We start from the raw sequence: 115,062 nt of genomic DNA on the forward strand, positions 1-115,062 counted from the left end.
AATTCGATGGCCTCTTCCAGACTTAAATCCTTAATGGGGGACAAACGCAGAGCGTCGTCGCTTCCAGATGCCCGCACATTGGTTTGCTTCTTCGTCTTGGTGACGCTCACCTCGAGATCCAGCCCCTTGGGAGAAGAACCGACGACCATGCCGCCGTAAACTTCTTCCCCCGGCTCGACAAAGAGTTCCCCCCGGTCTTGAGCATTGTGCAGGCCGTAAGCCGATGCGGTGCCCGTGTCGAAGGAAATGATCGATCCGGTTTTGCGGCGGGGAATGTCCCCTTTATAGGGCGCATAACCTTCAAATTCCGAGTTCATAATGCCGTTGCCCTTGGTGTCCGTAATAAATTCCTGACGGTAACCGATGAGGCCGCGGGCGGGAATGCGGAACACCAGGCGGGAATAGCCGCCGCTGGGTTCCTGCATAGTTAAGAGCTCGCCTTTTCGGCGGCCCAGTTTTTCGATAATGGCGCCGACGAACTCCTGATTGACATCGATGGTGACTTTTTCCATAGGCTCTTGGCGCTTGCCGTCCACTTCTCTAAAGAGAACTTCGGGCTTGGAAACCTGGAATTCGAAGCCTTCCCGGCGAAGATTTTCGATTAAAACGGAAAGGTGAAGTTCGCCCCGGCCGCTTACCTTAAAGGCATCGGTGGAATCCGTATCTTCCACCTTCAAGCTGACGTCCGTTTCCAGTTCACGGTACAGGCGATTGCGAATTTGGCGAGAAGTAACATACTCCCCTTCCCGCCCGGCGAAGGGCGAATTGTTGACGGCAAAGGTCATAGCGAGAGTAGGCTCTGAAATCTTTACAAACTCCAGGGCTTCGTCCAGTTCGGGATCGCAAATCGTATCCCCGATATTAATATCCTCGATGCCCGTCACGGCCACAATATTGCCGGCGGTGGAGCCGTCTTTTTCCACTCGGTCCAAGCCTTCAAACTCGTAAATCTTATTGATCTTCACCGTCTTTCGCTTCTCGGGATCGGCGGCGTTCAATAAAAGCATCTGATCGTTTTTGTGGATGCTTCCGCTTTCAATTTTACCGATGCCGATGCGCCCTACGTAATCGCTGTAATCGATGGTGGAGATTAAAAGCTGGGCAGGTCGATCTTCTTCTGCTGCCGGCGGATCGATGTTTTCCACGATGGCGTTAAAGAGAGGCTTCATGTTTTCGCCCCGTTCGTCGCTCGATTCGGAGGCCCAGCCCTCTTTCGCCGATGCGAAGATAAAGGGAGAATCTAAAATATCTTCATCGGCGCCCAGCTCGATAAATAGATCCAATACTTCGTTTACCACTTCTTCCGGTCTCGCACCCGGTCGGTCTACCTTGTTGATGCAGACGATGACCTTAAGACCGAGTTCGATGGCTTTTTTTAACACAAATTTCGTCTGAGGCATGGGCCCTTCAAAGGCGTCTACTAAAAGGACGACACCGGAAACCATTTTTAACACCCGCTCAACTTCTCCCCCGAAGTCGGCGTGGCCCGGCGTGTCGATGACATTAATCTTGACGCCGTCGTAAACGATGGACGTGTTCTTCGATAAGATCGTAATGCCCCGCTCTTTTTCGATATCCCCCGAGTCCATTACGCGGTCGGCGACCACCTGATTGTCGCGGAATACCCCCGACTGCTTTAATAATACATCGACCAAAGTCGTCTTACCGTGGTCGACGTGAGCGATAATGGCTATGTTTCGAATATCTTGTCGTTCCATAAACTTCCTTTCCGGCAAATGCCTCCATAAAAATAGGATCGGTATGCCCAATCCTTGAACCTATCTATTATATCATTACTTGAAATAGAATGAAGTATTTTAATTAATAAGGCAACTCCAAATAACACTCGATGGTATTGCCTTCATAAGCCACCGATCGACAGAGAGATTCCACTAAAAAGAGCCCGCGGCCGCTACAGCAATCCATAGTGCAGGGATCTCCCTCAGGAAAATATTGAATCCCCCTGCCCTCGTCCTGTACGACGATCCTTACGCCGTCGGAGATAAAATCCATGCGCAGGTAAACTTGTTTTTCTCTATCCCATTCGTTGCCGTGATCAGCCCCGTTTAATAAAAGCTCGTCGATAATAAGTCGTATATCAAATAAAAGATCGCGATCCGTAACATAAGATGCCACCTCTCCCATAGCATCGGCAATAAATTCTTTTAATAAAAACATATCGCTAGGTACGGAGCCCTCGATTAAGTTTCCGCGATTCATTACTCTCACCTCTCGTATCTTATGTACCCAATATTAAATAACTGTAATCTGAAGGTTAAAGATTCGGGAAAGAAGAATATTTTTTTGACTACTGTTAAAAAAAATCAATCCAGGGTATAATAAGATTACGCTGACAATTTAACTTTTGAAAGGAGTTCCTAACATGGACAAATACGAATGCACACTTTGCGGATATATTTATGACCCTGCTGAAGGCGACCCGGACAACGGCGTAGAAGCAGGTACTGCATTTGCAGATCTTCCCGCTGATTGGGAATGCCCCCTCTGCGGCGCAAGCAAAGACGACTTTGAAAAAGTTGCATAAATAAACAAAAAAGAGTGCGGATGACCGCACTTTTTTATTGCCTACCATTTTACGCAAATTTACGCAAAACGCAAAACTCCGCCGACGCGGAGTTTTTTTGTTTGCGATTTTAAATTTTTTAAGATGCCCGGTAGGCCTCCATCCGGATCACTTCGTCGGCAATTTGAAGAGACGATGCGCGGTGGCTGACCATTAATACCGTAACGTCTTTTTTCTTTTCCTGCAATGATTTTAAAATGATGGCTTCGTTTAAACTGTCTAAATTAGAAGTGGGCTCGTCGAGGAGAAGGAATGGCGCATCGTGTAAAAAGGCACGTGCCAATCCTAAGCGTTGACGTTCGCCGCTTGAAAGTTTCGATCCCATTTCCCCTACGGGCGTGTCGTAGCCTTGAGGCAGAGAAATAATAAAATCGTGAATCGACGCATCACGACAAGCCGCCTCCAATTCCCCGTCATCGGCATCTGCTTTTGCAATGCGCAAATTGTTGGCAATGGTGTCGTTAAAGAGCTGGCTTTCCTGGGTCATGAACGATTCCATATCTCTCAAGTTCGAGGTGTTAATGTTATGAATATTTTCTTTAGAAATAGAAACTTCTCCGCTGTCCACATCCCAAAAACGCATGAGCAAACGCAAGATCGTAGATTTGCCCGATCCCGATTTTCCCTGCAGGCCTAAAATTTTTCCCTTTTCCACGGCAAGGCTCATGTCCTTTAAAATCATCTCGTCGCCGTACGAGAAGGAAACGTCGTGTAAATCGGCACCGTCGAAGGACGTGTCGATGCCGTCTGTTTTTTCTTCCACCTGAGGCGTCTCTTCCAACAAATCCAGCACCCGATTGCCCGATGCAAAGGTGACTTGCAAAGTATTTCCCAGGGCGGAAAGGGCGAGTGTGGGACCGTAGGAGGACATGATAAAGACGATGGCCACGATGACATCGCTGCCTGTGGCAAGTCCTTTAGTATAGAGAAGACCGCCGAGGACGAAGAGACCTAAATGGAGGGCGGATAAGACGGCCGTAGTAAAGGCGCCGCCGAATCCCGTTTCCCTGCTTAATTTCCGACCGACGCGAATCGCATCGTCTGTCGCCCCATTTAATTGACGAAGATAGCGTTCCTCTCCCCGGTACTGTAGAATTTCTCGAAGTCCGCGAAGGCCGTCTAATACTTTTCCGCTCAATATGCCGTTTTTATTTCTTCCCTGTAAACCGAGGTCGCGGTTTCTGCCGGAAAGATAAACGGGCACGACAATCCCCATGATACTATAGGCCATAAGAGCGTAAAGTGCCATAAAAGGCGATAAGGTATAGAGGAAAACAACCGCCACAACCGAATAGACTGTGGCAATGGCCATGGGAGAAATGGTGTGAGCGTAAAATACTTCCAATAATTCGATATCCGATGTGATAAGCGCGATTAAATTGCCTTTATCTTTACCCTCGAGTTTGGCAGGAGCCAATGTTCTGAGCACGGTAAAGACGCGGCTGCGCATAATCGCCAATATTTTAAAGGCGATGTAGTGATTGCACATTTGCTCGCCGTAGCGGAGAGGACCTCTCACTAAACCTGCCACGATGAGTGCTGGGATTAAATAATTGCCCACGGCTTCCCCTTTGGCAAGGTTCACCAGCCCCAAAGCCGTAATGGTGGAAATGGCCGTCGCCGATAAAAAGCCCAGCACGCCGAGGAAAATGGCGAGCAACATGACGCCAATTAACGGCTTCACCATTCCGACGAGCTGAAGCATGGTTTGGGAATGTTTACGCATGATCTCCCTCCTCTCGATAGGCTTCCAAGGCGACTTGTTGCGCCCAAAGTGATTCGTAAATTCCATTCATCGCCACCAATTGATCGTGGGTTCCTTTTTCTTTCAGTTTGCCGCGATCCAATACATAAATAACATGGGCCTCTTTAATATTGGCCAGGCGATGGCTGATAAACAACACGAGTTTTTCGTCTGCCAATTTATAAAGTTCCGACACGATATGCTCTTCGCTTTCCACGTCAATATTCGATGTTACTTCGTCGAAAATGTATACGTCGCTGTCTTTTAAAAGAGCCATGGCGAGACTTAAACGTTGCCGTTGGCCGCCGCTTAAATTTGTGCCGCCGCTTTCGATAACTGTGTGAAGGCCGTCGGCGATTTCAAAGAAATCTTTTAAATTTACCTGCTCTAACACCGCCCACATACGCTCTTCCGTAGCCCCCGGCTTTGCAAAATCCAAAAGCTCTTTTACCGTGCCGCTCATTAAATAACTTCCCGCACCTAAATAGGTGACGCGATCCAATAAGCCGGCTTCTCGAATATCCGAAAGTTCCGTGTCGAAAAATTTCAAACTGCCTTCATAATGTTTTACCTGCTTCGATAAAATCGCCGCCAAGGTGGATTTCCCGGAGCCGGAAGGCCCGACGATGCCGATAAGGCCCTTGCCCTTGTGCTCAAAAGAAAGATCCTGTAGGGCATTTTTTTCGTCGTCGTAGGAAAAGCTTAAGCTCTTGGCAAAAATGCCTACTTCTTTTCCTTCCACATCCCGGGTGCCGTCTGCGTCATCGGGGAGATCCAGAAGATCAAACATCTTATCTGCCGCCGCCATGCCGTTCATGGCCACGTGGAAAAAGGATCCCAATTGGCGCATAGGCAAAAAATAATCGGCAGATAAAAACAGAATAAAGAGGGCGCCGTATAGACTCAGACTTCCTTCACGAACACCGCCGATACATGCGGCGAGGGCAATGGCCGCGCCGCCGTAAGCTACTAAATCCATTATAATAATGGAATTCAGCTGCATAGTTAACACGCGCATAGTGGCGATGCGGAAAGCTTCCGCCGAGCGATTCATAGCGTCGTGGCGATGGCCGTCGGCTTTATAAATTTTAAGAGTGGTTAAACCTTGGAGATTTTCTAAAAACTGATCCCCTACTTCCGTGTAGCTGCCCCAATACTTTGCGAAAATACGCTTTGCAAATTTTTGCACCATGGCGATGGCCAGGGGAATGAGGGGCACGCCGATCAAAAGAATAATCGCCACCTTCAAGGAGAAATAGGCGATCACCCCAAACAAAATCAAAGGCGCCATCATGCTGTAGAAAAATTGAGGAAGATAAGCAGAGAAATAAATCTCCAATTGATCGACCCCTTCCGTCATAATCTGCACAGCTTCCGCCGTCTTAATTTTTTCCCGATACGCCGTTCCAAAGCCCATAAGCTTTTTGAAAATTCGCTTCCGCAACAGACGTTTAACGTCTACGGATGCCTCGTAAGCGATGGCGTGGCGTTTTCTATAGAAGAAAAACCGGAGAATGAGGATCAAAAGAATACCTGCGCATAGAGGTAGTACATGTTCCCCATTAAAAGATAGAAACTGCCTGAGAAGGGCAATTAACAGTGCCGTCGAGCCGATGCTCATCAATAGATCCAACAGCTGAAGACCTACCGCCTTTTGAATGTAGATCGTCGACTGGGGAACCTCCCGTATTAATCGTTTATTAATCAAAGAGTACCTGCTTTCTTACGAAAGGAAAAGGCCGGCAAACCGGCCCATTCTTATTTATTTATAATCACTTGGCGATTGGCTCCGTCCCAATTAACTTTTGCGCCGGAAATTTCGCCGATGGCGCGAATGGGCACCATAGTGCGTTCGTTGCGAATCATGGCAGGCACGTCGATTGCCTTGGAAGAGCCGTCATGTTTAAGAATTACTTTTTTGCCGATGGGGAGCTTCATGACATTCTTTCCTTCGCCTACGATGGCCGTGCGAGTTTTGCCGTCCCAATCTACTTTAAGTCCTAAAGCTTCGGAAATAAAACGGAGAGGCACCATGGTGCGTCCCTGTTCGATAAAGACGGGACTGTCGGAGGGAACGACTTTCCCGTTGACCATAATCGTAACGTCTTTCTTCCCATTCACCTTGGGAGTGGCAGGCGCTTTCGGCATCTTCGGAGCTTTGGGCGCACTTACAAGTTTGGCGCTGCTCCAATCAAAAGCCAAACGGGCTTTTTGTTCGCCGGCACCGGGTGTGCCGCCTTGCATTTGATCCATGACATCCACCCATACGGCGACGTCGACGATATTTTCTTTTCCGCTTTGTACAAAGCTGAAGCTGTTTGCATATTCACCTTTGCCGGCGCCTTTTACGGCTTCTTTACGACCGCCGGAGGTGACAAAGAGATTCGTCAAATTTCCTTGTTGATTCATAAAGTTCAATGGCTTTATAAAGACTTTGTAGGTGAACTTGCCCCCTTGTTCCTTTACTTCCGCAACGGGGGAAAGTGCTTTGTTGGCCATGGATTCTTTTTCGCTTGTGGCGTGTTTCAACGCCACGGGAACTTCATAGGTTTTACTCGATTCGGCACGAGCTACATTGGGTGCCAGTAAACATACAAGGGCCAGTGCTAAAGATAAAAATTTTTTCATCGTCAATCTCCTTATTTCATATCTTTGGTATCTATGGTGTACAACACTTGAGCGGCTTGGGCGCGGCTGAAGTTTTCTTTTGGTGCAAAGTTTCCATTGCCCATGCCCGACAAAAGGCCTTGGCGGGTCATCTTGTCCACGGAATCCTTCGCCCAGCCGGCAATGGAACCTCCGTCGGAGAAATTCGTATAGCCCGTTGCGGCATAGGATTTATTTTGAGAAGCGAGGAATTTCATCAGCATGACCGCCATTTCCTCGCGCGTAATCGTGCGGTTCGGTTCAAAACGTCCTTGGCTGACACCCGCTACAATGCCTTTCGATTGCGCCCATGCCACATAGCCTGCGTAATACGCTCCGGAAGAAACGTCGCGGAAAGCCGTAGCCGTGTTCGATGTAGACGCTCCTGCCATTCTGCCGAGAATCGAAACAAATTCGCCGCGGGTAATGGCACGTTCGGGCGCAAAGCGACCTTCCCCTTCGCCTTTAAAATAACCGCGCGCATAGCTGTGGGCGATGGCATCCACTGCCCAGTAGCCTGCGGGTACATCGTGGAATGTTCGCAATACCACATCCCGTTCCCGCTCTTTTTGAGCTTTTAAGAAATCTTTTTTCTTTTGCTCTAAGGCTTTTTCGTCGGCCTTTTTCTTTTCATCCTTTTTCTTCTCATCTTCCTTCTTCTTTTCGGGCTCTTTTATTTCGCCGTCAAAGCGTTTGGTTTCCTGAGCGCGACGCCAATTGAATTGAATATAAGCTTCTTGTTCGCCTTTGCCGGCGCCCCCTGCCATTTCGTCCATAATATCGACCCAAACGGCAATTTTTTGATTGCTTACCTTTTCATCCAAGGTGAAAGACCATAAGTCATTGCCATGATAACGGGCTTGGTATTTTCTTCCGTTTTCAAAATAGAAAAGATTGGTTAAATGACCGTCCTTCTCCCCGAGTTTCATGGGCTTAAACTGAACATAGTAAGTGTAATGATCGCGATATGCATCCACCGTAGCCCAGCTGCTCAATGCAGAGGCTGCCATGGATTTGCTGCCGTCGGATTTAACAAGTTCTACCGGCACGTCGTAACGAATGGTTTGATCCTTTTTCTTTTCGTCTTTTTTGTCGTCCTTCTTGTCCTCTTTCGGCTTGTCCTTCTTATCCTCTTTCGGCTTTTCATTTTTTATAACACCGTGCCAACCGTTGATAGCCGCTTCCAGTTCTCGAACACGCCCCTTCGTCAGCTTTCCGACTTCAATTTCTTTCTCCGCCGTTGCCAACAGATCCTTTAATTCCTTTTGAGATTTTTCCGTATAAGGCGATGGATCTTCTTTTTTCTTCTTCTCGATCAGCGTCTTTAAATTGCCTAGATCCGTAGCGTCGGCAGGCTTGGAATTTCCCATAAAGAGGGCAAAGGCTTCGCCTGCTTTTTTCAGATCTTCATCTTTTTTATCCGTAGCTTTTAATAGAGCGGCATTTTTATCGAGATTCTTTTTCAGCGCTCCTTTATCGGCAAGTTTTGTATCGTTTAACTCCGATGCAACTGTTAAAAATCCTTCGTAAACTTTTTTAGCCGTATCATCCATTCCCTTGGTTTTTTCACCGAGGGCGAGGAGGAAATTCAATTCGCTTTCCTTTAAAGCCAGATCATCTTCTTTGGCCGATGCATCTTGTAAAAGACTTCCTGCCGATTTTGTAGAATCATTAAGGGCGCTTACAATTTTTACATCCCACTTGTCTTTATCCGCATCGTTTGCCTTTTGAACGGCTTCGTCTAATGCTTTTTTCGCCTTTTCAAGGGGCGTATCTTCCTTCGGTTTTTGTTCAGGCGTCGGTTCGCCTGGATTCGGTTTCGAAGGGCCGGGCGTGCTCGGGTCTTCAGGCGTGGTCCCCGGTGTATTTGGCTCGCTTGTGCCCGGTTCTTCGGGCGCGACAGGCACATCCACTGTTTTTGTCATCTTGTATTCTGAAATATTTAATATGGCATCATTGACAGAGCCTGCCATGATCGGCACTCCGTCAATGACAAAGGCAAGTGTCATGGTCATCGGCTTCTCATCCAAAGTAAAAGACCAGGCGTTGCCATTTTTTTCGGCCATAACTCGTTCTCCGTTTTTGTAGTAGAAAAGTTTGCCGATGGTAGCTGTTATGCTCATCATTTGCACCGGCTCCGTGGTTAAAGTAAAGGTACATTTTCCATTCTTTTCCACCGCTGTAACTTTCGTGATCGCCTTTGCTGCCATGGAATCCCGATCGGGGTTTGATTTTTTCTTCAATTCATATTTCAGTTCGTAATGTATCTCTTTTTCCGTCTTTTGTTCGCCTTCTGCAAAAGGCTGTGCATAAACACCTTGGGGCATGTCCGGCGCCTTGGCCAATACATTAATAGGTGCCGCTAAAAAGCCGGCACTCATCATGGCCGCCATGGCAATACTTGTGGAACGAATTTTCATCGAATACCTCCTTTTTCCAATTGATCTGCGAAATAAATCGCCGCTTCCTTCAGTTCATCCTCCGTCGCCTCTCTAGATTTTTCCGAGGCCTCTTTCATCTGCTCCCGTGCATCCTTCGGCACGAAGACGAGCAGATCGATGCGCGCCGCCAATTTTTCGTCTACTTTCCCGGGACACAAATAAGTGCCTAAGCTTTCTTTTTTGTAATCGGCGAGGCATTGCTTCAACCCTTCCATGGTTCGCTCCCCGTGTTCGGAATCGGGCATGGCGCCCATGGTTAAAAAGAGACCTGTCTTTTTCGGCGCGCGATCCAAGATTTTCATCACCGCCTTATCGGGCATGGCACGATCACACCAGCCGCCGAGTAAACCGTAATCGAAAGTCGATACATCGGGCTTCTCTTTCAGATCGAAAAGCGTTAAATCGAAAGCGTCTTTTAAAGCATCGTAAAGATACTCCGCCATACGCTTTGTATTGCCCGTCTTCGACGAGTACGCAATAAATCCTTTCATCTAATCCTCCTTCGGTTTCACAATGGACGCATCGCCTACGTGAAGCAGTTCCAGCTCCGTGCCGTATAATTTACTGATGACCCGGCTGTTAAGCACCTCCTTAGGATCCCCTTGGTACACGATTTTGCCACGGTACATGCCGATAACTTCATCAGAATAATTTATAGCCTGCATAATATCGTGCAATACCATGACGATGGTCGTGTTGCGTTCTTCATTGATTTTTTTTACGAGCCGCAAAATTTCCAACTGATACTTTATGTCCAAATAAGTCGTGGGCTCGTCCAGTAAGAGAATGTCGGAGCATTGTGCCACAGCCATGGCGATAAACACACGTTGTTTCTGCCCACCGGATAAGGTTCTGATTTCCCTTTGTGCCAATTCCGTAATGCCGGTCATTTCCATGGCACGATCGATTTCTTCCATATCCTCCGCCGAATATTTTTGCAGAGGTTTTACATAAGGGTTCCGCCCGTAAGATACGTAATCTTTTACCTTTAAATCGCCGATGATTCGATTTTGTTGATGGACGATGCCAAGTTCACGGGCGTAGTCTTTCGGCGGGTAGGAAAAAATATCCTTTCCATGAAGCAAACAGCGTCCACGACTCGGTTTCATTTGGCGACTTAATATTTTTAACAGAGTGGATTTCCCCGAGCCATTGGCGCCCATTAAAGTGGTAATTGCGCCGGGGGTTACTTTTAAATTCAATTTGTTTAAAATCAAGTGGCCCTTGGTATAGGCGTAGCTTAGATTTTTAATCTCCATAGTTTTCGCCTCCCAGTTTTAGCAATGCAATAAAAAAGGGCCCGCCGAAGACGGACATGATCACCGCCGCCGGTATTTCGTAAGGATAGGCCACGATGCGGCCCACCGTATCGGAAAATAGCAGGATTAAACTGCCGAGAAGCATATTAAAGGGCAAAAGATATTTATGATCGCCGCCGACGAGGACTCTGCCGATATGAGGCGCGATTAAACCTAAAAAGCCGATGACGCCCGCTACCGCCGTGGTGACGGAGGCTAAAATAATAGCAATAAGCGCCACGATAAAGCGATCGCGGTCGACGCGCACGCCCAGCGCGCGAGCGGTTTTATCTTCCAGACTCAATAGGTTTAACGAGCGAATGGTAAATAGCGCCGCGATTAAAAAGATAATCACGTAGAGGAAGAGAATGTGCACATCGCTCCAAGTTTTTTGCGCCACGTTTCCTTCGATAATCGCTTGGGTGGCGCTTAAATTTCGCCCCATAATGGATTTAATACCTTCGCCGATGCCGATAAAAGTCATGTTTAACGCCACGCCCACGAGAATTAATCGCGTCGGGCGCACGCCTCCGTCCCATGCCAAGGTGTAGATCAAAAAGTACGCCAACAATCCGCCGGCGATCGACAAAAGAGGCGACCAACCCATAAGCGCCGGCGATAGTGCGAGTACCATGGAGTTGACAAAGTTTGCCGCCGATGAAATGCCGATAATGCCGGGATCGGTCATGGGGTTTTTCATCACCGCCTGCAAAAGCGTGCCCGATGTGGCGAGGGATGCGCCGGCTAAGATGGCGATAAAGACGCGGGGAAAACGCAAATCGTAAATTCTCGCCACTTCCCCGTCATAGGAAAAGAACAGGCCGCGCAAAATTTGTCCCACGCCTAATTTTAAAGATCCTTCCGTTAGGGAGAAGAAAAAAACTACGACCAGGAGTACGGCGACGGCGGCGAAGGAAATCCATCGCCTCCGTTCTTTTTGTTTTAATTCGTCAATTCCCTTGTCCATAGAACACCTTTTCTAAATCACCCAGTGCCTCTTTGTAGGAAAAATTGGCACTCATACCAAATATCTTCGTATTAAGGTCATACACTTTGTCATCTTTTACAGCTCGGAAATGTTTCCAGACGTCGTTGTTTTTAAATTCATCCTGAAACATTTGATGCACCTTGTCGGGCATGGCGTGTGCCGTTCTCAGAATAATGTCCGGATCTTTTTCCAGCATATCTTCCGTGTTGACCGTTAAAAATTGCTGATCCTCGTCGGGATAGACATTCTCTCCCCCCGCCAGTTTGACGAGGCTGCCTACATAGGATTTGTCCGTGGCTACGACATAGGATCCGGGAAGGCCCATTAGAATAAGAACTTTCGGCGCGGGTCCTTTGTTTCTCGATTTAAAATCCTTCATGAACTCGTCGTAATCTTTAACGAGGGCTGCGGCTTCTTTTTCCCGGTTGAGAAGATGACCTAAATCTTCAATGGAACGGTACATTCCCGGCACATTGGATAGGTTTACGAAACCGAAATGGATGCCCGCCGCCCGATACTTGGGGAGTAAATCGGGCATAAGGCTCACCGGCGAAAATACGTAATCGGGATTGAGAGATGATATTTTTTCCATATCCGGATTCATGGCCATGCCGATGGTGGGCAAGTCGGCGTATCGCGCCGGCGGCGATTGCAATTGCGATTCCGCAATGGCGACGAGATCCACATCCAGCTTGTCCATAATGTCGGCACAAGCCGCCGATGTGGTGATGATCCGCGCGTGATCGCCGTCGATACTTTTCGCAGGTTTCGATTGTTGATCCACACATCCCGTGAGCAAAAGGAAGAGCAATGTCGCACTAAAAATCTTCAAAACTGAAGTCTTCATCCTCATCTTCCTCTCTCAATTCGTTGAGCATGCGCTTTTTCTTTGCTAAGAAATAGAATACCGCTCCCGCTGTTAAGGATGCGCAGGTCAAAAAGACGATGACCGCCATAAAGGACGCAAACATAATCCGCGTCGCCGGTCCCCAGGGTGCCTTTTTCTTGGGTGCTTCCTGTTGCTCGTCTTTTCCCTTTGCTCCTTTTTCCATCTCTTGAATTTCAGGAGAATCTTCCGTTAATAGCCCGTGCTCGTATCCAATGTCGCTTTCCGTATCACCCAGACCCGACGCGCCGCCGTGGGTAACGCCGTCTGTCGTGTGATCATCTGACGAGGTGTCGGAAGATGTATTGGTTGACGGTGATCCTGCAGATGACGTAGCTGTAGGCGCCGTCGACACTCCCTGTGCCGGCGCAGCGCTATCTACTTTCGGCTTCGGGCTCTGGGCACTTTTGGCAGGCTGTGCCCCTTTTGCTTGTGCAGGCGCCGATTTGGCGGATGCGACGAAATCCGTATTGCCCGCCGTCATCTTGCCCATGTCACCGTAAAAAACAACTTCTCGACCCATGGCGTCGATGAAAAGGCTTAGGCGAATAATGCAATCCTTCGCCGGCAATTGAACGCGAAAATCTTTCCACTCGCCGCCGCCTTGGGGGCTTTCGTAGCTTACGCCACTAAAACCGCTTCCCCCTTTTCCTTGTACGGCAATACTTACTTTTGAAATATTATCCATCATGTGAAGGCGCAGCGTTAAATAGCGCTTGCCTCCAATTTCTTCGTAAAGAGCCTGAGGATGAAGCACGCCCTCGGCCATACCTTGGCCAATGCCCTCGTTTTTACCGGAGTCTTCGATCACACCGGTAATCGGATGGCGGTACGATGCCCGCATATCCACAATATAGGGTCCATTGGCAAAACATAGGCCGGGCATCATCAGAAGGAAGAGCGCCATGAAAAGAGTGACTATTTTTTTCATCGTTTCTCCCTTTCTCTGTCCGCTTCATACATCAATTCCTCCATATACAAACGGTAATATTTTTGCGTGAGGTACACGCCCCCGCCGAGAGCGGCAAGGATTAAAATGAAAAATAAAATAATCAAACCCGGCCTCTCTTTCTCTTGTAATGGGTCTTTTTCCGCAGATGTGCCAACGGTGTCATTGCCGGCGTCCACGGGATCACTTTCCTGATTTTCTTCCGGCAAAGCATCTTCTCCATCCCATTCATCGTCCGGAGATGATTCCGCAGAATCTACACTTTCCGAAGAGGCGGTAGATTCCGACGCGCTCGCGGAAGCAGGCGATACACTTTGCGCAGGTTGTGCCGTGATTTTTTGCACCTGCTTCGGTGTCACTCTTTGTGTCGGTTTAACAGCTTGCGCCTTCGCCGGCTTGACGGCATTTGCCTTTGCAGGAGGCTTTACCGTAAAGCCCCCTTTCGCCTTGGGGATGGACCCTCCCGTCTTGATTAAAAAGGTACCTAATTGTTCCGTTTCTATAGAAAGCTTTCCATTTTTAATCGTCGATGGAATTTTTTGCCCCTTCTCGTTCAAAACCTCCGCCGAGGTTCCCTTAAAGGGAAAGGCTATTCGCACCATTTTTTGCGGTGTCAGTTGTTTTCCGAGAGACTGTACCTTTCCATTGAAATCTTTGGGAATGGTTTGGATGGGCGCTCGCGCTTCCAGACGATACCCTTTCGTTCCCGGGGGAAGCTTTAGATTTTTCAGTTTACTTTGCAATTCATTTCCCATAAGGGCATTGGCATAAAATTCAAAGTCTTCGTCAAAACCGTCGGCCGGTACGATCAGTTCCACGCCTTTATCGACATAGGAGTGAGCGTCTTTAAAGGAAGGTTTCTTACCGCCTCGTTCCCCTCGTTGAAGGAGTTGGGATTGATTCATCTCCATTTTCTGAAGCTTGGAAAAATCCATTTTCAAACGGGCATTTAAAGGCTCATCGCCCATAGGCGCCACTTTCGGATCGACTTTTACCTTCATCCAATCCGCTTTTCTCTCTAATGGTAAAGCGAAAATACTCGGGCGGGGCAAGGATTCGCCATCAACTTTTAAATCGTAAGCCAAAGGTTTTGCCGCCCGGAGCCCTTCATCCGTTTCGTAAAATACGCGACACAAAGACGCCTGAATATTGGAAACCTTTAGGGCTTTTGTTCCCAGATAAAGGGTAGCCCTTCCGTCTTTTACGAGAAGCTCCGCCTTTTGATCTAAGGCACCGTTGCCCATGGAAGGCTTATCTTCGCTTTCGTGCCATAGGGCTACGGGAAGGCTGTATAGGCCGTCCTCTAAATTCAGCGGCGAAGATGTATTTTGAGGAAGTGCTTTTTTCTCTGCACTTTCCTTCTCCTCCATCGTCCCCGTTCCATCGGGCCATTCAATCTTTAGTCTGGCCTCTTGCTCGCCAAAACCCATTTCCCCCATGACGGGCACGTAAAACGTTAAATTATAAGTGGATCGATTGGGATCGACGACAAACTCCACCGTCTTCGGATAAAGCTTGCCTCGTAATTTTTCGTCTTTCCCCGTTTTCGGGTGATTGTAACTGTCGTACTCTTTGTAAGAACTTAGAACCTTTCCCTTCTTTCCGTCCATGGAAACCTCGCCTAAATATCCGCGGGTTCCCATAAATTCAAGGGGCATAAATTCCAAAATAATGCGATGTTCATCGCCGTCGATGACCCAATTCGCTTCCGGCTTTAAGGCGCTTTTTGCCATGCTGGGTTCGTCGCTCGTTTTTTTCAGCAAACTGACCCTCGCCGTTCCCCGGCTCGCCATTGCCGCGCCGGGCATAAGTAATAAGGCGAGGACAATGAGCCCTATGAAATTAACATAACGTTTCATGTCCCCTCCTTTGGGTTTACCTTATTCCCCCGCCGATTCCCTCGTCTGAGTGGGAATCCGTTTAAGGAAAATATAGTAATGAAAAGCCAGTACGAAAGGGATGGCCATGCGAGCATGTTTTACGGGAATGAGGACGAAGCAAATAGTGAATAGAACCGTAATAACGGCCAACACTTTATACTTCTTTTCTTTCGTCATGCCCTTTCCGTTTAATACGGGCTCCACATTGTTCCTGTACATAGGCAGTTCCGTAAGCCATTGATGAAACTTTTCGGAACCCCGCGCGAAACACGCTGCCGCCAATATTAGAAAAGGCGTCGTCGGAAGCACCGGAAGGTATACGCCAATGAAGCCGATACCTGTAAAAATAAAGCCCAATATCATAAACACTATTTTCAAACATCTTCTCCTTTAACTAGCACTGCGCAAGATTTAACACGAGTAAATAATTTGCCTCGCCGCGATGACCTGAGAAATTAATGGCGGCAAGGGAGCGGAACCATGTGTAGGAAACTAAAATTCCGCCGCCTAAATAAGTCCAATCACCGAATACGCTTAAGGGAATTTCCGCCCGCCGATCTTTAAAAGCGATAGAATGACTTTCGCCTCCTCGCTGGTAAAGCAATTCCTTGAGCAAACCTTGCTTAATATAGCCCTTATGCTCTTTCCTTAAGGTCTGTGTTTTGAACACCACGTGAGGCGCATCGTCTATGACCAGTTCCGCCCGATGATCGAACACGCGATTGGCCATAGACTTTGCGATGACCGCATTTTTTTCCTTTACCCGCTGTTGGTAAACCGTCAAATATAAAGGATAGGATCCGCGATCCAATATGCGGAGAAGAAAATCTTCCGAAACGGTTTGGGAGGACTCGGGCAAAAATTGAAACAATTTCGTCTTCTTAGATAGAAAACGACCGATGCCGTTATCTTCATCTCCGATTAATTCCTCCGAAAACTTCATGGCCTGATCGCTTTCGATACCGAAGATTTCTTGAATCGTAAAGGAAATCAATTCTTTTTTATCTTCCAACCTACGCTTGATAACCTCGCCGATTTCCGTCACGAAGTAATCATTCTTCAGCTTGTACAAAATGCCCGCCTTAACCATGCGATCGAGCATTTTCTTTGCATTCGGTCGCGAGCAATTGAAAATTTGACTTAAATCGTTAATCGTTCGGCTCGGATGCTCTTCCGTAAAGCAAAGCAAGTAATTTTGCTGTTGTTCAGTTAATCGTAATTCCGTCATCACGTCATCCTTCCAATGAAGTATTTGATACTCTATATCATTTATAATCGCTTTTCATTGTAAGATTTTATTCCGTGTCATTCAACTGTTTTTTCATCATGGAAAGGAATGCAGCCTATGCCGCATTCCTCCATTTTTAATTAGCTGCTTTCTGAATCTCTTTGTATGCCCAGTGATTAACCGGAACATCTTTAAACTGTACCTTACCGGGTCTTTCCATTACTTTAAATGCACGGTTTACAATGACCACAAGTTCCGCACGGGTTACTGTTTTCTCGCCGCCGAAACTTCCGTCGGGGTAGCCCTGGACAATGCCTGCCGATTGAACGGCACCGACATAACCGTTGTACCATGCCCCGGGCGCCACATCATTAAATCGCGCATTGTCCGCTTTTAGATTTAAGATGCGGGCCATGATCGTCGCCAATTCGGCGCGCGTCAAGGTTTCTTGGGGACGAAGACTTCCGTCACCAAAGCCGTTTAAAATGGATAGGCCGTGTAAGCGCGCCATGCTCTTGCCGTACCATGCGTTGCCGTCCACATCGCCGGGTAAACTGTAAGCTTGGCTTCCTTGAATGAATTGATTCAAGATAGTGGATACTTCCGCCCGAGTTACCCCTTGGTTCGGTTTAAAGTTTCCGTCGGGGAAACCTTTCACGTAGGCCTTTTCAGGGGCTTTCACCGTAAAGTTGTTTGTCTTTTGTTCCGTACGCTTAGGTTCTTCTTTCTTCGGCTCTTCTTTCTTCACCTCAGGCTGTTTTACCTCAGGCGCCGGCGCTTGATACCTCGGACGGTAAGAAGGAGCGGGGGATTCATGTCTCGGCTCTTGGCGAGGCCATGGATCCGGTTTTGGAACAGGTTTCGGTTCCGGCCTCGGCGTCGGCACGTCGGGAACGGGATTCGGTCTCGGCGTTTCCTTTACCAATTGATCCATAGCATCGAAAACAGATGTTATTGCTCGATTGATGTCGGTAATACTGTCGCCTACCAACGCCGCTTTTGCCGAGGTAATGGCCGCCTCAAGCTTACCTTTCGACTCCGCCGTGTAGGAGGCGGCAGTAAGTTTCGCCTCCGCTTTTTCAATGGCCTCTTTTAATACCATTTTTGCTTTTTCGAGACTGTCGTCTACCTTCGGCGGTTTTTCTTCCGATTCTTCGACCTTCTTCATATTGGCGATATCGTAGCTTAATCGCATAATATCTTCGTTAAAGCCTGGTCCGTTACCGATTACGTATTTTACTTTTACGAAATGTTCCGGACGAAGGTCTTTGCCCATGTCGATAGTGACGGAAGTTAAATCTCCCATGGCATCGGTCACTTTGTCGATGACGGGCATGGCTTCCACTTTGCCTTCCTTATCGGTAGAAGCAAAGAGAATATCTTTTAAATGTCCTTGGAGTCCGGCTATTTCCAAAACCTTACAATTGACGACGACGCGGTAATGGATCCCCCCTTCTTTGTCCGTGGTCTTGATCACCTTCGCAGGAGACTCAAAGACACCGGCTGCCATAGAATCTTGGGGCTTACTTTCGTGAAGAGCCCTAAAGGGAAGCTCGTAGATTTCCGTTTTAATCGCCCCTTCTTGAGACGGTTTTTCCAAAAGATCGATGGCTTCTTGTAAGGTCTTGCGGCCGTGTTTCAAGCTGTCCAAACTGGAGCTATGATCGTCGACAATTCTCTGTACAAAGGCGATGCGCTCTTGTAATTGCAACCAGCTTGCCGGCGTATAATCACTTTCCTTCAACTCACGAGCCGCTAAGAGCTCTTGCTTTAACGCTTCCCGCTCAGCTTCACGCTCTTTCTTGCCCGTAATAGAGTGCAATTTTGCCATGGCTTCTGTTAATTCCCTAGCCGCTCCGTTAACTTCTTCTTGAGAGGGGAAGGGACGTTCCATAAGCTCTTCAGCCGCTTCTACTGCTAATTCCAAGCGATGGAAAGATTCCGGCGTATAATCGCCTGCGTTGTATTGGGCCTCTTTGTAAGTTTTCAACGCTTTTTCCAAAACCTTTTTATCGACCAAAGTGTCGCCGTCTTTACGCTTCAATCCGTCCAGGGCTATGTTTAGATCGTCGGTCGTATTATCGACCATATCTTGATTCTTTTCCCCGTCGGGTTTTTGAAGAATATCTTTCGCTTTCGCTAAAGCCTCTTGCACTGCTTGCCACGTTTCACCGGTGTAGTCTTCCCCTGTTAAACCTTCCGCGCGTTCAATGGCACTCTTTAATTTCGATTGATCGAAACGGGATTCGCCTTTTTTGCGGAGCTTATTGAGACCTTCTTTTAAGTTGTTGTAAACTTTGTCTACGTCGTCTTGACTTGCCTTGTCGTTGGCTATGGTTTGCTCCGCCATGGGCAGGTAAATGTCGATATATTGCCAGTAACGTAGATCGTCCTTCGTTTCTATGGCGTATTCCGACTTATGAGCCAGGGCTTCGCGTGCCTTGGCGACTAATGCGCGAAGTTTATTCTTGTCGACGTAATTGGGATCTTTTTCCTCAAGGGGCTTGAGGGTGACGCTCCAAGCACTGGCGCCGGGATTGGCAGTCCATGTTTTGGAGCGATCACTTAGTCCGTAATAGCCGTCTTCCATATCTTGGAGTTCTACATTGGAAGGGATGAAGTTAAGGCGTACTTTCTTTTCCTTTTGTCCCGGTGCAAATTCTATGTTTTGCTCCGTTCGGTACACATCTTGGCCCGTTAATTTTAAGCGAAGAGCCCCATCATAACCGTTGCGGTTTAAGCGAACATTTATTTCTTTGCTCTCAACTTTGTTAACTTTGACGGTCTTCGTCAACAGCTTTTGACTGTCGACGGTGAAATCTTCGCCGCCGTCGACCATGGCGTAATAGCCATTTTGAATACCGCTTACATCGATCGTGTAGTTACCTAAGGGCAGCTTAATGGTTTGTAGTCCCGGGTTTACTATGGTCGGCACATATTCCTGACCTTCCACATCTTTATTTTTCACCACGAGGGACACGTTAACCTTGTCCGGATTGTTTAAGCTAATGTGAACATCTGCCGTATCGACGGATTCAAAGCGCACTTCCAGCTCTTTCACGAGCTCGTCTTCTCCGATTTCAAATTCCCGTGTTTTTTCGCCGATTAATTTGTAGTTTCCGTCTTTCACGTTAACCACAAGTAAATGCTTACCGGGGGAAAGATTGTTGGGATCTTCGATTTTGCCGTCGGGGCTTTGTACCGTCCAGTTAAAGGCTTCTGCAGGCACGGGATCATTGCCGGCCAATGCTTTGATGCGCACGCCCCGTTCGTTGCCCGTGCGTTCGCCGCTAGCCAAAGGATAGCGCAAATCGTTGCGGGCTTGGTCGTTGATTTCCACTTCGTAATCAGCGAGATTTAAATCCTTCACGTCAAAGACGTATTTCCCGTTTTCCACCTTGGGCTCGATGGTATCTTTGTCTTTTTTCAAAACGACAGACAAAATGCCGGAGCCATTTTCCTCGATGGATTCGACGGTGTAGGTGCTCTTGTCATCGTTAAAGTACGCCTTCGTCACGCGAGGATATACTCTGTCCATGGTAATGGGGAATTCCAGCACTTGGCTGTCCGCACCGATGGATTTTCCTGCCGCGGCGACTTTTACCGTCATGTGGTATTTCCCGTCGGGAAGGGGTTTACCCGATAAATCGTTACCATTCCATTGCCAGTGAGGTTTGGTGGTCATCATATTATTGGCAAACATATTGCCCGTTCTCGGATCCACGAAGAAGTTTTTCACGCCGTGGTCTTCCGGATTTTTGCTGTAGTAAACTTGTTTGCCTTGATGATCGTTAATGGCGATTTCGACGCCGCCGAAATTTCTCAGGAAGGTCGCCATAAAAATGGCCTTATCCACTCTTCCGTCGCCGTTGGGCGAGAAGGCGATCTTTTCTTTATCGAAGATGGGATTGGCCTTCGTCGATTTTGCTTGCGCCCCCAATACGATAAGGTTTTTGTCGATTTCGCCTCCGATATTGGTGCCGTAATAATCGTCTTCTTTGCCCATGTCGTAATAATAGGAGCGCTTGCCTTCGGCTACTAAATCATAAAGGGGTTTTTCCGCTACTTCCAACTTGTCGAAGCTTCCGTGGAAGCCGACGAAAGGTGCCGATAAATTCACGCCGTTTTGCTCTTCACAGAAGACAAAGCCTTCCAGGAAGAAACCGTTGGGCATGGTTTGCCCTAGTTTGTCCAAGCCCGTTACGGTAAGTTCTACTGTTAATTCCAGCGATTGATGGGGTTCAACTGTGACGGTCTTCCTTTCACTTTCGGAAATTTTCTCGGGACGCAAGACGATCTTGCCGTCTTCGACCTTATCCGTATTTAAAACCCCGTAGTAGGTGTAGGTCTTCGCCTCATCTGACAGGTTGACGATTTTAAAGGGCACGGTCACCTTGTCGCCACTTAAATTTTTGCCTAGGTTTATGGAGGTTAAGCCGTGAGATCCTTCGATAAAAGCGGTGGTCGTAATGGCTTTATCCACTTGCATCAAGCCCGAGCCTTGTTGGCGGGGCGAGGCATAGGCGCCGGAATCCTTGTATTTGTAAGGTTGCGCCGTAGACATTAAGAGTTTTTTAATGAGATCGTACTTCTTATCCCCGTGAATATTCGGGAAATCTTTCTCTACCCGTTGCTTCACGAGGGCCACGCCGCCTGCCACGTGGGGCGCCGCCATGGACGTACCGTCCATGACGCCGTATTGATTGTCATTTAAAGAGGATAAAATGCCGCCGCCCGGCGCCGCAATATCCGGTTTTAAATTCCCATTGGGTGTCAAACCCCAAGAGGAAAATTCCGAAGGTTGTCCGCCATCTTCACTTGCGCTGTAAACATATTCGTCGTTAAATCGAATTTGCGCTTGGGGATTGCGTGCGATGGTGTCTTTTAAATAAAGGCCGTCTTTCCTGTTGACGAAAGCGGCGGGAATGGTCGTCCCCGGCGCTTCCACTTGAATCAGGGGCATATCCGGTTCGTTATCGTAAATGATGACGCCTGCATAACCCTTGTCCCTTGCATTGTTAATCTTGTCCGCAAAGGAAAGAGGATCACCGCTAACAGGTCCGGGCTCGCCCCGTTCGATTAAGGCGTAGGTATTTCCGTCTCCCTGTTCTTTAAAATCATTCGGTCGTCCGTAACCGCAATCTTTCAGGGAAACCCATTGATCCGTTACTTTGCCGTTGGTCGTCGGTTGGAAACTTAACACCCGATCGTCACCTTTGATTTGAATACCTTTTTTAGCCACCTGCATATTTTGGATGGAGGCTACGGAAAGGGAGTTGGGGCTGACGGAAGGATCGGCCAACATGCCGATGTCCGGATTTTCAGCTTTCGGCTTGGCATTTAAACCGGGAGAATAGCCGAAGAATCCATTGTTCCCCGCCGCAATGGCCACGAGAATCCCCGCTTGCTTTGCTTTTTCAAGAGCGAGTACCGTGTTGGGGAATACATAATCTTCCGTACCGGCAGGAGAGCCGATACTGATGTTCATGGAATCGACACCTAATTTAATGGCATCGTCAATTGCCTTGGTGTAAATTTCCGCCGAGGTGCCGTTGCCGAACATGCCGCCGCCGAAGACGCGCATGAACACGATTTGCGCTTCCGGCGCCACCCCTTGAATTTTTTTGCTGTTTCCTGCCACAATGCCCGAAACGTGCATGCCGTGGCTCATGGGGTCAAATTCTTTGATGGATGTGGATTTGTTGGCGTAGTTGTAGCCGAAGGGAATCTTCGAGCTGAAATACTCGCCCCGTGCAATATCCAAATCATCGATCATTTTCTTAACTTCTGCTTGATTTTTAATGCGTCCGCTGTTCGGGTCGCTTAGCTTCATAGCTTCGTGATAGGGGTCGACGCCGGAGTCGATGACGGCGATGACACTGCCTTTGCCCGCATAGCTTTTTTCCCAAGCCTTATCCGCTTCCACCATCCCGTTAGAGGAGGTGTCCATAGGGCGGTAAGCCGAGCGCGGCATCATCGGTCGTTTGGGAGCTTTGAACTGTTGGGAAATTTCTACCGATTCCACATCGTTCATTTTTTCAATGGTCGGAATATCTTTCCGTTGCACTTCCAAAGCGACGCCGGTATAGGCCACGTCGTAAGTTTCCACCACCCGGTAGTTAATCTTCGCCGCCTTTAAACTATCGTAAAAAGTTTCCCGTGCCGCACGAGAATAGGCGACTTGTGCGCGAATATTGGCTTCCTTATTTAAATCTTCGGCGTCCACCGATCGGATACCCGTTCTTCTCTCCCGCTTACGCTCTTTCAGCGCCACAAGCAAGGTGATTTTTTCGGATGGATCTTTATCGCCAAAGGAGGCAGCTTTGGCCGCCCCATTGGGGGCGGCTGCAAAGCCCGGACTCATCATCGCTGTAAAGAGCATTAAGAAACTTAATACGACAGGTATGACAAATCGTTTGAAACTAACTCCTTGTTTACTCATCAGGTGAGCATCCTCTCTTTCTTACTTTTCCGCATCTAGTTCGCGGCTTTTTGAATGTCTTCGTAAGCCCAGTGGTTTTCCGGCAAGTCGCTGAACGCTTTGCGAGATTCTTTCTTGGGAATCTTAAACGCGCGATTGATCATGGCGATAATTTCCGCGCGCGTTACCACGCGATCGCCGCCAAAGGATCCGTCGTTGTAACCGACGACGATGCCCGCTTCTCGAGCGGCGCCGGCATAACCTGCATACCATGCGTTTCCGGAAACATCTTTAAATCCGCCGGATTTCGGTTGAAGTCCTTTTAGTTTCACGATCATCGTAACTGCTTGCGCTCTGGTAACGCCATCGTGGGGACGGTAATTGTTATCGCCGTAGCCCGAAATAATGCCTGCATCCACTAAGGTTTTAAAACTGTCGAAATACCAATCGGTCGTGCGAATATCCTTCATTTGTTTTGCCACATCTTTGTTCACCGTAACGAAACGAGCGAGCATAGTGGCAATTTCAGAGCGCACCACCTGTTGATTCGGCTTAAAGGTTCCGTCGGGATAGCCTTTTACGAAAGCTTCTTTCGGTACATTCACTGTAAAGTTCGTTTTTGTTTCCGTAGTCTTCGGTTTTTCAGCCGGTTTACTTTCTTGGGGTTTCGCCGGGGTCGATTGCGTGTTGCTGCCCGGTCTATGACTCGTCCATCCGGAAGAAGAACCCCTCGGCGTTTCTTTTTTGTCGTCGGAAGGTTTCGGAGCCGGTTGGGGTTGTGGCGTCGGCTTCGGTTGCGGTTGAGGCTTCGGTTGCGGTTGAGGCACAGGTTTTTGTGTTTCTACCTTTAAGCTTGCCGCCGCTTTTTCTAAATCAGCTTTCGCTTTGTCCATGGCCGATTTATCTTTCCCCGCCAAAACCTTTTCGGCCTCAGCAATGGCTTTTTCTACAGCCCCTTTTGTTTCGGCCGTATACTTCTTGCCATCGTTTAATTTATTCTTTGCCTCACGAATCGCTGCCCTTAAAGCATCTTTCGCTCCTTTAAGCTTGGCATCTTCTTGGCTAACTGCCGGTTTTTCTTCCAGGGCTTTCACAGCCTTTTCCAAGGCAGCTTTCGCCGCGTTCATTGCTTCGGCATCGTTGCCATTTAAGGATTCCGTAGCAGCTGCCAGTTTTTCTTCTACCGCTTTCTTACTGTCAGCAGTATGTTCTTTGCCGTCTTTCAGCTTGGCTTCTGCCGACGCGATGGCTGCCCTTAAAGCGTCTTTCGCTTCTTTAATCTTCGTGTCTTCTTGACTTGGCGTATTTGCAGGGGTCTTGAAGTCTACCGAGTAGCTGAATTCCGTTTCAAAATTATTCTTCGACAACATCAGACGACGGGTCAATTTATAATTTACGCCGGAATCTAAGGCAGCTTCAATGGTCGGGTTTAAACTGTCTACCGGATCGATTTCCGATTCCACATCGTTGTGGCCCTTGTTCTTTACATAACCGTTATAGACGACGGTGGCCTTGTCGCCGTCGATCTTTTCGATGATATTTTGAATCTTCCAATCCCAGCCGTCTTTATCCAAGACTTGTGCAATGCCTAATTGATCATTAGCGGTGCGAATACCGTATTTCTTGTAAATGGTCTTTTTTACAAAGGCTTTGTATTCGTCGGGATTCTTAAAGAATTTCCAATCATTAATATCTCCAATATTCCAGTAGAACATTTGAAGGAGATCCAAATCTTGGCTTACCTTTACGTTGCCCTCTGCATAGTTCACTTGTGCGTTAATGGCGCTGCGTTGAGGTTGGTAATAGTTGTCGTGGGTGTCTTTAATGGTGACGCCCGCTTTTTTAATGGTGGCCAATTCGCTGTCCGTTAACGTAGGCTTCAAATAGTTGCAGGATACATCGAACTTGTTGAACCGTACCCGTTGACCGTTTGCTTTTTCTGCGATTTTATCAAAGGGAATGGCTTTTAAGAGATTGCCCTTTACGATGAAATTCGGATATTTCGTGGCGTATTGGTTGGCGTTGTCCGCCATGCGAAGCCACAAACTGTCCGGCAGGGATTCAATTCTGTTGTTTTCCAAATCGAGAATGACCAGTCGGCTTAATTGATCCATGGCCTTGGGAAGTGCCTTCAGCTTGTTGTTATTGGCTCGAACTTCTTCCAGAGATTTATAGTTCCCGAAGGCTTCCGGCAGGGAGATCAGTTGGTTGTTATTGATATTAATGACTTTCAGGCGTCGATACTTGTCTGCCAAAACGCCGTCCAGGCAGGTTAGCTTGTTGTCGGATGCATGGAATTTTTCCAAGCGACTTGCATCTTTCAAGAAGCCTGCCGGTAGTGTTTCAATACCGTTGTTGGACAAGTCGATCTCTTTGATCTTTTTATTTTTCGCCAGCAGATCTTTGTCTAAGTCTTTTAACTTGTTCCCTGACATCCATAAAGTGGAGAGGTTTTCGTTTTTGTCGAAAATGCCCTTAGGCAAAGTTTCAAGCTTGTTACCGTAAATATTAATATGGGTAATGCTCGTCATCTTGTCGAAAAGCCCGGCGGGAATTTCGGTAATGTCGTTGCTTGAAAGCTCGATACCCGTGACGCCGGGGCCCAGATCCTTCAGCATGGAAATGTCCGGTGTCTTGGCAATTTTTTCTCCGGAAAGATCCAAGTGGCCGGTGGCCTTATACAATTCGTCAGGGGAAAGCTTGCCGTCATTATCTAAGTCTCTCACGCCTGCATCTAAAAGTTTCAAGGTAAGATTCTCGGCGTTTCTCTTCTTCTCTGCTTCCGGATCCGTGGGATCGTCGTAGCCTGTAAAGCCTTTTTTAATGGGGGCTTTAAAGTGGAGATCGGCCTTCGTATATTTATCGAACTGACCGATTTTGTCGGCACTTCCTTCCATGGCTTTTACTAGAACAGCGAGCTTTTGAATTTGATTCAGATCCTTAACTTCGCAAGTATAGATGGCTTGATCTTGTTTTAAACCATCGGTCGTCTTGACGCCGGATTTAAAATGACCGTCGATCTTCATACCTAAGTCCAGTACTTGATCCGTCATTTTGCCTACTCGCAAGGACAACATCATTTTTCCGTTCTCTACGACAAGCTTGGCACGATTTCCGATAATGCCGCTTACCATGGGAAGGTCTGTGGTTTCGCCCTCTCTCGATGCAATAAATTGAATGGTGTATTCGCCATTGGGAAGTTTGTCCGTTAAATCGAAGTTGTCGGTCTTGGCAGGTGCTTCGCCGGCTTTTCTGTTTTCCCATTCACTTCCGTCGGAGAAGACCACTTTAATGTGGGGATTTTCGCCCGCTTTTTCCATGGCTTCTTTTAAATTATCGCTAATGACATCAAAGGCATTGGCGCTGCCGTAGGAGCAGAAGCCTTCCACATTCTTAACGGGCTCGCCACCGTTAACGATAAACGTGGCTTCCTTTATGGCCTTGGCTAAAGCCTTTTGTGCTTCTCCTTCACCTTGATTCGGATAGTTTTTAAAGTAAATCTTTAGCAACTTCGAGCCGTAGCTTGAGGTTTCGTATTTCACCGCTTCAATGGCGAAGCGTTCATTCAGTTTTCGCGTATCCTCCGGTTCTTCTTTTACGCCGGAAGTGACGAAGTAATAGCTGAATTTATCCGCTTCAAAGACGATCTTATCGCCTTGGATCTTCACGTCTTTTACAAGTTTGGGCGCCGCGGCACCCTCTTTGTCGTAATGGTAAACCTTTACGCTTTCTTTTTCGTGGTTTCCAAGGGGAAGGCTTACTGCCACCTTGCGATTCGGTTGTTGTTTCACATTGTTGAGCAGGAAGCTGATGTCAAAAGCCGTGACATTTTTTGCTTTTTCGGCAACAGACTTTACTGCCGCATTGTTTTTTACAAATTGATTCCCTGCCACATTGACGACTTTAAGTTCCGTTCCGTCATTGAAGGCGTCCTTGGGGTATTCAACCGATACCTTCGTAGCGTCGTCGGTTTTGGTGATCATCTTGTCGCTCGTTATGGCATAGGTGGTAAAGGTGTTGGTGGAGTAGGTAATAAAGTCGCCTTCCACTTTTGGTTCCACCTTGTAGGTTCCCGTTTGCATTTGATCGTCGTCGTCTTCATAAGCATAGGCTTGGTACAAAACGACGCTTGTTTTATTGTGGTCGCCCACGGGGAAGAAAAGCTTCACATTCTTAAACGTGCCTTGTTTTTCTCCGTTCTTTACGAAAGAAACGTTGTAAGCGGTGAAGTTCCCTGCTTTTTCAATTTCCTTGGCAGCATTTTGATAGCGTTCAAAGAATGTGGATTTTTCGACTTTTTCTACTTTAAGTTCCGTTCCCTCTTTAAAGACATCGGACATGTATTCCGCTTTAACACCTGTCGCAGCATCCACTTTGGTGACGAGCTTGGGCGTTTCCGGTTGCGGCTTCGGCGCATTGGGATCTTCCACCGGCGTAATGGTTACGGTTTTTGTCGCCGTGGTGTCGTCATTGTAGGTAATCTCCACTTTGATTTCACTCTTGCCGTAAAGGGTTTTGGCGATTTCTACGTCGTTGGAAATGTAGTGATCGGTGACCATACTAAAACCAAATGTCGATTTGTCGTATGCTTTTCCGTTGATTTTAATGGTCTTAATTTCTCCATCAACTTCTTTTGCCTTTTGAGCCGAACCAAAATCCAATTCTAATTGAGGCGAGGATCCCTTAATTTTAAAGATAATGTTTTGAATGGGGTACTCGTCTTTCTTTCCGGTTTCAGGGGCCGGGGGTTGGTGGCCGCTTGCATCGGGCTTGTTGTCCCAGATGGAGCCGTCGGAGAAGGTAACCACGATATGGGGATCTTCCCCTGCTTGTTTTAACGCCTCTCCTAAAGCCGGTCCGCCATATTCACTGGTAGAATAAGCTTCAAAACATGGCGTTAAGCCGCGTGTGATCCAACCTTGAACATTTGTAATTCTTTCGCCGCCATTGATTTGGAAGCTGGCTTCTTTCATGGCATTTTCCAATGCATTGCGTTCCGCCATATCTGTTTCAGGCGGAAGATTCTTGAAGAAAATTTTAGGCGCGCTGTAGTCGTATTCGCCTTTCCAGTTTTTAGTGAAGCCGATGCGTTCGATTTGGAAACGCTTAGCCAATGTGTTTTCATTGCCTGTTTCCGGTTCTTGTTTTTTATCTTGCTCGGCGATGTATTTCTTTACATCGAATTTAATGTCTTTCGGCGCTACATAGCCCGCTTGGGTGTAGGTAATGGTGTTGCCGTCTTTAAAACCGATTTCGATTTTGTGCGCCTTGTTGTCTAAAAGCTTTAAGCCCGTCATGGCAAATTCAAGCTTCCCGTTAAACAGCGTAAGATCTCTCGTGACTTTCTTTGCATCGATAAAGAAGTTGGTAAAGCCCGGTCTTAAATCATTGCCTTGGTTGTCGTCTACGAGAATGTAGCGAATATTTTGGAAATATTTGGCGTGCCACTTTTCTTGTGGTGTATCGCTGGAAAGTACCAAGGCATTGCCTAATTTTTCAGGTGTCCCCACACTGTCAATTTCCAAACCTTCTGCCATGCCCCCGGTGTTCACTTGGCTGAGTTTTTCATTGGGTGCAGGCTCATTGTTCTCGTCCACATAACCCTCTTCCGTCTTCACGACTTCCGAGCCGTCCTTCATGATGATTTTAAATTCGTGGGCGGTTTTATTGGCGAAGTTGTCTACAATAGCCTTCGCGTCTTTCATTTTGTCCCATGTGCGGAAAATGCCGTCTTGCCACAGGAGATTTGGATAAAGATCGCTTCCCATATGGTTTAAAGTCTTGCCGTCGATGACGACCCTTTCCACATTGTTTTTTAATAAGTAAGTTAATGCGCCGCCGTTGGCAGAATCATGAGCATATCTTAATCGAACACCGACATAGGTTCCTACGGGATCCGTGCTGGACTTGCCCGTTTCGATGGATGTGATCGTTAGCCCGTCTGCCATTTTCTTTATGTTTTCGTTTTTGATCGCGCCTTGATAAAGTTTATAACCTTGCGCCGCAATCTCGATGGTATTTTCCGGCAGGACGAGGACGTGATTGTCGATGGCGATCTTTCCTTCGTCTTCATAAAAATCGAATTTATAGTTCGCTTCGCCGGTCGGCGTGCCTTCTTTGTAGTAGGATTGCTTATTTATTTTTATGGATGTGACGCTATGTAACCAGGCGCTTTGCGCTTCGCTAAGCTTGCCATCGCTAAATCCAATTTTTAGATCCCCTTCGGAAGTGTTGAATACAACGCCTTGTGGCACTTCTTTTGCGCCGCCGGCCTCCACACTCCTTACAGGAAAACTTGTCAGCAACATACAAAAAGCTAACAAGAGCGCTAAATGTCGTTTCATTCATTATCCTCCTTGTATATGAAATTAAAGTTACCTAATTGATATCCTTTATCAGCATGCTATACCAAGAGATTGCACTTATCAATATTTTAAGACTTATATTTTTTGTTAACCCAGGTTAACAAATCGCCATTGATAAACCTTCTCATTACATACAATCCTTGAAATTACGTCATTCTTCTAAAAGTAAACAGAGGGTTATTTTTTTCAGTTTTTTTCTACGAAAATCTGAATACTAAAAAAGCACCTCGTCGTCATGAGATGCTTTCAGTTATGTTTTACATATGAAATGACGTTTGTCGGGGGCGCATTTTTATTTCGCTTTTTTATCAAATGTCGTCGACGTCAGCACCGACCAAATCCCTTCAATGGCTTTGGAGCGATCGCTCGGCGATTCCCCCGTCGCCCGCGTATCGGGTACGGCGACTCATGCCACTAAAAAGTTTATTTCATCCATGTCTAAAATGGTGTCGTCTTTTTGGGGAAAGTCCTCGGGATTTTTTATAATGCTCGCCAGGGTTTCGCCTGTAGGCGTAAAGATAAAATCGACGCGCCCGTCGGCTTTTTTAATTTCCACATTTTTTATGCCGTCTTCCGGCCAATTCCAGCGCAAGGGTACTTCTTCGATCCTCTCTTTTTTCGTAATATCGCTGTAGGCCAGGCCCGGATTGTCGAAGGTGGAAATGACGACGAAGTTGCGGTCTTTGTCCTCGTAATATGGAGCATCTGTGGCGATAGCAAGGTCGTCGGCTTTAAAAAACACGCGACCGTCTTTTCTTATATGGTTTCCCCTTTCGAGAGAAAATTGCAGAATGCGCTCGTCCGTGGTTTTAAAGGAAAGGCTGTCGCTTTTATCGTAGATGAGCCAACCGTGGGCGGAGGCGATGGCGCTATCGGCGATGAAAAGATCGTCGCCTTTTTGGATATAATCTTCTTTTGCCATGGCTTGCCCGGATAAAAAGACGTAATCTAAAGGAATGGTCTCTTTCGGGCTGCAGCCGACTAAACATACTAGACACAAAATTAAAAATAATCGCTTCATAGTTTCCCTCCTTTTCTGTATTTTATCACGAGAAAGGAGGAAAAATATATGGGTACATAAAAAAAACACCTCGCCGAAGCGAGATGCTTTTATATTCGAGTTAATCCATTAATTTAGAGCCATTGATGCGGATGCCGGGACCCATTGTGGATGCCACGGTAACCGAACGCAAGTAACGACCTTTCGCTGCGGCCGGCTTGGATTTAATAATGGCAGACATAAGTGCCTTTAAGTTTTCGGTAAGTTTTTCAGTACCGAAGGATTTTTTACCGACAGGTACGTTGATGATAGCCGCTTTGTCTACGCGGTATTCAACTTTACCTGCTTTGATTTCTTCGACAGCTTGCGCTACGTCGAAGGTAACCGTGCCGGCTTTCGGGTTCGGCATAAGGCCTTTAGGACCTAATACGCGACCGATACGGCCGACGACGCCCATCATATCCGGAGTTGCGACGACCACGTCAAAATCGAACCAGTTTTCTTGTTGGATCTTTTGAACGAGTTCTTCGCCACCGGCGTAATCTGCGCCCGCTTCTTGAGCTTCTTTAAGTTTGTCGCCCTTAGCGAAAACGAGGATACGTTCCGTACGACCGGTACCGTGAGGCAATACGACGGTGCCTCTGACTTGTTGGTCGGCGTGACGGGGGTCTACACCTAAACGAACGGCAAGCTCGATGGTTTCATCGAAGTTTGCGACGGCCGTTTTTTGAACGAGCTCAATAGCTTCGCCGAGATCGTATTGTTTCGTACGATCGACGAGCTTTAAACTTTCTTGATATTTTTTACCTCTCTTAGCCATGTTTAACCTCCTTGTGGTTCAAACGAAATGGAATTTCTCCCACTAACCTTCTACTTCGACTCCCATGCTGCGTGCCGTACCGGCTACCATGCGCATGGCTGCTTCTACATCGGCAGCGTTTAAGTCGGGCATTTTAACTTCGGCGATTTCGCGGCATTGAGCACTGGTGATCTTAGCCACTTTTTTCTTGTTGGGTTCGCCACTTGCCTTGTTGATTCCGGCTGCTTTTTTAATGAGAACAGCTGCCGGCGGCGTCTTGGTAATAAAGGTAAAGGAACGGTCTTGATAGACGGTCATGACAACCGGAATGATCATACCGGCTTGGTCTTGCGTCTTGGCATTAAATTGTTTGGTAAATTCCATAATGTTAACGCCGTGGGGTCCGAGTGCAGTACCTACCGGGGGTGCCGGTGTAGCTTTACCTGCAGGGATTTGTAATTTAACGATTGCTATGACTTTCTTGGCCATAGTACACCTCCTAATGTGGTTTAGCGGGGTTTCCCTCCCACTCTTAATGTGCTTACGTCTTAGGCCTCAACTAATTGGTTTTCGTCCAATTCGACCAATGTGTCTCTTCCGAACATGGAAATCGACACTTTTACTTTTTGTTTTTCCGTATCCAACGATTCGACCGTACCGATGAAATCTTCAAAAGGTCCGGTTAAGACTTTGACTCTATCGCCGATAGCGTAGGTGTCCATCGTCTGTTCAACGCGGCTTACGCCGAGGTTTTGAACTTCTTCGTCGGAAAGGGGAATAGGCTTCGATCCCGGGCCTACAAAGCCCGTTACACCTCTCGTGTTTCTCACGACGTACCAGGATTTATCGTTCATAATCATCTTCACGAGGACGTAGGAAGGGAACATTTTACGTTCCTTTAATTTCTTTACGCCTTCTTTTTCTTCGACGTAATCTTCCATCGGTACCTGAACATCAAAGATCATATCGCCGAGATCCTGGTTCTTCACCATGGATTCCATATTGTCTTTGACTTTATTTTCGTGGCCGGAATAGGTGTGGATCACATACCAGCGTGCTTCTTCCGAACCGAGGTCTACCTCATCACGGTTTAAATCATCTGTCAATTGAAATCCTCCAATACGCTTACAGTCCGAAAATTAAGCCCATGATTCGGCTAAAGACAAAGTCAACGGCGTATAAAAAGATGGCGGTGACGAGACTGACCAAAATAACAATTACACTGTATTGGAATAATTGTTTCTTTGTGGGCCAGACAACACGCTTAAATTCCCTTTTCACACCGCGGAAATAACGGCCTAAAGACTTTTGATCTTCTGCCGTTTTCGGCGTTGCTGCGGATTTTTGCGCCATTGTATCTCTCCTTACTTGGTTTCCTTGTGAACCGTATGGGTCTTACAGAACTTGCAGTATTTTTTAAGTTCCATACGTTCCGGCGTATTCTTCTTGTTTTTGTAGGTTACATAGTTGCGTTGTTTGCACTCTGTGCACTCTAACTGTACGCGATCTGCCATTAGGCACCTCCTTGACTTTCATTAATGGAAATAAACTCAATAAAAAAGGGCTTTTACAAGCCGCTTTTTCCGAAACCTCGGATTGGTTTATAGGGCAATTCTACCAAAGGACGAGGTTCTTGTCAATGATTTTTCCCATGTTTCAGCGTTTTTTCCAATCTCTCCAGTTCCCGTAAATAATATTCTCTCCGCTCCCTATGCTCTTCTTCGAAATCTTCGGTTTCTTTGTTTACCGCTTCTAAACGTTCCGCGGAAAGGTTTTTTTCTGCAAAGGGATAGACTACGGTATTTTCACGACTTGCGTGGGCTTCCAATAAAAAGGCGTAGTTGTAAAGCAGCCCTACCACGTCTACAAGTTTTGCCGTAGAGGGATCCTGTTCGTACGCTACGTAATTTTCTTCCAGCGAGGAAATAATATGGCGGGCCTGATCGTGTTCCACGAGCATCCCTTGGCGCACAACCTTTTCCGCCACGGGCCCCAGATCTTCCAACATATAGTTAAAGAGGATGAGTTCTTCTTTTCCGTGATGATGAGCATCCGCATAGTTCCGTACAAAATCGATCATGGCGGGAACTTCTTTTATTATGTCACGGTTCCCCTCCAAAACCTCGCCGATGGCGCCGTGAATAAACGTGGTAAACCGTAAAATATTGTCGTGTTCTTCTTCTAAAACTTTAATGCCGTACATGATCTTTCTCCTTTTCTATGATTTTCTCTGCAATGCGCATGCCGTCAATGGCCGAGGACACGATGCCGCCGGCGTATCCCGCTCCCTCTCCTGCGGGAAATATATTCCCGTATTGAAGAGATTCCAAACTTTCGCTATCTCGCGTCAGACGGACGGGGGACGATGAGCGTGTTTCAGGCGCCGTTAAAATCGCCCCTTCCATGAGGGCGGGAAAGTATTCGCCGATTTGACGTAGTCCTTCGGTGAGCGTGTCGTCCAATGCTTTCGGGTAGATTGTGTGGAGATCGGCAGCGTAAGTTCCCGGCAAATAAGTGGGCGCCACGGTCTCCTCTTCCTCTTCTCCCAAGTAGCTCGCCACCGATTGAGTGGGTGCTTTGTAGGATCCGCTCATGTCGTAGGCTTTCTTCTCGATCCTGCGCTGAAATTCCATACCCGCCATGACGCCCTCGCCGTAAATCGATTCGTCGATGGTGACGAGAATGGCGGCGTTGGCGTTTTTGCCATCGCGGGCTTTGTAGCTCATGCCGTTGGTGACGATGGTGTGCTCTTCCGATTGAGACGCCACCACTTTTCCCCCGGGGCACATACAAAAGCTATAGACGCCTCTTCCCTCTATTTGGGCGCTCACCTGGTAATCGGCGGCGGGCAAGTAGCCGCACATGTCGCCGTATTGGTTTACGTCGATTGTCTTCTGATCGCTTTCGATGCGAAAGCCTACGGCAAAGGGTTTCGATTCCATGGCCATGTTCGCTTTTTTCAAGTACTCGAAGGTATCTCTGGCCGAATGACCGAGAGCGAGGACGATGTAATCTCCCTCAAAATTTCCTTTCGATGTCTCGGCGATATATTTCTCCCCTTCTCTTGAAAAGCCGTCGAACCGCGTGCGGAAATGAAATTCCGCTCCCATTGCTTCCAGTTCTTTTCTGAGCATCACAAGGACTTTTCGCAAGGCGTCGGTGCCTACGTGGGGCTTTTTCTTGTAAAGAATGCTCTCATCCTTCGCCAAGCGGGAAAAAAGCTCCAGCACAAAGCGGCCCCTGGGATCTTTAGAGCGGCTGGTCAATTTGCCGTCGGAAAACGTGCCGGCGCCCCCTTCGCCGAATTGCACATTGCTTTCCGTATCCAGTTCCCCTCCGTTCCAGAAAGATTCCACGCACTTTATGCGCTCCTCCACCCGATCGCCTCGCTCTAAAATAAGGGGCTTGACGCCGCGGCTTGCGAGGACGTACGCGCAGAAAAGTCCGGCAGGCCCTGCGCCGACGATAATGGGCCGCCCTTCGCTTTCAATGGGGCTGAGATCGTAGGGCTTTTCGTGAATCGCCGCAATTTTTTTATTGGTTTTTAATTTTTTCTCCGTAACAATGTCGATTGTGGCCGTAAATTGCATGGTGCGCCCTTTGCGCGCATCGATGGATTCCCGATGACGTCGCCACCGATACTCCCCTTTCGAAAGACCGAGCATCTTTTCGATGGCTCGCTCGTAGTAAGAGGGATCGGAGTCGATGGGACGAGTTAGTTGATTTAATCGATAATTCATAGGCTTTATTATCGCTTCCTTCGTTCGAAAAATCAAGAGACGGAATAAAGCCCAGGGACTCGCCTTGGGCTTTATTTTAAATCTCGTCGTTTTTTAAGGCGTCGATGGCTTTTTCCACGTCTTCTTCCTCTTCTTTTGCAAAGCTCGGATAGTCTGGGTGGATCTCTTCCATGACTTTAATGAGAGCTTGACTTGCGATCTTTCGCGCAAGCCAGGGATTGTCCGCCGGCAATACGTACCAAGGGGCAATGTCGGTCGACGTATTGTCGAGCATCTCTTCAAAGACTTCTTGGTACTCATCCCAGTGGCCTCGATCGTCTAAGTCGGAGAAGGAAAACTCGTGATTTTTCTCAGGATCCGTTAATCGTTCCAATAAACGTTCCTTCTGGGTCTCTTTCGACATATTGAAGAAGAATTTAACGACGGGAAAGCCATTTTCCGTTAAATAGCGTTCGTAATCGTTGATCTGACGATAGCGCTTTTCCCATATATCGTCTTTAATGACGTCCTCCGGAATAGGTTCGTCATCTAAAATGTCGTTGATTTTTGGCGAGAGAATATCTTCATAATAGGAGCGATTCAATATGCCGATCTGTCCCCTCTCGGGCATCGCCTTTGCCATGCGCCAAAGATAATCGTGTTTCGTCTCTTCTTCGCTCGGTTTTCCAAAGGATGTATGCTTCAAGCCCTGTGGCAATAGATTGGAAAAGATATAGCGAATGATTTCGTCCTTACCTGCAGCATCTAAGGCTTGTAACACGACGACGATGCCGTGGGTTCCCTGTGCGTGAAGTTTTTCGTGCCATTTAACGAGCGTCGGAACTTCCTCTTTATAGAGACTTTCTTTTATGTCTTCATCCCGTTCCGATCCGACGAGGCGACGATCAAAATCCGCTAAGTGAACATCTTCGCCGCTTATCATAAAATCCTTTAGTTTCAAAAAAATCCCCTTTCATCAAAATTCATCCGTTTTTTATTGTTTACCCCTTTTATCTTTAATCATAACGAACGCAAAAAAGAACCTACTCTTTCGAGTAGGCTCTATTGTTTTATTAGGAACGTTTCTTTCCCTTAATATAATCGACGCCGGCTTGGATGACGGGCATGACGTGAACGTCGGGGATGTTCTTGTAAAGATCATCTTCCACCCGTTCAATGTGTCCCATTTTCCCTAAAATGTGGCCGTCGGCGCTGACGAGGCCTTCAATATTAAAGAAGCTGCCGTTGGGATTATCTACATAGGTAAAGGCAATTTGATTGTTCTTCACCAATTCTTCCGCTTGTTCTTTCGAGCAGACCAGGCGCCCTTCCCCGTGGCTTACAGGTACCATGTAGCGGTCGCCGGGATTCAAATACATGAGCCAGGGCGAATCGTTCGTAGCCACTTCCGTTTCCACGATGCGCGCCACGTGGCGGGAATTGTCGTTAAAGGTAAGGGTCGGTGAATCCTCTTCTTGGGCGCGGCCTTCGCCAAAGGGAAGATAGCCCGATTTAATCAGGGCTTGGAAGCCGTTACAGATGCCGAGGACGAGGCCTTTCTTTTCTTTCACGAGGACGTCCATGGCTTCTTTCATGGCGTCGGTGCGTAAAATCGTTGCGATGAACTTCGCCGATCCGTCGGGCTCGTCGCTAAAGCTGAAGCCGCCGGGAATGGCAAAGATATCCGCTTCTTTTACTTTCGCCGCCAAGGTTTCGATGGAGCGCACGGTTTCTTCCGCCGTTTGATTGCGGAAGACGAAGACTTCCGTATCGGCGCCGGCTTTTGTAAACACATCGGATGTGTCGTATTCGCTATTGGTGCCGGGGAAGCAAGCGATGAGTACGCGGCAATCGTCTTTCGCTTCTCTTTCTTCGATGCGGTCGCTTCCCTTTTGAATCTTGCGAATGTCTTCTCCCTTTTGTTCTTTTTCAGAGGGGAAGACCGATTCCAAGCCATGGCGATAAGCCTTAAAGATGGCCTTTTGATCTAAGGATTCACCGTTGACCGTATAGTCTTTTTCTTTCAGCTCGCCGATTTCGTCCACGCCGTCGAATGCTTCTTTGTATTCTACGATAATATCGCCGTAAAGAGCATTGTAAAAATCGTCTAATTGAACATCGAAGCCTAAATCATTTCCGAGGGCGGAGATAATCATGCCGGGGAGCGTGCCGTAACGGGTGACGGCGGCGGCGGAAAGGACATTGCCCTTTTCCATTTCCCCTCTCAGGGTGTCCGCCATGGCTTTAAATGCTTCGATATCGATCTTGCCGTTGTCTAAACGGGTCGCCTTTAAAATGCCCAGCTTGTTCCCCGCCTTTTGGAATACATTGCTTACAACATCCTTCGATTTCATGGGGGCAATGGCGAAGGAAACGAGGGTCGGCGGTACATCTTTATCTCTGAAGGTGCCGCTCATGGAGTCTTTACCGCCGATGGGAGGCACTTCAAAATCCATGGAGGCGTCGAATGCGCCGAGAAGGGCCTTTAAGGGTTTTTGCCAACGCTTGGGATCTTCGCCGAGTTTTTCAAAATACTCTTGGAAGGTGAAGTACATGTCCCGAATATCGGCGCCGGTGGCCACAAGTTTCGCTACCGATTCCACTACCGCATAGTATGCGCCCAGGTATTGGTTTTCCGAGAGGAACTCGGGGTTTGCTCCGAAACTCATGACGCTCGCCGTGTCGCTTCGCTTGTTTTCGACGGGAATCAACCCCGCCATGGCTTGGGTAGGCGTCAATTGATACTTACCGCCTAAGGGCATGAGTACCGTGCCCCGGCCGACACTGTTGTCGAATTTCTCGATAAGATTCTTTTGGCTCACCACATCGAGATCCGCCATGCGTTTTAAAATATCTTTCGTCGTGTAGTCATTGTATCTGTGGAGATAGTGAGACATGGCGTCCCCTTCCACTTCTACATTTTGACTGCGATCCACGCCCGCCGTTTCGATAAAGGCGCGATCTAAATCGACGATGAGTCGGTCGCCGTAATACATGCGCATAGCCGGCTCTTCTGTCACTTCCGCCACGACGGTCATTTCAAGATTTTCCTCGTCGCTCATGGCTCTGAAGAGATCCAGATCTTTTTTCTGAATCACGACGGCCATACGCTCTTGAGATTCGGAGATGGCGATTTCTTTCGGGGAAAGACCGTCGTATTTCAAAGGCACTTTATCCAAATGGATCTTCACGCCGTCTGCCAGCTCGCCGATGGCGACGGATACGCCGCCGGCGCCGAAATCGTTGCAGCGTTTGATCTTCGATGCGATGTCGGGTTTTCTGAAGAGGCGAAGGAGTTTACGCTCTTGAGGAGCGTTCCCCTTTTGAACCTCGGCCGATGCGGTGGTAAGGGAAGCCGCCGTATGTTCCTTACTGCTTCCCGTGGCGCCGCCGACGCCGTCACGGCCGGTTCTGCCGCCCATTAGGAGGATAATATCTCCCGGCTCCGGCGTGCCCCGCCATACATTTTCCGTAGCCACGGCCCCGACGACGGCGCCGATTTCCATGCGCTTCGCCATATAGCCCGGGTGGTAGAGTTCTTCTACGAGACCTGCAGGAATACCGATTTGATTACCGTAAGATGCGTAGCCGTCGGCCGCTTCGGTGGTAATTTTCTTTTGAGGTAATTTGCTTTCCCATGTGTCCTCCACGGGCATAGTGGGATCGCCGCTTCCCGTTAAGCGGAGAGCTTGGTAAACATAGGCTCTTCCGGAAAGGGGGTCGCGAATACAACCGCCCAGGCAGGTGGACGCGCCGCCGTAGGGTTCCACTTCCGTAGGGTGATTGTGGGTTTCGTTTTTAAACATTAAGAGATAGGGAATGGCTTCCTTTTCGCCGGTTTTTAAATCTTCAGCCTCCAACTCAATGTGAATGGAGCAGGCGTTGATCTCTTCCGATTCCTCGATATTAGTCTTAATGCCTTCTTTTTTAAGATACTTCGCGACGAGGGTCCCCATGTCCATTAAACTGACGGGCTTTTTGCGATTTAAATGCTCCCGCGTCTTCATATAGCGATCAAAAGCTTCTTTGATCACGGGAGACACTTTTTCGTCGAAGTCGATGTCGAGGGCCGTGTTAAAGGTGGTGTGGCGGCAGTGGTCCGACCAATAGGTATCCAAAATTGCCAGTTCCGTCTCGTTAATATCTCTTCCGATGGATTTAAAATGCTCTTGAATAAAAGCGAAGTCTTCAATGCTCATGGCGAGTCCCATGGCCTCGAAATGTTCTTTAAGTTCCTCTTCGCTCCAATCCTTAAAGCCTTCCACCACGGGATTCTCCAGATTTTGCGGGCTTTCTTCACGCAAGGTGGTAGGCACGCCGAAAAGGCTTCCGATTTTTTGGTCCACAGGATTCACCAGGTGACCTATGATGTCTTCGTAATCTTTTTCCTCGAGATCGCCTCTGAAATCGTAAACCGTCGCCGTCTTGCTCGTCAGGTGGGTGTGGCCGAACATGGCCGTAGCCGTATCCATAACGCCGGCGTTTCTTTGATCGTATTGGCCCGGCTGATATTCCACTACGAGTCCGCGGTCCATTTCGCCTTGAAGCTTAAAGGCGTCTTCATCTACATACACCATGTCGCTGGGCGCTTCGGCGAGCACTTCTTTTGCGAGGCGCTCTACTTCATCTTTCGTAAGGCCTTCCAGATCGTAGCGGGCGTAAATTTTTACATCGTCTAATGCGATCCCGAGCTCTTCTTTCAGACTGTCTTTTAAAGCCAGTTCGCCATTGTTGAAGCCTGCTTTTCGACCTACATAGACACGTGAAAGTTTCGGTCCGATATCTCTTCGAATTTGCTTGTTTTCAAATTCGATTTTATCGGCTGCATCGTATGCCTTTTCCATAGCCGTTTCGAAATCATCGGCAACGGCGGTAACGGTGAGCACTCTGCCCCCTGCCGTAACTAGTTGACCGTCTTTTTTCGCCGTGCCGGCGTGGAATACTTTCACGTCGCCTAAATCGTCGGGGATGGCAATGGGCACGCCCTTTTCAGAAGAAGCCGGGTAGCCGCCGCTTGCGAGGGTTAAGGATACTACTTTTTTGTCGTTTTCCTTAACTTCCACAGAGGAAAGTTCGCCTTTCGCCGTGGCCATCATAATATCTAAAAGATCGCCGTCCAAGCGTTCCAAAACCGATTGAGTTTCCGGATCGCCGAAGCGGCAATTATATTCTAAAATTTGCGGGCCGTCGTCGCCGATCATAATGCCCATAAAGATCAAACCGCGGTAATCTACGTCATCCTCTTGCAGACCTTTTAAGAAAGGTTTGACCAGGGCCTCGTCGATGGAATCCAGGAGAGGAAGTGCTTCCACATTGGGGGCATAAGTTCCCATGCCGCCGGTGTTGGGGCCCCGTCCCCCTTCGTAAATGGATTTGTGATCTTTCGCCGTAGAAAGAGGCTTGATAGTCTTGCCGTCGCAGAAAGCCAGAAGGCTCATTTCAAAGCCTTCTAAGAATTCTTCCACGACCACGCGATCTCCTTCAAACTTCTTGTCCACAAAGACATCGTTTAAGAAAGCGTCCACCGCCGATTCGTCGTAGACGATAGCGACGCCTTTGCCCGCCGCCAAACCGTCGGCCTTTAAAACGCAGACGCCCTTTTCTTCCAGCATATTTACCGCCACTTGGCGGATCGTATCCCGATCCTCCGATTCCGTATATTCCGCAGTGGGAATATTGTGGCGAGAGCAGAATGCTTTTGTAGCGGCCTTGGATCCTTCCAATTCCGCTGCCTTTTGATTGGGTCCGAAGATTAAAAGTCCTTCTTCTTCAAAGGCATCGACGATGCCGTCCACCAAGGGAGCCTCGGGGCCGACGACGGTAAAGTCTATTTCCATGTCTTTTGCAAATTTCAAAAGGCCGCGAATATCTTCGGCGGAGATGGCGATATTCTCGCCGATGGTGTCGGTGCCGCCGTTTCCGGGGGCGAAGTAAATTTTTTCTACTTTTTTATTTTGAGCGATGGATGCGCCGATAGCGTGTTCGCGCCCACCGCCGCCAACGATTAGTACCTTCACAATGCCTCCTTAATGTTTAAAGTGACGAACGCCGGTAAAGACCATAGACATATTGTTTTCGTCACAAGCTTTTACGGAATCTTCGTCGCGGATGGATCCGCCCGGTTGAATAATAGATGCCACACCCTGTTCGGCCGCAGCTTTTACACAGTCGTCGAAGGGGAAGAAGGCGTCGCTCGCCATAACACTTCCCGTAAAGTCCCGATCGGGATTGTGGTTGAAAATATTCTCGAGCGCCCAGATACGGCTGGTTTCGCCGCCGCCGATGCCCAAGGTTTTTCCGTCTTTTATGAGGACCACGGCATTGGAACGCACATATTTTACAACTTTCATGCCGAAGAGGAGATCCCGCTTTTGATCTTCCGTGGGTTCCGCTTGGGTAACCACTTTATAATCTTCTTCCGCACCGAGATCGGCATCTTGAATTAAAATCTTGCCGCTGGTCATGCGCATTTCCCGCTTAAGGGGCTCGGCGTCGAAATCCACTTGAATGACGCGGAGATTTTTCTTTTGCTTAAAGACCTCGAGAGCTTCGTCGGTAAAATCTTTTGCCGCTACCACTTCCAGGAAGATCTTCACCATTTCTTCGGCACACGCTTTATCCACTGTGGTGTTTAACGCTACGATACCGCCGAAAATAGAAAGACTGTCGGCTTCAAACATTTTTTTGTAGGCGTCGAGAGCCGTTTCCCCAAGGGCGACGCCGCAAGGGGTGGCGTGTTTTAAGCCTACGGAGATGATGCCGTCTTTTTCAGGATCGAATTCACCGGCCAGGGATACGGCGGTGTTAAAGTCGTTGTAGTTATTGTAAGAAAGTTCCTTCCCTTGGAACTGTTTCATATGGGTAAAGTAGCTTTCCACCATGGGATCGGAGTAAACTTCCGCCTTTTGATGAGGGTTTTCGCCGTAGCGAAGGTCGGAATCTTTCCGCATGCCGATCGTGGTGTATTCGCTCGTCTTTCCCGTAAGTTCGCGGAAATAGCGGGAAATCATGGAGTCGTAATAGGCCGTCAAGCTGAAGGCCTTCATGGCGAGCTCTCTGCGGAAAGCCACATCGTCTTCGGGAGATTTTAAGTGATCCAGCATGCGATCGTAATCTTTAGGATCGGTTACCACGTAAACGTCCTTGTGGTTTTTCGCTGCCGAACGAATCATGCTCGGACCGCCGATATCGATGTTTTCGATCAATTCCTCGTCGCTCTTCTTGGCGTGGTATGTGTCTTCAAAGGCATAGAGGTTAACGCAGACGAGATCGATACTTTCGATGCCGTGTTCTTTCACCGTATCCACGTGGGATTGCTCGCCCCGCTTATATAAAATACCGCCGTGCACCTTCGGGTGGAGCGTCTTTACTCTGCCGTCGAGCATTTCCGGAAACTTGGTGTAATCGTCAATGGCCACTACCTCTACCCCTGCCTCTTTAATGGTGCGAAGCGTGCCTCCGGTGGATAAAAGGGTGTAGCCCTCTTCTTTCAGGCCCTTGGCAAATGCACCGATCCCCGATTTGTCTGTTACCGATAATAATGCGTACTTCATAGAATGCCCTCCTCACAAAAACGAACCGCCGTTTTCAAAAGCTCGTGCTCCAACACGAGCACCGTTTCCTGAATTTCCTTAGGCGACTTAAGCCGGCTGATATCCACGGAAGATTGGAGCAGGATCTTGCCTCCGTCCACCTTCTCGTTTACATAATGGACCGTTGCGCCGCTTCGCACTTCGCCCGCTTCAAATACCGCTTCGTGCACCTTCATGCCGTACATTCCCTTGCCGCCGTAAGCCGGCAGAAGGGAGGGGTGAATGTTGATGATCCGCCCATCGTAACGACTTAAAAGATCGCCCTCCAGTATTTTTAAGTAACCGGCGAGGACTATAAAATCGATGCCCTCATCTTCAAGCACCGATACTAAATCGCCGTCACCCTCCACATATGTCTTTTTATTCATCGCCTCAGCGCGCTTTAAACCGTAGGCATCAGCCTTATTGGAAACCACCAGGGCGATTTCGGATTTGAAAAATCCCGCCGCCTCGGCGTCCAATAAAGACTGCAAATTTGTGCCCGATCCGCTGAGTAAAACCGCTATTTTCATCGCAATTGTACGACGCCTTCGCCGGGTTCGATAACGCCGATAGCCCATGCCTTATCGTCGGTTTCTTCATTAATAAAGCGGAGCACCTCGTCCTTTTCGCTTTCCGGCACGACGACCACCATGCCCACGCCCATATTGAAGGAGCGGTAGAGCTCTTCTTCCTTAATGTCGCCGGATGCTTCCATGTAGCGGAATACATCGGGCATATCCCAGCTGCCCTTTTCCACGAGGCAATCTAAAGTCTTCGGAAGGACGCGGGGCACATTTTCGATCAGGCCGCCGCCGGTAATATTGGAAATGGCCTTTACATTAAACTTTTCGGTTAAGGCCAAGATCGTCTTCACATAAAGCTTCGTCGGGCGTAGGAGCACTTCGCCGACCGTGCCGTCAAGGCCTTCTACTTCGCTATTAATATCGAAGCCCTTGTGCTCGAAGAAAAACTTACGAGCCAAGCTGTAGCCATTGGAGTGGAGACCGCTGGATGCGAGACCGATCACCACATCCCCTTCGGCCACGTCGCGACCGTCGATGATTTTATTCTTATCGCAAAGACCGACGGCAAAGCCCGCGAGATCGTATTCGTCTTCGCCGTAAAGGCCCGGCATTTCCGCAGTTTCCCCGCCGATTAAAGCGCATCCGCTTTCCCGGCAACCTTGGGCAACCCCTTCCACGATTTTTTGCATTTTTTCAGCGGACACGTGGCCCGTAGCTACGTAATCGAGGAAAAAGAGAGGCTTCGCCCCTTGGCAAATCAAATCGTTGACGCTCATGGCCACGAGGTCGATGCCCACCGTGTCGTGAACATCCATCATTTGAGCCACCAAAAGCTTGGTGCCTACCCCGTCGGTGGCGCCTAAAAGCACGGGAGATTCCATGTCTTTTGCGGCGGAAAGATCGTATCCGCCGGAGAATAAACCGATGTCTCCCAGCACATTCTTGTCGTAAGTGGAAGAAACGGCCTTCTTCATAAGTTCAACGGCGCGATTGCCTTCAGTAATGTCGACCCCTGCGTCTTTATACGATAATGTCATAACTTCCTCCTAAATCACTGTCGGATCGACGGGATAATCCCCGTCAAAGCATGCTGTACAATATTTGGAAATTTCTTTCTTACCGGCCCTTACGAGACCCTCCTCCGAAATAAAAGCGAGGGAATCGGCGCCGATGCTCTTTTCAATCTCTTCCACCGATTGGTTGGCGGCGATTAAATTCTTGCGATTGGGCGTGTCGATTCCGTAGTAGCAGGAATACTTTACCGGAGGCGAGGTAATGCGCATATGCACTTCCTTGGCTCCCGCCTCCCGCAAGCGATTGATTAAATTGCGGCTCGTCGTGCCTCGAACGATGGAATCGTCCAGCAAGACGATGGATTTCCCCTTCACTACATCCCCTAAAGGATTGAGCTTCAGCTTCACCGCCATATCCCTTTCCTTTTGGGTCGGCTTAATAAAGGTTCTGCCCATGTAACGGTTCTTCACAAGCCCTTCTCCGTAGGGAATCATCGACGCCTGAGCGTAGCCGATGGCGGAAGGAATGCCGCTGTCGGGAACGGGCACCACGAGATCCACATCGCAGGGTGCTTCGTCCCATAAAATCTCGCCGCAACGCCTTCTGAAAGTATAGGCGTTAATATCGTCAAGAGTGGCGTCGTTACGGGCGAAGTAGACGTATTCGAAAATACAATTCTTCGCCGTAGCAGAAGATTCGAAGCGATCGGAGCGAATACCGCTCTCGTCGATGACGATGATTTCGCCCGGCTCCACATTTCGAGTCATTTCGCCGCCGATAATTTCGATGGGCGCATTTTCACTGGCGACGATGACATCCTCGCCGTCTTTTCCCAAAACCAAGGGGCGGAAACCGTGGGGATCTCTAAAGGCCACGACCTTATCTTTAATAAGCGCCGTAACGGAATAAGCCCCCTTGATGACCTTCATGGTCTTTTTTATCGCTTCCACAATATCCCCGTCGTAGTAGCGGGTGATTAAGTAAAGAATAACCTCCGTGTCGTTGGTGGTTTGGAACATCATGCCTTCTTCTTCCAGGCGTTCCCGCAAAATTTGGTAATTCACCAAATTCCCGTCATTGGCGAGGGCGATCATTTCCCCGCCGATAAAACCCATAATGGGCTGAATATTGTAATCGTGGCTCCCTTCCGCCGTGGAATAGCGCACGTGGCCGATGCCGATAGTGCCGGGAAGATCTCGTAAATTATCTTCTGTAAAAGCATCGATCACAAGACCCATAGATCTTTTTCTTCGAATCTCTTCTCCGTCGTAAATGGCCATACCTGCTGCTTCCTGCCCTCTATGTTGCAGGGAGTTCATTCCGTAAAACAAACTCGTACTTACTGTCGATTGACTATAAATTCCTATAACGCCACACATTCGTCGTAATCGATCCTTTCCTAAGTATTCTGTTTTAACTTTCTTCGTCCTGCGAAACCCTTAAACTCCAGACTTTTTTACCTCCTAAAAACACAAAAAGAGATACGGGTGCCGTATCTCTTTCAAAAACCGATCCCGAGACCGGACATGGAATTGCAAAACAATTGGGAAAACGTAACCTTAGCCGACTTTTCAGCGTATGCGTCGCCCTTTGCTCTGCACAACAACTGAATAAGCCGATTAATCATTACATACCCCCTTAATTCAGCTACATTGTACCATAATTACAAAGACTGAACAATTAAGAAGCGAAATAAATCCTCTCATTTTCCCTCCCTTGCCTCGGAAAAAAGAGCGTGTCATAATGGACATAAGCAAATGGAATAAACATAAATTGGAAAGGATCCCATATGTTAGGAATTATCGACGTAGGCGGCGGCATGCGCGACGTATTCGGAGCGGGCGTCATGGACTATTGCTTGGATCGCGGCATCTCTTTCGATTACTGCCTCGGCGTTTCCGCCGGAGCCAGCAATTTAATCGGTTATCTGGCGGAGCAAAAAGGCCGCTCCAAAACCTTTTACACAAATTACGCCTTTCGCGACGATTACATGGGTGTGAAACATTATAAAGAGACGGGAGACTTCATCAATCTCCATTACATCTACGGCACCCTCTCAAACCACGACGGCGAATATCCTCTGGATTTCGAAAAGGTTCAAGATTCCCCCGCCGAGTTCGTCACCGTCGCCACCGACGCTTTGACGGGAAAAGCCACTTACTTTACGAAAAGTGACTTATCGCAGGATCACTACGGCCCCATCGCCGCCTCGGCCTGCGTACCCGTGGTCAATCACCCCATGGAGTTCAACGGATGCCATTACGTGGACGGGGGCATCGCCGATCCCATCCCCATCGATAAAGCGCGAAAAGACGGCGTAGACAAAGCGGTAGTCATCTTGACGCGCCCGAAAGATTACTTCCGGAGAGCCCGCCGCGATCTTTACTTCGTCCTGCGACTCAGAAGAGAATATCCGACCCTCGCCCGTGCCCTTTACAAGCGGGCCGAAACCTATAATCGTCAGCTGCGCCAAATATTAAAAGACGAGAAGACACTGATCATCGCGCCGGAATCCACGCTGAATATGAAGACCCTGAAATTAGATCTGGAGAAAATGAACATCCTCTACGACGAAGGCTATGAAAAAGGCGCCCTGATTGAAAAATGGCTTTCGAAATAAACCTTATAAAAATTTAAAACAAATAGAATATAGACCCTCGGGAGCCCCCGCAAACAGGCTCCCTTTTTATTTCTCAAAATCCTTGGGGAACAAAAAGCTTGTTTCCTGAGTATAAAAACGTCAGTAACTTAATGTCGACCCTTCGATTTAATTTTTAATCATGAAAAAACTTCGTATTCTTACAAAAATATATCCACCGGGGAAAAATCCTCGATGGATATTTTTTAATTATTCAATTCCGAAAATTTAGCGTGCCACCCGATTGTCGTCTTGAATAATGCGCAACCAGGTTTCATTTAATCTACCCTTTGCACGACGGTAATTGTGGGTGTTGGCCGCTTCCATCACCTCGTAATAAGCCCAGTGGCTTTCATTGATATCGGTGAAGCGAATAACGTCCTTCTTAACCCCTGCCATACCTTCAAGAGTGACGCCGCGATCGGCATATTGATTCAGCATTCTCGCCGCTTCCGCTCTTTGAATATAAGCATCGGGCTTGAAGCTTCCGTCGGGATAACCTGCAATACGGCCATTGCCGTAGGCTTGGTTAATAGCGGCTTCAAATTCGTGACCCTTTACATCTTCAAAAGGCGCCACTTTATCATTCTTCGTGTCGATATAATAGAGGGCTCTCGCAAATTCCCCGCGGGTAATGGGTTCGTTAGGGCGGAAATTGCCGTTCTTATCGCCGAACATCAGATCCTTCGCCACCATGACATTAATGGCGGAATTATACCATCTGGAGGGCGTGTCTTTGAAGTCGGGCTTTTCCTTATTGCTTAAATCCAACTCTGCCAAGCGGGCGATCAAGCCTGCCGCTTCGGCGCGGGTGATTTGCCCTTCGGGACGAACGGATCCGTCGGGATAGCCGTAGAGATACTTGTAATGGCGTCCCGTTTCCCATTGGCCGCTCGGATCCTTCGGCTCGACCTTTTCGAGAATCAGGTAATTGCCGCCATTATCCGAAGGAGCGTCGGGGGTGGGTTGATTCGGTTTGCTCGGGTCTGCTGGAGTTGTACCGCCTTCGCCCGGAGTCGATGCCTTATCTTTCCATACGGCTTTTACTTCTGTATCGCCGTTGACGGTGATTTTGTCTCCGGGTTTCTTATCTTCTTCGCCTACTTTCCAGCCGGCAAATTCTTTATTTTCCGGAGCGGTAAAGCCGTTTTCAGGTAATGTGTACTTTTCATTTGCTTTTTTCGTCACACTATCCATGGTACCCGAGCCACCATTTGGATCGAAAGTAACATCATAGGTCTTCGTAGCTGCGGCTGTAAAGACGTTGTTGCCAGCTGCTGCCACGAAATTGTTGGCATCATTAGCATCTTGACCCTTCCAAACAAGATCGGTGTATCCTTCATCAGCTTTCTCGTCAATTAGTTCGAATATGTTTTTTTGCAAGGTTGGATGTTTATAAGTTGATAAATCGGTGCCCGGTTTTACCTTATATTCTTTATAAAGCACCGGATTATCCTTATTACCTTTTGTTGTCTTTGTAACTTCTCCGGAATTTGGATCCTTATCCTCTACCTTGACGCCTTCACCGAGTTTAAATTGAACATTCAAAGCGTCATCCGGTAAGTTTTCCTTGTTTGCCGGTGTTACAAGATTGCTGACGTATAGCATTTGGTCTGCTACTTCTATAAAAGAACCATCATCAAAAGTAACTTTAATTTTACCTGTGAAGTCACCTTCTTTAGAAGTGCTTCTCTTTTCTTCAGTCACATCTTCAAATGTCGCACCGTTTAAAAGTTTATCAACATCTTCTTTTTTTGTATCGTCTTTAGCTTTTACGCCGTCTTTCCAGTTGAGTTCATCGCCGACCCACTTTTTCATAACTACCGGTTCGATACCGCCTAGGGCTTCGACAAGAATTGCTTTTGTTACTTTAAATTCAGCTGGGTCTGAGGTCAAGGCATCTTTGTCGTCATCTGCAATACCGCCCTTGTCGGTTACAGTAGCAGTTACATTCGTGGCGCCTTTTACCTTAGATATTTCAAGAGAAACTACACCATTTGCATCAACAGTGCCTTCGCCTTCAGTAATAGACCAATTTCCATCATCAGCCTTGGTAGCTTCAATAGTTTTACTTGTGTCATCTGAGTCTGTGTAGGAAATTGTAATTACATTGGCGTCTGTGTCTACTGCTTGTGCATTGATGGTGATCTTTGTCTTATCGGATTCATTTACTTTAATTTCAGGTGCATCCGGCGCAAGGTTTTTTACAAGGTCTTTTGCCGGGATTGTTGTTTTTGCTTCAGCTCCATCGTTTAACTTATATGAACCATCTGCATTTGTTTCCGGAACAAATTTATAATCATTGTCCGGGTCCCAAGTACCTGCTACATCATTACCACTAAATATCTTGGCATTGCCGCTGTCATCAATTTGTATAACTGCCGGCACTCCATCCCAGTCTCCAGTTCCGTTTGGTAATTTAGATACGCCATCCACTGTGTTTGCAATTCTAATAGCTTTGTCGATAGCTTCTTTATCTTCTTTTGTCGGGTTTCTGGGGTCTCTGACATCTGTTTTTTCAGGACTTGCCAATTTTACAGTTGTTGTTTTACAGGATTTAAACTTATGAGGTTCTTTTACAGCAACGCCAACCACTTGGTTCAGATCTAATCTTTCACTCTCCTGCAAAGTATAAATAAAACTTCCATCGTCATTTACTGTTAGACTGATGGGTTTTGAGGAGTTTTTTGTTGTCGTACATTTGCCCTCGCTGCAGAAATGTGTTCGATCCCCTTCACCAACTTTGAGAATCACTTCTAATTTTATATCTGTAAAGGGCCGTTCGCCATCCAACTTCCCTTTGATTTCTTTATCAGTTACAACAATATTATTAATATTGATGCTTCTGGATGTTTCTGTAACTTGTTTTACGTGTAATTGTTTGGCTTCAATTTTTTCAGTTTTTGAACCATCAGTATAGATTACTTCAAAGTAAGCATTACTGGTCCCATTAATCGAAAACTTAATTTCTTTAAAGTTTGTAGCTATACTAGGGTTTACATCTTTCAACATTTGAACGGCTTCCGCCTTTTCATCGTCATTCACAAGATTAGAGGAAGTATCTTCTATCCAAATGTCGCCTTGCGGCATTTTAAGTGTATCTTTATATTTGAAACTTAAAGAAGGTTTTGCATCTGCAGTTACCTCCGGTGATTTATCATCACCAAGTTGTTGGTAGACCGTAACTTTATCTCCCTCTGCAACTTTAACTCCTTCAGGTAAGCTTACAGTCCATCTCTTCCCGCGTGCAGGTGTAACGGATACATTGGCTTTTTCCGCACCATCTTTATCCGTTAATTTTACATAAACCGTCGCCCGTAGAGTCTTTTTATCAACTTTCTCTCGATGTAAGTTCCCCCCTGAAATGGTTGTGGTTCCATAAAATACATCATTGATTGTCGGTGTCGGTAACTCACCTGCCGCATTTACTTCCACCGCGCCCATCACATTGGTGAAGAGCATGACGAAAGCTAAAAAGGCAGCGCAGAATGATTTTAATATTCTCTTCCTCGCTTCTCTATCTTTCATTCTTCCTTTCCTCCTTTTTTATCACACGTATCAGTTTAAAAAACTGCACATTCATCCCTATAATTCCCATATTACTCAGTTTTTTCAATTCATTCAAGGGCTTGGGGCTTTATATTTTTCAGCCCCTCCCTTTGTTTTTGTTTTCGCCGACTTTTATTACTGCAATTTATTTCTTTTCGAAAAAGAACCTTTGGTTTCTCTTCTCTTTTGCGTGTTTAAAATCTATCGGTTACATCGAAAGGCAACGCCGTAAAAAGTTTAATTTTTGTCTAAAATGTTTTTTTACAGCAAAAAGCCCCGGCATTCGAATCTCTTGATTCGATTTTCGGGGCTTTCTTTTTATTCCGGTTCTATGGGCGTTTCCAGTTCTTCATCATCGAAAAAGTCCGTTCCTTCATTGGCGTTTCCCTGAAAGGTGCCGAAGGTGGAAATGTAATTTTCTCCATCGACGGTGTAGTGGACTTCCACTTGCAAATATTCCAGGAAATACTTCTCGTATTGGCGGCTGTAGCGCTTGGTGGTATAGCTGTACCCTAAATCTCCCTCGTCTTTTAATTCGCCCGTAATGATTCTCGTTTTTTGAGGATCGTCGTGATGGGAGGCGTGGGCGATGATTTTAATCGTCGCCTTCTCCGGCTTTACGGGCTTTTTATTTTTCTCGAATTGAACGAAGATCCGCGCCTTTTTATTTAGGTCGATGCAGGGAATGTCCCCTTCGATCTTGCCATCGATTGTATCCCGCACTTTCGAGAGTTTGTCGTCCGTCAGGGCGATATAATCTTTCTCTTTAAAGGTTCTGATAATGGGGTTCCGCTCATCCCATGCAATGGTCGCATCCATTCGAATACCGTCTACGGTTTCGTTGCGCACAATGTTCGGCGTTGGCGAGAAGACATAGGACACAAAGACCGCAAGGGTCGCCCCCGCCGCTAAGATCATCCAGAGGACGATCAAAATTTTCTTTTTCATGCTACCCCTCCTTTCGGTTTATTTTATCAATCCCCTTTTTTCGCCGCAATAAAAAACCGGCGCAAGGGCCGGTTCTTTACAGATTTAATAAATGGCTCGCCACTTCGAAATAAACGAGAAGGGCGAAGGTGTCTACTAATGTGGTAATAATGGGTCCCGCCATTACCGTGGGGTCCACATTGATTTTATCCGCAATCAAGGGGAGCATGCCCCCTATAACTTTAGAAAGGGTCACCGTAATTAAGAGAGTAAGGGATACGGTGAGCTTAATGGCCAATGTTTCCGGCCCCAAAATGGTCATGCGTATAAAATTGACGACGACGAGGACAAAGCCCGTCATAAGCCCGACTCGCGCCTCTTTCCATATGACATTCAGCGTATCGGCGAAGGTAATATCGCCTGTATATAGGAAGCGAATGGCGGTGGTAGACGCTTGGCTCCCTGCGTTTCCGCCGGAGTCCATGAGCATGGGAATGTAGGCGGTAAGGGCGACGCTCGCCGCCAAAAGGGATTCGTAGCGCTGAATAATGAAGCCCGTCATGGTGGCGGTAATCAAACAGATGATGAGCCAGGTGGTGCGGTCTTTTGCAATGGCGAAGATGGAGCGGTCCAAATAAGAATCGTCCGACGATTCCTGAATACCGTGGATATTGGAAAGGTCTTCTTCGTATTCTTCCCGCATAACGTCGATGGCGTCTTCCACCGGTACGATACCGATCAGGCGGCCTTCGGAGTCCGTAACGGGAATTTCCGAAAGATCGTATCGGTAGGCGATTTTCGCGACGATCTCCTGGTCGTCCGTCGCCTCGATGGAGCCGGGCAGGGGCTCGAGTAAATCTTCCAATACACTGTCCGGCGATCTTAAAATATCTGCCAGGTAAACATAGCCCAGGAGAACCAGTGATTTATCCGTTACCCAGATTTGCTCCAGTTTGTCGGCATCGAGATCCGAGGAGATGACCCGCTTCAATACATCTTCGCAAGTGCTCGTGGCTTTTGCCGATAAAAATTCCACGGTCATAATGGAGCCGACGGAATCTTTCGGATAGCCTAAGAGGCGGTTGATGACTCTTCTGCGATCGCCGACGACGAATTCGTCCATAACGCGGCGCACCATATTGGCGGGGAGTTCCTGAAGCGTGTCCACCAGCTCGTCCTCGTCGAGTTCGGTGATGAGCTCCTCGACATCTTCATCGGAGAAACGCTCGATGATTTCACGCTTTTTATCCCGATCCATTTCGGCGAAAGTATCCGCCGCCAAATCTTTATCTAACAATTTAAAGCGCAGCATGATTTCCTTAACGCTCATCTCGTCGAATGATTCCGCAAGGTCCACCGGGTCCATGTGGTTGATCTCCGATTGGAGAGAGTTAATTTCGTCAATGTCGTAATTACGTTTCATGTCATCCCCCCTTTTTTTATCAAGAAAAAAGGATCGAGGGCTCCCAATCCTTTTTCATTCGTTCTGTATGAATAGCCAAATTATACCATAGGCGACGAAAAGAAGATAGTTTTCCCCAATTTATCCCGATCCGCACAAAAAAACAGACCGACCGGAGTCGATCTGTTTTTGTTTTACCTTTTTAGTTGTCGCCTAATTGGTAAATGATTTGTGCCAGTTGAGCACGTGTAAATTGTCCTTTCGGCATAAAGGTGTTGTCTCCGTTTCCGTGTAGGATTTCGTAGCGGCTCATGTGCATGACCGCTTCTTGTGCCCACTTGGGAATGGTGTTGAAGTCGGTGTATTGGGGTGTCTTTTCGCTTTCTTTCAATTGAATGTTTAAAGCTTTGGTGTATCTGTAGAGGATAGTAGCCATTTCCGCGCGATCTAATGTTTTATCCGGCGCGAAGTTTTGCTCGCCCACTCCGTAGACGATTTTGTTTTCTGCCGCCCACGCAATATAGGGGTTGGCATAGTCTCCTGCTTTAAGATCTTTGTAAGAAGCTGTTTGATATTTGCTCACATCCACTTGGGCGTAGCGTCCCAGTACGGTGACATATTGTGCCCGGGTAATGGGGAGATCGGGCATGAAGACTAAATCGCCCGCAATGTCGTTGAAGTAGCCTTTGTTCAATGCGTTTCGAATAGCGGTTTCGCCCCAGTGTCCGGCAAAATCGCTTTTTGCTTGGGGAGCTTTTTGAGGCTTCGCCGGGCTTTCGGCAGGTGAACTTCCTTTCGGTGTAAGATTGAGCCAGTTCTCTTTCGAGGTGCCGCTGTCGGGTTTTGTTTCGGGCGTCGGTTGTGACGGATGGTTCGGCTTTACTTCCGCCTTATTTTTCCATTTCGCCGTAATGGTCATGCTTTCTTTCACTGTTATTTCTGTGCCGGGTTGCATGGTGTGTCCCGCTACGATCCAGCCTTCAAATTCTTTTCCTGCCGGGGGTTCCAATCCGTTTTGCGGCAAGGTGATCTTGTCGCCTCTTTTTACTTCGAGGGCTTGTAACATGCCTTTTCCGCCTGCTTTTTCGAAGTCGATCGTCACTTTTTCCACAGTTTTCGCATTTTTAAAGATGGAGGTGAGGATCAGATCGGTTTTGACATCGATCACTTCGCCCGGTTGGCGTAAATCTTTCAGTTCTTTATCTTCTTCCAGGCGTGCGCTGCGATACTTCCTATCGCCGCGAGTGTTAAAGGCGTTGGCTTCTTCTACGCGCCAGCCTGCAAATATTTTTCCCGCCGGCGCTTTAATGGCGCACTCAGGCAGTGCCATATCTTCGCCTTTGGCGACCTTTATGGGCGCCATGGTACCCGTGCCTTCGCCGGAGTTGATTTTGATCGTTACCACGGCGTTCGGCATTTCCTTAAGGTTCTTGTCTTTAGGATCGAAGGAGACGATCTTTACCGTTGTGTTCCGCGCGTAGTCTTTTGCGACCACTTTGATTTCGTAGGGTGCGACGCCGTAGGTTTCCAGCTTCGTATCGGCAGAATAAGGCTTGCCGTTAATAAAGATTTCTTTTTCCTGGATTTGGCCTTTTTTTCCTCCTGTGCGCTTATCCGTAACGTTCACGTAAAGCTTTTTATCGTTACCATAGGGGATGGCCTGTGCATTGTCTTCGGCATTTTTCGTAATGGTAACCGTCGGCTTCACATTGTCCAGATAGAGATGGTATTGACTGGCGAGGGCTCTTTGGATGATCTTGCCTTCGCTGTCTTTTATGTCGCCGGGCATGCCGTTGCCGGAGTAATCTTTCGCCGCCCAATCCAAACGGTCGCCGTCTTCAAAGGGAATTTTTACTTCGAAGGGTCGGCTGTTGTCGCTCTTCAGATCGCCGTAGATCAGGTACTCATCGACGATACTTTCGTTGATGCGCAGGTGCCAGTTAAAGCCGCCTTTGTCGCCGACCACGCCTTTCATTACCATGGGGCTGGTGCGAAGGAAGAGGTTGTTGTCGGGGGTGGGATTAAAGTAGTTTTTATCCATGTCTAATTGCACGGCATCTTTATCGAAGTAGACACATTTTCCTTTTTCCGAAATCAGATTGTCTTCTTTCAGCACGACTTTTCCGTCGACTTTTACGGCATTGCCTTTTGAATCTAAGTCGATTTTGTAGATCTTGTAGTTCAGATGGTTGAAACCCTGCAATATATTGACGTGGAGATTTTCCTGTTTGCTGAACTCTTGTCCCGGAGCGCATTTGCTTGCGTCGCTGTAATAGATTTCAGATCCCAGGGGCTTTAGTCCGTTTTTGCCCGGGTTGATGGAGGTGATTTGAACGGCGTAACCTTTATAGATTTTAAGGTCTTCCCGCATTCTGAAGATGGGGTTTCCGTTCACATCCTTATCGGCGACGACTTTGCCTTTTAAGTCGCCGTTGTCCAATTCTTCCACGTCGCCGATTTTGGATTCGACGGGATGAAGGATTTTTTTATCTTCTTCTTTTTTCTTTTCTTCGGGCATTCTGAAGAAGATCTCCTTGCTCTTTCCCTGTTTATCTTCGACATATAATTTAATATCCCGCTCGAAATTGGTTCCCTTGTCGTTATTGACATCATCTTTGTTTCCGTAGAAGTCGAAGGAAAGGGTGTCGGTTTTGTCGTTGTAATCGAAGGTCATGACTTCGGCGCGCTTATTGGTCTTCATCATGGTCGCCGATTGGTAATACATCTTAGCGCTTTTCGATACATTTTTCAGCGTACCGGAGATGCGGAAACCACCGTCCTGATCGGGGGTGATTTTTCCCACATAGCCTTTTTTCTCCAAACCCGCCATGGTTTCCTTGGCGTATTCCATATTCGTTCCATCTTCATAGAACAGAGGATTGCCATCGGCATCGAGTTTGCCGTTAAAATCGCCGTAATCGGTGTAGGGTTTTTCTTCGCCTGTAATAAAGTCGTATTTATTATATGTTTTCGGCTTCGGTATGCTCCGTAAATCGGAATCTTCTAATTTTCCTGTAGTGGAATGTGTTTTGTCCAAGACGATTTCAGGTGCGCCTTCGACCTTTTTGTCGTTTTCTTCTTTTTCTTCCGCCGGTTTATTCTCGAGGGGTGCATTTGTCTTCAGCTTGTTGCTCTCGATGGCATATTTATCATTTGCCTTGTATGCCTCTTCATCCTTATTTGCCTTTTCGTTAATTTGATAGTTCAGCTTACCGTCTGTAAGATTTTTATCGAATTTTACGCGGAAAGTGTCGGAGAAGTTGGCGGCGCCGTCAAGTGCGGCAAGTTCCAAGGTCTTGCCCTGAAGATTGCTGTTGGCGCCTCGAATAACGTAGCGTGTTTCGCCTTTTATAGGATCGTAGCCTTTGTTGATCACCTTCAAATCGGGCTCTTTGATCAGGTTCCCTTCTTCGTCGACAAAGGAGGCTCCTAAGAACCAAAGTTTGTTGGCTACTTCTTTAAAGGCCGCCGGATTTTTGATCTGATCGTAATTAAACCAGGTCTTAGATTTGTCCGGGTGTTGGTGATAGCTGTCTTTCGCCACAACCTTAATTTCATCGGGATCGGAACAATCGACGGAGAGGATTTTCGGCGCCGTATTGTCGACCTTTACGGGAATATAGGATACTTGATAGGGGTAATCCGGCGTGAGGCGGTATTGGAATTTGTAGAAGTATTGACCTTCTGCAAGGGGGGTTAGACCGGGTTCAATATATTCTCCATTTAACTGCATCGTTTTCGGCGAATATACTTTGCCGTCCCATTGCATTTCGGGGAATACTTTCATTTTAGACTTTTTCATACCTTTAGCCGTATTGCTCTTACTGTTCAGTATCCCTTTTATAAATTGTTGTACGGAAAGCACTTTTAAGTCCCGTTGACCTGCTTCTTCCCGTTGATTGACGATGGCTACTTTTGCATCGTAGGCTGAGCGTAAAATAAGGGGGGGTGGGGGTCACCATTTTGTCGGTGGTGTAGTTTTCGAGTATTTTACTGTCGCCTGTGGTTTGTTGTGAAAAGTCCATGCTGTTGTTCAGGGAGAAGAAGTCGGGATCTTGTTCAAAGTTCGGGTTTCCGTCTTCCGTGTTTTGGATCACGCCCGCCGGGTTAAAGAGGTCGATCCCGTGTTCGCCGCCTCGCCCTCTGTTCATGGTACCGGGGCGTTTCAGATTGCCTTCGTCGTCGTATCCGACGATGCCTTTCGATTTGGAGCCGTCTTCCCATGCCCATTTATCGATAATGGTTTCTTTGTTCCAATCGCCTGCAAAGCCCATAACCGGCATGGATAGGGAGGGCTGTGCGTTTTCACCTTTACCTTCAACTGCCTCTTTCGATTCAAAGCTTATAAAGCTTTCCACGAATTGATCCTTTGCCTTGCCCGTGTCCATTTTCGCCGCAAGATTGTAGCTGCTGTGGGCGGGAACGGTAATGGTTTCGGCTGCAAGGTTCAGGCGGGCGCCTTCTACTTTTTTCGGGTGGATTTCCGCTACGATTTTTTGTCCGTCTTGGCTCTTTTCGTCTTTGTATTCTTCGTCCAGTTTCTTCACCGGTGTTTCGCCGTCGGTGGTCACCGGGCTTGCGGACACGTTAAATGTCAGATCGCGGTCGGAAATGTTGCGAAGGGTGATGGTGAAGTTTTTCGATCCGCCTTTAATTTCTCTAAGTGATGCGGAACCGTAATCGTTTTCTACGCCGTCGCCACCTTTAGCTTTTACGGACACGATGACATTGTTTTTCAATGCTTTTTCTACGTCGATAATGCCCGCCCCTTGTTGACGAGGAGATGCAAATAATGTTTGGTTCTTTTCATCTTTTGTCGTCGGGTCTTTCATGGGGCGCGCCGTATTTTGGAGCATGATCTTCGTCAAGGATACGAGGTCGATACCCGATCCCTTGATGAGAGGATCTTTTTCGATTTGTTTCAAGCGCGGACGAATCAATACGGTAGAGGCCGACACCACAGGGGTCGCCATGGAGGTACCGCTCATGTATTGATAGGTGCTCTTACCGTTGATTACATTCAAGGTGGAGTAAATGTTTTTACCGGGAGCGGAAACGTCCGGTTTTAGGAGAAGATCGGTGCGAGGTCCCCATGATGTGGAGCCTGCAGGCACTTCGTCATCGCCCCATTTGATTTTGTCCTTTAAAAACTCGACCGACAGGCGCTTTTCTTGACCGACGGCAGGTTTATGAGCATCAAATGCTTTCATGTCCATGCGGTAATCGCCTTTGGCACTTTGTTTTTCATCGCCGCTACCTTGTTTTCCGGTGATCATATCCCAAAGATCGCGACCGTCGTAACCGGAAACGGAGAATACTTGCACTTGTGTACGTTCATCTTGCTCATAACCCATAGCGGGTACATTTTCCCAGTCGTCGCGGTTGTAATAGGATACGGTGTTGACGACGATGACGCCGATAGCGCCTTTATTCTTCACTTTTTGGAAGGCGTATTTCATATCGGTGGAGAAAATACGGTCCATGACGACGATTTTACCTTTAAGGTCTTTTCCGGCAATGTCCTCGTCTTGGCATTTGCCTAAGTAAATAAAATCGTAATCTTTTTGGGTGAAGTGGTCTTTATCGAAGAAAGCGCCGATTTGAGCGTAGCGCATATCTTTTCCGCCGATTTTTACGCCGTTAAATTCTACGACGGTGTTTCTCGACGAGGCGACGGCAATGGCGTCTTCGTGTGCTGCCGTACGGGTAACATTACCCGTGTCGGTCATTTTAAGAGCATTGTTGCTATAGCGATCCCAAGAAGAATCGGACGCGGATGTGGCGTAGTTGCCCGTGGCGACGCAAACGGGTATGCCCGCTTTTCGAAGGCCGCGAATGGCTTCCCAGTATTTTTCGCCTACGAGTCCCGTTCCCGTAAAGCCTGATGAGATAGAAATAACATCGGCACCGTGGGTAATGCAGTCTTCAAAGGCGTGGAACATGGTTTCATCCCCCGCAAAACCGTCGCTGGCGTCAGAATACATTTTGTACGCCATTAACTGCGCATTGGGCGCAATGCCGCGAATCCCGTTTTTCTCCTGTAGATCTTTGTCCGTGGCGTTGGCCGCTAAAATACCGGAGATGTGCATGCCGTGAGGATCGTAATAATCGCTTCCGTCGTCGTACATTTCCTTGGTAATAGTGCCGCCGCTTAAGTAATTGAAGCTGCGAGGCACTTTCGGCGATAAGTAATAGGCTTTATCTTCAGACTTTAAATTATTTCCCTGAATTTTCGCAGCTGCTAATGCGTCGTCATCTAAACGCATATCTTTATGTTTATAATCCATTCCCGTGTCGATATTGGCGATGAGCATCCCCCGTCCGTCGTAATGTTTTCCGATTTCGGGGTTTTTAGCATTGATAGCTTTTAAGTAATCAGTAGCTTCGTTTGCTTTTACAACTTTCCTCGCATTTTCCATTAAAGGCTCGAGGGTTCCGCAACGTTCCACGCTTTTCACGCCGGCCATATTCCGAATGATTTCCGCCTGTTCGGGATAGATCTCCACGGAAACCGCCTTAAAAAGAATGTGATAGTCGTAGAGGATTTTTAAATCCTTCATCTTCTTTAAATTTTCTTTCACCGATCCGCGAGCGGATTCATTAGAAAATTCAACTATGTAGGAATATTTTTCTTTTCGCATCTCTACATTTTTCTGCGACGCTTCAAATTCCTTGACAATGGCACTCTCCCGCGGGGCTTTATTATGTATTTCCCCCGCTTTTTCGCCGCCGGCCGCCGCTGCAATGGCACCTTCCGCTGAGGAAAAAACCATGGTTGCCGCTAAGAGTAAGCTGAGTATCTTTCTCTGCATCCAAAACCTCCTTATTAATTGATTCATCATGAATACAAATGATAATCATTATCGTACGATCAACATTATAATTTCTTCTTTTATCACCGTCAAGGTCTTTTTCATTTTATTGAAATTCATACCTCATTTTTCATCGCCGATACCGAACAAGGATCTTTGTTTAGAATGTCTTTACAAAAAAGAAAAAGCAGCCTTTACAAAAAGACTGCTTTCAAAATGCATAAAAAAACGACCGGTTCTCACCGGCCGCTTTTAAAAGTGGTCGAGATGACAGGATTTGAACCTAACACACAATCTCGAAACAACGCCTAAAACAAGCCATTTATTCCAATTATCATTTAAAAATCGGGGAGTTTAGTCGGGGACTGTGATATAAAACAAAAAAGCGGGGATCCACCCCGCCTTTTTTATGCTTAAATCTGTCCGTTTTCTTCCGCTTCTTTTACCGCTCTATTTACGTTTTCTTCTTCGTCAAAATAATCTTCATCTGTTGCGGCTTCCGGGTAGTTGTCGGCGTTAACTCTGATATATGCCATCTCGCCGTCTACATTAAATTCAAGGGTGTATTCGTTCATGGCTTCGTCGTAGGTTACGGTGTTGAGGTTTTCGATGTTTAAGTTTTTCATAATTTACCCCCTTATTTATTGTATTTCGAGGAGTGCTTCCTCAATTTTTGCTTCTAAGTCGTCTTTGTCGTTATTTGGTAGGACAATCTCGCCGGTCTTTAGGTCGATAAACGCTTTGTCTAGGTTGCTCAAGATACGCCCACACGCTGAGTTTGAGATATACTCTCCGTTGATTTCCGCTTCGCTTATGTTGCCTGTACCATATCTTTTATATCTTAAGCCGATCAATTCAGGGGCGGCTTTTTTAATATATAGACGATCTCTCCCTGCCTTCGTCCATCTCTTTGCACCTAGTTCGGTTAAGCTGTTGATCATTTTTTCGGTAATTTCAATCTTCGTCATGTTGGATCTCCTTTTTGTTTAGTTGGTGATTTCTTCAATTAATCCTAGTGTTATATCCTCTCGCCGTCAACCAGTTTAGCGAATTCAATCTTAAACTTTGTGGAAGATCTAATCGATGGAAAATTGTCTTATGCATCACAATTTCTAAAATTTCATCCTCGACCTCGGGTTCTTCACCGCTAATCAGAACAAAGAATTTTTTTAATTCTTCTATATCCTGCGTTACAAGTGCTTTACCTAGTTCGTCAAAAAAGTAATTGTTTCTTTTCGTTCTCATTCTAATTCTCCTTTGATCTCGGGGTGTTTCCCTTTCCTTATTTCTTAATTATATTATAATATTGAGTTTGTACAAATTCAAGTATTATTTCACAAAAACTTGTAAATAATCTTCCAACGCTTCGATCACGATTCCTGATTTGCTCATGCCGGTTTTTGATCTTTCCGCTTCAAGGCGATCATTTAACGATGCGGGGATCTGCACGTGGATCGACGTCATTTCCTCGTCCTCTTCCACGATCCCAAATTCCACTTCGTATTCTTCGGCATCGAGGTTTGCCTCAGCCCACATTTTCGCCTCGTCATAGGATATGGGCTTTATAGCTTCGCCTCCGCTGTAATTGCCACTCCCTAAATCGACGCTATATTTACTCATGGGGCCGCCCTCACCATAAATAAAATACTCGCCTGTTCGCTTGCGGTAAAGTTTTTCCATGCACCAACCAAGATTATTGGTTATGTCATACTCGTAACTGCCTACATAATTTGCCGTGTCGGTATCGTAAACCTTGTTGTTTAAAATCTTTCTCATGATAACCCCCTTATAGTAGGATAGGGGCTTTCGCCCCTCCCCATTATTTAAAGTAGTATTCGCCGTTGCTTTCGTCGTATTCGATCGTGCCGTTTTCCGTGAGGTAGTCGATCGCTTCGTTTACGATAAATTTTTCGTACGTTTCGTCTGCTCCAAATCCCATGAAAGTGTCATTTAAGATCTCTACATATTGGATATCGCTGTAATTGCGATAATCGGCTTGTCCAAATAGAGGGATAAATTCTAAATTTCCGTATGCTCCTTCGATGAGGTAAACTCTACCCTTTTCGCCTTGTTCGGCTTTTTCTCTGATGTCGATGGTTACGATTTTGTTAGTCATGTTGTTTCTCCTTTTTTATATCTTAGGGGTGATCCCCTTTCCTTTAGCTTAATTATATTATAGCCTTGAGTTTGTACAAAGTCAAGTACTATTTTTAAATTTATTTTGACTTTTTTTAAACTGCGGTATATACTCAAATCATAATCAGGACAAAGCCCTGCGGATTGAAATATATTTGTTTAGAGCAATGCTCATACTCGGGGAGATGCCTCCCCGTGGATTGAAATATGTTTGCTTAGAAAAACAAACATACAGAAAAAGGGGTCGAATTCGACCCCTTTTCTGTTGCCCGTTTTTAAATCCTACATTATAATAAAGGCAAGTGATCGCATTTTATAGTCATGTTGGATGAAACACAAGGCGATCACGATCTCGGCGTCGGGCTTCCTTTCCCGGCGCCTTTCCTTTGCACAAAAAAAGCCTTGCTAAGGACACTTATGTCTCTAGCAAGGCTAATTTTTTACTTATTCCTATTGCGCAAATACGCTTCTTTTTCCTGCGGACTAATAAGATCCTTATCTCCCACTCTCGAGCCGCTCTCGTATAGCCCTACCGCCGACAAGCCGATGACTACACCTGTGATGATATTTGCTGGGGAGATGCCCGCCATGGCTACATAAATCACCGCTCCGACTAAAATCGCCACGATAGGGCTATACTTCGCCGGTAAACCTGCAATTTTAAAGGCCTGTACGATACCTAAGACCGCTGTTGTCATTACAATTGCATTTTCCATTTTTTGCCTCCTTAGCCTTGATAGCTCTTACTAACATCGCCGCTACTTCCGCACGTGTCGCTATTGCGCCCGGTCGTGTGCCGTCGGTAATGCCTAATTCTTTCGCTTCTTCCCATTCCTTTTCCGCCCACTCGGGGAGGTGATCCGGATCCATTTTTTGTGTCATAAGATACTCCTTCCGCGCCTTATCCTGCGCCGCTAAATCTTCCACATCGGTTACTTTTGCCTCGGGTGCCTTCGAGGGCTTGACCGCCTCGCCAAATGTAGAGGACTTGGAGAGGTCGATCGGCCACTCGATCGGCGCTTTAATCTGCTCTTTAAACTCCCACCATTGCGCCCAGTTGTTGGCGCGGAAGTTGTGGGGACAATCTTTACGGCTCACATCATAATGCCGGCACACATTGGATGCCGGCACGTTAAATTTACGCATTAAATTTTTTGTTAACTCCAGGACGTTTTTATAGGTCTTTTTGAGGTCGGCATCGGCGTTAACGCACATCTCGATGTTGAGTGAGTTGTTATTGGTGCAACCATTGAGATACCGCCCTTTGCCTTGATTGTCGCCTACCGACCAAGCCACCCGACTGTCCCCGATGACTTGGATAATCTGTTTATCGTCCACGTAGTATTGCGCCGAGCCGTACCGTGTCGCCCCTTGCAAATAGCGGTAATGCGCCATCGCATTAGCTCCCACGCTGTAATTGCCCGTATAGTGGATGACGATAAACTTAATCTCGCTCGCCTTGCGATATCGTCCGATCTGCCGCTTATTGGTTATCGGCTTATAGATAAACTCCATATCTACTCCTTTTTTGTCCTTGCTGTGCAAAAGGTATCGATCCTGATCACGTCATCCTCCACGCGATTGATGCGCTCGTCGTGGGTCTCGAGTACCTTGTGGATATCGTCGCGGTCTTTTTGACTGTCTTGGATATCTCGACGTAAATCTTGTATCGTGTCCTCCAAACTTTTTAGCGTCGCTTTTGTACCGCTCATGACGCGTGTAAAAGGCGTCACGATCAATTTTGCAAAGCTAAAAATCGCTATAAATGCTGTCGCCCATTTGGCGATAGCGTCGATATCTAATTGCATAGATCACTCCTTTTATATAATGTATACTAAAAACTCTTTTATCACATATTGACCCGTCGTCCGATCAGTAATTGTCGCATATAAGCTAACTCTTTTTACCCCAGAACTATGAGGGCTTACATGCCCTTGTTTGTCCAAATAGTATGGATTTGACGATTTGTAAGTTACGTTTACGTTATATCCCTCGATGGATGAAGGTAATGTTTTAAAATCACTGTGAACATTATATATTTCATTCAATCTTTCCCCACCATGCCAGATTCCTCGGCCATCCTGTATTCGTAAATCTTTCGCCGCCGCTTTCAACCGCTCTTTGATTATCGCCTCACGTGACCACAACACCACCTCACCCGATAGAATTGTATTAATCTCATTTCCAGTGACTTTAGCGCTTTTTATTTCTTTTGTAATCATAATTTACGCCTTTATAAAATAGATTTTATTCGGATCATTTTTTTGATCTGTCGGCAACTTGTCGTATTCCGCCTGCGTTAAAATAATTTGTTCTTTTACGTTATTTAATTTTTTGAGCAAAGCATCAGTTAAGTCGTTGGTCGATAGCCCTTTACCGCTAACCGCATCGACTTTCTTCCCGAGGCTTTTTTTATTTTCCCGCGTTCGCTTATCAAAGTCGCCGATCCAATCCTCCACATCACGCGTGGACGATATCTCCGACCATTCCGTCGCCGAGCCGTATCCTTTTGTCTTAGATCGGGATACATCCTTTCCGCTAACGGAACTTAGCTTATCGTTCCACGTTGATTTTTCCGTGTCGGTTACCGTGCGGTGGTTTGAGTCGCTCGTCATATCTGCTAGACTCGTTTTTAAATCGGCGGTTTTTGCATAAGGCGATAAATCGGGGATGTCCTTTTTTTTAGCGTAAGGAGACAAATCCACGTTCACCATGTTGGCCATTTCTTGCTTTTGTGATTGGGTAAGATCGCTATATCTTAGTGGCTCGCCCTTAACGCCCGGCGGCCCCGGAGGCCCCGGTGGCCCTTGCTTGCCGGGGATCCCATCTTCGCCTTGGATTCCTTGCAATCCACGAGGCCCCGGATCACCGGTATCGCCCTGTTCGCCTTGCGGACCCATGGCTCGCTTGCCCGTGTCCTCGCCGTCGATTACCCACGTGCCTGCGTCGGAGATCGTCATCTTCGGAGGATCGCCTTTTTCTCCCGGTTCTCCTTGATCGCCTTTCTCTCCTTTGACCCTCCCGACATTGGTCCATGTCGTATCGCTCCACACGTAGAGATCGCCGGCTATCATATACGCATCGCCCGCCTTGCCCACTTTGGGTAGGTCGGAGGTGCTGTTTTTTGTGCCTTTAATGGCGAGAGCGGCGCCGGTTTCGCCCTTCTCGCCTTTTTCCCCGGTGTCGCCTTTTTCGCCGCGGTTAAAGTAGGGGAGTTCCATGTACAAGTGTTTCCCGTCGCCCACTTTCATGAGCCCCGTATCACCTTCCACGGCGAGTTCCCCCGCATATAAAATGAGTTGCGACGCCTCCCACTCCGCCTTAGAGCGGTACTGGAAGGCAAATCGCCCAAGCGTAACCCTTTTCATGGGCTACGCCTCTTGCTTGTCGAGTTCTAAGCGTTTTCTAACCGCATCACGCATCCCGAAACACGTGGGCACGTCCTCGATTGTCTTTTCGCCACGCTTGATCGCATTCGCCCAGATCTTAACTACCATAGAGTTTTCATCGAGTTTAAACATTATTTATCCCCTTTCAGTTCCGCAACTTGCATCTGTAACGTTCCAATCATTTCGGTCATTTCCATGGCCATGGTCGCCATCGCCTGCTTGTACTCCTCAATAATCTGCGCCTGCGTGCCGATCATTGCGGACATCTCCATGACCGTGGCCGTGGACGCCTCGCCTTGTGCCTCTACTTTCTCATCGATGGTTTTGATCGTTTTGATAACGTCTCCGTCTTTTACCTTCTCGTCGATAAAATCCTCGCGATCACGCTCGTTGTGGATCGCAATTAAACTACGCTGATTGTGGATAATCACTCAAATGCACCTCCTACTCCGTATACATAACTGTCTAAAATAGCCGCGCCACGCTCGACGACAATTTTAATGGATACGCCCCATTTGTCCGCCGTGCGTTTTGCATTTTTAAATTGGTAATCGAGCCCTGCCGTCGACATACTCGTAATATCTTCCCACGCAGGCGCATCGTCAAAAGCGTTGTTGCACGCGTATATTGCACCTTTTGCACCATTGGCTAATTTCCAATTTGGCACAATGAAAATTTTCCGCGCCGCCGCATCGGTAACAATCGGCTCTCTAAACTCTGCTAAAAGGCGTGTTACCTTTCGGGTAAAACTGATCACCCGTTGAGACCGCATACCCTGAGCATCTTCTGCCACGATTCGGAGCGCATGATTGCCCGGCGTCAGTTTTAAAAACTCCTCGCCCTCGATGGTAAAAGTATAGTTTTTACCGTCTTCGATCGTCTCATAGGCTTTTTGATGCTCGCTATCCAAGTACACCCACGCCTTGATGACGTCACCTTCTACATCGGTGATACTAAAGGTATAACTAACTTTATCCTCGATCGTGCCGATATTTTTATCTTCCCCGCTTATAATCGGCGCAAAATTCGCCCGCCGGAACGTTTGCGTTAAGGTTGCCGTTCCGTTTGAGGTGTCCTCCGCCTCCACACGTAGGACGTGGGATTTGTTGATATCTAAAGTCTTTAATTTTTCCGCATCGATGGTGATGGATAAATCGGTGTTTTTAGCTACACTTTTGCGTACGCGGATAACCTCATCGTCGAGATATTCCACGATGTTGATGTCGTCGCCTTCGGCATCGCTCACTTGATAGGTAAAACTAAAGGCGGTATTTTTATCGCCAAGATCGCCACTTTGCACATTAAACTTCGGAGGCGTATTGATTTTGGTAAAACGGTATGTGTTAGTTTTGCTTGCGCCCTCTTTATCCGTCGCTTTGACTTCGATCATGTGCTTACCGAGGGTATATCCGGACAATTTGACGGGATAGGTATGACGCACCCCTAGCGTGATCTTGCCGTAATCCTTGACCATCTCCCCATTGGAGTAGATTTTAACCGTTACCTCGTCGCCTGCGTCGGGATCGGTGACGATAAAAGCAATATCAAAATCTTTATAAATGGCGCCGTAATCATAACTGTTACCGCTGATGTTGGGAGCGGCGTTGTTGTTGACTTTGATCATATTACTCGTCCGGTAACTTCCCGTCGCATTGTAGCTATCTTTCGCCTGCACACGATAGCGCACAGTTTTTAAACCTTTCGGGATCGTGTCCTCGTATCGCAGGGTATTACCGGAGTAAATCCTTTTATAGCTTCCGTTGTCGTCGCTACGCTCGAGTACATAAGTACTAATGTTGTTATCCGCATCATATGCCGACCCCCAACTGATCGTGATTTTTTCCCCGCCATTTACCTCCTCGGGAACCGAAATGGACGACGGCGTTCCCGGCGATCGATTCGTCTGCGCTCCCGATTGACAGGATTTTTCGCAGGATGATTGACAAGAAGATTCACACGTTGACTCACAAGAACCTTCGCAACTCCACTGACAATTTTGACAGGCGCCTTCACAAGATCCACATTGTGCATATCCTTCACATAAATCTTGGCATCCTTGGCATATCCCTTGGCATACGCCCGTACAGTCCAACACCGTTTGGCAGTTATAGCAACTCATTCTTTCACCATCCTTTCATTGGCTTTGGCCATCGCTTCCATCCATCGGCAGTAGGCTTCGGGGATTGTATTAAGATCGCCCGTTTTAAAATAATTATTAATAGTACACCCACCTTTACATACATTCCGGGCTTTGCAATTATCGCATCGCCCGCTTTCCTCGCTTTTTATTTTATCCACGTGGAATTTGCTCATGATCTCGATTCTTCGATCGTCGTCGATACCCGTATAAATATTGCCGATCTTAAAGTCGGCGCATTCGGCATTTTCCGTCATTTCTTGGCACGAGTAGACATCGCCACTTGCTCCGATGGAGCCGTAAAGCCCTGCACCTAAACCGCAGGTTCCGCATCCCGGCTCATCTCGCAAGCGATCCCGTATATCGCCACCCTGTGATCGTCCTTTCTCTACCTCGCTGAACTCCGCATAAGATCTCCCGCTCGCTTTGGCTTCGGCGATATGCTCCATAATCTTTTCCACACCGCGCTCCATAGCGTCGTAGTCCTCCGCGCTCCACTCCTCAAAGACGTTGGGGATCATAGTGACGCTTTTATAGCCCTTCTTCTCAGCAAAAAGGTAATTGTCGTACATATCCCGCACATTTCGAGGGTCGAGAGTAGCTCTAAATGTTCCGTGTGGATAATATTTGAGGTATAGGTCAATGGGAATATCGTCAAAAGATCCTCTCCCGTCGTGCTTTGTCCGCAATAAATCCTGCGTCGGCTTATCCCCGTCGATAGATAACAAAATCTCCACGCCGTTATCTTTAAAAAAGCGGAGTTTATCCTCGTCTAGTAGCGTGCCGTTGGTGGTTATGGAAAGAGTATATTCCCCATAATTTCCTCGCACGTACTCGATGATGGGTTTGACGATATCCTCGTAGCGGAGCATAGGCTCGCCACCGAAAAAAGTAACCGACGGCGTGGCTAACTCATCGAGGGCATTTTGCGCATAAAAATCGACGGCATCTTTCGCCGTCTTAAAATCCATCTCCATAGGTTGTTGCTTTACAAAACAATACTTACACGCCAAATTGCACTTTTGCGTTACATTTAAAAAACCGCCGCAGATTTTAGGTAGCATTACACCACTCCTCGGCCGTTGACGGCATCGTAATAGCCCTCTTTAAAAACAAAATCACCGTCAAATGTTTTAAGGTCGGCGACAAACGAGTTATGAGGCATGTTGTTACTTAGCCCGCCCTTTAGCGTTGCAAGCTCGATGCTTAATCGGCGCACCGTATCGAGCAGGTATTTTAACCCCATATAATTGACTAAATCATTCCATTCCATCTGCCCCAAATTGTAAGCGTCCACTGGTGTTCCCGCCTGAAAAATGTTGCCGTCATACCTATCGTGTTGCACGATTTCGTTACCGTTTTTGTCCTTGCCCCGGAGCGTTTCAACTTTCACGTTCCCAAATTCGGCGATATGGTCATCCCAAAACACGGGCGTAATGGATTGATCTAAAAACTCCTCCGTGATTTTATCGAGATAGGCAGGATCCGCTTTTAGCTTCTCCTTGATCTCGTAATATGCCCTCTGTGTGTACTTATCCACGTGTACCTCCCATCTCAAATATGCTCATCGGGTCGGTAATCTCCCGCTCCGTCAGTTGGATATAAAAACTCGAGACCAAACCGTAGCCCGTTGTTTTTGTAATTTCTTGCGGTTTGGAAACCATGAGTTTTCCGTCTTTGTCGTATAGCCGTAAATCGCTGATCGTGCCGGATCCCCGCGGTGTATTGACAAAAACCTTGAGCAAATAATTCGGCGCGATCTCCGCCTTTAGAATTTCCGCGTCCTGCTCCTTATCGTCGATCACGATCTTCGCGTGGTCGATCTGCTCTTTGATGTAGCGGATGACGCGGGTCATAAGATTATCGTGTATCATTCGTCCTCCTTAAATTCGTAGGCATTTTCCCGACTAAAGTCTTGGATATATAGGATTTCCTCGCTTCCGTCGCCTCGCAGTTCGCCTGCTTTGTAGCCGTCGTTGGTGTAGCCGTAATATTCCTTGCCGTTGTTAATAGCCGTATTAAAGCCGATGGATGTTTTAAACGCTCGGCCCATGTGACGGTCATCGGGGATTGTTCCGCAGTTATGCTCACCGCATAAAAATTGCGGATAGGGTAGATTTGCCGATTTTGTTTCCGCCGTCACCAAAAAAAGGCACCGCATGACGATCTCTAAGTAGTAGACCAGATGGGCCGGCATAATCTTATCCAACGTCTTGATCAGCGCCGGAACATCCACACGAGAGGAGTAAGCTATCTCCATACGTATTTTGTACGTATCGATGACCTCTTGTTTGATAATCTCCACGAGGCTTTTGTCCGCACAAAAAGACGACACGAGGTCGTGTACCACCTGCTCCGTCGTCTGCGTGTGGAGGTAGTGCAAATACCCCTGTATGATCTTTCGCCGCTCCTCGACGCTTGCGCCGTTTGCGATGTCTAATCCCAGATCCCTTTGATAGATCGAGAGAGCCTCCGCGGCGGTGTCGAGATAAAGATTGCGGTCGACGATGGAGAGCTCGTCTTGCAAAAGCCTAAAGACGAGATCCAATGTCCTCGCAATGTCCAAAAAGGTGATATTTTCCCGGTCATACCACGGTAGATAGTGGTAGTAAAGTCCGGCGTATGGAATCTTAATCTCTTTTATCCTCACGCGATCACCTCGATGCTCGAGAGCGTCGCCACATCCGTGTCCTCTAAGACGAGATTGTCCGCCTTTCCGTTAATCGTGAGATCCTCGTAGTCTTTAACGCCGGGCGTGGCCAGTATATGACCGCCCACCTTGGCAAAGGACACAAAGGATTGGCTAAAGGCCACGGTGTATAGGTACTCGTCGATGGCCTCCGTCATATCTCGCTTGACGTCCTCGAGAGCAAATCCCGGCTGTATGGTCAGCTTGAGTTTTACCTCCATAGGGATCTCTTTTGCGCTTTCGACGGTTAAATCTTCCCAGTGGATCGGCGCCTCGAGCATGATGTGATCTTTTACCGTTTTGATCATATCCTCGTCGACGCCTTTTCTATCCATACCGACGACCACCACCTTGACGGTAGACGGCCCTTTCCATGTCCTAAAGACCTTGGCACCGCCGATACCGTCTATCTCCTCCGCCCACAGCTTGTAGTGAGAGGGATTCCCCGCTTTCGGCGGGTTTTGCAGCTTGTCGTAAAACCGCTCTCTAAAGTCGTCGTCGCTCTCCATGTCGTAGCCGTTGTTAACCTCAGCGATCGTCGTAATTTTTTTGATGCCCGTTAGCTGGGGGCTCGGCTTTAAGACGATGCCTCGGGAGAGATTACCCTCTCCGCCGCTCGCCAGTGCAAAAAACTCGATCTTTGCCGTGCCGTCCTCCATAATGATATAGTCGTCACGGGTCGTGTAGTCGGTACTCCCGCCTTTTAAAAGCGTGCCCTTTGGGAGTCTCGCTCCCGGTTGCCCCTCGGCTTTTGCAAGACCGTGGGCAATGGTCGGCTGTTTACGCGTCAATCCTGCGATCTGATATATCCGCGTCTCGAGGTCTCGCCCCTCGAGGTTTTCGATGTCGAACTGTTCCGAGAGGTAGGTGATGAGCCTGTGGATATCCTCAGCCAAAAAAGCCACGGCGGAAAGATTGTCGTAGCTAAACGAGTTGGGGCTCTTGTCCTCTGTGTTGCGTAGTGCTCCGAGCATCCGATCGAGATACGCCTGTTGGTCCATTTCGGGGATCATTGTCATAGGATCACCTCCATTCCTCTCATGTAAAACTTGCCGTAAATACTGATAACTTTAAAGCTGATATAGAGCGTTCCGTCGTCAAAGTCGACGGTCAAGTCCTCCAATCGCTTGATATAGTCTGATAGATTGCGATCGACGGCCTCTTTTACAAAACGTTCCGCCTCACTGTTGATGTAGCCTTGGGTATAGGCTCGCCCGATTAAAGACTCGAGCTCGTTCCCGTAGCCCGGCGGAAAAATATCGTACCGCCACCTGACCGTCATAAAAAGCTTCCACAGTTTTATTTTTAACGCCTCGATCTCATAGACGAGGTAAAATCCGTTATCGTCGTTAAGTTTAAAATTTTGCGTCTCAAAGTCGTAGGCGTACTCGGAGCATACCGGGACAATCCGCTCCTCCGCCGTGTCCGGCTCTATAAAAGGGTAGTAATCTGCCACGGTATCACCTCTTTAACCTGCATAAAACGTAAAGCGTCTGCTTGCTCCGGCTTTGTAAGCATGCCACTTTATCGCCTACTTTCAAATCGTCCTTAAAAATAATCGTCGCCTGTGGGAAACCGCCTGTACTATGACTGTCGCCTCGAGAATCCGATCCCGTGAGCGTTGTACTCGGGATCTCGATCTGTCGCTCGTGTCCACTTGTCCAGTACTCATTGACCTCGATCTGATCGGCTCGATAGGTGAGGTCCCGTGTAGCGACTTCGATTTCGGGCGGCGCTTGGGTTACCGTGCCCGTCTCACAGTAGGGCAAGAGTTCTTGCGACGGCGCCGGATCAAATAAATCGCATAGCCCTTGTAAGTAATCGTCTTTTTGCATTATTACCTCCCTACATAGCGATAAGCCTTGTTAAATCGTCGGCCTTTTCCGTCGGTGATGCCCACACCGGAGTAACCGAGATACTTTCTGCTTTTCGTCGTGCCACCGCTCTCCAAGATCTTGCCGTCGTAGTATTGGAGCGCCACGTGGCCCGATTGCCACAGTACGTCCCCCGGTTTACGTTGGTTCCACGGTACCTCTACAAAGCCGTAAGCCTTGGGATTGCTCCTGAGTCCTGCCGATGTAAGGCGGCCGGGGATCGGCATACCGGCTGATGTATAGGCGTAGTCCACAAAGCCGGAGCAGTCGAGTCCCGATTGCGGCGTATTGCCACCCCATTGGTAATGTACTCCTCTTACTTTTAGTCCTGCCTCGATGGCACGGGCACCTGCCGAGCCGTCATTGGGCACACCCGAGGGAGCGTCGCTCTTATCTTTTTTATTTTCCGAGGTGTTGACATCCTCCATGAGGTTTTGATAGCTGAGGGTCAGCTCTACCTCGTGGTAGTTGTTGGCAAAATGATGGGTATCGGAGACGATAAAAAATTTGCCGTTAAGGCCCGTAAAAGGCTCTCGTACGGTGACGGCGTTACCGGTGATTAGGTCATAGTCCCCAAAGACCTTTAAATCCGCCTTTTTCTCGATCTCTTTTAGGATCCCTTCGGCTCGTGCCTTGGCGTCCTCGTGCTTTTCTTGGCGATAGACTTTTTCTCCACCTGTGGGCCCTGAGCCCTTGCGGCGGTTAAAAATCTCCGTCGCCTTTTTATTTCGCACGGGATAATTGGGCCTTCCTGCCCTCTCAAAGGATTTTTCAAAGGCTCTCACGGCTGCAACGGGGTCGCTTATCTTTTTAAAGTCCGCATAGGACATTTTCGCACGTTTCCAGTAGACGTTTTTGCCCTCTCGCATCTCTTTATCTATAAAAGCGAGCTGCACGCCTAAGTCTGTACTGCTTTTCCCTTGAGATTTTGCAAAGGCTCTCAGTTCGGCGAGGCGAGAGCCGCCCCATTGTGCGAGTCCTCGCCCCGGACCGCCGCCGTACTGCTTACATGACGGATCAAATCGGCTCTCTTGATAGAGATTGCCGAGGATCCCTGCAACGGCGCCATCGGAGTAGCCTAGATCTTTAAAGTAATTCCAGATCTTTTCCTCGTTGTTGGAGCCCTTCGGTACTTTCGTTCCGCCGATGGTGCCGATCTTGTTGCCGTCGGGGTCGTACTTATCGACTTTTTCCACAGCGTCTTTGACTGATACACTAAAGCGGGAATCGATAAGGTTAAAAGACGGATCGAGCATATATTTCGCCACCGTCTTTCCCCGCTCGACACACTCCACCTTTTCCCCGTCCATTCGGACGATAAAAGGCTTTTTACTTTTCTCATACTCTAAGTGATAAGCGGTCATGACGATCTGATAAGCGCTCGTCATGTCAAAGACTCGTGTAATGGGTGCCCCGGTATCCAGTTTTCCGGTGGGGATCTCTAAATCTTTAAAGACTTGCCCGGCAATTTCGTCGGGCTTTTTGTCTTTAAAATTGTATGTCTTTTGCGTGGCGTTGACTCGATAGAGTTTATCCATGGCCGTCACTCGCATTAGGCGGCCGCTGATGGATTTTTCTTTCGAAACGAGTTCCCCGTCGAATACCACCGTTCCGTCGTCTTTTGTAAGGCGCACAGGGTCATTCATTTTTGTGACAATCGTCGGAAGATTTTTATCCGTATGAGGATTCTGCGACGTAGCGAGGTTAAACTCTAATTTTCGCCCCGCCTGACCGTCTCCACCGCTCCACGTGGCCGCATCGTAAAATTGGGAGACGTCTTTCCCGCTGACATAGAGCTTCATCATCTCAGCCCCTTCTTGGCCATTTCAGCTTCCCGCTCTTTCCGCAACTCCTCGACGCCTTTCATTTTTTTAGGCGGGTATTTTTGAGGGTTCTTTTTGCGATCTATGAGCTCTTTTCGCCGCGCGTCGCAGTAGGCGTCTATCTCCGCCGTCGTCTTTAAATCCTCGGGGATGGATTGCCCGATGGCGATGACCTCGAGGGGTGTAAGCCCGTACTGTGGACTGTTTTTATCCGTGTTGACTTTATCCGCCGCACCTTTTACTCGCTTCACAGGCTTTTTAGGCTTGGGCGCCTCTTTCATCTCCAAACGAATATACTCGCTCATGCTGAGCGTGTAATACAGCGAGTTTGAGCCGTCCGCTTCGTTTACATTGAAGGTGTCGATCAAGCACTCGAAATTGTGAGGCGTCTCCGTCATAATGACACGCACGGGGAGCCCTGCGTCTTTCCATGCTTTAATTTTGTTGTAATAGTAGTAGGGATCCGTGTTGATTTCTGTACTCGCCACAAAGGGGTACAATTGCGCCGGAAAAAAAGAGTCGATACTTACTTTTCTCAGCCCTTTCTTCCCGGCAATATTAACCGTCCCCACCTCGTTGAGTTCCACGGTTGTGTTGTTCTGACTATCCTCCACACCGGGATAGGGGGTGACGGGTAAGAGTAATCTGTCTTGATCTTGTACAATCCAAAACTCCATAAGTCACCTCCTAAAATGCGGGTTTGGCCTGATTGAGTTTGGCGATTTTTAACTTACGATAGAGGGCATCTCCGATTCTGTCGATATCCGCATCCTCTCGCACCACGATCTGATCGGCGAGCTTGGGGATGTGGATATGGGTGTCGCCTCCGGAGTTGCCATTCATTCTCGCCTCGTGCATGGCGAGGCGGCTCTTTGTATTGGAGAGCACCTCCGAGCCTCGGGGTAAGTTGACGATTTCGGGGCCTTCTTCACCGACCCACGTCAAACCGCCCTTCCAATTCGACGTACCTCGAGCATTTCGCCCGATATCTCCGCCGCCCATGATGTTCCGCATGATGTTGACGGTTCCTCGGATGGGGTGACGCAAAAAGGCCTTAACCTCTCCCCACCACTTTTTGACCTTATCCACGCCCGCTTTAAATTGGTCGTAGATCATAGTTACTTTTGATTTTATCGGTGTCTCGAGCTTGGATTTTAGCGTATCAAACCAACCTTTGAGCAAATTGACGGTATTGGAAAACATAGTCTTGACGGATTCCCATGCGGCCGCCCAATTGCCCGTTAAAACATTGGTCACAAAGTCCACGAGGGCTTTGGCTTGATCGATAATGTAGAGGATGTATTGGCCCACAAAAGGCGCCACCGCTCCGATGACGGTGAGTAGCAAGTTAAACGCCGCCACTAGAGGCCCGGCAAAAGTCGCCGCAAACTCTCCGACGATACCCAAGATAGTCCCAAAGAGCTCCCCAAAACTCGATCCAAATCCGGAGAGATGCTCTTTGATCTCGCCAAAAAAGGCTTTTAAGGGCTCGCCGAAACTTTTGATCTTTTCCCCGGCTTGGGAGCAAATGTCCAAAAAACCTTGAAATAGCGAGCTAGACTCCACAAACTCTACAAATTTATTTTTTACATTTTCGATGACGGGGCCGATCTTATCCCAATTGGCGATGATGAGGCCTGCCGCCAGTGCAACACCTGCGAGGACGAGAGCCAATTTAACGCCCGGCGTTAAGAGAGCGCCCATCAAAGTGGATCCGCCTTCGATGGCCGTCCCAAGTCTCATTGCGACTTTTACCGCACTATTGCATACGCCGATAATCTTTCCGATGCCGAGGGCAACGGGGCCGATGGCGGCCGCAAAAGCCACTATTTTCAAGATAAATCTTTGCGTATCGCCTTCGGCATCCGCAAAGTTATATGCAAGTTCGGTTATTTTATCGATAAGCGGAGAGAGCATGGGCAGTACATTTACTGCGACGGCTTTCGCCACTTCTTGCAGTGCATTTTTTAAAAAACGCACTTTGGCCTCAAATGTTTTATAAGCGGCCGCCGCCTCTTTGTTGAGAGCCTCATTTTCTTTCCACGCTCGAGCCCCTAATTTTATCGATCGGCTTAAAAGCTCGTGGGCACCGGAGAGCCGTTTCATGGTGTCCACCTCTCGGATGCCCTTAATATTGAGACTGTCGAGGACGGCGTCCACATTGCCGCCTGACTTGTTGACGTCGTCGAGGCCTTTTGCCACCATGGCGAGGGCTTTGGCCGGTTCCGATCGCCACACACTTGCAAATTTGTCGGCGCTTACGCCTGCCACATTTGCGTAGTTTTGCAGATTCTTTCCGCCGTCAAATACCGATCGGTTGATCTTGGTCATGATCTTGGACATGGCCGATCCCCCGGCCTCCGCCTGTATGCCCACAGAGGACATTGCGGCGGCGAGGGACATGGTCGAGGATTCCGTCATGCCGATCTGATGAGCAGTACCGGCGAGACGCAATCCCATTTCCATGATCTCCGATTCCGTCGTCGCAAAGTTGTTGCCGAGTGCAACCACTGTGGACCCTAAGCGGCCGTAGTCGTTCTCGCTCATGCCGGTGATGGCGGCAAAACGGGCGGCCGCCGTTGCGGCATCCTCGGCGCTCATATTGGTAGCCGTTCCCATTTTGACCATAGTCTCCGTAAAGTCGACGAGGTGCTCTTTAGATACGCCTAGTTGACCCGCCGCTTCGGCGACCTTGGCGATGTTTTCCGCACTCTCGGGGATCCGTCGGCTCATTTTGACGATGTCGTCGCTAAACTTGGCAAACTCTTTGTTGTTTAGATCTGTGGTTTTTCGCACTTTTACAAGTGCCGTTTCCAAACTTGAGTAACTTTTTATACTTGCGGCCACGCCTGCGCCCACAGCGAGAGTGACGGGCATCATTGCCTTTCCGATCCCTTGCATCCCCTTTGACGTGTTGTAAAAGGACTGCTCCATGGCTCCCGCTTTTGATTTAAAACTCTTTAAACTCCCCTCAACTTTTGTAAGAGTGCTGCTAAAGTCGTCTTTTAATCGCAGTACGGCGTCAATATATTTAGTAGACAATGGCTCACCTCCTCATCGCCTTGGCCATTTCCTTGGCTTCCGCCTCTTTTTCTTCGATTTCCTGTAGCAAAAAAGCCCTCGTGACTTTTCGCTCGCCAAAGCGCATAGCAAAGTAATCCGAGGGCTTCCAATCGTGTAACAAAAAACACAGATAAGCTGTATTGACATCCTTATCTGTGTAAATTAGTTTTTTATATCTTTTTCCTTCGCATAGCCGGAGATGGCGTCGATCTCGTCTTTGAGTTTGTCCATCTCGCCCGATGTGAGTAGGATTTTAACCAGTTCTTTCGGTGTGGCGGCTTTAAAGTGGTCTTGGACTTCTTTGTTTTTAAAAACACTCGGGCAACCCTCGATAATAGTCATCACCGTGACATTGTAGGAGCCCTCTACTCGCATAGCTTCCGTCTTGGACTCAAAGCGGATCATGCTTTCCTTAAGCTCGCTCATGATTTCGGGATCCACTGCCTCGATTTTAAAATCCAGTTCTGATCCGTCAAATTTGCCGAGTTTTAATTTTACGGTTTTCGTCGGTTTTTTAATTCTACTTGCATCTAAGGCAAGTAATTGCTCAACTGCACTTGTCATGATTTACCTCCTAGTTATATACGACCGTATCTTCTTCTACTACGTCGAGAGGTTCCCACTTGGCAAAGGTAAAAGAGATTTCTTGTTTCGTTTCCGATGCACGCTCAAATCCAGTGAGCGGTACATTCTCAAAGTTGACATTTTTGAGGACGACACGTTCCATGCCGATGGCGTCGGGGTCGGATAGTTTAATAATCAGTTGAGATTCCACCTGATGTCCGGATTTTTCCGTGGAGTAGGCTCTCATTAATTGACGGGAGTTGATCTTGTATAGTGTCATGGAGCCGGAGCCTTCCATACTTAATTGCTTTTTATAGGTGGCAAGGTCTCTCGGCTTGCGGATGTCCGCATAGTTGATCGATACTTCCGCCGTAACGGATTCCGCCTCGGCGATATATTCGGAGTCGATCCAAACCTCGCCAAACGTGCCGTTAAAGGTCCATTTATGATCAAAGCTCATATTTTACCTCCTTAAATGACAATATCGAGGTGGATATCCTCGATAGCATCTAAAATCTTTGTTTTTGCGAGCAGGTATACGTGAGATCCCGTGTCCGCATTTTTAAGGTCTCTAACGCTCATCTTGTCTACGTCTACGCCTTTGCGTCTTAAGTGATTGATCTGTTTTGCAAGGTCAAGGGACACGTTGGTCGATCCGAGAGCCACGATTTGATCCATTTCGAGGGACTCAAAATAGGCTTGGATTGCAGTGATGAGCAAACATTTATTGTTGTAAGTGTTGGGGTATTTACCGAGGTAGTGATCTTCCGCGGTCTTTTTAATGTCGCTAAAGATCAGATCCATGGCCTCCACGATTTTGATCTTTTTAAAGGATTCGAGCTTTTCGGCGACCATGGTGGTAAAAGAGTTGACCGCACGATTTACCTTTACTTTTTCGCCGTCGTTAAAGATGATAAATTCGCCGTTATCCACAGCTTCATCTCGTTTGTCTCTCGGAGGTGTCAGTACGTCGTCGACTTCGGGGAGCGGAGCGAAGGAGCATCCGATTCTCAGGGGCGTTCCCGCGATTAAACCTGCGATCCGTGCGCAGTAGTCTGCGGTGTTGTATTTTTTATCGCCCACTTTAATGTCTGTGGAGGTAAAGTTGACGATGCCTTCGTAGTCCGCCTTTGTGTTGGGGAGTACCGCCTTTACTCTCTTTTTTTCTTGATCTCTCATTTGCTTAATCCATGTGACGATCGCTTCCGTGTCGGCTTTTGCGATGCCGGGGATGGCGAGCCAATCAAAGGGCACGCTCCGCAGGTAGTTCAGCGCGTCGGTGTAGTCTTTTGCCTCGGCAGGTTGTACATAGACGTAGATAAAGCGAGGCGTTGTTTGATAGCCCATAAACGCCTTTGCGATTTGGTCTTTGTTGTAGTCGGATAATTCTTTCGGGATTTCCGTCACGTTTCTCAGTTTCAAAGGCTCGATTTTTGCCGCATCTCGTAAAATCAAGGCGACGATGCCTTGATCGCCTCGAGTAATGGCGGCGATGCCGAGCTCTTTAAAGACGATCTCGATAGACGGAGAGCCCATACGTACGCTTGTTGCCATGTTGTCCTCCTTATTGTGTGATCTCTAGGTAGCGCATAATTTCCGCGGTCTCTTTGCGGTCCATAAACGTTACAAAACGCAGTTCAAAATCAAAGGAGAGAGTGCCCTCCTCGTCGATCTTGCTATTGATGTCAAAAAGTTGCAGGTAGCGGTCTCTTACCAGTACGACGAGGTCAAAGGCTCGGGCGATCTCGTCGCTCATGTGGATAAGTTCCAGCCGCTTTTTGCTCGCCGTTAGATATTTGATGCTCACCTGTACAACCATCTCTTTGCAATATTCGCTTTGGTGTCTAAAAGCGGTGGGGATGACGTCGACGTAAAACGCCGGGAGCGTCATGCCTTCCTCAACCTCTCCCGCGTGGATTGGAATCTCCGGAAAGTGTTCATCCAGTACTTTGTCCACGCCGAGGGTGATATCAAAAAGCCCCACGTGCTGAGACTTGTCGACACGTGGGGTATATTTGTTTTTTGTCATAATAGGTCCTTGTATAACTCATTGAGCCAAGCCTCGGTCTCCGCCTCAAATTTCGGGCGGTGGCTTTCCGTCGTCCGCTCGATGTACCGTTGTCCCGGTACGTAGCCGATAACTTTTCCGCTTTTTGTTACCAAACGGTGACCGTTGTTTACGAGGTGATGATGGGGTGCCTTGTTGGTAATGGGCTTGGAATATCCTTTATCCATATATTTGATTTGTTTTGATACATAGCTGTCTCTTATATGGCGTTTCCCGCCGGCCCGATAAGGCGTATTGCCTTTTGCCTCCTCGATAAAATCTCGGCCTTGCTTATTTAAAAACTTGCGGATCTTTTTATCGGCGTTTTTGCCGGTCTTGGCCATGGCTTGGATGTACTCGTCCAGATTTTTAAACTTGATCCCTGCCAATGGGCCTCTCCACCTCTCTCGCCATGATCTCCATGTGCATCTCTCGGCCCGATACATCGAGGATCGACTCGATCCTCAGCGTTCGATCACCCCAAAGAATAAACATGTCCGGGGTGATGCTCGGGCGGTAGTATGTGGTCACGCGGTAAACGTGCTCCGACACTAAGATCTGTGACTCCGTCAGCTCTCGTCCACGGATGGGCTTGATATCTGCGAAGAGCACTTCCACATCGACAAGTTTTTGCTCCTGTTGTAAGAGCTCATTTTTAACCGAGCGATAGTCCACAATCCTGATCTTATGGCGGTAGTTGCGATTGACATTGGCCATAGTGCCCTTTTTATCGAGCATGATCTTTACCTCGTAGTGCCTCGGAGAGTTGGAGTCTTAAGATCTCTTTGTGGTAGTTGTCCTCAAAGTATTCCGTGGCCTGATTGTACTCATATCGGCAGTAGTCCAATAAAAGATTTTGAGCCAGACCTTCTTGTGCGAAGTCCGGCTCAGTACCTGTTAAATCTTTTAAATATTGCTCGCCTCGGGCGATGATCGACGCCAAATAAGCATCGTCACTGTCCCAAGTGATACGCAGCGTCTCTTTTACTTTATCTAACATCGATCACACCTCTTTTATTGAGCGGGAGTTGCTTCTTTGCCCACCACTTCAACTTTGGGGTAAGTCGGTTTTAAGCCACTGATGTCGGCGACCACAAAAGCGTTGTTATCTTTGGGCATGCCGTTGCCATAAAGTTTAGTGATGTAGATACGTTGATCTTCTAAAAATTTGTAATCGTCAGAGTATTCGATTTTTCCGGACTTTGCAGTACCCACGCCCATAAAGTAGCCGTTGGCCACACCAATGACTGCTTTACCTGCCGCCATGCGTTCCGATTGGATGACGCGGGTCGGGAAGGGGAGGACGTCTTTTCTGTAGGTGCCGTCTAAGCCCTTGATGGTGGTCGCCGGGAATACTTTTGTAAAGTAGTCCGCGGGGTTGACAACCATAATGACCTCGGAGATCACGCGGTAGCCAAAGACCTCTTTACCGTCGCTATCTTTGCCTTTGCTGTATTTAGCAATGCCGGAGAGGATGTTGCCGTAGGTTTCCACATCGAGAGTTTCGACTTTTACGGCTTTCTTTTCGGGATATTTTCCACCGGTTACGGATACGTCGTCGCCTACTTGGCGGATCATACCGATAGGCGTCTTATTACCGTCGCCGTTCAAAATGCCTTCTTCTAGGCCGAGAGCGAGGGCTTCGCCTAAGATTTCGCGGACATAGCGATCGAGCCATACGGGACCGAGATCGAGCATGTCTTTGGAGACGGGAATAAAGGCGGTTAGCTTTTTAAGGCTTACGTCAAAGACCTTAAAGCCGGACATGATTTCCGTAACGATGGGAGTGTTTAGCTCGTCCCATGTCGCCAGTTGTTCGTGGTGCATATTGACGATGATTTTAGTGATCGCCGTTGTGTTTTTAAAGTCGATGACGGACAGTAATTCATGATTTTTCTTCAGGTCGTCAAAGACGGCGTCGATGACGGTCTCGGGTAAGACCACTTTAAGGTCTTTTAATGCTTGTTGAGGATTGGTCGAGCGCATGGCCTCGATGGTACCCTTATAAAATTCTTTTTCTTCCGAGGTCAATTGGCGCACGCCTCGAGCGGTTAAGGCTTGGGCGTCTAATTGGTCATAACGCAGTTCTCTCTTTGCGTCTTCCAAAATATCCGCTTGCATTTCCTTCGCCATTTCCAAAAATGCGGAGGTAAATTCTTCGCTGTTTCCGTTGTCGATGGCGGCGGACATTTTTGCTCTTGCATCTTCCAATGTTTGATTTTTCACGTCTAAACTTAAGGTCATTTTCTACACTCCTTTTAAAAATTCCATCATGTGTTGTCTTTTGAGTCTCTCGTTGATCGCCGCATTGGGATCGTCGGTCTCGGGTTCGTCGTCTTCCTCGTCGTCGTCTTCTAAAAGGCCGACAATGTAATCGAGCTTATTTAAGATTTCGGTATTTGCATCGTCTTCCGATGCAAGGCCTTTAAAAATTAAGGCTTGCATCCGTTGTTGTACGGATTGATAGGCCGTTTCTGCCGTTGTTTTTGTCTCTTTGATCGCCGTTGCAAATCCACACTCGAGGGATTCCTCAGGCGTGAGCCATGTTTCGGCGTCGAGCATCGCTTTTAAGTCGTCGTCACTTAAATTGCACACGCTCCGATACGCTTGTTTCGTCGTCTCGCTGATTTTCCGCACGCCTTCGGCGGCCTGCGTCAATTCGTCGGCATCGCCGATAGCCACAGTCCACGCATTGTGGATCATGAGCATGGAGAGGTCGCTTACGATGCGATCGTCTCCGGCACAAAAGATCACGCTTGCGATACTGCACGCAAAGCCCTCGGCGATAGTCGTCACTTTTGCGTTTCGATCTTTCAGGGCGTTGTAGATTGCGATGCCCTCTTTGACCTCACCGCCGTAACTGTTGATGTGGACGACGATCTCCTCGACGGATTCGGGTAAGTTTGCGATTTCTAAACTTACGGTCTCATAACCAAAGCTAGATTCGCTACTTACAATCTCGTCGTAAAGATAGACGTCCGCTCGCTTGTCATTCGTCAGCCTTACCAGATTCAATGTTTTCACCTCTTTCAAAGTTTTCTACTAAGTCATAGTTCTTCGTCATAAAGCGTTTTTCGCCGATGTCGTCGCTGATAGGCTCGTAGCCCACGGCTTTGATGGCGTCGTTAATCGTAAAGGCGCCGTTACGCATGAGTAAGTCGATACTGTTGGCCACATCTCGTAGGTCTTTGCTCTTAATATTGCTCGTGTCGATCTTTAAGTAAGATTTTCCGACGTATTCGTTGCGCCCGAACATTTTCCGATTGATTTCGTCCTGTACGAGTTTTGCGATGGGGTTTAAACAAAAAGTAATAAAGTTGCTGTAAGCCTCTTTTGTATCGATGACGTCGCCCTTTAAGAGCGACGGCGGGATTCCGTATGCGATAGCGATAAAGTCAAAGACGTCGTTAACGTAGTTCTTTGTTTCTCTCGACGATTCGCCGTTACTCGACGATCGACCTGCGCTTCCGAGTTCCTCGTAGTCCATGTCGGAGGTGAGAGGGAGCACACTCGACACATCGGGATTCATAAAGTCAGCCATCTGACTGTTGACGTAAGCGTTCAGGTCTTTTTGCCCCTGCTCCGTCTTCATCCAGTTCGTCGGAATTTTCAGTTTTCCTTTCCGGACTTTTGAGCCGAGGTAGCCGTTGGCCGACGAGTTGATCAGCTTACTAAACTCGCTGTACATTCCCGCGATCCGTCGATCAGCGTCCACAGTTGAGGGGTAATCTAAAAAAAGCACCTTGTCCTCAAACCAAACGTCGGTCAGCACGTAGTCGTCAATACATACGCCTGTGTATTCGTTCGCTTTAAAAACATAAGGGTGCTTTGTGTAGTCATCGGCAAGATATAAACTGCCGTTTTGTACGAGGATCAAACATTCCGACCGCTCGAGCAATTTACGCACCACCGATTCCCAAAAACTTGCGGCGGGCGTGTTGAGGTTGGGCTCGATATTAAACAGATAGTAATCTTTTTGCTTGATCTCCTTGCCTTTTTGATAGGTCCTAAATTCGGCGAGGCTAAAGGCCTTGGAGATTAAGGCGATGGACGCCTCTTTTGCAAGTTCTTTAAAGGCGTCAGTCGTCTCCGAATGGAGGGCGATGGCATCCAACGGGATGTATTTTTCGTCCTCGCCAAAAAAGCTCCTAAAAAAATCTATAATCGCTATGGTCATCACCTCCTAAAAATTAAAAACGCCGGGGAGCGGTAAAGTTCCCGGCGCGGCATCGTCCAATTGATCGTATTGACTTAAAGCGTGCAAAAAAGCAAAAAAGCCGTCAGTCTTCCTCGTCTGCGGCTCTTGTTTTAAGTAGGTCACATTTCCCTTTTTGTCTTTCTCGAGGTACACATTGTTCGTGTACCATCGCATGGTCGGGTTGTCCCCGAAAATAAATTTTTCCTCCGCAAAGCCCGATTCGATAATCGGATGCAGTTGATTGTGGGTGATGGGCCCTTTGCGTATGGTGTCAAAGGGGATTCCTCTCTCCGTAAACTCGTCTTGCAAGTATTTTGCCCGGTAACTGTCCATAACCACCGTCTTGAGATTGTATTTATTGACCTGTTCCTCAAACCAATCGGCGATGGTATCGGCGCGGATGGATGCGTCGTGGATAATCGTGATTAAACCACGTTCCACCATTTCCTCCACCGGAAACTTGATTCGGCGAGACTCTATTTTTAAGGCCTGTTGATTGACAAAGGTGTGCTCGTGCCAATAATATTTTCCGTCGAGCCTAAAAAGGATCCCGCATGAGCAAAAGTCCCGTACCTCGGCGTAGTCCAGTCCTCCGATACAGTCCGCTCCCTCTAATTTCTCATAGGGTATCGGCTGATTCGTTTTTAGGATCTTATCCCACGATGCCACGAGGGCCATGTTGTCTTGTTTCGGATGATTTAACCGCTTTGTATAAAACTCGATGGCCTGCGACGGCATGTATTTCGCTTTCGCCCAGTGGAGCTTCATTTCGTCTTGCAGATTCGGGAGATAGGGATAGGACGGGTTCGCCTTTTCCCAATTTCTCTCATCGTTTGCGTCGCTCTCCTCGTCTATTTCGTAGACGAGGGGAAGGGTGCGAAGATCGTCGCCTTCCCCGGCGAGGATCACATCGACGAGTTTTAATTCGTCGTCCAGTACACCGCCCCGGACATAGCCGTTGGTGGTGATGTAAAATTCCCGCGAGTGCTTAACTTTCCCAAAGCCCGAAGTAAAGACTTTGATTAGGTCGTAGGTCTCGTATTCGTGCACCTCGTCGAAGATCAGGCACCCGGAACGCTTTCCATCTTTTGTAGATGAGTTGCTCGTATTGGCTTTTACATAGGAGTTAGTTCCTTTCGACAGAATTTTCAGCTTCGTCTTGCTATATCCCTTTTTCATATGGGACCAGTTTCCGTCGAGCATGTCGTAAATATCGTTAAAGCTTACAAAGGCTTGCTCCTCGCTGTTAGCGACGATGTCCACATTGTAATTGCGTACACCATGAGCGCCACTCGTGAGGTAAAAGGTCAGCCCGGAGATAAAACCGTTCTTACCGTTCCCCCGTCCCATCTCAATAAAAAACTTTTTAAAGACGATATTGCCCGAGTCTCTGTAATAAGTGTGGACACAGGCGAGAATAAAGAGCTGCCACGGGAAGAGCGTCATATCAAACCACTTTTCGATGATCTCTTTTGCTCGTTCCGTTTTCTCGTCGTCCACGTAGATATTGGGGTCATCTAAAATACGCTTTACATACTGCATCGCCTTTTTTATTCGTTTCCCGGCGACAACCTTTCCGCTTTCGATAGCCGCCATGTAATCCTCGATGTACTTGTGCGTCATAGCGTAAAGTCACCGTCGTCCTCTTTTGCCTCAGGTTGGAGGTGGAGGCTTGCGATGATCTTTAGCATTTGAGCATTGACTCGGTTTAACTCCGCCACGGAGTCATTTTTCTTATAGCCCCATTGATTGGCGCCGTTTTGATAAAAGACGGAGACGCCTTTATCTTCGATATCAAAAATGAGCTCGTTTTTTGTGTCCCACAAAGACATATAGTCCTCGACCAAGTCTTCAAAGTGTTTTCCGGAGATGCCCAACTCGTCGAGTTGAGATAGTAGCCCCTTCTTAATCACATTGCGTTTACGCTTGCGGGACTTGTATCGCTTTTCTCGCGCCGCTTGTAGTTGTCCCTGCATATCGATTTCGTCCACTACTTATCACCTCCGATATTTTGAGATTGGAAACGGCGGGACTTGCACCCGCTGAAAGACTATCTCGCTTCCACATGATTGAGAGAGAGGAGGTTACCATGTAAAAGAAAAAAGTCACGAAAGGAGAAAACATGTAGTCATAAGGGGTCGTAAATCTCTCTCAATCAAAAAAAAGCAGTTTAACGACGTACTCAGGTCAGGACCACACCGCACCTCATGCGATGAGAGCAAAAATCTCTTTTGAAAAGTAGGGCGGCGGTCGTATATTGTATTCAACATACAAATTATTTTACTGGGGGTGCAATTAGCTACCGGGCGATATCCTTTAAAAAAACAAAAAAGCAGGTCAATTATTTACCCGTAGCTATTACCATCGCTCGTCACTTAAAACATTGTTGTGCCTTGCATAGTTGCCACTCATCTCATCCTCGTGCACCTCTGCGTGACACCTGTTGCAAAGCGTGACGAGATTGTCGTCGCATAACCCAAGCGTTGGCTCGTCCTTAAGATGCACAACGTGATGCACCATCTCACCCGGACCGACACGCCCCTGCTCCTTACACCGTTGACACTCGTAGTTGTCCCGCGCAATAATCTCCATACGCTTGCGTTGCCAGTCCATCGACTTATAGAACCGATCCGCTCGACCCTCTCGCACATACCCGACGAGCGGATCATGCGCATCGAGCACACGGCCATCGTGGGGTATGGGGGACATCACCGGGGACCCCTCTGGGGATTAAAGTACCGTTGCTTTTTATCCAACGCCTTAAACTCCTCCTCCGATAAAAGCCGTTGCATCGCCACCTTGTACTCCCTGCAGTGGGGGTATCGTCCACAGTCAATGAGCCGACGCACCGACTCCGCATCTCGTCGCGTGTGCATATGCGCGTGCTGCTCATACGCACCATGCTCCCGCACAATAAGCCACGGCCGCTCCATCCTACCGCCCAACTTGCGAATACTTAACTTAATATGTAACACAGTAATAAACCCTCCCCGCGCGTCAAAAAAACCACTGTGTACCGCGCCCCTCGTCGTGTAGACACCATATATAGATATAGCGGACACAAGCGTAAACACGACGCCACCAAAAAACATTAGTATTATAAAAAAACTAGCAAAACGCTCTTGACTTTATACGTATATACGTATATAATTATCATAGGAGGTAAGGATGAAGGACAAAGAACTGTTGAAATTATTTTTAAAAAATGGTTGGGAATTAAGACGAATCAAAGGAAGCCACCATCACTTATTTAAAGACGGAAAGCGTGAAACCTTAGCCGTCCACAGTAGAGAAATTAATCCAAACCTAGCAAGAAAAATTATTGAACGGTGTGGGCTAAAATAGCCCCACCACCTCAAAGGAGGTATACCTATGTTGTTTTATTATCCTATGATTGTCCACGAAGAAGACGGCTATTGGGCAGAGTTTCCTGACCTCGAAGGCTGTAACGCTTGGGGTGACACCTTGGAAGAACTCTACGACGACGCTGAAGGCGCCATGTCCTGTCACATCTACAGCATCCTTGCCGACGGTGAAACACTTCCGGCCTCTTCCGGTCCTCATAAAATACCATCAGACGAAACGAGCTTTGTCGTGATAATGTCCAGCGATGTCAACCTTAATCCCGAAAATCAATCCGTTAAAAAAACCCTGACCATTCCGTCGTGGATGAACAAAAAAGCGGAACAAGAAGGAATCAACTTTTCAAAGACTTTACAAGATGCCCTTGTAAAAAAACTTTCCCTTGCCGAATAAACAGCGGAGAAAAGCGCGGCTTGCAATAGTCACGCTTTTTGTATGTCCATCATCACCAAAAAAGGCCGCCCTATCGGACAGCCTCTCACTGATACCATAATAGCACGGGTCGAGGTATCATTTGGTATCCACATCATATAGTCGACGCAACGCCTCGCCGTGCAACTTAAACACGTGCTTATAGCTAAAATGCAACGACTGCGCCACCTCGCGCCAACTCATGCACTCCAAATAACGTAACTCCATCACCGAACGATACTTAAGGTCATCATCCAAACGGGCAAACAAAACCTGCGCCTCCGCCTTTAAATCCACAAGCCGCTCAATGTCATGAGCGATCTCATCGTCGAGACGCACAATCTTAAGCGCAATACTCGCCGTCGGATCCCCCACACTCCCCGACTGCACGGCTTCCTGCCCCTTGTATGTAGGCAACCGCCCGCGATACCGCTTCAGTTGATCCAACTGCCTGATCTTGCTGTTGATCAGACCGTCGAGATAGGGGATATTCTTTAACTCATCCTTCGTCATAAAAATCATTCCTAAACCGTTTAAGTCGCTTTATCCTCTCTTTTTGCTGACACTTTATATTCTCCAAAACCTCATTTTCAGCTTTTGCATTTTTGCATAAATAGTAAGTCCATTTAAGGACAAATACACTCATCACGGCATTAACGATAAGTTTAAGCACTGAGATCGCCACATCTACATCCATTACATCACCTCCGGATTAGACATCATTAAGCCATCGGCTTGTCCAAAAAGATCATCGTCCTTCCGCATCATCTTCCTCTTCCCTATCGGATACCGCACGACTCAACCTCACCTTCTCCCTTTCAATCTCCCGCAATAGATCCTTTTGCTTTTTTAACAGCGATAATTTTTTAAGTCCAAAAACAAGCAATAAAAAACCATCAAACAACAAAAGAATCAAAATTAACGTATTTAAAATGTCGATCATTACTTCCTCCACGAAAATTCTAAGTTCAACTCATCCTCTAGTGTTTTCTTCCACCTCGTTTAACATCGCACCGGGCCACCAAAACCCGGAACCGTCTATTTTATAAAATCCATAGTCTCCTTCGTCCACGGCACCTATAATACGTCCAATTTTTCCGCGCTGTCTCCGCATTGCTTTAAATATATAAACACCGTCGACCCAACGAAACATATCTATGTCACTCCGAACAGAAACTACGTCCCCGATTTTAAATCGCATCTCCCACCTCAATCAATTGATCCACTAAACGCATACACTCTTTAAGCGTATACTCCTCATCTTGCACCTGTGGCGTATCTCCGCCATGTCCACAGTCGAAACCTATATAAAAGCCGTCGAGCCCCTGTAAACCGCCAAAGAACGTTATACCGCCGTGCACACTTACAGACCGCTCGATCTCTCCGTAGTCCATGCAATAAAATTTATGGTCTACCGGGATACGTACATAGCCGCAATACCAGCAGCCCGTCGCGATCGGATCGTTAAAAAGCTTAAGCAACTTTACAACAATATCAAAGCCCTTGTATTGCTCCCTCCTTGCATATATATTAAACATCCCTTACCTCCACCTTTAAATGCCGGTACTCCTCGGGGATCCACTTAATATGCTCCTCTTTCCACGTTTGCCGCAAATCCTTATTCCGCCTACACGCAAACCAATGTTTTCCTTCTTGCGTTAAATACTGTTGCTCCCCGTCTGTCGTGGTAAGTCCCGGCAATGGAAAAATATAACGCTTCGGCTTGCACCATTCCTCAGGCGGCGTATTCATCAGTTCAATAAAACCATTGATTATTTTGTCTCGCTCATCGCTCCTATGCACCCTCTCCGTGTCGATCGTCACCTCGCAAGTCATGCCGTTATCTGATAAAACCGTGCCTTTTAAAGTCGCACTATACCAACCCGCTATTTTAGTTTTTTCCGTGGTATACGTAAAATCCCAATTTACGCCTTGTGTTTCCCGTACCATTTCATAATATTCACTTAATTTCATTTTTCGCCTCCGAACGCCTCTCCAATTACCCTAGCTGCTCTCATCAAAACACTCTCGTATACTTCGTCCTCCGATTCTTCTTCCAGATTTATTAGTCGCTCAATGTAGTCCATTGCCTTAAATAAATCATCCACGCCGCCTTTTAATTTATAACGGATCAAATATTTTAAAGCGTTTCCCCGAAGAAAACCTTTAAATTCTTCCGGTCCTAGTATTTTTTCTAAAACGTCCATACTGTCGGATCCATCGGCTAGTACATAGTGGCTCGGCGTATTAAATTCTGTCATTGTCTCTACACCTCATCTTCATATATTAATTCTTCTAATTTTAAATCTAAAAATACAATAATATCTAATAACCATTTATATTGTTTAGAATTTTTATCATAACAATCAGCTTCCCATTTAACTAAATTTAAACAATTTTTAATAATATAATAAGTTGACTTGTTAAATTTCATCTTTCAACTCCCCAAATAGCATCTTCAATTTCACACACAACATCCATTAAAAATTCGTATTCTTCACTTCCCCACTCATACTCCGACTCTTCGTAGTCTAAATCTCTTATGGTCTTTTTTAACTGAGTGACGGTTTCCTCTTTAAGTCCCATCCTTCCCCCTCCACTATTCTCTCCGCATCTTCCACACTTCTTGCAACCCCATGGAGCACATCGTAACCGTCCATAACCTCCATAAAGTGTTTCTGATTGTCCTGCACTACGCCCTTCGGCATTTTGACCTCGATAAACACCATTTTCCCGTCCCGCTTTCTAAATCCAAACAGATCCGGGAAACCGTCCGGCAATCCCGTCGAGATATAACCGCCGTATTTCGTGTAAAATTCTCCGACGTTCGCCCGAAAGATAATACACGACTTCGACAAGGCCAAACGTATGTCATTTTGCAATTTTGTCTCAGGATTCTGTCCCATTTTCACCTCAATATACAATATATTTTATATTTACCCTCTTTTTTTTACAATTTTTTTGTAAACCGTTCAGAACCATTCAGTTTATAAACTTAGTATTTACAATACTTCTGAATAGTTCTGAATAGTTTAAAGTAAATATAGTAAAGTCTCTATTACCGTAAAAGTTATAGAGGGAGTTTATAGAAAACGCCCCAAACCATTCGAAACTGTTCAGAATGAACTAATAATCGACCGTAAAGCTGTTCACGCCGTTAACTTTTATCCCTTGGTAAACATATTGCCCGACGCTATTGCGCACCTTCTCAAACTTGCCCCCGAACTCTCTCCCAAATTTAGTCGAGCTCATAATATATTGCTCGTTGTCCTCGGCCCACGCCTTGTAAATTTGGTAAAGTTGCTTGCTCCGAATCTCGTCGTAACGATTCCAGGTAACCTCGAGGCACTCCGTGATAAACGTCGAGACAACGTCCATCTCGCTTCGATACTCTTTCGTGGCGTCTGCGATTATCTTCGGCGTTTTAAGCCCCTCTCTCTGCCACATAAGCGCACCCTGCACCGCCCAATGGAGGATGCCGGGGAGCTCGCGGCGGAGTTTATATTTGAGATACTTGTCCACCTTGTCCTCGGGAATTTGCACGGAGAAGGGAATCAAAATCATCCGTCGCCAGATGCCGTCGTCCCTTCCCCTTACGATGGGCTTGTGATTGGAGGCGATCCAGATCTTAAACTCCGGCATAAACTCAAATTCGTTGGCGTATAAAAACCGCGCCGTGATCTTGTCTCCGCCCGTGAGCTGCTTAATTAGCCCCTCGTCAAAGCGCATCCCCTCGTTAGGTTCCGTCGTTGTCACAAACCGCGCACCCTGTAAACGGGCGATGTCACTGTTAGCCTGATTGCCACCAAAGGCGCCCTTAACCATGATCGACTGTGGCTGAATATTGCAGGCGTAATCCCCCATAATCTCGTTGATGAGGTCGAGAAAAACACTCTTACCATTCCGCCCGTTGCCGTGGAGGATAAACATACACTGCTCCGCCGTGGAACCCGTGAGGCTGTACCCGATGGCCTTTTGAATATAGCGGATCAGCTCCTGATCGCCGTCGAAGATCTGATCTAAAAAGCGCATCCACTGCGGACAGTCGATCTTATCCGTATAGTCCACCCGTGACTCTTTAGCAAAAAACAAATCCGAGCGGTGGCCCTTTAACGAGCCGTCTTTTAGGTCGATATAGCCGTTGTGGCAGTTAAAATACTCTCTGTGGGCATCAAATTCTTGGGGCAAGACGGGCAAAAGGTGTTGCGCCTCTTTGAGCATATTGGTCTTGCCCTTGTTGCTTCGGGTCGATTTAATATGCTTGCTCAGCGCCTTTTCCTGCTCCTCGTCTACCACTAGGCCATATTCCGAGCGCATCTTGTCGATCACGGCATCCGCCATTTTGACGATATTGCCGATATTGTCGTAAACCCATTTGCGGCCGTTGTAATAATACCAACCGCGGTTGACATAACTGTACCTCGCCGCATCCTTATACTCTCTCTCAAATCGTGCACCGTTTCCGGTATCGTCAAAACTTAATAACTCCTTCGGCGCCTGCTCCTGATCCAAAATATGGATCCGGTATTCCCCCGTCGAGGCCTGCGGGTCATAAAAACTCTTGCAATCCCGGATCGCCTTGCTGAGCGTCATCACACCGTAAGTCGTGGCGCCCGTCTTGCGATCCCATTTATCGCGCATCAGCCCGGAGCGGCGGAAAACGCTATCCATCGTGGACAGATCTCCGGCACACCAAAAAGCAAGCATATTGCAAAACGCCATATCCGCATCGGATTGAGAGCTGTAAAGCCCCTCCCAATTGCCGTTATAAAGCAGGCGGAAAGCATCGCCTCTTTTGCTCGCCATGGCACGCTCGATGATCTCGTCCACAGTAAGCGAGGGAGCGGCACTGCTGTCCTGCTCGATATACTTGGCGTGCAAGTGCTTAATCGCCGTCGTGCCCTCGCTAATCTCCTCATAGGGAGAGCAGGCGTTGCCCGTCATGATAAAATAGCGGCCGTTTTGGTACATTTCTACATTATCCTTGCGTCGTCCCCCTGCCGGGAGCTCGCCCTTACAGATGATGTGGATGCCCTTCCCCGACGCGGAAAGCTCCGTGTAACTCTCTAAGCTGTGGACAAATTCCGAGACGATATTATCCGTCTCTCCGTCTCGATACTGTTCGATGGCGTCCTCGATATCGTCGATGTCTACGCCAAAATAAGGCGGCTCAAAAAAGTAGCCGAGGCCATCGCAAACAAACTTAGTGACAGCGTCAAGGGCCGTCTCGTAGTCGGCCCATGTGCTGCTATCGTTACTTTTAGCGGGATTTCCCGTGTACGCATTGATCGGGATCTTCCGCGGCTTTTTATCCTCAGGCCCCTGCACGAGCCTATAAAGACACCAATTTTTATTAAGTTTTAACTCCTCAGGTATCCGCTCGTACATAATTAAAACGGCACGTCGTTATTGTCGACGGCGGTATAACCCGGCTTTAACATATTGAGATTCGGGAATTTCGTCTCGTGCCATTTTACGATCCGATTGGACTTCCAGATCTTTTTATCATCACCGTACTCCTGCTCCTCGATAATGAGCTCCCCTAAAAACGGCTTAAACACCATGTCCCCAAACAATTCGAGGGCGGATCCGTACTGCTTACCGTTGGGGAGCCCGATGGCCTTGGCCATAGCGTTGAGCATGCCGTTAGGTAGTTGTCCCGTGTCCTTTTTAGTCCACATAGTCTGCTCAAAATCACGGCCTGCCGATTCCTGCGCCACGTCGTCTCTTAATTTGATCGTAAACTTAAAGCCCTGCGTCCCTGATTTCGCCGTCACGGGCACGACCTCCATAATCACACACTCATAATCGCCGGGCTCAATTAAACTAAACCCTTGTTTTGCCGCATCGTAATCTACTGTAAAAGCCATAATAAAATCCTCCTAAATAAAACCTAAATGTTTACCTTGATAATACGCCCAACCCCGCTTATAGCCTCTTTCTTTGGCGAGAGCGTAGAGCTCCGCCATCGAGGTGCAGTCCTTGGGCTCCTTGTAACTGACCGTAAAATTAAACGTGTTCCGGATCTCCTCGAGATCCGCATCCACTACTTTCATAGGCTTGGCCTCGGGTTCAAATCCCGCACCGCAATAGGGGCACTCCGCCGTCCCTGCAGGCACCGTCGCAAAACAGTTTTTGCACATTTTAACCTGCGGACTTCCCCCGCCCTCCTGCGTTTTGACCTCGCCTTTAAGGCTCCACGCCCTCTCCGTGTCCGGGAAGCCGTGCCGCTCCACATTGCCGACGTGGTCGATGATCTTGCTGATCTTGCCGGGCCGATACCGCATCCCCCGCATGGATTGTTGGATAAAGAGGGAGAGGGATGCCGTCGGCCGTAGCATAATCACCGTGGAGCAGTCCGGCACGTCAAAGCCCTCGCCGATTAAATCTACATTGCAAAGTACGCGGATCTTTTGATCCCTAAAATCGGCGATGATCTCGTCCCGCTCCGCTTTCGGCGTCTTGGCGTCGATGTGCGCCGCCGGGATTCCCGATTCCTTAAACGCCGACATAGCTTCCATGCTCGCCTCCACGCTGTGGCAGTAGCAGATCGCTTGCTCACCGTCGGCCAATCGCTCGTACTGTTTAACGGCGTCGCCGTAAATGATACGTGCGTTTTGTTTAAAGGCATCGTCGATAGACTTGCTCGTAAACTCGCCGCTCCGCTTTTTGAGGTGACTTAAATCCATGCTCGGCGGAGCAAAATACCTATACGGGCTCAGATAATGATTTTTAATCAGCCACTCCACACTCGGCCCCATGACCAACTTGTCGTTCACTTCCCCGAGCCCTGCTCCATTGAGCCGTATCGGCGTCGCCGTAAAGCCGAGCCGAGGCACATCCTCGTAAAAGTCATAAATCTTTCGGTAAGTCGTGGCGAGCGCATGGTGATTTTCGTCGGTGATAATCAATGCCGGGGGCGGCGTTTTATCCAGTCGACGCACAATAGTTTGCACCATGCCCACCGTAGCGAGATCCATGTCCACCTCCGAGCGTTTAAAGGTGGCGGTGATCTGATCTTTTAACTCTTTCCTGTGGACTAAAAACAAAACTCTATTCCCCTTGTCCGTCGCCTGCTTAGCGATGTGGGCAATCACTACACTCTTTCCGCTTCCGCACGGGGACACGACGCATGGCGCCTTTAGCCCCTGCCGGTACGCTCCCCGGACTTCCTCAACTATTTTTTGTTGGTAGGGGTACAAGTTCATTCTGTTTGGCCCCCTTTCGGTCATCGAGTTGATTTTTTGCATAGGTGGAGTTGGACGCCTCGAGGACAAAACCCCGCTCACTCTCTTTAGAGATCATCATCTTTCCAACCACATCGCAAAGCCCGAGGACATTGTTTAAAATCTTGCCGTTTAATTGCGGATAGGTTCGATTCCACTTTTGTCCGGAGGCATCCACATACTCATCGGTGGTCTCCCACGCCGTCCATATGACTCGCTTGCCCAGTTGCTTTAAATAGCGGAGACTGTCCACCATCTTAAATTGCATATACTGATAATCGCCCATAGCCGGCACGCCTCGATTCTTCCCTTGGCGACCTAAATCCGCCAAAAAGCACCGCTCGAGCTCGGAGACATTGTCAACTGCGATAGTGTCGTAAGCCGATAAATCCATCTTGCCCAGTTCCGTAAGCGTTTCCGTCCACGAATCCCACGTGTGGACATTGTCGATCTCAATTACGTCGATATTTTCCGATCCTTTAAGTACGTGAGACGTGCGATCCACATCCAGTAGTAAAGTCTTGCCGGGCAAATACTTGATGGTCGTCGTCTTGCCCATGCCCGGAGGCCCGTAAATAAGGTAAGTCCCCTTAATCTCACCGAAGTCTTTGGCCGATTTAATGTTTAGCGCCATGGAATTCCTCCTCCCAAAATTGATCAAACAACTCGCCGATCTCTTCTAAAAGAGCGGGCTTGCGCTTCTTAGCGTCCTCGCCCAACTCAATTTGATCGTTGTAACGCCGCAAATCCTCTAGCCTCATACTTAATAATTCCGCCGTCGACGGATCGTCACTTCTTCTCATGTCCTTCCCCCTTATCTCAACCTAATGGATTTCTCGCGGATAATCTCCGCGCCTTCCGTAATCACGCCGTTTTCGATGGCCTTTTTGATTTCCGTCTTCATAGGCTTGCGTTCAATCTTCCAATAGTCGTCGGGAATCAGGCTCTCGTCGAGAATATTCACGCTCGGCGCATTGGCCTGGATGCTCCACTTAAAGATCCCCGACGAAACCCTATCCTTGCCTATGGCTTCCAGATTCCTTTGCACATAGCCCTTAATATCCGCGATGCGATTCTTCACCGCCATCTTCCGCGCCTTGAGCCGCTTTTCCTCGGCTTCCAGCCCGTCCGCCTCCGCTTCCAGATTGCGGATCACCTTTGCCGTCGATTCCAACTTCTCTTCCAATGCCGCATCTACGGCATCCATGGCCGTCGCAACAGCCACGTCATCATCGACATTTTCCAAATTCTCGTAAATTTCTGCGATATCATAAAGTTTCATTATGCTTCGACCTCCATAAAATTTTTCAATTCTTCAATCATATTTTCTTGTCGCTTTATAAGTTTCGGGAGATCTTCTTCCGCCTGTTTTCCTCTCTCAATCGCTTGCACCGAGTATTCGATATTTTCTGCATTGCGTGCTATCCTTTCAGTAAGATCTTTTAATTTTAATTGTTCTTGCAAAGTTCTCATTTCATGACTCCTTTTGTGATATAATCTAGTCAGATATTTTTTCTTAATCCTGCGATGGTTGACGCCGTCGCGGGATTTTTTTGTTTTCCAGCCGTTTTATTGCTTCGTGGTGTTGCCAATAAAGCGCACCTACTTTTGTAATCTCCGAAGCACCGAAAAAATGAGATTTCCTCATATTCAAGTGAACGCTACGTTCGACGGCATATAAATTTTCCTTTTCAAAATTAAAATTATTCCCGTCGAGATGGAGTACAATTTCGTTCTTTTTGAGCGGTCGATAGTAACGCTCGTAAAGTACGTGCGATTTTAATTTCCAGTTATCACGCACTTTCGTCGTTCCGTCGTTTGAGTAATCATTGCTTACCTTTACGACTACGACGCCATTTTTCACTCTTTCTGTACCAATGGGTAGACACAAATTTCGACGAACACGTTCTGTTGTAAAGCTACCGTTATTCACTCCGCGCTTAATTCCAAGCACCTTACTGCACCTAGTCGTAACGCCTTGTTCCGTAAAATCAGTTCCAAACTCCATGTTTAGAGCGGAAGTTAATTTTTTATAAGACATTTTGGATATGTTCTCTCTCAAAAAATCATCCATTTCAGGCGTATATTTTTTTACAAAAAGATTATTTTTGTTTTTCCTCATATCCGATCAACTCCATAGTTTTTGGTAAAAATTTACCTTCGCTAATGGCTTTCTCGCTCCTAAAGATAATGTTTGCATTCGATATCATTTGCTTTGCCACAATGGATATGTTTTGCGCATTTCGTATCTCCTCGACCTTTCTTGATTCGTCCAAATTTTCATTTGTGATCTTTTCAATGCTCTCGCCTAGAATGTCTTGTAATTTCAATAAATTCATAATCTCTCCTTTTTCAATGTAAAGTTAAAACGGGTATTCTCCCCGATCTTTGCTATACTGCACCGCCCAATTTGCTTTTTTATCTAACTGCGTAACGCATACATTTTCCGCCGTCGCATCGCCAATCGGGCAAAACAGCATCGTGAGAATAACCGTCAGCCCGATGATCACGGCGATCGCCACCTGCCGACGCTCCCGGTACTTTCTTTCCATGTACATTTTTGTATACGGTCTTTTCATCTCGTTCCTCCTTTCTCTAGCCACTCGTCGAGCCATTCTTTTTTAAAAAGCCTCACGCTCCCATTTAACGCAAACCTGATCTCGCCGATCCTTGCGAGCTGTTGTAGCGTGTCATAACCGATACACAGATACTCCGCCGCTTCCTTCGGCCTAAAAACCTCTTTCGGAGTTTTTATCATCTCGATGATTTGGTCCAGTTTCTCATCGATTCTTAAATCTTCCATATCACGCCTCCTTATTTGCTATAATCACCTCGGAAGGAGGTGAAATAATGACTATCGATTTTCAAAAAATTTACGATCAAACTATAAAAGAAATTACGCATCAGAACCCAAAAGATGATTCAGCTATCGGTCTCATGAACCTCATTGGGGAAACTGCGGCGGATGCATGCCTTATAATGCTGAAGAACTATCACGACGCGCTTCAGCAAGAGACTCATAAAGAGCATCCATAAACTTCTCCCTGTCAACTAATAACGACTTATCAGCGAGCGGCTCCGTATTTTGAGCAATGATACGGAGCAGCTTTTTTATTTCTCTTAATTCGTTAAGCATTTCTTCCATCGGGTACCTCCTTTATATGTTGATTATCCGCAACTTATGCCGCAAAAAAAATTTCTTTCGTTTGCTCATCGCTTAAATTTAGGATATCTCGCATCTGTACAACCTCATTTAATGTAATCCTTGTCTCTCCACTCAACTTTTTGTACATATTAGCAGGCGTATAGCCCAACTGATCAGCTAGCCATTCAATATTATGACCGCTTTTAATCAATACAGATTTTAAAGCATTGCTATTAATCATCGTTTCACCTCCTCATTTTATTGAGTATCCTCAACTAGCCTTAGTATATATTCCTTGTTTCTTTTTGTCAACTTATTTTTCAAATTTTTCTTTTATCCGTTGACTTTTTTCAATTTCTCCTATAATATATAGTTACAAGGAGGGGAAAGGAATGAACATTGGAGAACTCATAAGAGACAAACGTAAATATTTAGAGCTCTCTCAGCAAGAACTCGCGGATAAAATAGGTGTTAGCAAGTCGGCCATTTCTCGATATGAAAGTGGCACCATTGGCAACATGGGCTTAGATAAAGCGCAGGCTCTGGTCAACGCTTTAAACCTCGACCCTCTTGTGCTGTTAGGTTTTGTCGGATTTGACGGGAGCGAGCTAAAACCCGTCGATCTCTCCACAGCCGTGAAAATCCCCGTCGTCGGGAGCATCCCTGCCGGCACACCTGTGGAGGCCATCGAGGACGTCGTCGACTATATCGACATCCCTGAGGATTGGGTAAAAGGCGATGCGGGATTTATCGGCTTGGATGTAAAAGGTGACTCTATGTATCCCGTGATGCTCGATGGTGATCGAGTGGTGATCCGTCTGCAACCCTCCGCCGAAACAGGCGATATATGCGCATGTTACGTCAACGGTTACGACGCCACCCTTAAGAGAGTCTCCATCTCCCCCACATCCATCACCTTAAAGCCGGAGAATCCGGGCTATCCGCCTAAGACCTACACTCACCCCGGCGAAGTTACCATCGTTGGTAAAGTGGTTGAGATAAGACGCAAAGTGTAGATTTGATTTTAGAAAGGAGATAGTGATGGTATTTGATATAGTTTTAGGAATTGCTGCTTTTATTCCGGGGCTAAATTTTGTCGTCGGATTAATACTACTACTTAGATTATTTAAATATAGAACAGTAAAAAAAGAATTGGCCGCTAAACTTAAAAACATCGAAGACATCGAAGCTGAGATAGCAAAACTACAAAATGAATATGAGGAAAAAACCTCCTCACTTGAAAATGAATATACTCATAAGAAAACAGAACTAGAGAACAAATATAATGAATTGCAAGCATCCAAAGATAAATCACTCAAGCAAACAGAAAAAAATATAGAAAAGCTGAAAAATGATTTAGCAGAACTAAAGAAAGAATATAGAGAACTACAATCAAGCGTCATTTATGAGTATGACAATACGAAAGATTATTCCGACGTGACGAGCGAAGAAATTAAAAATGAATTGGCAATGCTAAAGCTGAAAGAAAAAGATCTGATTAAAGAGAGAAAAGCTTTTAAAGCGAAAAGTATTGACTCTGACAAAGTCCGCAATGCCCGGTTTAGACAAATAACAAAATGCTTCTCCGCCGAAACGACCGACATTTTGAATAAATTAACGCTGGCTAATGCCGACAAGTCCCGTGATCGAATTATAAAATCTTTTGAAACGGTGAATAAAGCATTCGACGTGGACGGCGTACAACTGGACAAAAATATCCTTGAGTTAAAGCTTGACGAACTTGCCATCAATAACGAGCTGACAAAAAAACTTGAACAAGAGAAAATCATTCGGCAAGAACAGAGGGAAATGCTTAAAGAGGAAGAAAAAGTACGCCGTGAAATTGAACGTGAAAAAGCAAAGATCGAAAAGGAAGAAAAGCAATTTAACGGTGAAATCAACAAATTGATGGCCTATATGCAAAAATCAGAAAGTGATGTTGAAAAGCAGTTGTATATAGACAAAATCAAAGAACTCGAAGATAAGCTCTCCTTATTAGAAGAAGATAAAAAACACGTCTTTGACCGGGAGCAAAATACACGCGCCGGATATGTTTATGTTATATCCAACATCGGAAGTTTTGGAAAAAACATATACAAGATTGGCGTAACTCGACGCTTGGAGCCGATGGACAGAATCAAAGAATTAAGCAGTGCATCCGTGCCATTTAGTTTTGATGTTCATGCCATGATCTTCTCCGACGATGCACCGGGATTAGAAAATTTACTGCATACTCACTTTAGAGATCAAGCTGTAAACAAAATAAACCCAAGAAAAGAATTCTTCAACGTGAATCTAGAAGAGGTGAAAAAACTGGTGTTAGAGCACCACAACAACACTGTGAACTTTACCATGGAACCCGAAGCCTACGAATATAAAGAAAGTTTAAAAGCATAAAAAAAGCGCCCTCCCCCGTCTGGACACGGGAAAGGGCATGGATTGAGGCGTGATATGATAGACCTACAATCGCAACCATATTATATCACAGCCTCCGAAACGAAAGGAGGCATTTTTTATGTCATGGAGAAAGATAGGGAAAAACAAGTACAAGATGGAAGTCGAACGGCAAGTCGACGGGGAAAGAAAAAGAAAATCAGTAACTTATAATACCAATTTAAAAGGGCGGGACCTCAATCGCTTTATGCAGGCGAGGGAGAACGAAATTTATGATCGACTCGGAGAACCGGAAGAAACAGTCGATTATAGCGAGATCACTTACCGTCAATTTGTCGATGTCTTTTTGTCCCATATTGATGTGGAGGCTCGGACTGTCCACTTTTATAAAGACTTTTTGATGGGTCGCACTATGGAACGCTTTGGCGATAAAAAAATCAAAGACATAAAAAAGGTCCATATCGTCGACTACATGAAACACCTAAAAAAAGTAATCTCTAAGAAAACGGGTGAGCCTTTATCGCCAAAAACTATAAAACACTATAGGGACTGCCTCAGAGCCCTCTTTAACTACGCCGAGGATCTAAAAATTATAAGTGAGACACCCGTGCATAATATTAAAATCAATCCCGTACCCAATCAAGTGCAGGGAAGATACTACGAGCCCGATCAACTGGATAAGGTGATGGAGGCACTCCAAGATAAAGGCGATTTTAAATATTATGTCTTTTTTGTTCTGCAACTTTACACCGGATGCCGTCCATCTGAGATTTACGGCTTAATGTGGGACAAAATCGACTTTGATCGCAGTATGATTACCATCGATCAAGCCCTTGTTCTAAGCCGGGAATCCGTTGGATACGTCTTAAAGCCCACAAAAACATGCGATACCCGGACAAAGCCGTTGCCCGGAAGTTTACTCCAACTACTCGAGCGGCTAAAAAGCGAAAGCCTCGGCGTTACTAATTATGTATTTACCAACTCCAAAGGCAATCATCTTGTCCAAGATGCTTTTAGAAAATACCTGAAAAAGTTTTGCAGCAAGCACGATCTACCTTATATCCCGCCTTATGGTATCCGGCACACCACCGGGACCATATTAGCGGCTAAAGGGATCCCAGTCGCCAACGTTGCAAAGCAACTCGGCCACGCCTCGACGCAAACCACCTCAAAATATATCCACGCCACACGATCTGTGGACGAAGAGGCGGAAAACATACTGGCCGAAATCGCCAAACCGAAACTAAAACTCGTTAAATAAAAAATCGGGATAAAAATCGGGATGTCGGGGAGTAATCAGCAGTAACCACACGTAACTATACAATAAGCAAAAATAAAAAACGGCTTGATTGCAACGCTAGAAGCAATCAGCCGTTATCATAATTGGTCGAGATGACAGGATTTGAACCTGCGACCCCATGTCCCCCAGACATGTACGCTACCAAACTGCGCCACATCTCGACGTCAACAAATAGATTATAACAAGTTTGTAAAATCTTTGCAACTCCTTTAGTAAAATTTTTTAGAAAGGGTATGAAGAGTACACGTAAGCACTTAAATAGTGTACAATTATATAATATTGCAAAATTAGAAGGAGGCTATATGACACAACGAGTTGATGGGGAAGCAATTTTACATTTGCTCGCCCAAAATGAACAGGAAGTAGCCAAGGTATATCGTCATATTGCAGAAGATGCTAAAATGGGCGATATTTACTTTGAAAATATGGCGAAAGACGAGGACAACCATCATAAAGCCTATATGAAACTGGCCGAACAGGCAAAAGCCGATGGCGGTTGGGTCGTCGACGCCGACGAATATGATTTTTTCCGTCTGCGTTTAGAGCGCAGTTTGCTCGCCAAACCGGAAGAGCTTTTGGAAAAGGCGAAAAAGATCCGCGACAAGATGGAAATGTTCGAACTTGCCGAGCGCATCGAACGTGAAACTGTGGAAATCGTACGGGAATTGCAAGATATTATCCCCCGATTCGCCCCGGAAGAATTAAAGATTATCGAAAGAGAAGAAAAAGCCCATCTTAAGAAGGTAACCGAACGGATTCGCGATAATATGCTTAATGTGCGAGGCATGTAAGCGCAAGAAAAGAGCGTCCCGGATTTAGATTATTCCCATAAGCTAGACTTAATCGAGTAAGCAATTCGCTTGCTCGATTTTGTTGTGCACTTTAGCATGAACGGAACCCCCGGTCTAACCGGGGGTTTTCTAATGCAAACAAACCACCGGCTAATCTCTCTTACGCAACTATATAACGAGAAAGACGGGGCATAGTCATTACGCCCCGTCTTTCTCGTTATACTAATCAAAATATCTAATTTTTGTTAAAGGTAAAATTCTATAGCTAACTTTGCCTACTACATTCTTAAAAGGCACTTCGCCAAAAGTCCTACTGTCAATACTTCCTCCAGGATGTCTATTATCGCCAACTACAAACAGTTCATCTTCCGAAATAATATGAGATGTGGCTAAATGAATTGCCTCGGTGTACATACCATCTTCGATGTACGATTCATTCAAAGGTGTGCCGTTAATGTATATTTTACCTTCTTCTATGCTTATCTCGTCACCCGGCAAGGCTATTACTCTCTTAATATATAATTTTTTATTGTTTTTGAGTGGAGGAGAGAAAATAATAATGTCCCCCCTCGTGTATTCTTCAGGATTGAGAATACCCTCATATTTTTTGACAATTAATAAGTCCCCATGTTCAAAGGTAGGATACATAGAGCTTCCATCAACACGAGAGGTCTGAAAAATAAAGGTTCTGATAAATAAGGCCAATAAGAAAGCGACTCCTATAGTTAAAGCCCACTCTCGTATACTTCTGAGTTTATCAGTGTTTTTAGCAGCACGAAATATTTTTTTCATTATTTGTCATCCCACCATAGTCTCTTATGTGACCCATCGTACATGAAGCATATTGAAAAATCAAGCTCATTTGTAATGCAACATCCTATTTGTTTCTCGACTATCAAGAAATACATCGCATATTTCGTTTAATATTATTAGATTCCATGTCAGCTTTTGATGAGTTTAGTGAAGACTAGGTTCCATTTTGTTATGCCCTTTGGCTTCTACGGAACCCTGTTTTAGCTGATGGTTTCTAATGCAACAAGCCACCGGCAAAGCTGGTGGTTCTGATTAGCCGCGATCCCGCTCTTTTCGGTAGCGGGTAAATTCATCCTGATTGTCGATGACGAGGAAGGGATTTACCTGCTTTTCTTTACCGATGGTGGTGGGAAGGGTTACTTTTCCCTCTTCTCTTAGTTTCCGCACCCGCTCCAGCTCCCTTTCGGTGGCATCATTTTTTAAATATTTTACGCTCTGCTCCAAGTTGGAGAGAGAATATTCGTGTGCGGAATAGACTTTTACATCGTCCTCCAACGCCTTTAGTTTTTGCAGACTTTCAAACATCGATTTGTAGTCTTCCGTGAAGACGCGGCCGCAACTGGAAAGGAAGAGTGTATCTCCGATAAAGAGATCTTTCCCCCTCAAATAGGCCACATGTTCTTCCGTATGGCCCGGCGTGGCGATGACATCGAATGTTTCGCCGAGAAGGCTCAGGGTTTCACCGCCCTTTACGATTTCCGTGGCTAGTTTCGTCTCGTGCGATCCGTAGATCGGCGCCGGATGAGTCTTTACGAGCTTCTCCACCCCTCCGGTGTGGTCCGGATGCCAATGGGTCAAAAGCACGGCTTCCAAAGTGTAGCCCTTTGACGCCATAATATCCAGTAAGAGATCGGCTTCCCCGGGGTCCACGACGAGAATTTTATTATCTTTTTCTATTAACCAAATATAATTGTCCGACAGTGCCGGTACGGGAATAATGTTCATATTTTCACCTCATAAGGTTTATACCCATTCTCCCCGGTTTTCCGCATAACAAAAGAGAGCTCCCACTGCAGGAGCTCTCTTTTTATTGTGTTTAAAGCATTTCGACGAATGCGGTTAAACGGGTGTTCAGTTGGCCGACGTCTGCTTGAGAGTAGTCGGTTTCTACAGCAAGATAGGGCACGCCTTTTTCTTCGTTGCAGAATTTTTGAATCGCGGAGGATTCGATATTGTAGGTGTGGCAGGCGGTTAAGACGATTTCCACTACGCCGTCGACTTTGTATTTGTCCATAAGGTAGCTTAAAAGTTCGAAGCGGTTCGGGTTCGGCGTCATGACAGAGCAACCGATGTTGATATAGCGGTTAGAGAGTGCGTCGATTAAATCATCTAAGGTTTCGCCGGTGTCGTCGACGAAGTATTGGGATTGTTTTTCACCGATGCAGTTTTCGAAGCTTACGACGACGGCGCCGTTATCTTCCAGGGCTTTAATTACTTTTTGCGGTGCACCGCCGGAGGGGCAGCCGGTAATTAAGATTCTCGGTTTCTTTTCACGCTCGGAGGGATCATATTCATTCATGATCTTATCTTTAAGCTCATCTAATTCTCCGGGAATAGCTTCTTTATTGAAGTTATAGAAGTTGGAGTTTAATACGGAGTGAAGGTCGAATCCGTCGATAGGGGTCGGGTCGTTTTCCATTACTTCGCAGAGCTCTTGACGTGCACGACGAATGTCGTTGGTCATTTCGATGGCTTTTTTAAGGTTTTCGTAAGTAAGTTCGGTGTCGAAGCGTTTTTCTAAGAATTCGGCTACTTTGTAAACTTCTTTTTTCCAAAGTTCGCGAGCATCTGCGGATTGGGTGTTGGGAAGTTCCATAATGTAGACGTCTTTAAAATCGCTCATCATTTCGTACATTTTCTTCTTGCCGTCGCAGGTGGTTTCGCCGATGACCACGTCGGAGAAGTGGAAGTACGGGCATTTGTCGGTTTTGCCGAATCCGTAGCTGGATTTAATAAGGGGGCAGAGGTTCTTGGGAAGGTCTTTTTCCGCTTCCGCAATGGGTTCGTCGCTTGTGGAGCAAAGGCCTACGGTCGCAAGACCCATGGCATTGGCGATTTCTTGAGGGAAATAAGTACAGTAGGTGCCTACTACGGGAATATCTTGATCTTTAATCTTTTTAACATTCATGAAGCCGGTTTTTCTGGCATCTGCAAATTCGTCGAAAATTTCCGGTAAGTCTTTAATGATTTTTTCCATGGTTTCCTCCTAATATTCCGTTAACGTTTTTTCTTTTCTTTTGCCAAGCAAGCCGCCCCGATGGCGCCTGCAAACTGACCTTTTTCGTGATTGATGACGTGGCGATCCAATTTTCCCGAAAGAACTTCGGCAAAGTAAGGTACATTGCTAAGCCCGCCGGTTAAGAGGACCGTTTCCGGGAAATCCATACGCCCGGTGAGGGCCACCACTTTGTTGGCCACCGAGTCGATGACACCTGCGGCGATGTCTTCACGATCCCGGCCTTCGCCGATGTAGGAGATGATTTCCGATTCGGCAAAAACGGTGCAGAGGGAGCTGATGGATATCTCTTCCCCTTCTTTTGCCATCTCGAAAAGTTCGCTCATATCGACGGCCAAACGGTTTGCCATAACTTCTAAAAATTTACCCGTGCCTGCGGAGCACTTGTCGTTCATTAAGAAGTCTTTGACCATACCGTTTTCTACGAGGATCACTTTCGTGTCCTGACCGCCCACGTCGATAACGCCTACATCCCCGCCGGCGAGCTCTCTGGCCCCCCGGCCGTGGCAGGTAATTTCGGTGATGACGAAATCGGCGAAGTCGACGGAAATACGTCCGTAGCCTGTGGCCACGACGCGCACGTCATCGCTTCGGACATCGATTCCCTGGCGCATGAGGTGATTTTCAATTCCCCGCGCCGTTTCTACCGAACTCCAGCCTGTAGGTTGAACGAAGTGGATGTCTTTGTCACCAAAACCCCATACTTTCGCAGCCGTCGATCCGATGTCGATTCCAATATACTCCACAGCTCAACGCTCCCATTCTAAAATTTTATCGTGATCTAATGCTTTTTCTTTCATGAGCGCCTCCAAAGGCCCGCGCTCGGTGAGCTCATGTTTCCATGCGTAACCGCAACCGGCGGAAAGTTCGTCGGGTAAAGGAATGAGCTCGCCATTAAGCCCCGCTTCTTTTACCGCTTCTTCCATGGCCATGGCATCGGTTACGCTTTCAAATGTAACGATGACGACTTTTTCACTCATTTCCCAACTCCTTTGCAAGCTCCTTCAATGCCGATGCGGCGCTCTCGATTTCCTCTTCCGTCGTAAAATAGGAAAGGGAAAGGCGAACGGCTCCCTGGGTTTTCGTACCCATGGCCTCGTGCATTAAAGGTGCACAGTGGGCACCGGTGCGGGTCAAAATGCCGTAGCGGCGCTCTAAAAGCTCGCCTACCTTAGACGAAGATACTCCCTTTATATTCACACTTAAGACGGCGGTCTTCTTTCTTAAATCTTTCGAGCCGTAAAGGATAAGATTCGGAGTATCTTTCAGGCTGTTCATCAGCTTAGAGAGAAGTTCCATTTCGTTTGCGTGAATTTTTTCAACGGTTTCCCGCTGAATAAATGTCAGAGCTCCGTGCAGTCCGGCGATGCCGTGGCCGTTTTGGGTCCCTGCCTCCAGTCGCGTGGGCATGGCTTTCGGGTGCTCGTGATTGTAAGAATCTACTCCGCTCCCTCCCACTTTTAAGGGCTCTACCTCCACCCCCGGTGCCACATAAAGTCCTCCGGTGCCCTGAGGCCCCATAAGGGATTTGTGCCCCGTAAAGGCGAGAATGTCGATCCTCGCTTTTTGAACGTCGATAGGGTATGCCCCCGCCGTTTGCGAACCGTCGACGATAAACATGAGATCGTGGGACTTGCAAAAGGCGCCTACTTTCTCCAGGTCTAAAACATTTCCCGTTACATTGGAGGCGTGGTTAACCACCACGGCCTTCGTGTTTTCCTTGAGGCATTCCTCGAGACGGGAAAGGTCGACGACTTGGGTCCCATCTACGGGTAGGAAATCCAACCCACAGCCGATTCGGTAAAGGGGACGCAGGACAGAGTTATGCTCCGTTACCGTCGTGATGACGTGGTCCGCTTCGGTAAGCGTGCCGAAAAGGGCGGTGTTCAGTGCCTCCGTGGCATTTAAGGCAAATGCGATGCATTTGGCACCTTCCCCGCGAAAAAGCTCGGAAAGCATTTGACGCGTCCGATACTCTATTCGCGCCGCCTCGAGAGCACCGGCTCCCGTTCCCCGCCCGGCATTGCCGAGATGGGATAGGGCCTCTACCATGGCATCCACGACTTCGTCGGGCTTGTGCATGGTGGTGGCCCCGTTATCTAAATAAATCACCGGATCCCTCCTTTCGAATCTAGTTCCAATATATCAAATTCAAGGCAATTATAGCACGGAATCTTGATGTATTTGAAAATTCTATACGATCTTGCTTTTTATGATTTTATCTATACTTCCCATTAAAAAAACTCCCCCGCAGGAGAGTTTTATTGTAAGCGGTCCACGACGCTTTTTAAATATTTCCCGACGACGACGGAGAAGCGATTTAAATCTTTGATCCGCACAAAGTCCGTGCCGAAGATTAGCCGCTCCTGATCCAGTTCGTCATCTTCGCCTGTAAAGACGCCGAGGACGGCTTTTTGTTTCAGTTTGCCTTGTAATACTTCCGCCGCCGTATCGTATACGGCCTCGTCTCCTTCGTAATCCACCACATCCCCTTTATTGGCGTCCAGGCCGATGGAGAGGAGATCGTTGGGCATGCCGTCGGATAGGACGATAAGCACTTGGGTGTCCGCGTCGATGGCATCCATGGTTTCGAAGACGTAGCGAAGGGCGAAGCCGTCCCGATTGGAACCGCTGGCTTTGTAATTGAAAATCTCCCGATTCTCTTTCCGCTCGTCTTTGTAATCGCGGAAGATGCGAATGATTTGGTAATTAAACAGATTGCAAAAACCCATGACCCGCGTAGGGATGCGAAGTGCCGTCAGGGCTTCGACGATTAAAAATCCTTGTATGGCCACAGATTCCTGGCGATCCTGTTGGGAGCCGCTCATATCCAAGAGGATGTCCACGGCGAAGGAGTTTTCTTCTTCGAAGTGATTTTTTTTAAAGATACGATCGTCGTTTAAGACCATGTGCCGCCAAAGAAGGCTCGTATCGATGGCACCGTTGGCCGAGCGAATGGGCGCCTCCGAGGAATCGTCCAGCAGGTTTTTCCTGAGGATCTCACGAAGTTCGAAGATAGAACGCTCATAGAGATGGCGATCTTTTTCGTAAACTTCTTCCGTCTCTCTGCGCTGTGCCATGATCTGATCTTCGAAAAAGCGAGCACCCATGTCGTTTTCAAATTGCCCTCGGGTGACGTGAAGGTGCATGCCCTTGTGCAGTCCCGTGGCGATTTTGTTTTCCAAAGCGCGAATTTGCCCGGGCGCGCCCACTTCTAAGCCGAAGTGTTTCCGCACCCGGTCCTGAGTTTTTGTTTCCGAATCGCTTTTTACCCGAGAAAGGGTGGCGTCGCTTTCCACCGCTTTCGACGTATCCCGAATGACGCCGGAAAACTCCGCCGACTCGATGACTTCTGTCGCCGCGTCCTCTATCTTAGGCTTCATTTCCACAATGCTCCGAGGCTTTTTCTTGGGCGGCTCTTTATATTCCTCTTTAGGTTCATCGGGCTCGCTTATTTTTTCCTCCACCTCGAAGGTGAGGGTCGGGTTTACGTGGAAATGTTCTCTCCAAATGGCGGAGAGGGTTTTATAAAACTCCCCTTCCGATTTTATTTCGCTTCCCTTTAAGAGTTTGCGCATCAAGGGCTCGAGGAAAGTGCCCGCCGTCATGGGTTTCCGAATCCTATGGGCGGCGTATTGCATTTCGATTTCTTCGGCGAGATCTCTCTTATTTTGAAACTCCAGAGCTCTGAAGCGATCCCGATAAATCCTCTGCTCCTTCGCCGCTACGCCGGGGCGCTCTTTAAATAAAGCATCCTTCGTGTATTCCAAAGCGAGGATCTTCGCCACGGCTCGCATATCTTTTCCGTTGCTCTGTTTGTCCGCATTTTTCGCCACGAAATTCGCCAGGCGATTTTTCGGAAAGGCTCTGTCAATCATGGCCTGTTCTGCTGCGGCAAAGCCGTTGCCCTTGCCGTGGTAGCGTCTTTGGTAATTGCCCCCTACGGTCCAATAAATATTCTGGCGACGTTTATCGGAAAGTTTCATCGAAACAACTGCTCTTTCGTCATATCGTCGGAGAATAAGGTGTCGATTACATCTTCCACCACTTCTTTTTCAAAGCGATCGAAGGATTTATTCACGATGCCCATGGTAAGGGCGGGCTTTACATCCAGTCCTCTCTCAATCATGGTAAGGGCGCCGAAGAGCCCCCGCATATCCACGGCCTTGGAAGAAATTTCCCCTTCCAGACTCTTGTTTTGAAGATCGGTAAAGAGGCGGGCGAAGAGAATCATACCCTCTTCATTAAGCTGAGTTTCTTCCCGCAAAATTTGTTTGAGTCCTTCCCCTTCCAAAATGGGCATATCGATGACCATAAAGCGGCTGATCAGCGCCTCGTTTAATTCCCGGGTACCCATGTAACCGTAGTTCATGGTGCCGATAAAGCGGGTAGCGTCATCCAGGGGAATGCGGTCGTAGCCGGAGACGTCGATCATGCGGCGAAAGTCCAGAGCCGAGTGGACCACGGAGAGAGATTCGTTTTTCGCCATGTTAATCTCATCGAATACGGCGAATCCCCCTTCTTCCGCCGCCAAGGTAACCGGCCCTTTTTTTAGTACGACTTCCCCGCCCTTAAAGGTGTCCACGCCGATTAAAGAACCACTGTCCACATTAACGTTTAAGGACATATTCCACATGGGGCGATTAAATAATTGGGCGAGGTTTTCGGAGAACACGTTTTTCCCCGTAGCTTTCGGCCCGGAAAGGAGAATGTGATAGCCGGATAGAATAGCGTAAATGGCTTTCTCCCAAATGGTCTTGCCGTAATAGCGGTAGATGGATTCGGGGATTCTGTCTTCATATTTCGGATCCACCGGGTGATTTCTTACAAACTCTTCCACCTCGTCGAGTAATTTCTGATCGATACCTTGTTTTTGTAAAAATGTAATTAATTCTTCTCTCTTCATATTTTCCTTTCTCCAATCCCGAGATGATCTATGAATTTTTCTTTTTCGTTAAAAAGCTTTTAACAGCTTCTAATTCTTTAAAACCCATGGCGATGGCCAGGAGTGCGTACACACCTGCACCGACCACGATGGCTATAATCAAACTTAAATTAGGGGAGATATAATTCATTAAAAAACCCTCGGTCAATTTGGCGACGATCCCCATGGCAATGGAAGCCGATAGGATCTTCGCCATATTTTTTCCGTATTCTCTAAGGCCCAGAGTCCCCATGGATTTTTTTAAATGAAGGAGCATGCCCATGCCCCCGACCCAAAGAGCCACGAGAGTTCCCATGGCCAGTCCCCTGAGACCGAATATTTTTCCTAAAATAATATTCAAAAAGATATTTAACACCACCATGTATACCGAGTTCACCACGGGCACGGTGGCCATTTTTTTACTGTAAAAGATGCGAATGCCGATTTCTCTAATGCCGATAGCTAAAAAGCCCAGTCCGTAAAAGAGGAGGACTTTCCCCGTTACCGCCACATCTTCCGCAGAAAAAGCGCCTCCTTGAAATAGGAGCCTGACGATTTCTTCGTGAAAGGCCACAACGCCTACAGTGGCAGGCAAAACCAATGCCGCCATCAAAGAAAGGCTTCTGCCGAAGACGTGGGCCAATTCATCCGTTGCCTCTTCTTCTACGAGCTTCGCCATTTGAGGATAGATGACGGTAATTATACTCGTCACCACAATACCCGTTACGAAGCCTTGAATTTTCGTGGCGTAGTTTATGACGGGAACGCCTGTCGCAGCAATGGAAGAGGCCAGGGATTTGCTCACGATATTATTGAGCTCCAAGACCGATGTGGATATAAAGATCGGCAAAATTAAAATAAGCAGCTTTTTAAGGCCTGTCTTCTCTTTATAACCTTTTAAGCGGAAGTGAAAACCGCTTTTTTTAATATAAGGCAAAAAGAATATATATTGAAAGGTAAAGGCGAAGAGAATGCCGATTCCCAATAGGGTGAGATCTCCAGCTCTTCCAAGGAACATAGCGAGAATTAAAATGGAATTCATCACCACGGAGTGGAAGATGGACACAATAAAGTGATTGTGGATCTGGAGATAGGCTTTGAAAATAGAAAACACCGCCATGGCGACGATGCTTAATGAGGTCAACCGCGTAACGTATACCGTGCGCTCGAAGAGAGAACCTTGAAAGCCTCTTGCGAGAAGACGCACCAGTTGAGGGGCGAAGATAATGGTCAAGAAACTTAAAATAAGAGCGGCAACGGCCAAAATAACCGTCAGTTGCGAGGTAAAGCCGTCGGCTTCCTCTCGCCCTTTCTCGTGGTGTATTTCCGTGTAAATGGGAATAAAGCCTCCGGCGAGGGAGCCCGAAATTAAATTGCTCACCAACATGGGGAGGGTAAAGGCGATGAGGAATATATTCGCAATGTCCGACGTACCAAAAAAATGGGCTAGGGCTTTCTCCCTAGCCAATCCAAAAAACTTCGTGCCCACGGTAATGATCATGAGCAGAATAGATGTTTTTTGCATATGCACCTACTTTAAAATTCCGAATTCGTAGCCTTCGTCTCGCAAGTGATCGATGATCTCTCCAAGAGCATTGGCGGTCAATTGTTTGTTCTCCGCATCGTGCATTAAGACTACCATTATGGACTGATCTTCATTGGATTTAATAGACTTGTTTAAGAAGTCCACGAGTCCTGCTTCCGTAGTGGGTCGGCGACTGGCCGGCTCCGCATCGCCGCTTAAGGAATTCCAGTCGATCCATGATACGCCCATATTCTTCAGCTTTTGGTCCGCAGGTTCCAAGCCCTTCCAACTCATATGTCCCCCCGGATAACGCCAGACGCCGGAATGAAAATCTTTTCCGAGAACTTTTTGAAGGGCTGCCTGAGAGTCCATCGCTTCTTTTTCGACGCGGGCGGGATCCGCTACGCGACCGGGATAGAGTTTGTGATAGTCGTGGGTGCTGGAGTGCATGGCGATGCTGTGGCCTTCCGAAAGCTCGCGCATTAAGACATCTCTCGTCTTTTCCGATACGAGTTTTCCCACGACAAAGAAAGTGGCATGGGCATTTTTATCGCGCAATGTGTCCAAAATTTGAGGTGTGATCTTATGATTGGGGCCGTCGTCGAAGGTTAAAAAGGCGATTTTCTTCGAGCCCGTGTAATCCATCTTGCCTTCGATAATATCGGAGATATCGGCGGCAGAATAAGCGTAATCTTTCGCGCGGGTAATGTGATTTTCCCCTTTCGCCAAGCGAATGGCGATGCGATCGTTAATAATATTATTCCGTAAATTGCCTATCTCCTCCGGGGTATAGGCTTTTTTATCGTCTAAAGCGTCTAAATTATTTAAGACAAACCATTCCGCCTGATCTCCGTAGGCGTAGGCGGTATTTCCTCCGCCTCCCATGCCTTTTAATTTTTGAATGGTAAACACTCCGAGAGCTAAGATCACGACGACCAGGGCCAAGCCTCTGATTCGCGCCTTTCTGCGGCGGGCTTTAATACGCGCTCTTCTCTCTCGTCTCTCTTTATCCATGGCTTCTCGATCCATTTTATCCTCCTTATGGGTGGACTGTAATACACTGGGCGATTTTCCTGCCCTCGGCGTAAACATAGCCTCTTAAACTGTTTCCGTTCCAAAACCAATCGATGCGACGTTCCCGTATCGTCGGTTCTATATTGATTAAATCTAAAAATTGCAAAGTGTCGCCCTTCGTATCTAAAAGCTGCACCTTATTTCCCTGACCGATGGCCACGTAGCGATCGCCCACGAGGCGAAGGCTGTGTTCATTCGAACGATCGTAGGTCAGAGTAAAGGCGATTTTTCGACTTTCTAAATCATATATTTTAACGAGTCCTCTTTCTTCGTCGTCGACGAGGAGATAGGAATCGCTCAAAATATAGCGGGATACATTTCCCTCGGGCAGGAGCCAACCCCCGTCGTCCTCATGAACGGACAAAAAGCCGTCGCTCTTATAAGCTACGCGGCCCGAGGATACGCTGAAGTCATCGACCGCCCGATTTAAAATGCGGGCCAAGTCCTTGCCGTCGCCGTCGAATCGGTAAATCCCGTCTGCCGTCCGGAAATAAAAATAATCGCCGTCGAGCTTGACGTCTTTCGCTTTTCGCATACTGTAGGGAATTCCATATTTTTTGACACTTCCCTTTTCCATATTATACCGATAGACACTGAATTTATCCATGGCTACCGCAGACTTCGTTTCCCGATCGTAATCGCAAGGCTCTTCCAGAAAAAGGTTTCGGTGGTATTGAAGTTGCCCGTCATTTAAAATACTGAAAAAAGATCCCATGGCTCCCGGTACTTTTTCGCCCCAGCCTATAAGGTCTTCTCCGCTTAAATCCAAAAGCTTCCCATTCATTCTCCCATCCACATAGGGAGAGAGGCTGTCCACCTCGATCAGGCGCAGGGGAACGATCTTGTGTTTCTTCGCCGGCGGCGTCACGAGTACGCTCGCATCGGACGGGCTGAAGTTTACCATATAGCCCATCTCTTCCAGCAAAAAGCGAAGGGGCACATAGAGAATGTTGTCGCAGTATGTGGGATAAAGGTCGATGGCCCGCCTCTCCGACTGTTTAATATACGCCGGTCGGTCCAGGCCCATTTGGATCCGGTTTATTTTATTTACGGTAAGAATCTTCTGCTCTTCGTCGTAAGTGATTTTATCCTTCCCTACGATGGATTGAAGATCTTCCAATGCGATCATATAGCCTCCGGCTGCTTTCCGCGGCGGATGCTTTAAATAGGCCGTGCCCGTCCCTTTTTTCGGAGAAAGGTAAAGTTCTACGGAAAAATTCCACAAGGGCTCCGACAGTTCCAAGGGCCTTTCGTCTATGCCCTCGAAGTAGGATTCTCCGGTGTCCGCAGGGAGGGCCGCCGTCGAAAACAAAAAGGCCAACAGACAGACGGCGATTAAAAGTTTTCTTCTCATGGCCTCCCCCTTTCTCCCCATAAATTTGTCTTTCTACTGTTCAAAAAGAGGCACCACATTGTCTTTTTCCATGGCGCCGATCCGCCGGAAGACGGCTTCGCCGACGGGCGTCAGATCTACATGGTATCGGCCGTCATAAAGCAGGCGATAAAGCTTCAGTTCCTGGCCTAATTGTACTGCCAGACCTTCTATGCGGCTCTTTTTGTCTACAGGTTGAGGGATCTTCATAAGGGAACTTAAAAAGTTCTCCTCCTCCAGTTTTGTCCACACTTCGCCGACTCGCCACTCTTTAAAATAGGGGGCTTCTTTTTCAAGATCGGGATGAAGGAGCGTACTGAGCCAGAGGGAAAGTTTTTCGTGAGGGGAAAGTTCCAGGTAGCGCTCCATTTGCGTCGTATGGACGTAGCGTCCCCCGTCTCGAACGATGAACCCCTTGAGCTCTGCAAAGGCGCGGTAAAACACGAGCTCCGGATAGCTCCCTTCCCGTATATAACGATTTTTCGGCGATATTTTGACGCCGATTAAGGGAAATATCTTGTCCAGTGAATCCCGATTGAGTGCGCCGGTTTGGGTTGCTTCCATAGAATATTCGACAAAACATTCCAAATAACGGTCGTATTGAGCGATCCACGAAATATAATCCTCCGGCGTGGCGCTTAAAGCCCGGTCGAATTCAGCGGAGCGGTAAAAACCGTGAACCGTATTCTCCAGATGAGCCTTCAGGCTTAAAACTTGATTCTGAGCTTTCATTACCGAGCGATAAGCGTCCCTGTCCGTTCCCGCCTTCGTCCATATTCTTAAATAATCCAGTACCCTTAAAAGCTGACCGTCGCTTGAAAAGATGCCTTCCTCGGCGGCCTTTTCTATAAGGGAGAAGTATTCCGTAAAATCGTCATCTTCCATAGATTGCCCACTCTGTAAATAGAGGCGATCTTCCATCCATTCCAGCACGTGAATATCTTCAACCGCTTCTTCCCGGGTGATCCCCAAGCGGGCCACAAGACTCAGGAGATCCTCCCCTTCGTCCTCTTCTCCGTCGACCCAACCGTAATAAAGCTCTTCGCTTTGGTCTTCCCGCGATTGCTCGATTCCCAATGCATAGAGAAACAATAAATCGGGATTGCCGTCTTTTAAGCTTTTGACATAGCCCTCCGGATCCTGAGTCAAAAGAGGCTGGAGATTCATCATGGCCTTGATC

At 47.4% G+C, this 115,062-nt stretch carries 115 protein-coding genes and 1 tRNA gene (2 of these 116 running past the window's edge); 9 read left to right on the forward strand and 107 right to left on the reverse strand.

Features of this window, described 5'->3' with window-relative positions; genetic code table 11:
* Positions 1–1,718, reverse strand: the 5' portion of a protein-coding gene (gene typA / locus PEPTYR26121_RS04920) for a translational GTPase TypA (RefSeq protein ID WP_180499830.1). 103 nt of this gene lie to the left of the window's left edge; only the first 1,718 of its 1,821 coding nucleotides appear in the window; it begins with the start codon at positions 1,716–1,718; its stop codon lies off the left edge, out of view.
* A 103-nt stretch (positions 1,719–1,821) separates the two neighbouring features.
* Positions 1,822–2,220 carry an ATP-binding protein gene (locus PEPTYR26121_RS04925; RefSeq protein ID WP_180499832.1) on the reverse strand — a complete coding sequence of 133 codons (399 nt, stop codon included), beginning with the start codon at positions 2,218–2,220 and terminating at the stop codon, positions 1,822–1,824.
* A 163-nt stretch (positions 2,221–2,383) separates the two neighbouring features.
* Between PEPTYR26121_RS04925 and rd the strand changes: the two genes are divergently transcribed.
* Complete coding sequence (gene rd, locus PEPTYR26121_RS04930; protein WP_180499834.1) at positions 2,384–2,545, forward strand: rubredoxin; 162 nt, start codon at positions 2,384–2,386, stop codon at positions 2,543–2,545.
* 118 nt (positions 2,546–2,663) lie between these two features.
* On the opposite strand, the gene PEPTYR26121_RS04935 is transcribed toward rd, so the two are convergent.
* The 29 genes from PEPTYR26121_RS04935 to PEPTYR26121_RS09205 form a co-directional block, all read right to left on the reverse strand.
* On the reverse strand, positions 2,664–4,310 hold the full coding sequence (locus PEPTYR26121_RS04935; RefSeq protein WP_180499836.1) for an amino acid ABC transporter ATP-binding/permease protein: 1,647 nt from the start codon (positions 4,308–4,310) through the stop codon (positions 2,664–2,666).
* Positions 4,303–6,036 carry an ABC transporter ATP-binding protein/permease gene (locus tag PEPTYR26121_RS04940; RefSeq protein ID WP_218956320.1) on the reverse strand — a complete coding sequence of 578 codons (1,734 nt, stop codon included), beginning with the start codon at positions 6,034–6,036 and terminating at the stop codon, positions 4,303–4,305. Before PEPTYR26121_RS04940 ends, PEPTYR26121_RS04935 begins: the two co-directional genes overlap by 8 nt.
* A 50-nt stretch (positions 6,037–6,086) precedes the next feature.
* Positions 6,087–6,956 (reverse strand): stalk domain-containing protein, encoded by an 870-nt coding sequence (locus tag PEPTYR26121_RS04945; RefSeq protein ID WP_180499838.1) that lies wholly within the window; start codon positions 6,954–6,956, stop codon positions 6,087–6,089.
* Between the two features lie 11 nt (positions 6,957–6,967).
* Positions 6,968–9,394, reverse strand: a complete 2,427-nt coding sequence (locus tag PEPTYR26121_RS04950) for an S-layer homology domain-containing protein (RefSeq protein ID WP_180499840.1) — start codon at positions 9,392–9,394, stop codon at positions 6,968–6,970.
* Positions 9,391–9,906, reverse strand: coding sequence for a flavodoxin family protein (locus PEPTYR26121_RS04955; RefSeq protein WP_180499842.1), 516 nt, complete (start codon positions 9,904–9,906; stop codon positions 9,391–9,393). The genes PEPTYR26121_RS04950 and PEPTYR26121_RS04955 overlap by 4 nt, the downstream gene beginning before the upstream one ends.
* Entirely contained in the window at positions 9,907–10,674 is a 768-nt protein-coding gene (locus PEPTYR26121_RS04960; protein ID WP_180499844.1) for an ABC transporter ATP-binding protein, read from the reverse strand.
* Entirely contained in the window at positions 10,664–11,680 is a 1,017-nt protein-coding gene (locus tag PEPTYR26121_RS04965) for a FecCD family ABC transporter permease (RefSeq protein ID WP_180499846.1), read from the reverse strand. Before PEPTYR26121_RS04965 ends, PEPTYR26121_RS04960 begins: the two co-directional genes overlap by 11 nt.
* The gene (gene isdE / locus PEPTYR26121_RS04970; protein WP_343045216.1) at positions 11,664–12,533 is read right to left on the reverse strand and encodes a heme ABC transporter substrate-binding protein IsdE; all 870 of its coding nucleotides are present in this window, start codon (positions 12,531–12,533) and stop codon (positions 11,664–11,666) included. Before isdE ends, PEPTYR26121_RS04965 begins: the two co-directional genes overlap by 17 nt.
* Positions 12,520–13,518: a heme-binding Shp domain-containing protein gene (locus PEPTYR26121_RS04975; RefSeq protein WP_180499850.1), complete on the reverse strand. Its 999-nt coding sequence runs from the start codon at positions 13,516–13,518 to the stop codon at positions 12,520–12,522. The genes isdE and PEPTYR26121_RS04975 overlap by 14 nt, the downstream gene beginning before the upstream one ends.
* Positions 13,515–15,395: an NEAT domain-containing protein gene (locus PEPTYR26121_RS04980; protein ID WP_180499852.1), complete on the reverse strand. Its 1,881-nt coding sequence runs from the start codon at positions 15,393–15,395 to the stop codon at positions 13,515–13,517. The genes PEPTYR26121_RS04975 and PEPTYR26121_RS04980 overlap by 4 nt, the downstream gene beginning before the upstream one ends.
* A gap of 21 nt (positions 15,396–15,416) precedes the next feature.
* Positions 15,417–15,785, reverse strand: a complete 369-nt coding sequence (locus PEPTYR26121_RS04985; RefSeq protein ID WP_246285908.1) for a YbaN family protein — start codon at positions 15,783–15,785, stop codon at positions 15,417–15,419.
* A 25-nt stretch (positions 15,786–15,810) separates the two neighbouring features.
* On the reverse strand, positions 15,811–16,644 hold the full coding sequence (locus PEPTYR26121_RS04990) for a helix-turn-helix domain-containing protein (protein WP_180499856.1): 834 nt from the start codon (positions 16,642–16,644) through the stop codon (positions 15,811–15,813).
* A gap of 136 nt (positions 16,645–16,780) precedes the next feature.
* Positions 16,781–23,086 carry a S8 family serine peptidase gene (locus tag PEPTYR26121_RS04995; RefSeq protein WP_180499864.1) on the reverse strand — a complete coding sequence of 2,102 codons (6,306 nt, stop codon included), beginning with the start codon at positions 23,084–23,086 and terminating at the stop codon, positions 16,781–16,783.
* A 35-nt stretch (positions 23,087–23,121) separates the two neighbouring features.
* A complete protein-coding gene (locus PEPTYR26121_RS05000) occupies positions 23,122–29,409 on the reverse strand; it encodes an S-layer homology domain-containing protein (protein WP_180499866.1) in 6,288 nt (2,095 codons plus the stop codon).
* A gap of 427 nt (positions 29,410–29,836) precedes the next feature.
* The gene (locus PEPTYR26121_RS05005) at positions 29,837–30,451 is read right to left on the reverse strand and encodes a hypothetical protein (RefSeq protein ID WP_180499868.1); all 615 of its coding nucleotides are present in this window, start codon (positions 30,449–30,451) and stop codon (positions 29,837–29,839) included.
* Positions 30,452–30,551: 100 nt separating this feature from the next.
* Positions 30,552–31,250 carry a 50S ribosomal protein L1 gene (rplA, locus tag PEPTYR26121_RS05010; RefSeq protein ID WP_180499869.1) on the reverse strand — a complete coding sequence of 233 codons (699 nt, stop codon included), beginning with the start codon at positions 31,248–31,250 and terminating at the stop codon, positions 30,552–30,554.
* A gap of 42 nt (positions 31,251–31,292) precedes the next feature.
* On the reverse strand, positions 31,293–31,718 hold the full coding sequence (gene rplK / locus PEPTYR26121_RS05015; RefSeq protein ID WP_180499871.1) for a 50S ribosomal protein L11: 426 nt from the start codon (positions 31,716–31,718) through the stop codon (positions 31,293–31,295).
* A gap of 59 nt (positions 31,719–31,777) precedes the next feature.
* Positions 31,778–32,335, reverse strand: coding sequence for a transcription termination/antitermination protein NusG (gene nusG / locus PEPTYR26121_RS05020; RefSeq protein ID WP_180499874.1), 558 nt, complete (start codon positions 32,333–32,335; stop codon positions 31,778–31,780).
* Positions 32,336–32,354: 19 nt separating this feature from the next.
* Positions 32,355–32,582, reverse strand: coding sequence for a preprotein translocase subunit SecE (gene secE / locus PEPTYR26121_RS05025; protein ID WP_180499876.1), 228 nt, complete (start codon positions 32,580–32,582; stop codon positions 32,355–32,357).
* Positions 32,583–32,593: 11 nt separating this feature from the next.
* Positions 32,594–32,743 (reverse strand): 50S ribosomal protein L33, encoded by a 150-nt coding sequence (rpmG, locus tag PEPTYR26121_RS05030; protein WP_068367729.1) that lies wholly within the window; start codon positions 32,741–32,743, stop codon positions 32,594–32,596.
* Positions 32,744–32,865: 122 nt separating this feature from the next.
* The gene (locus PEPTYR26121_RS05035) at positions 32,866–33,432 is read right to left on the reverse strand and encodes a hemerythrin domain-containing protein (RefSeq protein ID WP_180499878.1); all 567 of its coding nucleotides are present in this window, start codon (positions 33,430–33,432) and stop codon (positions 32,866–32,868) included.
* A complete protein-coding gene (locus tag PEPTYR26121_RS05040) occupies positions 33,419–34,969 on the reverse strand; it encodes an NAD(P)/FAD-dependent oxidoreductase (protein ID WP_180499880.1) in 1,551 nt (516 codons plus the stop codon). The genes PEPTYR26121_RS05035 and PEPTYR26121_RS05040 overlap by 14 nt, the downstream gene beginning before the upstream one ends.
* A gap of 76 nt (positions 34,970–35,045) precedes the next feature.
* Positions 35,046–35,909 (reverse strand): PPK2 family polyphosphate kinase, encoded by an 864-nt coding sequence (locus PEPTYR26121_RS05045; RefSeq protein WP_180499882.1) that lies wholly within the window; start codon positions 35,907–35,909, stop codon positions 35,046–35,048.
* Between the two features lie 112 nt (positions 35,910–36,021).
* On the reverse strand, positions 36,022–40,965 hold the full coding sequence (locus tag PEPTYR26121_RS05050) for a phosphoribosylformylglycinamidine synthase (protein WP_180499885.1): 4,944 nt from the start codon (positions 40,963–40,965) through the stop codon (positions 36,022–36,024).
* A 9-nt stretch (positions 40,966–40,974) separates the two neighbouring features.
* A complete protein-coding gene (gene purH, locus PEPTYR26121_RS05055; RefSeq protein ID WP_180499888.1) occupies positions 40,975–42,501 on the reverse strand; it encodes a bifunctional phosphoribosylaminoimidazolecarboxamide formyltransferase/IMP cyclohydrolase in 1,527 nt (508 codons plus the stop codon).
* Complete coding sequence (gene purN, locus PEPTYR26121_RS05060; RefSeq protein WP_180499890.1) at positions 42,498–43,052, reverse strand: phosphoribosylglycinamide formyltransferase; 555 nt, start codon at positions 43,050–43,052, stop codon at positions 42,498–42,500. Before purN ends, purH begins: the two co-directional genes overlap by 4 nt.
* Positions 43,049–44,083, reverse strand: a complete 1,035-nt coding sequence (purM, locus tag PEPTYR26121_RS05065) for a phosphoribosylformylglycinamidine cyclo-ligase (protein WP_180499892.1) — start codon at positions 44,081–44,083, stop codon at positions 43,049–43,051. Before purM ends, purN begins: the two co-directional genes overlap by 4 nt.
* Positions 44,084–44,092: 9 nt before the next feature.
* Positions 44,093–45,439, reverse strand: a complete 1,347-nt coding sequence (gene purF, locus PEPTYR26121_RS05070) for an amidophosphoribosyltransferase (RefSeq protein WP_180499894.1) — start codon at positions 45,437–45,439, stop codon at positions 44,093–44,095.
* 122 nt (positions 45,440–45,561) lie between these two features.
* Positions 45,562–45,687, reverse strand: a complete 126-nt coding sequence (locus PEPTYR26121_RS09205) for a hypothetical protein (protein ID WP_281359987.1) — start codon at positions 45,685–45,687, stop codon at positions 45,562–45,564.
* A 162-nt stretch (positions 45,688–45,849) separates the two neighbouring features.
* Here PEPTYR26121_RS09205 and PEPTYR26121_RS05075 point away from each other — a divergent pair, with 162 nt between their 5' ends.
* Positions 45,850–46,680: a patatin-like phospholipase family protein gene (locus tag PEPTYR26121_RS05075; protein ID WP_180499896.1), complete on the forward strand. Its 831-nt coding sequence runs from the start codon at positions 45,850–45,852 to the stop codon at positions 46,678–46,680.
* A gap of 246 nt (positions 46,681–46,926) precedes the next feature.
* Here the strand turns inward: PEPTYR26121_RS05075 and PEPTYR26121_RS05080 are convergent, their stop codons facing one another.
* From PEPTYR26121_RS05080 to PEPTYR26121_RS05165, 18 genes are all read right to left on the reverse strand, one after another.
* Positions 46,927–50,226 carry an S-layer homology domain-containing protein gene (locus tag PEPTYR26121_RS05080; protein ID WP_180499898.1) on the reverse strand — a complete coding sequence of 1,100 codons (3,300 nt, stop codon included), beginning with the start codon at positions 50,224–50,226 and terminating at the stop codon, positions 46,927–46,929.
* 339 nt (positions 50,227–50,565) lie between these two features.
* Entirely contained in the window at positions 50,566–51,195 is a 630-nt protein-coding gene (locus PEPTYR26121_RS05085) for a hypothetical protein (RefSeq protein WP_180499901.1), read from the reverse strand.
* Positions 51,196–51,271: 76 nt separating this feature from the next.
* Positions 51,272–52,597, reverse strand: coding sequence for a magnesium transporter (gene mgtE, locus PEPTYR26121_RS05090; protein WP_180499903.1), 1,326 nt, complete (start codon positions 52,595–52,597; stop codon positions 51,272–51,274).
* Between the two features lie 181 nt (positions 52,598–52,778).
* On the reverse strand, positions 52,779–56,378 hold the full coding sequence (locus PEPTYR26121_RS05095) for an S-layer homology domain-containing protein (protein ID WP_180499905.1): 3,600 nt from the start codon (positions 56,376–56,378) through the stop codon (positions 52,779–52,781).
* 19 nt (positions 56,379–56,397) lie between these two features.
* A complete protein-coding gene (locus tag PEPTYR26121_RS05100) occupies positions 56,398–59,388 on the reverse strand; it encodes a S8 family serine peptidase (RefSeq protein ID WP_180499907.1) in 2,991 nt (996 codons plus the stop codon).
* A gap of 413 nt (positions 59,389–59,801) precedes the next feature.
* A complete protein-coding gene (locus PEPTYR26121_RS05105; RefSeq protein WP_180499909.1) occupies positions 59,802–60,014 on the reverse strand; it encodes a hypothetical protein in 213 nt (70 codons plus the stop codon).
* Positions 60,015–60,029: 15 nt separating this feature from the next.
* Positions 60,030–60,356, reverse strand: coding sequence for a hypothetical protein (locus PEPTYR26121_RS05110; protein WP_180499911.1), 327 nt, complete (start codon positions 60,354–60,356; stop codon positions 60,030–60,032).
* 34 nt (positions 60,357–60,390) lie between these two features.
* Positions 60,391–60,633 carry a hypothetical protein gene (locus tag PEPTYR26121_RS05115; RefSeq protein ID WP_180499913.1) on the reverse strand — a complete coding sequence of 81 codons (243 nt, stop codon included), beginning with the start codon at positions 60,631–60,633 and terminating at the stop codon, positions 60,391–60,393.
* 84 nt (positions 60,634–60,717) lie between these two features.
* Positions 60,718–61,164: a ribbon-helix-helix domain-containing protein gene (locus PEPTYR26121_RS05120; RefSeq protein WP_180499915.1), complete on the reverse strand. Its 447-nt coding sequence runs from the start codon at positions 61,162–61,164 to the stop codon at positions 60,718–60,720.
* Positions 61,165–61,207: 43 nt separating this feature from the next.
* Complete coding sequence (locus tag PEPTYR26121_RS05125; RefSeq protein ID WP_180499917.1) at positions 61,208–61,504, reverse strand: hypothetical protein; 297 nt, start codon at positions 61,502–61,504, stop codon at positions 61,208–61,210.
* A 460-nt stretch (positions 61,505–61,964) separates the two neighbouring features.
* Positions 61,965–62,240, reverse strand: coding sequence for a hypothetical protein (locus tag PEPTYR26121_RS05130; RefSeq protein ID WP_180499919.1), 276 nt, complete (start codon positions 62,238–62,240; stop codon positions 61,965–61,967).
* Positions 62,185–63,039, reverse strand: a complete 855-nt coding sequence (locus tag PEPTYR26121_RS05135) for a peptidoglycan recognition protein family protein (protein WP_180499921.1) — start codon at positions 63,037–63,039, stop codon at positions 62,185–62,187. The genes PEPTYR26121_RS05130 and PEPTYR26121_RS05135 overlap by 56 nt, the downstream gene beginning before the upstream one ends.
* 2 nt (positions 63,040–63,041) lie before the next feature.
* On the reverse strand, positions 63,042–63,332 hold the full coding sequence (locus PEPTYR26121_RS05140) for a hypothetical protein (protein ID WP_180499923.1): 291 nt from the start codon (positions 63,330–63,332) through the stop codon (positions 63,042–63,044).
* A gap of 12 nt (positions 63,333–63,344) precedes the next feature.
* Positions 63,345–63,746: a hypothetical protein gene (locus PEPTYR26121_RS05145; protein WP_180499925.1), complete on the reverse strand. Its 402-nt coding sequence runs from the start codon at positions 63,744–63,746 to the stop codon at positions 63,345–63,347.
* A 3-nt stretch (positions 63,747–63,749) separates the two neighbouring features.
* On the reverse strand, positions 63,750–64,892 hold the full coding sequence (locus tag PEPTYR26121_RS05150; RefSeq protein WP_180499927.1) for a collagen-like protein: 1,143 nt from the start codon (positions 64,890–64,892) through the stop codon (positions 63,750–63,752).
* Between the two features lie 3 nt (positions 64,893–64,895).
* Positions 64,896–65,045, reverse strand: a complete 150-nt coding sequence (locus tag PEPTYR26121_RS05155; RefSeq protein ID WP_180499929.1) for a hypothetical protein — start codon at positions 65,043–65,045, stop codon at positions 64,896–64,898.
* A complete protein-coding gene (locus PEPTYR26121_RS05160; protein ID WP_180499931.1) occupies positions 65,045–65,344 on the reverse strand; it encodes a hypothetical protein in 300 nt (99 codons plus the stop codon). Before PEPTYR26121_RS05160 ends, PEPTYR26121_RS05155 begins: the two co-directional genes overlap by 1 nt.
* Positions 65,341–66,600 (reverse strand): hypothetical protein, encoded by a 1,260-nt coding sequence (locus tag PEPTYR26121_RS05165; protein ID WP_180499933.1) that lies wholly within the window; start codon positions 66,598–66,600, stop codon positions 65,341–65,343. Before PEPTYR26121_RS05165 ends, PEPTYR26121_RS05160 begins: the two co-directional genes overlap by 4 nt.
* A gap of 106 nt (positions 66,601–66,706) precedes the next feature.
* On the opposite strand from PEPTYR26121_RS05165, the gene PEPTYR26121_RS09210 reads away from it, so the two are divergent.
* Positions 66,707–66,832 (forward strand): hypothetical protein, encoded by a 126-nt coding sequence (locus tag PEPTYR26121_RS09210; protein WP_281359988.1) that lies wholly within the window; start codon positions 66,707–66,709, stop codon positions 66,830–66,832.
* 196 nt (positions 66,833–67,028) lie between these two features.
* On the opposite strand, the gene PEPTYR26121_RS05170 is transcribed toward PEPTYR26121_RS09210, so the two are convergent.
* From PEPTYR26121_RS05170 to PEPTYR26121_RS09270, 23 genes are all read right to left on the reverse strand, one after another.
* Positions 67,029–68,114: a radical SAM/SPASM domain-containing protein gene (locus tag PEPTYR26121_RS05170; protein ID WP_180499935.1), complete on the reverse strand. Its 1,086-nt coding sequence runs from the start codon at positions 68,112–68,114 to the stop codon at positions 67,029–67,031.
* Positions 68,114–68,590 (reverse strand): hypothetical protein, encoded by a 477-nt coding sequence (locus PEPTYR26121_RS05175; RefSeq protein WP_180499937.1) that lies wholly within the window; start codon positions 68,588–68,590, stop codon positions 68,114–68,116. Before PEPTYR26121_RS05175 ends, PEPTYR26121_RS05170 begins: the two co-directional genes overlap by 1 nt.
* Positions 68,583–68,924, reverse strand: coding sequence for a hypothetical protein (locus tag PEPTYR26121_RS05180; protein WP_180499939.1), 342 nt, complete (start codon positions 68,922–68,924; stop codon positions 68,583–68,585). Before PEPTYR26121_RS05180 ends, PEPTYR26121_RS05175 begins: the two co-directional genes overlap by 8 nt.
* Positions 68,921–69,700, reverse strand: a complete 780-nt coding sequence (locus PEPTYR26121_RS05185) for a hypothetical protein (protein WP_180499941.1) — start codon at positions 69,698–69,700, stop codon at positions 68,921–68,923. The genes PEPTYR26121_RS05180 and PEPTYR26121_RS05185 overlap by 4 nt, the downstream gene beginning before the upstream one ends.
* Positions 69,697–70,758 (reverse strand): baseplate J/gp47 family protein, encoded by a 1,062-nt coding sequence (locus tag PEPTYR26121_RS05190; RefSeq protein ID WP_180499943.1) that lies wholly within the window; start codon positions 70,756–70,758, stop codon positions 69,697–69,699. The genes PEPTYR26121_RS05185 and PEPTYR26121_RS05190 overlap by 4 nt, the downstream gene beginning before the upstream one ends.
* Complete coding sequence (locus PEPTYR26121_RS05195) at positions 70,755–71,195, reverse strand: DUF2634 domain-containing protein (protein ID WP_180499945.1); 441 nt, start codon at positions 71,193–71,195, stop codon at positions 70,755–70,757. Before PEPTYR26121_RS05195 ends, PEPTYR26121_RS05190 begins: the two co-directional genes overlap by 4 nt.
* Before the next feature lie 4 nt (positions 71,196–71,199).
* Positions 71,200–71,574: a DUF2577 family protein gene (locus tag PEPTYR26121_RS05200; RefSeq protein ID WP_180499947.1), complete on the reverse strand. Its 375-nt coding sequence runs from the start codon at positions 71,572–71,574 to the stop codon at positions 71,200–71,202.
* Between the two features lie 2 nt (positions 71,575–71,576).
* Positions 71,577–73,418: a phage tail tip lysozyme gene (locus PEPTYR26121_RS05205; RefSeq protein ID WP_180499949.1), complete on the reverse strand. Its 1,842-nt coding sequence runs from the start codon at positions 73,416–73,418 to the stop codon at positions 71,577–71,579.
* Positions 73,415–74,113 carry a hypothetical protein gene (locus PEPTYR26121_RS05210; RefSeq protein WP_180499951.1) on the reverse strand — a complete coding sequence of 233 codons (699 nt, stop codon included), beginning with the start codon at positions 74,111–74,113 and terminating at the stop codon, positions 73,415–73,417. Before PEPTYR26121_RS05210 ends, PEPTYR26121_RS05205 begins: the two co-directional genes overlap by 4 nt.
* A 10-nt stretch (positions 74,114–74,123) precedes the next feature.
* Positions 74,124–76,478: a phage tail tape measure protein gene (locus tag PEPTYR26121_RS05215; protein ID WP_180499953.1), complete on the reverse strand. Its 2,355-nt coding sequence runs from the start codon at positions 76,476–76,478 to the stop codon at positions 74,124–74,126.
* Between the two features lie 183 nt (positions 76,479–76,661).
* Positions 76,662–77,063: a phage tail assembly chaperone gene (locus PEPTYR26121_RS05220; protein ID WP_180499955.1), complete on the reverse strand. Its 402-nt coding sequence runs from the start codon at positions 77,061–77,063 to the stop codon at positions 76,662–76,664.
* 10 nt (positions 77,064–77,073) lie between these two features.
* Positions 77,074–77,523, reverse strand: a complete 450-nt coding sequence (locus PEPTYR26121_RS05225; protein WP_180499957.1) for a phage tail tube protein — start codon at positions 77,521–77,523, stop codon at positions 77,074–77,076.
* Between the two features lie 11 nt (positions 77,524–77,534).
* Entirely contained in the window at positions 77,535–78,617 is a 1,083-nt protein-coding gene (locus PEPTYR26121_RS05230) for a phage tail sheath subtilisin-like domain-containing protein (RefSeq protein WP_218956321.1), read from the reverse strand.
* Between the two features lie 10 nt (positions 78,618–78,627).
* On the reverse strand, positions 78,628–79,092 hold the full coding sequence (locus tag PEPTYR26121_RS05235; RefSeq protein WP_180499959.1) for a phage tail terminator family protein: 465 nt from the start codon (positions 79,090–79,092) through the stop codon (positions 78,628–78,630).
* Positions 79,089–79,499 (reverse strand): HK97 gp10 family phage protein, encoded by a 411-nt coding sequence (locus tag PEPTYR26121_RS05240; protein ID WP_180499960.1) that lies wholly within the window; start codon positions 79,497–79,499, stop codon positions 79,089–79,091. The genes PEPTYR26121_RS05235 and PEPTYR26121_RS05240 overlap by 4 nt, the downstream gene beginning before the upstream one ends.
* A complete protein-coding gene (locus PEPTYR26121_RS05245) occupies positions 79,480–79,848 on the reverse strand; it encodes a phage head closure protein (RefSeq protein ID WP_180499962.1) in 369 nt (122 codons plus the stop codon). The genes PEPTYR26121_RS05240 and PEPTYR26121_RS05245 overlap by 20 nt, the downstream gene beginning before the upstream one ends.
* Complete coding sequence (locus tag PEPTYR26121_RS05250) at positions 79,838–80,110, reverse strand: head-tail connector protein (RefSeq protein ID WP_180499964.1); 273 nt, start codon at positions 80,108–80,110, stop codon at positions 79,838–79,840. Before PEPTYR26121_RS05250 ends, PEPTYR26121_RS05245 begins: the two co-directional genes overlap by 11 nt.
* Positions 80,111–80,124: 14 nt before the next feature.
* Positions 80,125–81,354: a phage major capsid protein gene (locus tag PEPTYR26121_RS05255; protein WP_180499966.1), complete on the reverse strand. Its 1,230-nt coding sequence runs from the start codon at positions 81,352–81,354 to the stop codon at positions 80,125–80,127.
* Between the two features lie 3 nt (positions 81,355–81,357).
* Positions 81,358–82,125: a head maturation protease, ClpP-related gene (locus PEPTYR26121_RS05260; RefSeq protein ID WP_180499967.1), complete on the reverse strand. Its 768-nt coding sequence runs from the start codon at positions 82,123–82,125 to the stop codon at positions 81,358–81,360.
* A complete protein-coding gene (locus tag PEPTYR26121_RS05265; RefSeq protein WP_180499969.1) occupies positions 82,100–83,287 on the reverse strand; it encodes a phage portal protein in 1,188 nt (395 codons plus the stop codon). The genes PEPTYR26121_RS05260 and PEPTYR26121_RS05265 overlap by 26 nt, the downstream gene beginning before the upstream one ends.
* A gap of 6 nt (positions 83,288–83,293) precedes the next feature.
* The gene (locus PEPTYR26121_RS05270) at positions 83,294–84,931 is read right to left on the reverse strand and encodes a terminase TerL endonuclease subunit (RefSeq protein WP_218956322.1); all 1,638 of its coding nucleotides are present in this window, start codon (positions 84,929–84,931) and stop codon (positions 83,294–83,296) included.
* Positions 84,928–85,299 (reverse strand): P27 family phage terminase small subunit, encoded by a 372-nt coding sequence (locus PEPTYR26121_RS05275; RefSeq protein ID WP_218956323.1) that lies wholly within the window; start codon positions 85,297–85,299, stop codon positions 84,928–84,930. The genes PEPTYR26121_RS05270 and PEPTYR26121_RS05275 overlap by 4 nt, the downstream gene beginning before the upstream one ends.
* A gap of 367 nt (positions 85,300–85,666) precedes the next feature.
* Positions 85,667–86,017, reverse strand: coding sequence for an HNH endonuclease (locus tag PEPTYR26121_RS09270; RefSeq protein ID WP_180499971.1), 351 nt, complete (start codon positions 86,015–86,017; stop codon positions 85,667–85,669).
* Positions 86,018–86,476: 459 nt separating this feature from the next.
* On the opposite strand from PEPTYR26121_RS09270, the gene PEPTYR26121_RS05285 reads away from it, so the two are divergent.
* Complete coding sequence (locus PEPTYR26121_RS05285) at positions 86,477–86,653, forward strand: type II toxin-antitoxin system HicA family toxin (protein WP_180499973.1); 177 nt, start codon at positions 86,477–86,479, stop codon at positions 86,651–86,653.
* Positions 86,654–86,680: 27 nt separating this feature from the next.
* Positions 86,681–87,064, forward strand: a complete 384-nt coding sequence (locus tag PEPTYR26121_RS05290; RefSeq protein ID WP_180499975.1) for a type II toxin-antitoxin system HicB family antitoxin — start codon at positions 86,681–86,683, stop codon at positions 87,062–87,064.
* Positions 87,065–87,181: 117 nt separating this feature from the next.
* Here PEPTYR26121_RS05290 and PEPTYR26121_RS05295 read toward each other — a convergent pair whose 3' ends face one another.
* The 22 genes from PEPTYR26121_RS05295 to PEPTYR26121_RS05400 all read right to left on the reverse strand — a co-directional run bounded on the left by PEPTYR26121_RS05295 (position 87,182) and on the right by PEPTYR26121_RS05400 (position 97,694).
* Positions 87,182–87,595, reverse strand: a complete 414-nt coding sequence (locus tag PEPTYR26121_RS05295) for an RNA polymerase sigma factor sigma-70 region 4 domain-containing protein (RefSeq protein WP_180499976.1) — start codon at positions 87,593–87,595, stop codon at positions 87,182–87,184.
* On the reverse strand, positions 87,582–87,779 hold the full coding sequence (locus PEPTYR26121_RS05300; RefSeq protein WP_180499978.1) for a hypothetical protein: 198 nt from the start codon (positions 87,777–87,779) through the stop codon (positions 87,582–87,584). The genes PEPTYR26121_RS05295 and PEPTYR26121_RS05300 overlap by 14 nt, the downstream gene beginning before the upstream one ends.
* A gap of 51 nt (positions 87,780–87,830) precedes the next feature.
* Positions 87,831–88,025, reverse strand: a complete 195-nt coding sequence (locus tag PEPTYR26121_RS05305) for a hypothetical protein (RefSeq protein WP_180499980.1) — start codon at positions 88,023–88,025, stop codon at positions 87,831–87,833.
* Positions 88,026–88,272: 247 nt separating this feature from the next.
* A complete protein-coding gene (locus PEPTYR26121_RS05310) occupies positions 88,273–88,620 on the reverse strand; it encodes a hypothetical protein (protein ID WP_180499982.1) in 348 nt (115 codons plus the stop codon).
* Positions 88,613–89,056, reverse strand: a complete 444-nt coding sequence (locus PEPTYR26121_RS05315) for a hypothetical protein (RefSeq protein ID WP_180499984.1) — start codon at positions 89,054–89,056, stop codon at positions 88,613–88,615. Before PEPTYR26121_RS05315 ends, PEPTYR26121_RS05310 begins: the two co-directional genes overlap by 8 nt.
* The gene (locus tag PEPTYR26121_RS05320; protein ID WP_180499986.1) at positions 89,053–89,343 is read right to left on the reverse strand and encodes a DUF3310 domain-containing protein; all 291 of its coding nucleotides are present in this window, start codon (positions 89,341–89,343) and stop codon (positions 89,053–89,055) included. The genes PEPTYR26121_RS05315 and PEPTYR26121_RS05320 overlap by 4 nt, the downstream gene beginning before the upstream one ends.
* Positions 89,344–89,348: 5 nt before the next feature.
* On the reverse strand, positions 89,349–89,516 hold the full coding sequence (locus tag PEPTYR26121_RS05325; protein WP_180499988.1) for a hypothetical protein: 168 nt from the start codon (positions 89,514–89,516) through the stop codon (positions 89,349–89,351).
* A complete protein-coding gene (locus PEPTYR26121_RS05330; RefSeq protein WP_180499990.1) occupies positions 89,513–89,668 on the reverse strand; it encodes a hypothetical protein in 156 nt (51 codons plus the stop codon). The genes PEPTYR26121_RS05325 and PEPTYR26121_RS05330 overlap by 4 nt, the downstream gene beginning before the upstream one ends.
* Positions 89,635–89,988 carry a VRR-NUC domain-containing protein gene (locus tag PEPTYR26121_RS05335; protein ID WP_180499992.1) on the reverse strand — a complete coding sequence of 118 codons (354 nt, stop codon included), beginning with the start codon at positions 89,986–89,988 and terminating at the stop codon, positions 89,635–89,637. Before PEPTYR26121_RS05335 ends, PEPTYR26121_RS05330 begins: the two co-directional genes overlap by 34 nt.
* 220 nt (positions 89,989–90,208) lie before the next feature.
* Entirely contained in the window at positions 90,209–92,410 is a 2,202-nt protein-coding gene (locus PEPTYR26121_RS05340; RefSeq protein WP_218956325.1) for a phage/plasmid primase, P4 family, read from the reverse strand.
* 62 nt (positions 92,411–92,472) lie between these two features.
* Positions 92,473–92,952: a DUF669 domain-containing protein gene (locus PEPTYR26121_RS05345; RefSeq protein ID WP_180499995.1), complete on the reverse strand. Its 480-nt coding sequence runs from the start codon at positions 92,950–92,952 to the stop codon at positions 92,473–92,475.
* Positions 92,953–92,964: 12 nt separating this feature from the next.
* A complete protein-coding gene (locus tag PEPTYR26121_RS05350; RefSeq protein WP_180499997.1) occupies positions 92,965–94,290 on the reverse strand; it encodes a DEAD/DEAH box helicase in 1,326 nt (441 codons plus the stop codon).
* On the reverse strand, positions 94,256–94,942 hold the full coding sequence (locus PEPTYR26121_RS05355) for an AAA family ATPase (protein ID WP_180499999.1): 687 nt from the start codon (positions 94,940–94,942) through the stop codon (positions 94,256–94,258). The genes PEPTYR26121_RS05350 and PEPTYR26121_RS05355 overlap by 35 nt, the downstream gene beginning before the upstream one ends.
* Positions 94,926–95,111, reverse strand: coding sequence for a hypothetical protein (locus tag PEPTYR26121_RS05360; protein WP_180500001.1), 186 nt, complete (start codon positions 95,109–95,111; stop codon positions 94,926–94,928). Before PEPTYR26121_RS05360 ends, PEPTYR26121_RS05355 begins: the two co-directional genes overlap by 17 nt.
* An 11-nt stretch (positions 95,112–95,122) precedes the next feature.
* Positions 95,123–95,590: a siphovirus Gp157 family protein gene (locus tag PEPTYR26121_RS05365; protein ID WP_180500003.1), complete on the reverse strand. Its 468-nt coding sequence runs from the start codon at positions 95,588–95,590 to the stop codon at positions 95,123–95,125.
* Positions 95,590–95,781 (reverse strand): hypothetical protein, encoded by a 192-nt coding sequence (locus tag PEPTYR26121_RS05370; RefSeq protein WP_180500005.1) that lies wholly within the window; start codon positions 95,779–95,781, stop codon positions 95,590–95,592. The genes PEPTYR26121_RS05365 and PEPTYR26121_RS05370 overlap by 1 nt, the downstream gene beginning before the upstream one ends.
* A 43-nt stretch (positions 95,782–95,824) precedes the next feature.
* Positions 95,825–96,430 (reverse strand): HNH endonuclease family protein, encoded by a 606-nt coding sequence (locus tag PEPTYR26121_RS05375; RefSeq protein WP_180500007.1) that lies wholly within the window; start codon positions 96,428–96,430, stop codon positions 95,825–95,827.
* Entirely contained in the window at positions 96,411–96,647 is a 237-nt protein-coding gene (locus PEPTYR26121_RS05380) for a hypothetical protein (protein ID WP_180500009.1), read from the reverse strand. Before PEPTYR26121_RS05380 ends, PEPTYR26121_RS05375 begins: the two co-directional genes overlap by 20 nt.
* Before the next feature lie 24 nt (positions 96,648–96,671).
* The gene (locus tag PEPTYR26121_RS05385) at positions 96,672–96,887 is read right to left on the reverse strand and encodes a hypothetical protein (RefSeq protein WP_180500024.1); all 216 of its coding nucleotides are present in this window, start codon (positions 96,885–96,887) and stop codon (positions 96,672–96,674) included.
* A complete protein-coding gene (locus PEPTYR26121_RS05390; protein WP_180500025.1) occupies positions 96,884–97,111 on the reverse strand; it encodes an excisionase family DNA-binding protein in 228 nt (75 codons plus the stop codon). Before PEPTYR26121_RS05390 ends, PEPTYR26121_RS05385 begins: the two co-directional genes overlap by 4 nt.
* Before the next feature lie 171 nt (positions 97,112–97,282).
* Complete coding sequence (locus PEPTYR26121_RS05395; RefSeq protein WP_180500027.1) at positions 97,283–97,453, reverse strand: hypothetical protein; 171 nt, start codon at positions 97,451–97,453, stop codon at positions 97,283–97,285.
* Between the two features lie 34 nt (positions 97,454–97,487).
* Positions 97,488–97,694 (reverse strand): hypothetical protein, encoded by a 207-nt coding sequence (locus tag PEPTYR26121_RS05400; RefSeq protein ID WP_180500029.1) that lies wholly within the window; start codon positions 97,692–97,694, stop codon positions 97,488–97,490.
* A gap of 151 nt (positions 97,695–97,845) precedes the next feature.
* Here PEPTYR26121_RS05400 and PEPTYR26121_RS05405 point away from each other — a divergent pair, with 151 nt between their 5' ends.
* The 3 genes from PEPTYR26121_RS05405 (at position 97,846) to PEPTYR26121_RS05415 (ending at position 101,108) form a co-directional block, all read left to right on the forward strand.
* The gene (locus tag PEPTYR26121_RS05405; protein WP_180500031.1) at positions 97,846–98,469 is read left to right on the forward strand and encodes a LexA family protein; all 624 of its coding nucleotides are present in this window, start codon (positions 97,846–97,848) and stop codon (positions 98,467–98,469) included.
* A gap of 25 nt (positions 98,470–98,494) precedes the next feature.
* A complete protein-coding gene (locus tag PEPTYR26121_RS05410) occupies positions 98,495–99,850 on the forward strand; it encodes a GIY-YIG nuclease family protein (protein WP_180500033.1) in 1,356 nt (451 codons plus the stop codon).
* Positions 99,851–99,968: 118 nt separating this feature from the next.
* Positions 99,969–101,108 carry a tyrosine-type recombinase/integrase gene (locus PEPTYR26121_RS05415; RefSeq protein ID WP_180500035.1) on the forward strand — a complete coding sequence of 380 codons (1,140 nt, stop codon included), beginning with the start codon at positions 99,969–99,971 and terminating at the stop codon, positions 101,106–101,108.
* Positions 101,109–101,231: 123 nt separating this feature from the next.
* On the opposite strand, the gene PEPTYR26121_RS05420 is transcribed toward PEPTYR26121_RS05415, so the two are convergent.
* A tRNA-Pro gene (locus PEPTYR26121_RS05420) sits at positions 101,232–101,308 on the reverse strand.
* A 141-nt stretch (positions 101,309–101,449) separates the two neighbouring features.
* On the opposite strand from PEPTYR26121_RS05420, the gene PEPTYR26121_RS05425 reads away from it, so the two are divergent.
* Positions 101,450–101,938: a ferritin family protein gene (locus tag PEPTYR26121_RS05425; protein WP_180500037.1), complete on the forward strand. Its 489-nt coding sequence runs from the start codon at positions 101,450–101,452 to the stop codon at positions 101,936–101,938.
* A gap of 222 nt (positions 101,939–102,160) precedes the next feature.
* Here PEPTYR26121_RS05425 and lepB read toward each other — a convergent pair whose 3' ends face one another.
* The 12 genes from lepB to PEPTYR26121_RS05485 all read right to left on the reverse strand — a co-directional run.
* Positions 102,161–102,730, reverse strand: coding sequence for a signal peptidase I (lepB, locus tag PEPTYR26121_RS05430; protein ID WP_180500039.1), 570 nt, complete (start codon positions 102,728–102,730; stop codon positions 102,161–102,163).
* Positions 102,731–103,003: 273 nt separating this feature from the next.
* Positions 103,004–103,696, reverse strand: coding sequence for a hydroxyacylglutathione hydrolase (gene gloB, locus PEPTYR26121_RS05435; protein ID WP_180500041.1), 693 nt, complete (start codon positions 103,694–103,696; stop codon positions 103,004–103,006).
* Between the two features lie 91 nt (positions 103,697–103,787).
* A complete protein-coding gene (locus tag PEPTYR26121_RS05440; RefSeq protein WP_180500043.1) occupies positions 103,788–104,948 on the reverse strand; it encodes a double-cubane-cluster-containing anaerobic reductase in 1,161 nt (386 codons plus the stop codon).
* A gap of 20 nt (positions 104,949–104,968) precedes the next feature.
* The gene (locus PEPTYR26121_RS05445) at positions 104,969–105,733 is read right to left on the reverse strand and encodes an acyl-CoA dehydratase activase (RefSeq protein WP_180500045.1); all 765 of its coding nucleotides are present in this window, start codon (positions 105,731–105,733) and stop codon (positions 104,969–104,971) included.
* 3 nt (positions 105,734–105,736) lie between these two features.
* Positions 105,737–105,967, reverse strand: coding sequence for a putative Se/S carrier protein (locus PEPTYR26121_RS05450; protein WP_180500046.1), 231 nt, complete (start codon positions 105,965–105,967; stop codon positions 105,737–105,739).
* Positions 105,960–107,099 (reverse strand): aminotransferase class V-fold PLP-dependent enzyme, encoded by a 1,140-nt coding sequence (locus tag PEPTYR26121_RS05455; protein WP_180500048.1) that lies wholly within the window; start codon positions 107,097–107,099, stop codon positions 105,960–105,962. Before PEPTYR26121_RS05455 ends, PEPTYR26121_RS05450 begins: the two co-directional genes overlap by 8 nt.
* A gap of 149 nt (positions 107,100–107,248) precedes the next feature.
* Positions 107,249–108,973, reverse strand: coding sequence for a vWA domain-containing protein (locus tag PEPTYR26121_RS05460; protein WP_180500050.1), 1,725 nt, complete (start codon positions 108,971–108,973; stop codon positions 107,249–107,251).
* The gene (locus tag PEPTYR26121_RS05465) at positions 108,970–109,893 is read right to left on the reverse strand and encodes an AAA family ATPase (RefSeq protein WP_180500052.1); all 924 of its coding nucleotides are present in this window, start codon (positions 109,891–109,893) and stop codon (positions 108,970–108,972) included. Before PEPTYR26121_RS05465 ends, PEPTYR26121_RS05460 begins: the two co-directional genes overlap by 4 nt.
* Positions 109,894–109,921: 28 nt before the next feature.
* Positions 109,922–111,436 carry a murein biosynthesis integral membrane protein MurJ gene (murJ, locus tag PEPTYR26121_RS05470; RefSeq protein WP_180500054.1) on the reverse strand — a complete coding sequence of 505 codons (1,515 nt, stop codon included), beginning with the start codon at positions 111,434–111,436 and terminating at the stop codon, positions 109,922–109,924.
* A 6-nt stretch (positions 111,437–111,442) separates the two neighbouring features.
* The gene (locus PEPTYR26121_RS05475; protein ID WP_246285901.1) at positions 111,443–112,465 is read right to left on the reverse strand and encodes a polysaccharide deacetylase family protein; all 1,023 of its coding nucleotides are present in this window, start codon (positions 112,463–112,465) and stop codon (positions 111,443–111,445) included.
* Between the two features lie 10 nt (positions 112,466–112,475).
* Positions 112,476–113,864 (reverse strand): stalk domain-containing protein, encoded by a 1,389-nt coding sequence (locus PEPTYR26121_RS05480; protein WP_180500056.1) that lies wholly within the window; start codon positions 113,862–113,864, stop codon positions 112,476–112,478.
* A 33-nt stretch (positions 113,865–113,897) separates the two neighbouring features.
* Positions 113,898–115,062, reverse strand: partial view of a hypothetical protein gene (locus tag PEPTYR26121_RS05485; RefSeq protein WP_180500058.1) — the 3' portion only. 497 nt of this gene lie beyond the right edge of the window; the window shows 1,165 of its 1,662 coding nt (coding positions 498–1,662); its start codon lies off the right edge, out of view; the stop codon is at positions 113,898–113,900.

The sequence above is a fragment of the Aedoeadaptatus nemausensis genome (genome assembly GCF_903819165.1).
In the GTDB taxonomy this organism is placed as follows: Bacteria; Bacillota; Clostridia; order Tissierellales; family Peptoniphilaceae; genus Aedoeadaptatus; species Aedoeadaptatus nemausensis.

Coding starts and splice junctions, on each gene's coding strand:
- PEPTYR26121_RS05100 (WP_180499907.1), bottom strand. CDS start 59,388: ATGCAGAGAAAGATACTCAGCTTACTCTTAGCGGCAACCATGGTTTTT.
- PEPTYR26121_RS05095 (WP_180499905.1), bottom strand. CDS start 56,378: ATGAAAAAGTCTAAAATGAAAGTATTCCCCGAAATGCAATGGGACGGC.
- PEPTYR26121_RS05450 (WP_180500046.1), bottom strand. CDS start 105,967: ATGAGTGAAAAAGTCGTCATCGTTACATTTGAAAGCGTAACCGATGCC.
- PEPTYR26121_RS04990 (WP_180499856.1), bottom strand. CDS start 16,644: ATGACGGAATTACGATTAACTGAACAACAGCAAAATTACTTGCTTTGC.
- PEPTYR26121_RS05375 (WP_180500007.1), bottom strand. CDS start 96,430: ATGAGGAAAAACAAAAATAATCTTTTTGTAAAAAAATATACGCCTGAA.
- PEPTYR26121_RS05075 (WP_180499896.1), top strand. CDS start 45,850: ATGTTAGGAATTATCGACGTAGGCGGCGGCATGCGCGACGTATTCGGA.
- PEPTYR26121_RS05405 (WP_180500031.1), top strand. CDS start 97,846: ATGAACATTGGAGAACTCATAAGAGACAAACGTAAATATTTAGAGCTC.
- rpmG (WP_068367729.1), bottom strand. CDS start 32,743: ATGGCAGATCGCGTACAGTTAGAGTGCACAGAGTGCAAACAACGCAAC.
- PEPTYR26121_RS05425 (WP_180500037.1), top strand. CDS start 101,450: ATGACACAACGAGTTGATGGGGAAGCAATTTTACATTTGCTCGCCCAA.
- PEPTYR26121_RS04975 (WP_180499850.1), bottom strand. CDS start 13,518: ATGAAAAAAATAGTCACTCTTTTCATGGCGCTCTTCCTTCTGATGATG.
- PEPTYR26121_RS05140 (WP_180499923.1), bottom strand. CDS start 63,332: ATGCAATTAGATATCGACGCTATCGCCAAATGGGCGACAGCATTTATA.
- PEPTYR26121_RS05285 (WP_180499973.1), top strand. CDS start 86,477: ATGAAGGACAAAGAACTGTTGAAATTATTTTTAAAAAATGGTTGGGAA.
- mgtE (WP_180499903.1), bottom strand. CDS start 52,597: ATGAAACGTAATTACGACATTGACGAAATTAACTCTCTCCAATCGGAG.
- PEPTYR26121_RS05135 (WP_180499921.1), bottom strand. CDS start 63,039: ATGGAGTTTATCTATAAGCCGATAACCAATAAGCGGCAGATCGGACGA.
- PEPTYR26121_RS05465 (WP_180500052.1), bottom strand. CDS start 109,893: ATGAAGAGAGAAGAATTAATTACATTTTTACAAAAACAAGGTATCGAT.
- PEPTYR26121_RS04955 (WP_180499842.1), bottom strand. CDS start 9,906: ATGAAAGGATTTATTGCGTACTCGTCGAAGACGGGCAATACAAAGCGT.
- PEPTYR26121_RS05205 (WP_180499949.1), bottom strand. CDS start 73,418: ATGATGAAGCTCTATGTCAGCGGGAAAGACGTCTCCCAATTTTACGAT.
- PEPTYR26121_RS05200 (WP_180499947.1), bottom strand. CDS start 71,574: ATGCAAAAAGACGATTACTTACAAGGGCTATGCGATTTATTTGATCCG.
- PEPTYR26121_RS05230 (WP_218956321.1), bottom strand. CDS start 78,617: ATGGCAACAAGCGTACGTATGGGCTCTCCGTCTATCGAGATCGTCTTT.
- PEPTYR26121_RS05130 (WP_180499919.1), bottom strand. CDS start 62,240: ATGGAAAATGCAATTGTAATGACAACAGCGGTCTTAGGTATCGTACAG.
- PEPTYR26121_RS05005 (WP_180499868.1), bottom strand. CDS start 30,451: ATGAAGCGATTATTTTTAATTTTGTGTCTAGTATGTTTAGTCGGCTGC.
- PEPTYR26121_RS05355 (WP_180499999.1), bottom strand. CDS start 94,942: ATGGCGCTAAACATTAAATCGGCCAAAGACTTCGGTGAGATTAAGGGG.
- PEPTYR26121_RS05265 (WP_180499969.1), bottom strand. CDS start 83,287: ATGACCATAGCGATTATAGATTTTTTTAGGAGCTTTTTTGGCGAGGAC.
- PEPTYR26121_RS05040 (WP_180499880.1), bottom strand. CDS start 34,969: ATGAATTATCGATTAAATCAACTAACTCGTCCCATCGACTCCGATCCC.
- PEPTYR26121_RS05210 (WP_180499951.1), bottom strand. CDS start 74,113: ATGGAGTTTTGGATTGTACAAGATCAAGACAGATTACTCTTACCCGTC.
- purN (WP_180499890.1), bottom strand. CDS start 43,052: ATGAAAATAGCGGTTTTACTCAGCGGATCGGGCACAAATTTGCAGTCT.
- PEPTYR26121_RS05295 (WP_180499976.1), bottom strand. CDS start 87,595: ATGACGAAGGATGAGTTAAAGAATATCCCCTATCTCGACGGTCTGATC.
- PEPTYR26121_RS05330 (WP_180499990.1), bottom strand. CDS start 89,668: ATGGGACTTAAAGAGGAAACCGTCACTCAGTTAAAAAAGACCATAAGA.
- PEPTYR26121_RS05390 (WP_180500025.1), bottom strand. CDS start 97,111: ATGGAAGATTTAAGAATCGATGAGAAACTGGACCAAATCATCGAGATG.
- purM (WP_180499892.1), bottom strand. CDS start 44,083: ATGACATTATCGTATAAAGACGCAGGGGTCGACATTACTGAAGGCAAT.
- PEPTYR26121_RS05150 (WP_180499927.1), bottom strand. CDS start 64,892: ATGAAAAGGGTTACGCTTGGGCGATTTGCCTTCCAGTACCGCTCTAAG.
- PEPTYR26121_RS05335 (WP_180499992.1), bottom strand. CDS start 89,988: ATGGGACAGAATCCTGAGACAAAATTGCAAAATGACATACGTTTGGCC.
- PEPTYR26121_RS05380 (WP_180500009.1), bottom strand. CDS start 96,647: ATGAATTTATTGAAATTACAAGACATTCTAGGCGAGAGCATTGAAAAG.
- PEPTYR26121_RS05235 (WP_180499959.1), bottom strand. CDS start 79,092: ATGACAAAAAACAAATATACCCCACGTGTCGACAAGTCTCAGCACGTG.
- PEPTYR26121_RS05440 (WP_180500043.1), bottom strand. CDS start 104,948: ATGGAAAAAATCATTAAAGACTTACCGGAAATTTTCGACGAATTTGCA.
- PEPTYR26121_RS05155 (WP_180499929.1), bottom strand. CDS start 65,045: ATGTTTAAACTCGATGAAAACTCTATGGTAGTTAAGATCTGGGCGAAT.
- PEPTYR26121_RS05220 (WP_180499955.1), bottom strand. CDS start 77,063: ATGACAAGTGCAGTTGAGCAATTACTTGCCTTAGATGCAAGTAGAATT.
- PEPTYR26121_RS05480 (WP_180500056.1), bottom strand. CDS start 113,864: ATGAGAAGAAAACTTTTAATCGCCGTCTGTCTGTTGGCCTTTTTGTTT.
- PEPTYR26121_RS05360 (WP_180500001.1), bottom strand. CDS start 95,111: ATGAGAAGAAGTGACGATCCGTCGACGGCGGAATTATTAAGTATGAGG.
- PEPTYR26121_RS05305 (WP_180499980.1), bottom strand. CDS start 88,025: ATGATCGACATTTTAAATACGTTAATTTTGATTCTTTTGTTGTTTGAT.
- PEPTYR26121_RS04935 (WP_180499836.1), bottom strand. CDS start 4,310: ATGCGTAAACATTCCCAAACCATGCTTCAGCTCGTCGGAATGGTGAAG.
- PEPTYR26121_RS05105 (WP_180499909.1), bottom strand. CDS start 60,014: ATGAAAAACTTAAACATCGAAAACCTCAACACCGTAACCTACGACGAA.
- PEPTYR26121_RS05080 (WP_180499898.1), bottom strand. CDS start 50,226: ATGAAAGATAGAGAAGCGAGGAAGAGAATATTAAAATCATTCTGCGCT.
- PEPTYR26121_RS05115 (WP_180499913.1), bottom strand. CDS start 60,633: ATGAGAACGAAAAGAAACAATTACTTTTTTGACGAACTAGGTAAAGCA.
- PEPTYR26121_RS05000 (WP_180499866.1), bottom strand. CDS start 29,409: ATGAAACGACATTTAGCGCTCTTGTTAGCTTTTTGTATGTTGCTGACA.
- PEPTYR26121_RS05400 (WP_180500029.1), bottom strand. CDS start 97,694: ATGATTAATAGCAATGCTTTAAAATCTGTATTGATTAAAAGCGGTCAT.
- PEPTYR26121_RS05475 (WP_246285901.1), bottom strand. CDS start 112,465: ATGGATCGAGAAGCCATGGATAAAGAGAGACGAGAGAGAAGAGCGCGT.
- PEPTYR26121_RS05320 (WP_180499986.1), bottom strand. CDS start 89,343: ATGACAGAATTTAATACGCCGAGCCACTATGTACTAGCCGATGGATCC.
- PEPTYR26121_RS05250 (WP_180499964.1), bottom strand. CDS start 80,110: ATGTTAGATAAAGTAAAAGAGACGCTGCGTATCACTTGGGACAGTGAC.
- PEPTYR26121_RS05315 (WP_180499984.1), bottom strand. CDS start 89,056: ATGAAATTAAGTGAATATTATGAAATGGTACGGGAAACACAAGGCGTA.
- PEPTYR26121_RS05415 (WP_180500035.1), top strand. CDS start 99,969: ATGTCATGGAGAAAGATAGGGAAAAACAAGTACAAGATGGAAGTCGAA.
- PEPTYR26121_RS04960 (WP_180499844.1), bottom strand. CDS start 10,674: ATGGAGATTAAAAATCTAAGCTACGCCTATACCAAGGGCCACTTGATT.
- PEPTYR26121_RS05085 (WP_180499901.1), bottom strand. CDS start 51,195: ATGAAAAAGAAAATTTTGATCGTCCTCTGGATGATCTTAGCGGCGGGG.
- PEPTYR26121_RS05395 (WP_180500027.1), bottom strand. CDS start 97,453: ATGGAAGAAATGCTTAACGAATTAAGAGAAATAAAAAAGCTGCTCCGT.
- PEPTYR26121_RS04945 (WP_180499838.1), bottom strand. CDS start 6,956: ATGAAAAAATTTTTATCTTTAGCACTGGCCCTTGTATGTTTACTGGCA.
- lepB (WP_180500039.1), bottom strand. CDS start 102,730: ATGAAAAAAATATTTCGTGCTGCTAAAAACACTGATAAACTCAGAAGT.
- PEPTYR26121_RS05385 (WP_180500024.1), bottom strand. CDS start 96,887: ATGAAAAGACCGTATACAAAAATGTACATGGAAAGAAAGTACCGGGAG.
- PEPTYR26121_RS04980 (WP_180499852.1), bottom strand. CDS start 15,395: ATGAAACGTTATGTTAATTTCATAGGGCTCATTGTCCTCGCCTTATTA.
- gloB (WP_180500041.1), bottom strand. CDS start 103,696: ATGAACATTATTCCCGTACCGGCACTGTCGGACAATTATATTTGGTTA.
- rd (WP_180499834.1), top strand. CDS start 2,384: ATGGACAAATACGAATGCACACTTTGCGGATATATTTATGACCCTGCT.
- PEPTYR26121_RS09270 (WP_180499971.1), bottom strand. CDS start 86,017: ATGTCCCCCATACCCCACGATGGCCGTGTGCTCGATGCGCATGATCCG.
- PEPTYR26121_RS04995 (WP_180499864.1), bottom strand. CDS start 23,086: ATGAGTAAACAAGGAGTTAGTTTCAAACGATTTGTCATACCTGTCGTA.
- PEPTYR26121_RS05270 (WP_218956322.1), bottom strand. CDS start 84,931: ATGACGCACAAGTACATCGAGGATTACATGGCGGCTATCGAAAGCGGA.
- PEPTYR26121_RS05245 (WP_180499962.1), bottom strand. CDS start 79,848: ATGCTCGATAAAAAGGGCACTATGGCCAATGTCAATCGCAACTACCGC.
- PEPTYR26121_RS05120 (WP_180499915.1), bottom strand. CDS start 61,164: ATGAGAAAGATTTTAAACAACAAGGTTTACGATACCGACACGGCAAAT.
- PEPTYR26121_RS04965 (WP_180499846.1), bottom strand. CDS start 11,680: ATGGACAAGGGAATTGACGAATTAAAACAAAAAGAACGGAGGCGATGG.
- rplK (WP_180499871.1), bottom strand. CDS start 31,718: ATGGCCAAGAAAGTCATAGCAATCGTTAAATTACAAATCCCTGCAGGT.
- PEPTYR26121_RS05365 (WP_180500003.1), bottom strand. CDS start 95,590: ATGAAACTTTATGATATCGCAGAAATTTACGAGAATTTGGAAAATGTC.
- PEPTYR26121_RS05410 (WP_180500033.1), top strand. CDS start 98,495: ATGGTATTTGATATAGTTTTAGGAATTGCTGCTTTTATTCCGGGGCTA.
- PEPTYR26121_RS05180 (WP_180499939.1), bottom strand. CDS start 68,924: ATGATACACGATAATCTTATGACCCGCGTCATCCGCTACATCAAAGAG.
- PEPTYR26121_RS05350 (WP_180499997.1), bottom strand. CDS start 94,290: ATGAACTTGTACCCCTACCAACAAAAAATAGTTGAGGAAGTCCGGGGA.
- PEPTYR26121_RS05225 (WP_180499957.1), bottom strand. CDS start 77,523: ATGAGCTTTGATCATAAATGGACCTTTAACGGCACGTTTGGCGAGGTT.
- PEPTYR26121_RS05310 (WP_180499982.1), bottom strand. CDS start 88,620: ATGTTTAATATATATGCAAGGAGGGAGCAATACAAGGGCTTTGATATT.
- PEPTYR26121_RS05460 (WP_180500050.1), bottom strand. CDS start 108,973: ATGAAACTTTCCGATAAACGTCGCCAGAATATTTATTGGACCGTAGGG.
- PEPTYR26121_RS05255 (WP_180499966.1), bottom strand. CDS start 81,354: ATGACCTTAAGTTTAGACGTGAAAAATCAAACATTGGAAGATGCAAGA.
- PEPTYR26121_RS05110 (WP_180499911.1), bottom strand. CDS start 60,356: ATGACGAAGATTGAAATTACCGAAAAAATGATCAACAGCTTAACCGAA.
- PEPTYR26121_RS05035 (WP_180499878.1), bottom strand. CDS start 33,432: ATGTACGGCATTAAAGTTTTAGAAGAAGAACACGACAATATTTTACGG.
- purH (WP_180499888.1), bottom strand. CDS start 42,501: ATGAAGTACGCATTATTATCGGTAACAGACAAATCGGGGATCGGTGCA.
- PEPTYR26121_RS04925 (WP_180499832.1), bottom strand. CDS start 2,220: ATGAATCGCGGAAACTTAATCGAGGGCTCCGTACCTAGCGATATGTTT.
- murJ (WP_180500054.1), bottom strand. CDS start 111,436: ATGCAAAAAACATCTATTCTGCTCATGATCATTACCGTGGGCACGAAG.
- secE (WP_180499876.1), bottom strand. CDS start 32,582: ATGGCGCAAAAATCCGCAGCAACGCCGAAAACGGCAGAAGATCAAAAG.
- PEPTYR26121_RS05300 (WP_180499978.1), bottom strand. CDS start 87,779: ATGGATGTAGATGTGGCGATCTCAGTGCTTAAACTTATCGTTAATGCC.
- PEPTYR26121_RS05170 (WP_180499935.1), bottom strand. CDS start 68,114: ATGCTACCTAAAATCTGCGGCGGTTTTTTAAATGTAACGCAAAAGTGC.
- PEPTYR26121_RS05145 (WP_180499925.1), bottom strand. CDS start 63,746: ATGATTACAAAAGAAATAAAAAGCGCTAAAGTCACTGGAAATGAGATT.
- PEPTYR26121_RS05345 (WP_180499995.1), bottom strand. CDS start 92,952: ATGGCTTTTACAGTAGATTACGATGCGGCAAAACAAGGGTTTAGTTTA.
- PEPTYR26121_RS05370 (WP_180500005.1), bottom strand. CDS start 95,781: ATGAGAACTTTGCAAGAACAATTAAAATTAAAAGATCTTACTGAAAGG.
- PEPTYR26121_RS05290 (WP_180499975.1), top strand. CDS start 86,681: ATGTTGTTTTATTATCCTATGATTGTCCACGAAGAAGACGGCTATTGG.
- rplA (WP_180499869.1), bottom strand. CDS start 31,250: ATGGCTAAGAGAGGTAAAAAATATCAAGAAAGTTTAAAGCTCGTCGAT.
- PEPTYR26121_RS04950 (WP_180499840.1), bottom strand. CDS start 9,394: ATGAAAATTCGTTCCACAAGTATTGCCATGGCGGCCATGATGAGTGCC.
- PEPTYR26121_RS09210 (WP_281359988.1), top strand. CDS start 66,707: ATGTTGTTATCCGCATCATATGCCGACCCCCAACTGATCGTGATTTTT.
- PEPTYR26121_RS09205 (WP_281359987.1), bottom strand. CDS start 45,687: ATGATTAATCGGCTTATTCAGTTGTTGTGCAGAGCAAAGGGCGACGCA.
- purF (WP_180499894.1), bottom strand. CDS start 45,439: ATGTGTGGCGTTATAGGAATTTATAGTCAATCGACAGTAAGTACGAGT.
- PEPTYR26121_RS05125 (WP_180499917.1), bottom strand. CDS start 61,504: ATGACTAACAAAATCGTAACCATCGACATCAGAGAAAAAGCCGAACAA.
- PEPTYR26121_RS05325 (WP_180499988.1), bottom strand. CDS start 89,516: ATGAAATTTAACAAGTCAACTTATTATATTATTAAAAATTGTTTAAAT.
- PEPTYR26121_RS05190 (WP_180499943.1), bottom strand. CDS start 70,758: ATGACAATGATCCCCGAAATGGACCAACAGGCGTATCTCGATCGGATG.